The organism is Actinomycetospora sp. NBRC 106375, from assembly GCF_030269665.1.
Taxonomy (GTDB): Bacteria; Actinomycetota; Actinomycetes; order Mycobacteriales; family Pseudonocardiaceae; genus Actinomycetospora.
The window spans coordinates 1-115,343 of sequence record NZ_BSTS01000002.1 but is presented as its reverse complement, the minus strand read 5'-3'; the positions used below and the strand labels follow the sequence as shown (position 1 = coordinate 115,343).

Annotated in this window: 96 protein-coding genes and 1 pseudogene (1 of these 97 running past the window's edge); 60 read left to right on the top strand and 37 right to left on the bottom strand. The window is 76.0% G+C overall.

The window, feature by feature from the left end; genetic code table 11:
- The 4 genes in view from QSK03_RS03965 to eccD are tightly spaced (each overlapping or abutting the next) and all read right to left on the bottom strand, a layout consistent with a single transcriptional unit that may run on beyond the window.
- A protein-coding gene (locus QSK03_RS03965; RefSeq protein WP_285648681.1) for a hypothetical protein crosses the window boundary here: on the bottom strand, positions 1 to 308 show its 5' portion. Its footprint begins 412 nt before the window's first position; only the first 308 of its 720 coding nucleotides appear in the window; the start codon lies at positions 306 to 308; the stop codon falls past the left edge of the window.
- Entirely contained in the window at positions 305 to 1,534 is a 1,230-nt protein-coding gene (eccE, locus tag QSK03_RS03960; protein WP_285648680.1) for a type VII secretion protein EccE, read from the bottom strand. Before eccE ends, QSK03_RS03965 begins: the two co-directional genes overlap by 4 nt.
- The gene (locus QSK03_RS03955) at positions 1,531 to 2,868 is read right to left on the bottom strand and encodes a S8 family serine peptidase (RefSeq protein WP_285648679.1); all 1,338 of its coding nucleotides are present in this window, start codon (positions 2,866 to 2,868) and stop codon (positions 1,531 to 1,533) included. The genes eccE and QSK03_RS03955 overlap by 4 nt, the downstream gene beginning before the upstream one ends.
- Positions 2,865 to 4,421 (bottom strand): type VII secretion integral membrane protein EccD, encoded by a 1,557-nt coding sequence (gene eccD, locus QSK03_RS03950; RefSeq protein ID WP_285648678.1) that lies wholly within the window; start codon positions 4,419 to 4,421, stop codon positions 2,865 to 2,867. Before eccD ends, QSK03_RS03955 begins: the two co-directional genes overlap by 4 nt.
- A gap of 152 nt (positions 4,422 to 4,573) precedes the next feature.
- Here eccD and eccCa point away from each other — a divergent pair, with 152 nt between their 5' ends.
- The 9 genes from eccCa to QSK03_RS03905 all read left to right on the top strand — a co-directional run bounded on the left by eccCa (position 4,574) and on the right by QSK03_RS03905 (position 15,683).
- Entirely contained in the window at positions 4,574 to 8,677 is a 4,104-nt protein-coding gene (eccCa, locus tag QSK03_RS03945) for a type VII secretion protein EccCa (RefSeq protein ID WP_285648677.1), read from the top strand.
- Positions 8,674 to 10,800 carry a type VII secretion-associated protein gene (locus tag QSK03_RS03940; RefSeq protein ID WP_285648676.1) on the top strand — a complete coding sequence of 709 codons (2,127 nt, stop codon included), beginning with the start codon at positions 8,674 to 8,676 and terminating at the stop codon, positions 10,798 to 10,800. Before eccCa ends, QSK03_RS03940 begins: the two co-directional genes overlap by 4 nt.
- A 91-nt stretch (positions 10,801 to 10,891) precedes the next feature.
- Entirely contained in the window at positions 10,892 to 11,275 is a 384-nt protein-coding gene (locus QSK03_RS03935; protein WP_285648675.1) for a WXG100 family type VII secretion target, read from the top strand.
- 26 nt (positions 11,276 to 11,301) lie between these two features.
- A complete protein-coding gene (locus tag QSK03_RS03930; protein ID WP_285648674.1) occupies positions 11,302 to 11,586 on the top strand; it encodes a WXG100 family type VII secretion target in 285 nt (94 codons plus the stop codon).
- A 142-nt stretch (positions 11,587 to 11,728) separates the two neighbouring features.
- Positions 11,729 to 12,172: a 50S ribosomal protein L13 gene (gene rplM, locus QSK03_RS03925; protein WP_274280628.1), complete on the top strand. Its 444-nt coding sequence runs from the start codon at positions 11,729 to 11,731 to the stop codon at positions 12,170 to 12,172.
- 77 nt (positions 12,173 to 12,249) lie between these two features.
- The gene (gene rpsI / locus QSK03_RS03920; protein ID WP_502872134.1) at positions 12,250 to 12,855 is read left to right on the top strand and encodes a 30S ribosomal protein S9; all 606 of its coding nucleotides are present in this window, start codon (positions 12,250 to 12,252) and stop codon (positions 12,853 to 12,855) included.
- Entirely contained in the window at positions 12,855 to 14,270 is a 1,416-nt protein-coding gene (gene glmM / locus QSK03_RS03915) for a phosphoglucosamine mutase (protein ID WP_285648672.1), read from the top strand. The genes rpsI and glmM overlap by 1 nt, the downstream gene beginning before the upstream one ends.
- Before the next feature lie 268 nt (positions 14,271 to 14,538).
- The gene (locus QSK03_RS03910; protein WP_285648671.1) at positions 14,539 to 14,925 is read left to right on the top strand and encodes a hypothetical protein; all 387 of its coding nucleotides are present in this window, start codon (positions 14,539 to 14,541) and stop codon (positions 14,923 to 14,925) included.
- On the top strand, positions 14,922 to 15,683 hold the full coding sequence (locus QSK03_RS03905; protein WP_285648670.1) for a hypothetical protein: 762 nt from the start codon (positions 14,922 to 14,924) through the stop codon (positions 15,681 to 15,683). The genes QSK03_RS03910 and QSK03_RS03905 overlap by 4 nt, the downstream gene beginning before the upstream one ends.
- Here QSK03_RS03905 and QSK03_RS03900 read toward each other — a convergent pair.
- Entirely contained in the window at positions 15,655 to 16,536 is an 882-nt protein-coding gene (locus QSK03_RS03900) for a dienelactone hydrolase family protein (RefSeq protein WP_285648669.1), read from the bottom strand. The two genes, QSK03_RS03905 and QSK03_RS03900, sit on opposite strands and share 29 nt — an antisense overlap.
- Before the next feature lie 114 nt (positions 16,537 to 16,650).
- On the opposite strand from QSK03_RS03900, the gene glmS reads away from it, so the two are divergent.
- From glmS to groL, 9 genes are all read left to right on the top strand, one after another.
- Complete coding sequence (gene glmS / locus QSK03_RS03895) at positions 16,651 to 18,537, top strand: glutamine--fructose-6-phosphate transaminase (isomerizing) (protein WP_285648668.1); 1,887 nt, start codon at positions 16,651 to 16,653, stop codon at positions 18,535 to 18,537.
- Positions 18,538 to 18,605: 68 nt separating this feature from the next.
- Positions 18,606 to 20,060 (top strand): NAD(P)H-hydrate dehydratase, encoded by a 1,455-nt coding sequence (locus QSK03_RS03890; protein ID WP_285648667.1) that lies wholly within the window; start codon positions 18,606 to 18,608, stop codon positions 20,058 to 20,060.
- A complete protein-coding gene (alr, locus tag QSK03_RS03885; protein WP_285648666.1) occupies positions 20,057 to 21,202 on the top strand; it encodes an alanine racemase in 1,146 nt (381 codons plus the stop codon). The genes QSK03_RS03890 and alr overlap by 4 nt, the downstream gene beginning before the upstream one ends.
- Positions 21,199 to 22,389, top strand: a complete 1,191-nt coding sequence (locus QSK03_RS03880) for an alpha/beta fold hydrolase (protein WP_285648665.1) — start codon at positions 21,199 to 21,201, stop codon at positions 22,387 to 22,389. Before alr ends, QSK03_RS03880 begins: the two co-directional genes overlap by 4 nt.
- An 8-nt stretch (positions 22,390 to 22,397) precedes the next feature.
- Entirely contained in the window at positions 22,398 to 22,925 is a 528-nt protein-coding gene (gene tsaE, locus QSK03_RS03875; RefSeq protein WP_502872125.1) for a tRNA (adenosine(37)-N6)-threonylcarbamoyltransferase complex ATPase subunit type 1 TsaE, read from the top strand.
- Between the two features lie 10 nt (positions 22,926 to 22,935).
- Positions 22,936 to 23,667 (top strand): tRNA (adenosine(37)-N6)-threonylcarbamoyltransferase complex dimerization subunit type 1 TsaB, encoded by a 732-nt coding sequence (tsaB, locus tag QSK03_RS03870; protein ID WP_285648664.1) that lies wholly within the window; start codon positions 22,936 to 22,938, stop codon positions 23,665 to 23,667.
- Positions 23,664 to 24,206 carry a ribosomal protein S18-alanine N-acetyltransferase gene (gene rimI / locus QSK03_RS03865; protein ID WP_502872124.1) on the top strand — a complete coding sequence of 181 codons (543 nt, stop codon included), beginning with the start codon at positions 23,664 to 23,666 and terminating at the stop codon, positions 24,204 to 24,206. Before tsaB ends, rimI begins: the two co-directional genes overlap by 4 nt.
- Before the next feature lie 147 nt (positions 24,207 to 24,353).
- Complete coding sequence (gene groES, locus QSK03_RS03860) at positions 24,354 to 24,650, top strand: co-chaperone GroES (protein ID WP_502872123.1); 297 nt, start codon at positions 24,354 to 24,356, stop codon at positions 24,648 to 24,650.
- Positions 24,651 to 24,740: 90 nt separating this feature from the next.
- Complete coding sequence (groL, locus tag QSK03_RS03855) at positions 24,741 to 26,372, top strand: chaperonin GroEL (RefSeq protein WP_285648662.1); 1,632 nt, start codon at positions 24,741 to 24,743, stop codon at positions 26,370 to 26,372.
- A 126-nt stretch (positions 26,373 to 26,498) separates the two neighbouring features.
- Here groL and QSK03_RS03850 read toward each other — a convergent pair whose 3' ends face one another.
- Positions 26,499 to 26,783 (bottom strand): WhiB family transcriptional regulator, encoded by a 285-nt coding sequence (locus QSK03_RS03850; RefSeq protein WP_285648661.1) that lies wholly within the window; start codon positions 26,781 to 26,783, stop codon positions 26,499 to 26,501.
- Between the two features lie 654 nt (positions 26,784 to 27,437).
- Between QSK03_RS03850 and QSK03_RS03845 the strand changes: the two genes are divergently transcribed.
- The 3 genes from QSK03_RS03845 (at position 27,438) to QSK03_RS03835 (ending at position 29,833) form a co-directional block, all read left to right on the top strand.
- Positions 27,438 to 28,034 carry a response regulator transcription factor gene (locus QSK03_RS03845; RefSeq protein WP_116709579.1) on the top strand — a complete coding sequence of 199 codons (597 nt, stop codon included), beginning with the start codon at positions 27,438 to 27,440 and terminating at the stop codon, positions 28,032 to 28,034.
- Between the two features lie 317 nt (positions 28,035 to 28,351).
- The gene (locus tag QSK03_RS03840) at positions 28,352 to 28,930 is read left to right on the top strand and encodes a sigma-70 family RNA polymerase sigma factor (protein ID WP_285648660.1); all 579 of its coding nucleotides are present in this window, start codon (positions 28,352 to 28,354) and stop codon (positions 28,928 to 28,930) included.
- Positions 28,931 to 29,833, top strand: coding sequence for an anti-sigma-D factor RsdA (locus tag QSK03_RS03835; RefSeq protein WP_285648659.1), 903 nt, complete (start codon positions 28,931 to 28,933; stop codon positions 29,831 to 29,833).
- Between the two features lie 70 nt (positions 29,834 to 29,903).
- Here QSK03_RS03835 and QSK03_RS03830 read toward each other — a convergent pair whose 3' ends face one another.
- On the bottom strand, positions 29,904 to 30,290 hold the full coding sequence (locus QSK03_RS03830; protein WP_285649215.1) for a DUF5319 domain-containing protein: 387 nt from the start codon (positions 30,288 to 30,290) through the stop codon (positions 29,904 to 29,906).
- Positions 30,291 to 30,377: 87 nt separating this feature from the next.
- Between QSK03_RS03830 and guaB the strand changes: the two genes are divergently transcribed.
- The 6 genes from guaB to QSK03_RS03800 all read left to right on the top strand — a co-directional run bounded on the left by guaB (position 30,378) and on the right by QSK03_RS03800 (position 40,196).
- Positions 30,378 to 31,883: an IMP dehydrogenase gene (guaB, locus tag QSK03_RS03825; protein ID WP_285648658.1), complete on the top strand. Its 1,506-nt coding sequence runs from the start codon at positions 30,378 to 30,380 to the stop codon at positions 31,881 to 31,883.
- A 16-nt stretch (positions 31,884 to 31,899) separates the two neighbouring features.
- On the top strand, positions 31,900 to 33,036 hold the full coding sequence (locus tag QSK03_RS03820) for a GuaB3 family IMP dehydrogenase-related protein (protein ID WP_285648657.1): 1,137 nt from the start codon (positions 31,900 to 31,902) through the stop codon (positions 33,034 to 33,036).
- Positions 33,037 to 33,176: 140 nt separating this feature from the next.
- Complete coding sequence (locus QSK03_RS03815; protein ID WP_285648656.1) at positions 33,177 to 35,924, top strand: ATP-binding protein; 2,748 nt, start codon at positions 33,177 to 33,179, stop codon at positions 35,922 to 35,924.
- A 140-nt stretch (positions 35,925 to 36,064) separates the two neighbouring features.
- Positions 36,065 to 36,238 carry a hypothetical protein gene (locus QSK03_RS03810; protein WP_285648655.1) on the top strand — a complete coding sequence of 58 codons (174 nt, stop codon included), beginning with the start codon at positions 36,065 to 36,067 and terminating at the stop codon, positions 36,236 to 36,238.
- Positions 36,235 to 36,948, top strand: a complete 714-nt coding sequence (locus QSK03_RS03805) for a hypothetical protein (protein WP_285648654.1) — start codon at positions 36,235 to 36,237, stop codon at positions 36,946 to 36,948. The genes QSK03_RS03810 and QSK03_RS03805 overlap by 4 nt, the downstream gene beginning before the upstream one ends.
- On the top strand, positions 36,945 to 40,196 hold the full coding sequence (locus QSK03_RS03800; RefSeq protein WP_285648653.1) for a bifunctional cytochrome P450/NADPH--P450 reductase: 3,252 nt from the start codon (positions 36,945 to 36,947) through the stop codon (positions 40,194 to 40,196). The genes QSK03_RS03805 and QSK03_RS03800 overlap by 4 nt, the downstream gene beginning before the upstream one ends.
- A 33-nt stretch (positions 40,197 to 40,229) precedes the next feature.
- Here QSK03_RS03800 and QSK03_RS03795 read toward each other — a convergent pair whose 3' ends face one another.
- The 5 genes and pseudogenes from QSK03_RS03795 to QSK03_RS03775 all read right to left on the bottom strand — a co-directional run bounded on the left by QSK03_RS03795 (position 40,230) and on the right by QSK03_RS03775 (position 45,201).
- Positions 40,230 to 40,931, bottom strand: a complete 702-nt coding sequence (locus QSK03_RS03795) for an RtcB family protein (protein ID WP_502872133.1) — start codon at positions 40,929 to 40,931, stop codon at positions 40,230 to 40,232.
- A 143-nt stretch (positions 40,932 to 41,074) separates the two neighbouring features.
- Positions 41,075 to 41,281, bottom strand: a pseudogene (locus QSK03_RS33395) (RtcB family protein); the annotation flags it as partial.
- Between the two features lie 198 nt (positions 41,282 to 41,479).
- A complete protein-coding gene (locus tag QSK03_RS03785) occupies positions 41,480 to 42,265 on the bottom strand; it encodes an IclR family transcriptional regulator (protein ID WP_285648652.1) in 786 nt (261 codons plus the stop codon).
- Between the two features lie 61 nt (positions 42,266 to 42,326).
- Positions 42,327 to 43,559, bottom strand: a complete 1,233-nt coding sequence (locus QSK03_RS03780) for an MFS transporter (RefSeq protein ID WP_285648651.1) — start codon at positions 43,557 to 43,559, stop codon at positions 42,327 to 42,329.
- Positions 43,560 to 43,602: 43 nt separating this feature from the next.
- Positions 43,603 to 45,201: a bifunctional 3-(3-hydroxy-phenyl)propionate/3-hydroxycinnamic acid hydroxylase gene (locus QSK03_RS03775; RefSeq protein ID WP_285648650.1), complete on the bottom strand. Its 1,599-nt coding sequence runs from the start codon at positions 45,199 to 45,201 to the stop codon at positions 43,603 to 43,605.
- Positions 45,202 to 45,295: 94 nt separating this feature from the next.
- On the opposite strand from QSK03_RS03775, the gene QSK03_RS03770 reads away from it, so the two are divergent.
- Together QSK03_RS03770 and QSK03_RS03765 are read left to right on the top strand one after the other, a co-directional pair.
- Positions 45,296 to 46,255 (top strand): amidohydrolase family protein, encoded by a 960-nt coding sequence (locus tag QSK03_RS03770; RefSeq protein ID WP_285648649.1) that lies wholly within the window; start codon positions 45,296 to 45,298, stop codon positions 46,253 to 46,255.
- A 28-nt stretch (positions 46,256 to 46,283) separates the two neighbouring features.
- Positions 46,284 to 47,339, top strand: a complete 1,056-nt coding sequence (locus QSK03_RS03765; RefSeq protein WP_285648648.1) for a maleylacetate reductase — start codon at positions 46,284 to 46,286, stop codon at positions 47,337 to 47,339.
- Here the strand turns inward: QSK03_RS03765 and QSK03_RS03760 are convergent.
- From QSK03_RS03760 to QSK03_RS03750, 3 genes are all read right to left on the bottom strand, one after another.
- A complete protein-coding gene (locus QSK03_RS03760) occupies positions 47,336 to 47,974 on the bottom strand; it encodes a maleylpyruvate isomerase family mycothiol-dependent enzyme (protein WP_285648647.1) in 639 nt (212 codons plus the stop codon). The two genes, QSK03_RS03765 and QSK03_RS03760, sit on opposite strands and share 4 nt — an antisense overlap.
- A gap of 115 nt (positions 47,975 to 48,089) precedes the next feature.
- On the bottom strand, positions 48,090 to 49,406 hold the full coding sequence (locus tag QSK03_RS03755; RefSeq protein WP_285648646.1) for an FAD-dependent oxidoreductase: 1,317 nt from the start codon (positions 49,404 to 49,406) through the stop codon (positions 48,090 to 48,092).
- The gene (locus tag QSK03_RS03750) at positions 49,403 to 50,017 is read right to left on the bottom strand and encodes a PadR family transcriptional regulator (RefSeq protein WP_285648645.1); all 615 of its coding nucleotides are present in this window, start codon (positions 50,015 to 50,017) and stop codon (positions 49,403 to 49,405) included. Before QSK03_RS03750 ends, QSK03_RS03755 begins: the two co-directional genes overlap by 4 nt.
- Positions 50,018 to 50,087: 70 nt before the next feature.
- Between QSK03_RS03750 and guaA the strand changes: the two genes are divergently transcribed.
- Together guaA and QSK03_RS03740 are read left to right on the top strand one after the other, a co-directional pair.
- Complete coding sequence (gene guaA / locus QSK03_RS03745) at positions 50,088 to 51,659, top strand: glutamine-hydrolyzing GMP synthase (RefSeq protein WP_285648644.1); 1,572 nt, start codon at positions 50,088 to 50,090, stop codon at positions 51,657 to 51,659.
- A gap of 43 nt (positions 51,660 to 51,702) precedes the next feature.
- Positions 51,703 to 52,824 (top strand): aminotransferase class I/II-fold pyridoxal phosphate-dependent enzyme, encoded by a 1,122-nt coding sequence (locus tag QSK03_RS03740; protein ID WP_285648643.1) that lies wholly within the window; start codon positions 51,703 to 51,705, stop codon positions 52,822 to 52,824.
- 70 nt (positions 52,825 to 52,894) lie between these two features.
- On the opposite strand, the gene QSK03_RS03735 is transcribed toward QSK03_RS03740, so the two are convergent.
- The 4 genes from QSK03_RS03735 to ureA are packed head-to-tail and all read right to left on the bottom strand — an operon-like array spanning position 52,895 to position 58,156.
- Positions 52,895 to 54,211, bottom strand: coding sequence for an MFS transporter (locus QSK03_RS03735; protein ID WP_285648642.1), 1,317 nt, complete (start codon positions 54,209 to 54,211; stop codon positions 52,895 to 52,897).
- Positions 54,208 to 55,869, bottom strand: coding sequence for an amidohydrolase (locus QSK03_RS03730; protein WP_285648641.1), 1,662 nt, complete (start codon positions 55,867 to 55,869; stop codon positions 54,208 to 54,210). The genes QSK03_RS03735 and QSK03_RS03730 overlap by 4 nt, the downstream gene beginning before the upstream one ends.
- Positions 55,870 to 55,880: 11 nt before the next feature.
- A complete protein-coding gene (locus tag QSK03_RS03725) occupies positions 55,881 to 57,560 on the bottom strand; it encodes an urease subunit alpha (protein ID WP_285648640.1) in 1,680 nt (559 codons plus the stop codon).
- A 5-nt stretch (positions 57,561 to 57,565) separates the two neighbouring features.
- Positions 57,566 to 58,156: an urease subunit gamma gene (gene ureA, locus QSK03_RS03720; RefSeq protein WP_285648639.1), complete on the bottom strand. Its 591-nt coding sequence runs from the start codon at positions 58,154 to 58,156 to the stop codon at positions 57,566 to 57,568.
- A gap of 97 nt (positions 58,157 to 58,253) precedes the next feature.
- On the opposite strand from ureA, the gene QSK03_RS03715 reads away from it, so the two are divergent.
- Positions 58,254 to 59,426, top strand: coding sequence for an RsbRD N-terminal domain-containing protein (locus tag QSK03_RS03715; RefSeq protein ID WP_285648638.1), 1,173 nt, complete (start codon positions 58,254 to 58,256; stop codon positions 59,424 to 59,426).
- Positions 59,423 to 60,646 carry an FAD-dependent monooxygenase gene (locus QSK03_RS03710; protein WP_285648637.1) on the top strand — a complete coding sequence of 408 codons (1,224 nt, stop codon included), beginning with the start codon at positions 59,423 to 59,425 and terminating at the stop codon, positions 60,644 to 60,646. Before QSK03_RS03715 ends, QSK03_RS03710 begins: the two co-directional genes overlap by 4 nt.
- Positions 60,647 to 60,855: 209 nt before the next feature.
- On the opposite strand, the gene QSK03_RS03705 is transcribed toward QSK03_RS03710, so the two are convergent.
- A complete protein-coding gene (locus tag QSK03_RS03705) occupies positions 60,856 to 61,587 on the bottom strand; it encodes an IclR family transcriptional regulator (RefSeq protein ID WP_285648636.1) in 732 nt (243 codons plus the stop codon).
- Positions 61,584 to 63,002 carry an APC family permease gene (locus tag QSK03_RS03700; protein ID WP_285648635.1) on the bottom strand — a complete coding sequence of 473 codons (1,419 nt, stop codon included), beginning with the start codon at positions 63,000 to 63,002 and terminating at the stop codon, positions 61,584 to 61,586. Before QSK03_RS03700 ends, QSK03_RS03705 begins: the two co-directional genes overlap by 4 nt.
- Positions 63,003 to 63,284: 282 nt before the next feature.
- Here QSK03_RS03700 and QSK03_RS03695 point away from each other — a divergent pair, with 282 nt between their 5' ends.
- Both QSK03_RS03695 and QSK03_RS03690 read left to right on the top strand, forming a co-directional pair.
- Positions 63,285 to 64,712: an APC family permease gene (locus tag QSK03_RS03695; RefSeq protein WP_285648634.1), complete on the top strand. Its 1,428-nt coding sequence runs from the start codon at positions 63,285 to 63,287 to the stop codon at positions 64,710 to 64,712.
- A 46-nt stretch (positions 64,713 to 64,758) separates the two neighbouring features.
- Complete coding sequence (locus tag QSK03_RS03690; protein ID WP_285648633.1) at positions 64,759 to 66,693, top strand: primary-amine oxidase; 1,935 nt, start codon at positions 64,759 to 64,761, stop codon at positions 66,691 to 66,693.
- 65 nt (positions 66,694 to 66,758) lie between these two features.
- Here QSK03_RS03690 and QSK03_RS03685 read toward each other — a convergent pair whose 3' ends face one another.
- Together QSK03_RS03685 and QSK03_RS03680 are read right to left on the bottom strand one after the other, a co-directional pair.
- On the bottom strand, positions 66,759 to 67,043 hold the full coding sequence (locus tag QSK03_RS03685; protein WP_285648632.1) for a hypothetical protein: 285 nt from the start codon (positions 67,041 to 67,043) through the stop codon (positions 66,759 to 66,761).
- The gene (locus QSK03_RS03680) at positions 67,036 to 68,253 is read right to left on the bottom strand and encodes a PspC domain-containing protein (protein ID WP_285648631.1); all 1,218 of its coding nucleotides are present in this window, start codon (positions 68,251 to 68,253) and stop codon (positions 67,036 to 67,038) included. Before QSK03_RS03680 ends, QSK03_RS03685 begins: the two co-directional genes overlap by 8 nt.
- Before the next feature lie 166 nt (positions 68,254 to 68,419).
- Here QSK03_RS03680 and QSK03_RS03675 point away from each other — a divergent pair, with 166 nt between their 5' ends.
- Together QSK03_RS03675 and QSK03_RS03670 are read left to right on the top strand one after the other, a co-directional pair.
- The gene (locus QSK03_RS03675) at positions 68,420 to 69,787 is read left to right on the top strand and encodes an ATP-binding protein (protein WP_285648630.1); all 1,368 of its coding nucleotides are present in this window, start codon (positions 68,420 to 68,422) and stop codon (positions 69,785 to 69,787) included.
- Positions 69,784 to 70,470 carry a response regulator gene (locus QSK03_RS03670; protein WP_285648629.1) on the top strand — a complete coding sequence of 229 codons (687 nt, stop codon included), beginning with the start codon at positions 69,784 to 69,786 and terminating at the stop codon, positions 70,468 to 70,470. Before QSK03_RS03675 ends, QSK03_RS03670 begins: the two co-directional genes overlap by 4 nt.
- A gap of 23 nt (positions 70,471 to 70,493) precedes the next feature.
- On the opposite strand, the gene QSK03_RS33095 is transcribed toward QSK03_RS03670, so the two are convergent.
- From QSK03_RS33095 to QSK03_RS03650, 4 genes are all read right to left on the bottom strand, one after another.
- Positions 70,494 to 72,233 carry a serine/threonine-protein kinase gene (locus tag QSK03_RS33095; RefSeq protein WP_352231939.1) on the bottom strand — a complete coding sequence of 580 codons (1,740 nt, stop codon included), beginning with the start codon at positions 72,231 to 72,233 and terminating at the stop codon, positions 70,494 to 70,496.
- A gap of 93 nt (positions 72,234 to 72,326) precedes the next feature.
- The gene (locus QSK03_RS03660) at positions 72,327 to 74,516 is read right to left on the bottom strand and encodes a hypothetical protein (RefSeq protein ID WP_285648628.1); all 2,190 of its coding nucleotides are present in this window, start codon (positions 74,514 to 74,516) and stop codon (positions 72,327 to 72,329) included.
- Positions 74,517 to 74,766: 250 nt separating this feature from the next.
- Positions 74,767 to 75,084 (bottom strand): hypothetical protein, encoded by a 318-nt coding sequence (locus QSK03_RS03655; protein ID WP_285648627.1) that lies wholly within the window; start codon positions 75,082 to 75,084, stop codon positions 74,767 to 74,769.
- A 94-nt stretch (positions 75,085 to 75,178) separates the two neighbouring features.
- On the bottom strand, positions 75,179 to 75,535 hold the full coding sequence (locus QSK03_RS03650; protein WP_285648626.1) for a chorismate mutase: 357 nt from the start codon (positions 75,533 to 75,535) through the stop codon (positions 75,179 to 75,181).
- 521 nt (positions 75,536 to 76,056) lie between these two features.
- On the opposite strand from QSK03_RS03650, the gene pcrA reads away from it, so the two are divergent.
- Positions 76,057 to 78,366 carry a DNA helicase PcrA gene (pcrA, locus tag QSK03_RS03645; protein ID WP_285649213.1) on the top strand — a complete coding sequence of 770 codons (2,310 nt, stop codon included), beginning with the start codon at positions 76,057 to 76,059 and terminating at the stop codon, positions 78,364 to 78,366.
- Here pcrA and QSK03_RS03640 read toward each other — a convergent pair.
- The 3 genes from QSK03_RS03640 to QSK03_RS03630 all read right to left on the bottom strand — a co-directional run bounded on the left by QSK03_RS03640 (position 78,353) and on the right by QSK03_RS03630 (position 81,488).
- Positions 78,353 to 78,643 (bottom strand): hypothetical protein, encoded by a 291-nt coding sequence (locus tag QSK03_RS03640; protein ID WP_285648625.1) that lies wholly within the window; start codon positions 78,641 to 78,643, stop codon positions 78,353 to 78,355. The genes pcrA and QSK03_RS03640 overlap by 14 nt on opposite strands.
- A 349-nt stretch (positions 78,644 to 78,992) precedes the next feature.
- Positions 78,993 to 80,234, bottom strand: a complete 1,242-nt coding sequence (locus QSK03_RS33090) for a M23 family metallopeptidase (RefSeq protein WP_352231938.1) — start codon at positions 80,232 to 80,234, stop codon at positions 78,993 to 78,995.
- Positions 80,235 to 80,540: 306 nt separating this feature from the next.
- The gene (locus QSK03_RS03630) at positions 80,541 to 81,488 is read right to left on the bottom strand and encodes an esterase/lipase family protein (protein WP_285648624.1); all 948 of its coding nucleotides are present in this window, start codon (positions 81,486 to 81,488) and stop codon (positions 80,541 to 80,543) included.
- Positions 81,489 to 81,790: 302 nt separating this feature from the next.
- Here QSK03_RS03630 and sucC point away from each other — a divergent pair, with 302 nt between their 5' ends.
- The 6 genes from sucC (at position 81,791) to purH (ending at position 89,654) form a co-directional block, all read left to right on the top strand.
- A complete protein-coding gene (gene sucC / locus QSK03_RS03625; protein ID WP_285648623.1) occupies positions 81,791 to 82,966 on the top strand; it encodes an ADP-forming succinate--CoA ligase subunit beta in 1,176 nt (391 codons plus the stop codon).
- 1 nt (position 82,967) lies between these two features.
- Entirely contained in the window at positions 82,968 to 83,852 is an 885-nt protein-coding gene (sucD, locus tag QSK03_RS03620) for a succinate--CoA ligase subunit alpha (RefSeq protein WP_285648622.1), read from the top strand.
- 65 nt (positions 83,853 to 83,917) lie between these two features.
- Entirely contained in the window at positions 83,918 to 85,585 is a 1,668-nt protein-coding gene (locus tag QSK03_RS03615) for a DUF5336 domain-containing protein (protein WP_285648621.1), read from the top strand.
- 244 nt (positions 85,586 to 85,829) lie between these two features.
- Positions 85,830 to 87,365 (top strand): cell division protein PerM, encoded by a 1,536-nt coding sequence (locus QSK03_RS03610; protein WP_285648620.1) that lies wholly within the window; start codon positions 85,830 to 85,832, stop codon positions 87,363 to 87,365.
- Between the two features lie 61 nt (positions 87,366 to 87,426).
- A complete protein-coding gene (gene purN, locus QSK03_RS03605; protein WP_285649209.1) occupies positions 87,427 to 88,038 on the top strand; it encodes a phosphoribosylglycinamide formyltransferase in 612 nt (203 codons plus the stop codon).
- Positions 88,035 to 89,654: a bifunctional phosphoribosylaminoimidazolecarboxamide formyltransferase/IMP cyclohydrolase gene (purH, locus tag QSK03_RS03600; protein ID WP_285648619.1), complete on the top strand. Its 1,620-nt coding sequence runs from the start codon at positions 88,035 to 88,037 to the stop codon at positions 89,652 to 89,654. The genes purN and purH overlap by 4 nt, the downstream gene beginning before the upstream one ends.
- A gap of 3 nt (positions 89,655 to 89,657) precedes the next feature.
- Here the strand turns inward: purH and QSK03_RS03595 are convergent, their stop codons facing one another.
- Together QSK03_RS03595 and QSK03_RS03590 are read right to left on the bottom strand one after the other, a co-directional pair.
- Positions 89,658 to 91,583, bottom strand: a complete 1,926-nt coding sequence (locus tag QSK03_RS03595) for an acyl-CoA thioester hydrolase/BAAT C-terminal domain-containing protein (RefSeq protein ID WP_285648618.1) — start codon at positions 91,581 to 91,583, stop codon at positions 89,658 to 89,660.
- A 50-nt stretch (positions 91,584 to 91,633) separates the two neighbouring features.
- Positions 91,634 to 92,419 carry an NAD-dependent epimerase/dehydratase family protein gene (locus QSK03_RS03590; RefSeq protein WP_285648617.1) on the bottom strand — a complete coding sequence of 262 codons (786 nt, stop codon included), beginning with the start codon at positions 92,417 to 92,419 and terminating at the stop codon, positions 91,634 to 91,636.
- A gap of 108 nt (positions 92,420 to 92,527) precedes the next feature.
- Here QSK03_RS03590 and imuA' point away from each other — a divergent pair, with 108 nt between their 5' ends.
- The gene (gene imuA', locus QSK03_RS03585; protein WP_285648616.1) at positions 92,528 to 93,421 is read left to right on the top strand and encodes a DnaE2-dependent mutagenesis accessory factor ImuA'; all 894 of its coding nucleotides are present in this window, start codon (positions 92,528 to 92,530) and stop codon (positions 93,419 to 93,421) included.
- A complete protein-coding gene (locus tag QSK03_RS03580) occupies positions 93,418 to 95,127 on the top strand; it encodes a DNA polymerase Y family protein (RefSeq protein WP_285648615.1) in 1,710 nt (569 codons plus the stop codon). Before imuA' ends, QSK03_RS03580 begins: the two co-directional genes overlap by 4 nt.
- Here QSK03_RS03580 and QSK03_RS03575 read toward each other — a convergent pair.
- On the bottom strand, positions 95,124 to 95,318 hold the full coding sequence (locus QSK03_RS03575; protein WP_285648614.1) for a hypothetical protein: 195 nt from the start codon (positions 95,316 to 95,318) through the stop codon (positions 95,124 to 95,126). The genes QSK03_RS03580 and QSK03_RS03575 overlap by 4 nt on opposite strands.
- Positions 95,319 to 95,419: 101 nt before the next feature.
- Complete coding sequence (locus tag QSK03_RS03570; RefSeq protein ID WP_285648613.1) at positions 95,420 to 95,635, bottom strand: hypothetical protein; 216 nt, start codon at positions 95,633 to 95,635, stop codon at positions 95,420 to 95,422.
- Positions 95,636 to 95,771: 136 nt separating this feature from the next.
- Between QSK03_RS03570 and QSK03_RS03565 the strand changes: the two genes are divergently transcribed.
- Positions 95,772 to 99,344 (top strand): error-prone DNA polymerase, encoded by a 3,573-nt coding sequence (locus QSK03_RS03565; RefSeq protein ID WP_285648612.1) that lies wholly within the window; start codon positions 95,772 to 95,774, stop codon positions 99,342 to 99,344.
- Between the two features lie 69 nt (positions 99,345 to 99,413).
- Here the strand turns inward: QSK03_RS03565 and QSK03_RS03560 are convergent, their stop codons facing one another.
- Positions 99,414 to 100,079: a GPR1/FUN34/YaaH family transporter gene (locus tag QSK03_RS03560; RefSeq protein WP_285648611.1), complete on the bottom strand. Its 666-nt coding sequence runs from the start codon at positions 100,077 to 100,079 to the stop codon at positions 99,414 to 99,416.
- Positions 100,080 to 100,316: 237 nt separating this feature from the next.
- Here QSK03_RS03560 and QSK03_RS03555 point away from each other — a divergent pair, with 237 nt between their 5' ends.
- The 9 genes from QSK03_RS03555 to pucL all read left to right on the top strand — a co-directional run bounded on the left by QSK03_RS03555 (position 100,317) and on the right by pucL (position 109,370).
- Complete coding sequence (locus QSK03_RS03555; RefSeq protein WP_285648610.1) at positions 100,317 to 100,820, top strand: hypothetical protein; 504 nt, start codon at positions 100,317 to 100,319, stop codon at positions 100,818 to 100,820.
- The gene (locus tag QSK03_RS03550; protein ID WP_285648609.1) at positions 100,817 to 102,643 is read left to right on the top strand and encodes an NAD-binding protein; all 1,827 of its coding nucleotides are present in this window, start codon (positions 100,817 to 100,819) and stop codon (positions 102,641 to 102,643) included. Before QSK03_RS03555 ends, QSK03_RS03550 begins: the two co-directional genes overlap by 4 nt.
- 150 nt (positions 102,644 to 102,793) lie before the next feature.
- Positions 102,794 to 103,807: a DMT family transporter gene (locus QSK03_RS03545; RefSeq protein WP_285648608.1), complete on the top strand. Its 1,014-nt coding sequence runs from the start codon at positions 102,794 to 102,796 to the stop codon at positions 103,805 to 103,807.
- A 4-nt stretch (positions 103,808 to 103,811) separates the two neighbouring features.
- The gene (locus QSK03_RS03540; RefSeq protein ID WP_285648607.1) at positions 103,812 to 104,663 is read left to right on the top strand and encodes a bifunctional methylenetetrahydrofolate dehydrogenase/methenyltetrahydrofolate cyclohydrolase; all 852 of its coding nucleotides are present in this window, start codon (positions 103,812 to 103,814) and stop codon (positions 104,661 to 104,663) included.
- A 247-nt stretch (positions 104,664 to 104,910) separates the two neighbouring features.
- The gene (locus tag QSK03_RS33085; RefSeq protein ID WP_352231937.1) at positions 104,911 to 105,294 is read left to right on the top strand and encodes a DUF3017 domain-containing protein; all 384 of its coding nucleotides are present in this window, start codon (positions 104,911 to 104,913) and stop codon (positions 105,292 to 105,294) included.
- A 123-nt stretch (positions 105,295 to 105,417) separates the two neighbouring features.
- Complete coding sequence (locus QSK03_RS03530; protein ID WP_285648606.1) at positions 105,418 to 106,635, top strand: NADP-dependent isocitrate dehydrogenase; 1,218 nt, start codon at positions 105,418 to 105,420, stop codon at positions 106,633 to 106,635.
- Between the two features lie 149 nt (positions 106,636 to 106,784).
- On the top strand, positions 106,785 to 108,050 hold the full coding sequence (locus QSK03_RS03525) for an AI-2E family transporter (RefSeq protein WP_285648605.1): 1,266 nt from the start codon (positions 106,785 to 106,787) through the stop codon (positions 108,048 to 108,050).
- An 86-nt stretch (positions 108,051 to 108,136) separates the two neighbouring features.
- Positions 108,137 to 108,466 carry a hydroxyisourate hydrolase gene (locus tag QSK03_RS03520; RefSeq protein ID WP_285648604.1) on the top strand — a complete coding sequence of 110 codons (330 nt, stop codon included), beginning with the start codon at positions 108,137 to 108,139 and terminating at the stop codon, positions 108,464 to 108,466.
- A 7-nt stretch (positions 108,467 to 108,473) separates the two neighbouring features.
- Entirely contained in the window at positions 108,474 to 109,370 is an 897-nt protein-coding gene (gene pucL / locus QSK03_RS03515; protein ID WP_285648603.1) for a factor-independent urate hydroxylase, read from the top strand.
- 126 nt (positions 109,371 to 109,496) lie between these two features.
- Here pucL and QSK03_RS03510 read toward each other — a convergent pair whose 3' ends face one another.
- A complete protein-coding gene (locus QSK03_RS03510; protein ID WP_285648602.1) occupies positions 109,497 to 109,928 on the bottom strand; it encodes a DoxX family protein in 432 nt (143 codons plus the stop codon).
- A 127-nt stretch (positions 109,929 to 110,055) separates the two neighbouring features.
- On the opposite strand from QSK03_RS03510, the gene allB reads away from it, so the two are divergent.
- Genes allB through QSK03_RS03495 form a run of 3 tightly spaced genes read left to right on the top strand, consistent with a single transcriptional unit; the run spans position 110,056 to position 113,986 of the window.
- Entirely contained in the window at positions 110,056 to 111,396 is a 1,341-nt protein-coding gene (gene allB / locus QSK03_RS03505) for an allantoinase AllB (protein WP_285648601.1), read from the top strand.
- Positions 111,393 to 112,811 carry an allantoicase gene (gene alc / locus QSK03_RS03500; protein WP_285648600.1) on the top strand — a complete coding sequence of 473 codons (1,419 nt, stop codon included), beginning with the start codon at positions 111,393 to 111,395 and terminating at the stop codon, positions 112,809 to 112,811. The genes allB and alc overlap by 4 nt, the downstream gene beginning before the upstream one ends.
- Positions 112,808 to 113,986: a DUF6986 family protein gene (locus QSK03_RS03495; RefSeq protein ID WP_285648599.1), complete on the top strand. Its 1,179-nt coding sequence runs from the start codon at positions 112,808 to 112,810 to the stop codon at positions 113,984 to 113,986. The genes alc and QSK03_RS03495 overlap by 4 nt, the downstream gene beginning before the upstream one ends.
- Positions 113,987 to 114,036: 50 nt before the next feature.
- Here the strand turns inward: QSK03_RS03495 and QSK03_RS03490 are convergent, their stop codons facing one another.
- Complete coding sequence (locus QSK03_RS03490) at positions 114,037 to 114,525, bottom strand: GNAT family N-acetyltransferase (RefSeq protein WP_285648598.1); 489 nt, start codon at positions 114,523 to 114,525, stop codon at positions 114,037 to 114,039.
- Positions 114,526 to 114,623: 98 nt separating this feature from the next.
- Here QSK03_RS03490 and QSK03_RS03485 point away from each other — a divergent pair, with 98 nt between their 5' ends.
- Positions 114,624 to 115,166: a TetR family transcriptional regulator gene (locus QSK03_RS03485; RefSeq protein WP_285648597.1), complete on the top strand. Its 543-nt coding sequence runs from the start codon at positions 114,624 to 114,626 to the stop codon at positions 115,164 to 115,166.
- Positions 115,167 to 115,343: the final 177 nt, after the last annotated feature.

Genomic DNA, 115,343 nt, shown 5'->3' with positions numbered 1-115,343 from the left:
GGCCCGGCGGACTCCCGGACCGCGTCCCACACCGGCGGCCGACCGGTGACGACGACGGCGTGGGCGCCCGTGCCGACCGCCCGCAGGGTCACCTGACGGGCCAGGTAGAGCCCGCCCAGCAGGACGACCCGGGTCGGCGCGGGGCGCAGGAGGTCCACGACGACCGGCTCGCCGTCCGGGTCCGCCCCGAGCACGACGCCCGCGGAGCGCACCGGTGGGCCGAGGGCGTCGAGCAGCGGCGGCGACACCGAGAAGGCCGGCGCGATCTCGAGGTCGGCGCGCGTGGGGGCGGTCCGGCCGGCGCTCACGGCACGGCCCCCACGGGCAGCGTCGCGGCGAGGCCGGCGGCGTGGCGGCCGTCGAGCGGGTCGAGGGCGATCCCCAGGGCGTGCCCGCGGGCGACCAGTTCGCCACCCGCCTCGTCGAGGGCCTCCGGGGTGTCGGCGGTGATCCGGGCGGTGCCACGCAGGCCGACGGTCGGCGCCCCGTCGCCGTCGCCGCGCGGGTCGGGCTCGAGGGTGAGGGCGAGCGTGCACGACCGCCCGCTCGTGGCGGTCAGCCCGCTGAGCCGGTCCGGGGCCATCCCCGTCGGCCAGCGGGTGACGGCGTAGCTCGCGTGCCCGACCTCGCCGACGACCACGGCGCGCCAGTGCTCCGTCAGCCGCTCGGCGAGCTCGTCCCCGGAGTCGGCCGCCCCGGTCGCGGCGTCGAGGACGTCGTCGGCGCCGAGGGGGCGGACCGGCGTCCCGTGGTCGGCGAGCACGCGGGAGATGCGGGCGAGGGCGCCGACGACCGCCCGGTGCGCGCCGACCACACCGCCGCCGCGCTCGGCGACCGCGTCGGGGCAGCGCTGCGGGTCGAGGCGCACCACCAGCCACGCCTCGCGCCGCGCGAGCGGGGGCAGCGGCCCGAGCACCTCGCGGTAGGCCGCCGCGGCCGGGGATTCCGTCGCGAGCGGGCGGCAGTGCCAGAGGGCGCTGACGGCGTCGAGCACGACGCCCCGGTCGGCCAGGCACCCGGCCACCGCGGCGAGGGGGAAGGACGTGGCGTCCCCCGCCGCGTCCGGCGCGACGAGCCGGGCCCCGCCGTCGAGGTCGGTGGGGTCGAGGGCGAGCACCGCGCTCCACCCCCCGCCGTGCCCGAGCAGGCCGACCTCCCGGCCGTCGTGGTCGCGGGTCCGGGCGACGGTGAGGTCGCCGGTGAGCAGGCGCAGGACGCGCAGCCGGGGGTCGGTGCCGGCGTCGAGCGGCTCGGCGACCCGCTCCCGGACCCGCAGCCGGAAGCGCAGGGCCAGGCCGATCCACTCCACCAGCCATCGCCGTCGCACGCGCAGCAGGCCGACCACGATCCCCGCGGACAGCACGACACCGGCCAGGGGGAGCAGCCGCCGGTCCGCGGCCACGAGCGCCACCGCCGCGGCGAGGCCGATCTCGACGACGACGACGCCGACCAGCGGCACCGGCCCGAGCGACGGCCCGGACGGCCGCCGCCGCACGGTGGGCTCCGGGCGGCCCCGGGCGACGACGAGGCTCACCGCGCCCCCCGTCGCCGGACAACGACCGCCGCGACGAGCGCGCCGACGATGAGCACGAGGACCACCAGCCCGACGACGACCCCGGGGTGCCCGCCCTCTTCCGGGGTCGCGGACGGCGGCGCCGGGCGGACCTCGGGACCCGTGCGCGGCGGGCCCCCGCGCACGGCGGCCGCCGCGTCGAGGACCCCGTAGCCGACGGCGTCGTCGCGGACGCCGGGCGCCAGCCCTGCCGTCGGCGCCGCGGACCGGACGAGCGCGGCGGCGATCTCCCGCGCCGGGGCGGCGGGGTCCTGCGCGCGGACCAGCGCCGCGGCCGCGGCGACGCGCGCGGCGGCGAAGCTCGTGCCGACCAGCGGCCCGGAGGATCCGTCCGGGGCGGTGAGTGCGGTGGTCAGGCCGTCGCCCCGGGCGGCGAGGGAGGTCGGTGCCCGGCCGGGGGCGGCGAGGTCGACCCACGGCCCGGCGAGCGACGAGGGGTCCGCGGCGCCGTCGTCGCCGACCGCGCCGACCACCAGCACGTCGTCGGAGAACCAGGCCGGGACCGGGATGCTCGACACCGCGCCCCCGGCGTTGGGCGGGCACCCGGGCCCGGTGTTGCCCGCGGCGGCCACGACGACCACGCCGCGGTCGACGGCGTCGCGCACCGCGGCGCGCAGCGCACCGAGCGCGGGGGCCGCGGCCGGGTCCGCGACCTGGGCGGGCGTGCGGCACGCGGCGAGCGCGAGGGTGATCACGCCGACGCCCGGGGTGTCGGCGGCGTGCCGGACCGCGCGGGCGAGCGTGGTGACGTCGCCGACGCCGGTTCGGCCGTCGGCGCCGTAGAACGCGCTGGTCTGGCGCACCGCCAGGACGCGGGCGGCCGGCGCGAGCCCGACGAGGAGATCGCCGGGCGCGGGGTCGGCGGCGATCAGCCCGGCCACCGCGGTGCCGTGCCCGTCGCAGTCGTCGGTCCCTGCGGCGCCGGCGACGAAGTCGCCGCCGTCGGCGACCCGCCCTCCGAACCGGGGGTGGGACGCCACGCCGGTGTCGACGACCGCGATCGTCTGCCCCTCGCCGCGCCCGCCGGTCCAGGCCGCCGCCGGGTCCGGACCGGGCGGGACGTCGCCGAACCCGGTGCCCGACACGCCCGCCGGGGCCACGGGCCCGGGGCAGGGCGCGGTCTCGCGTGCTCCGGGCACCGCGTCCGGCCTGGTGTCGAGGGCGGCGAGCGCCGCCGCGTCCGGCGCAGGCGGGGCCGGGGCCGATCCGGGCGCGGCACCCGCCGGCGCCGTGCCGAGCAGGACCGCGAGCACGGCCAGCGCGGCCAGGGCGAGCGCGCCCCCGGTGCGCGTCACAGCAGCCGCATCGCCGTGTAGAGGTCCATCACCCCGAGCGCGACCGGCAGCGCCGCGGCGATGCCGACCGCCTCGACGACGTCGACGGCCCGTCGCACGACCGGCGAGAAGCGCCGGTGGGGGACGACGACGCCGAGCAGCAGCGCGGACGCCCCGCCCGCGAGCGCCACGGCGGGGACCGCGAGCATCGCGACGAGCGGCGGCGCCGCCAGCAGCCAGCCGACGAGCAGGCCCGCCCCGGCGAGCAGCGCGCACACGAGCAGCGCGACCGCCTGCACGCCATTGGCGTAGGTGCGCGAGCGCAGGGCGATCAGGGCGGTGAGCAGCGCGGCGAGCACCCAGCCGGCGACGCCGCGCCACCCACCGACCGGGGCGAGGGCGAGCACGGTGACCGCGCCCGCCGTGACCGCGCCGCACCCGAGGACCAGCCCCGACAGCGCGGCGTGGGCGCGGTCGGCGCGACGCTCGACGTCCGCGTGCTCGGCGACCCCGGGGTCGTCGGCGAGCTCGTCGGCCGACCCGGGCACCCGCGGCAGGGGCAGCCGCGCGAGGGCGATGCCGGTACGGGGCAGCAGCGCGGCCGCGACGAGGGCCAGCGCCCCGGCCCCGGCGGCGACGCCCGCGGCGTCGCCCGCGTCGAGGACCGTGGCGACCCCCGTGGCGACGGCGACGAGCACCGCGGCGGTCAGGACGCCGAGCAGCGCGGCGACGCCGGCGCGCCCCGCGGAGCCCAGGGCGAGCAGTCCGGCCACGGCCACGGCGGCGGCGAGCGCGGCCCCGAGCAGGAGCTGCGGCGCGCCGGCGGTGGCCATCAGCGACGTGGCCGCCCCGCCGGGCCCCCACGGCACGGCCGCCACCCCGGCGACGCCCGCCAGGGCGACGGCGCCCAGGGCCAGGATCGACCCCGCCCCCGCCTGGTCGGCCACCCGCGTCCCGGCCGCGGCCACCGCGAGCGCGGCGAGGGCGGCGACCCCGGCGACGGCGGCGGTCCCGAGGCCGCCGGCGGTGCCCGGTCCGCGGCCCGCCACGACGAGCGCCAGCGCCGCGCCGGCGAGGCCGAGCGCGAGCCCCGCGAGCCCGAGCACCCGCGCGAGGCCCGGACCCCACGCCCGGTAGCTCGCGGGGGTCGCCTCGGCCACGGCGTCGACGACGTCGTCGAAGAGCGGCGGCGGCGCGGCGTCGGCGCGGCGCCGCAGCACGAGCTGGTCGCCGTCGAGGACGCCGAGCGAGGCGAGGGTGCGCGCGGGGTCGACCGTGCCCTGGCCCAGCGGCGCGAGCGTCCAGCCCCCGCCCGCCCCGCGACCGCCGGACGCCGACTCGCCGGTCATGTCGAGCAGGACCGGCAGCAGGTCGGCGAGCGGGACGTCGGGAGGCAGGGCGACGTCGACCCGCGTGCGGGGGGCGAGGACCGACACGCGGCTCGCGGCGGCGACCGGCGCGCCCGTCCCCGCCGGGAGGGCCGGCGGGGCGCCGTCGCCCTCGGCGAGCGCGGGCCGGCTCCCGGTGGCCCCGGGCGGCGCCGCGCCGCGGTCGGACCGGGCGGTGCCTGTCATGCGCTCCTCCCCGTGACGGGCGTGCTCACCGGATCTCCGTCGGGCACCTCTGGGCTGTTCGTCCGAGACGGACCCGGCGGGCGCCGTGGCTCCTTAGTATGGCCGGACGGTCGGGGCCGAGTGGGGTGATCGCCAGGATTGGGGGACGACCGGTGGGCACTCGGGTCTTCCGGCGCGCCGCGCGCCTGGCTCCCCCCGAGGTGCCGTCCGGGGAGATCCACCTCGAGGCCCCGCCCGAGATCCCCCGCGCCGTGCCGACGTCGCCCCTGCTGCGGCTGTTGCCGCTGCTCATGGTGGTGGGCTCCCTTGGCTTCATCGTGGTCATCGGCGTCGACAACCCGACGTCGTGGCTGTTCGGCGGGATGTTCGCGCTCTCCACGCTCGGCATGGTCGCGGGCGGGGCGACGCGCGGCGGCGGGCAGCGGCGCGCGGAGGCCGACGAGGACCGCAAGGACTACCTGCGCTACCTCGCGCAGATGCGGCGGCGGGCCCGCGACACCGCCGCCGACCAGCGTCGCGCCCTCGAGTGGAGCCACCCCGACCCGTCGGCGCTCGTCGGCCTCGCCCGCGGCCCGCGGATGTGGGAGCGCCGGCCCGCCGACGCGGACTTCGCCCACGTGCGCGTGGGGCGCGGCTCGCAGCGCCTCGCCACCGGCCTCGTCCCGCCGCAGACCGGCCCCGTCGACGACCTCGAGCCCGTCGCGACCGTCGCCCTGCGCCGGTTCGTGCGCACCCACTCGATCGTCCCGGACCTGCCGACGGCGGTCTCCCTGCGCGCCTTCGCGTCCGTCGGCGTCACCGGCGCCGACACCGCGGCGCGACGCGGGCTCGTCCGCGCGCTCGTCGCGCAGCTCGTGACGTTCCACAGCCCGGACGACCTCGTGGTCGCGGTCGCCGCGACCGGGCCCGCCCGGGCGGCGTGGGAGTGGGTCAAGTGGCTGCCGCACCTGGCGCACCCCCGGCTGTCCGACGGCGCGGGGCCGGTCCGGATGGTGGCGTCCTCGCTGGCCGCGGTCGAGTCGTGGCTCGCCCCGGAGCTCGCGGGACGCGGCCGGTTCACGCGCGGTGCGGCGCCCGCCGCCGACACCCGGCACGTCATGGTCGTGCTCGAGGACGCCGAGGTCACGCTCGACGAGCAGATCGTGCTCGCCGAGGGCCTCGCGGGCGTCACCGTCGTCGACCTCTCCGACGCCCTCGGCACGCTGACCTCCCGGCGCGGGCTGGGGCTCGTGCTCGAGCCGGGCGAGGGCGGGGACGGCGCCGGGGGCCGGATCGGGGCGGTCGGCCGGCAGGGCGTGGAGTGGTTCGGGCGTCCCGACACCCTCGGCGCGGCGGAGGCCGAGGCGCTCGCGCGCCGCCTCGCGCCGTGCCGCACCCCGGCCGTCGCCGCCGGCGACGACGAGCCGCTGCTGACCAGCCCCGGGATCCTCGAGCTGCTCGGGGTCGACGGCGAGCCGGACACCTTCGACGTCGCCGCCGCGTGGCGGCCGCGCCCGGTGCACGACCGCCTGCGCGTGCCGTTCGCGGTGTCGGCCGACGGCGAGCCGGTGGAGCTCGACATCAAGGAGGCCGCGCAGGAGGGCATGGGCCCGCACGGGCTCTGCGTCGGCGCGACCGGGTCGGGCAAGTCGGAGCTCTTGCGAACCCTGGTCCTCGGGCTGATCACGACGCACTCGTCCGAGGCGCTCAACCTCGTGCTCGTCGACTTCAAGGGCGGCGCGACGTTCGCGGGCCTCGCCGAGGCCCCGCACGTCGCGGCGGTGATCACCAACCTCGCCGACGACCTGGGCCTCGTCGACCGGATGCAGGACGCGCTGGCCGGGGAGATGCAGCGCCGCCAGGAGAAGCTCCGCGCGGCCGGCAACCTCGCGAACGTCACCGAGTACGAGCGTCGCCGCGCGAACGGGGCGGCGCTCGAGCCGCTGCCGACGCTGTTCGTCGTCGTCGACGAGTTCTCCGAGCTGCTGAGCCAGAAGCCCGACTTCGCCGAGCTGTTCGTGGCGATCGGGCGGCTCGGCCGGTCGCTGCAGATGCACCTGCTGCTGGCCTCGCAGCGCCTCGAGGAGGGCCGCCTGCGCGGGCTCGACTCGCACCTGTCCTACCGGATCGGGCTCAAGACGTTCTCGGCGGCCGACTCCCGCGCGGTCCTCGGCGTGCCCGACGCCGCGGAGCTGCCGCCGGTCCCGGGCTCCGGGTACCTCAAGATCGAGTCGTCGACGATGACGCGGTTCAAGGCCGGCTACGTGTCCGCGCCGTACCGGGCCGCGGAGCGGGTCGCGCCCGACCCCTCGCCGCTGCCGCGCGAGATGCGCCCGCGACCGTTCACCGCGCACTGGGTGGAGCCGGCGGCGCCGACGGTGCTCGACGCCGCGCCCGACGGGGACGGTCGGCCCGGTCCGCCGGCCGTGATCGGTCCCCACGGCCCGTCGGTGCCGCGCGGCGCCGGGGGCACGCCCTCGGTGCTCGACGTCGTCGTCGAACGGCTGCGCGGGCAGGGCCCGCCTGCGCACGAGGTGTGGCTGCCGCCGCTGGCCGATCCGGCGACGCTGGACGCGCTGCTGCCGCCGCTGTCCGCGACCGCCGACCGCGGCCTCACCGCCGCGGGCTTCCCGGCCAACGGGGAGCTCGCGGTGCCGGTGGGGATCGTCGACCGCCCCTACGACCAGCGCCGCGACGTGCTGTGGGCCGAGCTCGCGGGCGCCGCGGGGCACGTCGTGGTGGCGGGCGGCCCGCAGTCGGGCAAGTCGACGCTGCTGCGCACGCTGGTCGCGTCGGCGGCGCTGACCCACACCCCCGCCGAGGTGCAGTTCTACGCGGTCGACCTCGGCGGCGGCACGCTCGCGGGGCTCGCCGGTCTGCCGCACGTCGGCGCCGTGGCGGGCCGGGGCGAGCCGGACCTGGTGCGCCGCACCGTCGCCGAGGTCGCGGGCCTGCTCGCGGGCCGCGAGCGGTGGTTCCGCGAGGCCGGGGTGGAGTCGATGGCCGAGCTGCGGGCCCGGCGCCGCCGCGGCGAGCTGGCGCCCGGCACCGGCGGCAGCGACATGCTCGGCGACGTCTTCCTCGTCGTCGACGGCTGGCACGCGTTCCGCACCGAGCACGAGCAGCTCGAGCAGTCGGTGATCTCCCTGGCGACCGGCGGCCTGTCGTACGGCGTGCACGTCGTCATCGCGGCCAGCCGCTGGGCCGAGCTGCGGCCGGCGCTCAAGGACCTCCTCGGCACCCGGTTCGAGCTGCGCCTCGGCGACCCGTCGGAGTCCGAGGTCGATCGCCGCGTCGCCGCCCTCGTGCCGGCCGGCCGCCCGGGCCGCGGGCTCTCCCCGGAGAAGCTGCACGTGCTCACCGCGCTCCCGCGCCTCGACGGGGTCGCCGACACCGCCGACCTCGGCCGCGCCACCGGCGAGCTCGTCGCGCGCGTCGCCGCCGCGTGGGGCGGCACCGGCGCGCCCCGGGTGCGGCTGCTGCCCGAACGGGTCGGGGTGGAGTCGCTGCCCGGCCCCGAGGACGGCCCGCCGCACCTGCTGCCGCTGGGGCTCTCGGAGGACCGGCTCGCGCCCGTGCTGCTCGACGTGGCCGCCGACCCGCACTTCGTCTGCTACGCCGACGCCGAGTCGGGCAAGACCGCGCTGCTGCGGGGCCTCGCCCACCAGATCGTCGCCCGGTACCGGCCCGAGCAGGCGCGGCTCGTGATCGTCGACTACCGGCGCTCCCTGCTCGGGGCCGTCGCGAGCGAGCACCTCATCTCCTACACGTCCTCGGCACCCGCGCTGGCCCGGGCGCTCGGCGAGCTCGTCGAGTCGCTGCAGCGCCGGCTGCCCGGCCCGGACGTCACCCCGGAACAGCTGCGCGCCCGGTCGTGGTGGACGGGACCCGACGTCTTCGTCCTCGTCGACGACTACGACCTCGTCGCCGGGGCGGGCACCAACCCGCTGGCGGTGCTGCTCGACCTCCTCCCGCAGGCCCGCGACGTCGGCCTGCACCTGGTCGTCGCCCGGCGCACGGGCGGGGCCTCCCGGGCGATGTTCGAGCCGGTGCTGGCCCGGCTGCGCGAGCTGAGCTCGCCGGGGATCGTCATGAGCGGCAGCCGCGACGAGGGCGTGCTGCTGGGCACCGTGCGGCCCGGTCCGCAGCCGCCCGGGCGTGGCTGGCTCGTCGGCCGGCGCCACGGGGAGCGCCTCGTGCAGGTCGGGTGGCGGGCCCCGGACCCGCCGATCACCGCCCCGGCCCGTGCCGATCCCGCGGGCGCCGACGAGCCGTGAGCGACGCACCGGCGGTCGCGATCGACCTGGGGGTCACGACGGTGGCCGCCGCGGTCGACGTCGCGCCGCCCGTCCCGGTCGCTCAGGTCGACCCCGCGGACCTGCCGGTCGACCTCGCCGCGGTGTTCGCGCCGGCCGACGGGACGGGACTGGTCGCCGGGGCGGCCGCCCGCCGGCTCGCGCCCACGGACCCCTCGCGCTACGAGCCGACGCCGCGGCTGCGGGTCGACGAGCCCGACCTGCTGCTCGGCACGCGCGTGGTCGGGGTGGCCGAGGCCTGGGGTGCGGTGCTCGCCGGCGTCCTGGCCCGCGCCGGCCCCCTGCTGCGGGGCGGGCGTCCGCGCCACCTCGTCCTGACCCACCCGGCCGGCTGGGACGCCGGACGCCGCGAGGTGCTGCGCCGGGGCGGGTCCGGGCTCGCCGAGGAGCTCACGCTGCTGCCCGCACCCGTCGCCGTCGCCGCCTACGCGGCATGGATGCGCCCGGCGTCGTCGGCGTCCCCGGGCCGGTCGCTCGCCGTGCTCGACCTCGGTGCCCGCGGCGCGGCGGCCGCCGTGCTCGCCCCGGCCGCGGGCCGCTGCGGCGGCGCCCGGCTGCTCGCCCGGCGCGAGGACGGCCGCTTCGGGGGCGACGACGCCGACGAGCTGCTGCTCGGGCACCTGCTGACCGCGCTGTCGGACGACCCGTTCACCACCGACCCCGAGGAACGCCGCGAGGCGGACCGGATCCGCGAGGTCGTCGCCGCCACCACGCTCGCCGACCGCCGCCACCGGCAGGTGCTGCTCGACGACGTGCGCGCCGCCAAGGAGCAGCTCTCCGACGCCGAGCAGGCCGCGGTGCCGCTCCCCGGGCGCACGACCGCGGCGTGGCTGTCGCGCGGCGAGCTCACCGAGGTGCTCCGCCCGGCGCTGCGCGGCGTGGTCGACCTGCTCGCCGACACCCTCGCCGACGCGGGCGCCGGGCCCGAGCACCTCGACGGCGTGTGGCTCACCGGCGGCGGCGCCCGGATCCCGCTGCTCGCCGCGCTCGTCCACCGGGAGCTGGGCGTGCCGGCCACCGTGGCGCCGGAACCGCGGCTGGTCGTCGCCCACGGCGCGCTGGTCGCGGCGCGCGAGGACGAGGCGGCCCGGCGCGGGGAGACCGTCGGGGCGGCGTCGGAACTCCGCGCCGGGGGAGCGGCCGTGGCGGGTGCCGCGCTCGGCGCCGCGGCCGGTGCCGTGGGGGAGACGGCGGGGACGGCGGGGTGGCACCGGCCGCCCGGCCCGCTGCTCGACTCGCCGACGGCTCCGCTGCCGCCCGTCGCCCGGGCCGCGGAGGTCACGGACGCGGAGGTCACGGACGCGGAGATCACGGACGCGGAGATCACGGACGCCGAGATCACCGAGGATCTCGGCGCCCCCGGCGACACCCCGGCCTGGCTGACGCCCACGGCGCCGGGATCGCAGGCGCTCCTGCCGGTCCGCCGGGTCCGGCGCGCCGACCCGGGCGCCGAGGAGGACACGGAGGTCCGCGAGGTCGACCCCGGGAGCCGCCGCCTGCCGGCCCGCCGCCCCCGCCCCCCCTCGCCCGCCCGCGGCCGGGTCGGCGTCGGGGCGGTCGTGGTGGCGCTGCTGGCGGTGGTCGCGCTCGTCACCGGCGTGGTGCTCGGCGCCCGTGCGCTGCGCGGCCCGGCCGGCACGCCGACCGTCGTCGGCGGCCAGACCTTCGTCGCGCCCCTGGGCTGGGTCACCGCGGGCGGCGACGCGGCGGCCCGCCGGGTCCTGCTGCGTCCGCAGGGGGCCCCGCGCGGCACCGACCTCGTGGCCGTCCAGGAGAACCCGCTCGACCCCGCGGCCGCCGCGGACCCGGACCGGGCCCGCGCGCAGCTCGCCTCCCAGTACGAGGCCGCCCGCGCCGCCGGGGACCCCGTGTCCGGCTACGAGCCGCAGGCCGAGCTCGGCGGGCGCGACGTCGCCCGCTACCGCCAGGACCCGGCGCCGGGGGTCCGGGTCGACTGGTTCGTCGTGCTGTCGCCACCGTCGATGGTCAGCGTCGGCTGTCGCCACGGCACCGACGACGCGGACGCCCGACGGGTGCTGGCGGCCTGCGCGCAGGTGGTGGAGACGCTGGAGCCCGCCGGCTGACGAGCCGCCCCGCGAGTTCTCCCAAACGGCCACCACGCCCCGCGGCCGGTCGTCATGCTCGATCCGCACCGAGCACACGAGGGAGCGACGGATGACCGGTCAGTTCGGCACCGAGACCGACGCGATGCTGGGCGTCGCCCACCGCATCCAGGACATCAAGCAGGGCATGCAGGGCCACATGGGCACGCTGCAGTCGCAGCTCGCGCCGCTGGCCGGGACGTGGCGGGGTCAGGGTTCGGCGGCGTTCCAGCAGCTGATGGTGCGGTGGAACGAGGACGCGACACGCATCAACACCGCGCTCGACGAGATCGCGGCGAAGGTCGGCCGGTCCGGGCGCACCTACGCCGCCTCGGACGAGGACAACCGGCAGGCGTTCGCCCAGCTCGGCGGCACCGACGGTGCGGGCGGTCCGGCCGGCAGCGGCGGCGGGGCCGCGACGCCGCCGCAGGCCGGCGGCCTCGGCCAGTACCTCTGATCGACCAGGGAGAGAAGGGAGTCCTCATGAGCGAGATCCGGGTGTCGTTCGGCGAGATCGAGGGGGCGCAGGCGAACATCGCCCGCGGCGCGTCGGCGATCGAGCAGGAACTGGCCGACCTCGACGGCGCGATCGCCCAGCTGAGCGTCTGGGACGGCGCCGCCTCCGACTTCTACCGGCAGCGCCAGCAGCAGATCCGCACGTCGTGGGAGGACATGAAGGCCCTGCTCGCGCAGATCGGGACGCGGACGGGCGCGGTCAACGCCAACTACCAGAACACCGAGAACCAGGTGCGGAACATGTTCGCCTGAGGCCCGAGGGGGTGGTCGAGGTGCGGGGGGGAGGGGACGCGTACCCTGGAGGATCGTTGCGCGGTGTACGCCCGCGCCCGCTCGACCACACACGTCGGCCCCCGTGCCGAACCGCCCAGCCGTCCGTGACGAGGTAGCTTCCGTGCGCACGTTCAGTCCGAAGCCAGGCGACATCGATCGCGCCTGGCACGTCATCGACGCGTCCGACGTCGTCCTCGGGCGCCTGGCCAGCCAGAGCGCCACGCTGCTGCGGGGCAAGCACAAGCCCACGTACGCGCCGCACGTCGACACCGGTGACTTCGTGATCATCGTGAACGCGGAGAAGATCGCCCTCACCGGGAGCAAGCGCGACGACCGCTTCGTCTACCACCACAGTGGCTACCCGGGCGGACTCAAGGCCCGCACGGTGGGCGAGGAGCTCGAGCGCTTCCCCGCGCGGCTGGTCGAGAAGGCCATCAAGGGCATGCTCCCGAAGAACCGGCTGGGCCGGGCCATGGGCAGCAAGCTCAAGGTCTACGCGGGCCCCGAGCACCCCCACGCCGCGCAGAAGCCGGTGCCGTACGAGATTCGACAGGTGAGCCAGTGACCAGCCCCGACGACTCCACCGACCTGCCCGAGGTCGCCGACAACGACGCCGCGCAGACGCTCGCCGAGGCGGCCGACCTGCCCGAGGGCGCCGTCGGCGGCACCCCGGTCTCCGCCACGGATGACCCAGTCACCGCGGACGACGCAGCGGACGGCGGCGAGGTCCTCGCCGACGTCGAGGTCGGCGATACCGACGCCGAGACGGACGCCGAGACGGACGCCGACACGGACGCCGACACGGACACGGACGCCGACGTCTTCGGCGACACCGCCCCCGCGCCGGTGTTCGCCGCCATCGACCGCCCCGTGCAGACCGTGGGCCGCCGCAAGGAGGCGATCGTGCGCGTGCGCCTCGTCTCCGGCACCGGGCGCATCGTGTGCAACAAGAAGGCGTTCGAGGAGTACTTCCCGAACAAGGTGCACCAGCAGCTCATCCGCGAGCCCCTGGTCACCACCGAGCGCACCGAGCAGTTCGACGTCCACGCCACCCTCACCGGCGGCGGCACGTCGGGCCAGGCGGGCGCCCTGCGCCTCGCCCTCGCCCGGGCCCTCGTCGAGGTCGACCCGGACGACCGTCCGGGCCTCAAGAAGGCCGGCTTCCTCACCCGCGACGCGCGGGCGACGGAGCGCAAGAAGTACGGCCTGAAGAAGGCCCGGAAGGCGCCCCAGTACTCGAAGCGCTGATGGGGAGCTCGGGAGGCGCAGCGGAGCGGAGCCCGACCCATCGACTCTTCGGCACCGACGGTGTCCGGGGCCTGGCCAACGCCGACCTCTCGCCCGAGTTGGCGACCGCGGTCTCCGCGGCGGCCGCGGGTGTACTCGCCGAGCACGCCCGCGCCGGGGGTCGACGGGGCGCGACCACGCGTCCGCTCGCGGTCGTGGGCCGCGACCCCCGCGCGAGCGGCGAGATGCTCGAGGCGGCGGTCACCGCCGGGCTCAGCGCGGCCGGCGCGGACGTGCTCCGCGTCGGTGTCCTGCCGACGCCCGCCGTGGCGTTCCTGACCGGGGAGTTCGATGCCGACCTCGGCGTCATGATCTCCGCGTCGCACAACCCGATGCCCGACAACGGCATCAAGCTCTTCGCCGCCGGCGGCCACAAGCTGCCCGACGCGGTGGAGGACGAGATCGAGGCGCACGTGCGCGCCGCCGACAGCGGGGCCCCGATCGGCGCCACGGCCCGGCCCACCGGCCGGGACATCGGCCGGGTGCGCGACGTCCCCGACGCCCTCGAGCGCTACGTCGCCCACCTCGCGGGCGCCACACCGACCCCGCTGCGGGGCCTGCACGTCGTCGTCGACTGCGCGCACGGCGCCGCGTCGGCCGCGGCCCCGCGGGCCTACGCGGCGGCCGGGGCCCGGGTCACGCCGCTGCACGCCGAGCCCGACGGCTGGAACATCAACGACGGCGTCGGCTCCACGCACATGGACGTGCTCGCCCGTGCCGTCGTCGAGCACGGCGCGGACCTCGGCATCGCCCACGACGGCGACGCCGACCGGTGCCTCGCGGTGGCCGCCGACGGCAGCGTCGTCGACGGCGACCAGATCCTCGCGATCCTCGCGCTCGACCTCCTCGAGCGCGGCGAGCTCGCCGACGGCACGCTCGTCGTCACCGTCATGAGCAACCTCGGGCTCCACCTCGCCATGGACGAGGCCGGGGTCTCGCTGCGCACGACGGCCGTGGGCGACCGCTACGTCCTCGAGGAGCTGCGCGCCGGCGGCTTCTCCCTCGGCGGCGAGCAGTCCGGGCACGTCGTGCTGCCGGGCCACGCCACGACCGGCGACGGCCTGCTCACCGCGCTGCGCCTGATGGCCCGGATCGCGCAGAGCGGGCGGACGCTCGGCGAGCTCGCCGGGGTCATGACCCGGCTCCCGCAGGTGCTGGTCAACGTGCCCGTGGTCGACAAGACCGCGGTCGGCGCGTCCCCCGCGGTCACCGACGCGGTGGCCGAGGCCGAGGCCGAGCTCGCGGGCCGCGGCCGGGTGCTCCTGCGCCCCTCCGGCACCGAGCAGCTCGTGCGGGTCATGGTCGAGGCCCCGACCCAGGAGATCGCGGGCGAGGTCGCCGACCGCCTCGCCGGGCTGGTGTCCGCCGTCCGCTGAGACGGTCCCGAGGGCCGGGTCGGCTGCGCTGTGCGACCGGTCCGCGACGCCGAGTGGCGACGGTGGTGACGGCGGGCGCCGCCACGGTGCCGATCGCCGTCTCCGGTCGTGGCGGTACCGGGTTCCGGCCCCCGGCCCCGCCGCCAGGCGTTAACCTGACGGTGGTCCCGCGGTCCTGGCACCACGTCGGTCCACCGGCCGACCGGGGGCGGGACGAGGACGTCGGTGGGTGTCCCGCGCCAGCGCGGGCCGGATGCGGAGGACGCGGATGGACTCGTTCCCGCCCGCCCGCGGCGCTGCCCCGATCGACGACCTCCTCGCCGGTGTCGACGCCGACGCCGACCTCACCGACGAGGCCGAGGGCTCGCCCGCCGACCTCCCCGAGGTCGTCGAGGCCGTCACGGGCCGCGCCCGCGACCTGCACCGTCTCGCCGACCGGCTCAGCGTCGGCGCGGGCGGGGCGCCGGGCGGGATCTCGGGCGAGGAGCCCGGCGACGGCACCCTCTCCGCGGTGGCCCTGCTCCGCGCGCACGCCGGCGAGGTCGACGCCCTCGCCGAGCACCTCGCGGCCGCCGGGGCCGAGCATCCCGGCTCCCCGTCCGCCGGCACCGACCCGGGCACCGCGCCCCGTCCCGGCCCGCGCAGCCTCGGGTGACCGGGCCCGACCGCCCGCTCCGGCTCGTCCCCGCGGCCGGTCCGGTCGACGTCGCGGGACCGCCCCGCGCCGCCCTCCTCGCCGCGGTCGACGCCGCGGTCGGGGTCCTCACCGGCGGGCTGTCGCGCTGGGCCGCGCTGCCGCCACGCTGGCGGGGCGTCCCGTCGGGTCCGGACACCGACCCCGCGACCGTCGCGCGCGCCGGGACCGACGCCCGCGACCTGCCCGACCCCGCGGCGCTCGCCGGGCAGGCCGACGCGCTGCGCGAGGCCGTGACGCTGGTGCGCCGCCAGCACATCGACACCGCCGAGGACCTCGGGCCGCTCTGGGACACGTGGGCGGGGCCGTCCGCCGACGCCGTGCAGCAGCGGGTGTCCGCGCTCGCGCGGTCCGCGCACGGGCTGGTCGCCGAGCTCGGGGACACCGCCGACGTCTTCGAGGCCGCCGCGGGGCAGGTGGCCGCCGCGGTGCGCGACCTGGCCGCCGGCGCCGCCGCGGTCCGCCCGGCCGACCCCGTCGGCGGGCTGCACCCGGCCCAGGTCGACGCGATGCTCGCCGCGGTGCGTACCGACCCGTCGGTGGAGCGGCCGCTGCGGACGTGGGCGGCCGACCTCGAGGAGCGGCTGGCGGTGTTCCTCGCGGCCGCCCGCCGCAGCCGGACGGCCGGGCGCGAGGCCGGGGCGCGGGTCCGGGAGCGGCTCGCCGCCGGCAGCGCGTCCGGTGCGGCGGTCAGGCGGAGTGGACCTCGGTCCCCTTGACCGCGCCGTCGAACGCCGCGGCGTAGCGGGAATCACCGCCGAGGCGGTCCAGCAGGAAGCCGGTCAGCAGCGCGCGCACCAGCGTGCGCGTCGCGGGTTCGCCCTTGCCGTCGAGCAGGACGTCTGACCAGTGCCGGCCCTCGAGCAGCCCGAGGTGGGTGGCCTTCTTCACCGTGCGCAGCGACGACTCGCCCGCCCAGGCTTTGTCGAGCAGCTCCGCGCCGGCGCCGGGCGGCGAGACGAGGTCCTTGCCGAAGCCGAGGTGCATGCCCGGCAGGTGCACGGCGCGGGCCGCCTCGACCGCCGAGGGCCGCGTGTCGGTGACTGCGATCGTCGCGACCGCCTGGAGCGCGACGCCGTGGCCGACCTCCCAGTACGGCTCGCCGACCGCCTGCACGCGGGTGTCGGTGGCCGGCACCGCGGCGGCGAGCACGGCCGACCCGGCGCCCATCCCGTGCCCGGCGACGCCGAGCTTGCCGGGGTCGACGCTCACCGCCGCGCCGCGGGCCGTGCCGCCGAGACGCACCCCGGAGCAGATGCCGAGCGCGGTGCGCAGGTCGTGGGCGAGGGCGCGGTGGGACCCGAACGGGCCGCGCTGGGTGTCCGGCGCGGCCGCGACGATGCCCCAGGACGCCAGGTGACGCAGCAGGCCGAGGTAGCGGGCGGCGGGCTGGAGCCAGTCGTGCGCGAACGCCACGGCGGGCAGGCCGGTGCCCGTCTGCGGGGCGAACACGACGCCCGGCAGGCCCACCAGGGCGAGCTCACCGCGCAGCACCGGGTACGGGCCGGGCTTCGACAGCTCGGCGACCAGCGCCTTCGGCGCCAGGGCCTTGCCGGGGATCACGCTCGCCATGGCCCGGGAACCTAGCGGAGGCGGACGGTCGCGGCCCGTCGTGACCCGCCCCCGTCCTGTCCTCCGGATGGCGGGCGGACGGAGCGCCGGAACGCTCTCGTTACCCTGAGGCTCGTGTGCGGCATCGTGGGATACGTCGGTTGGCGTCCGGCCCAGGAGGTCCTCGTCAACGGGCTGCGGCGCCTGGAGTACCGGGGATACGACTCCGCCGGGGTCGCCGTGGCGGACGGCAAGGGCGGTCTCGAGGTGCACCGCGCGGCCGGACCGCTCGACAACCTCGTCGCGGTGCTGCCGGACGACGGGGTGGCCGGCACTGCATCTGGCAGCTCCGCTGCGCTGCGTGCCACCACCGGGATGGGCCACACCCGCTGGGCGACGCACGGGCCGCCGACCGACCGCAACGCCCACCCCCACACCGACGCCACCGGCCGGGTCGCGGTCGTCCACAACGGGATCATCGAGAACTTCGCCGCGCTGCGGGCCGAGCTCGAGGCCGAGGGCGTCGAGCTGACCAGCGACACCGACACCGAGGTCGCGGCGCACCTCCTGGCCCGGGCCTTCGCCGCCGATCCGGACGCCGGGCTGACCGCGGCCGTGCGGGCGGTCGTCGCCCGTCTCCAGGGCGCGTTCACGCTGGTCTTCACTCACGCCGAGCGCCCCGACGAGATCGTGGCCGCGCGCCGTTCGTCGCCGCTGGTCGTCGGCGTGGGGCAGGGCGAGATGTTCGTGGCCTCGGACGTGGCCGCGTTCATCGACCACACCCGCGACGCGGTGGAGCTCGGGCAGGACCAGATCGTCACCCTCACGCCCGAGGGCGCGGTGGTCACCGACTTCCACGGCGAGACCGCGAAGACCCGTCCCTTCCACGTCGACTGGGACATCGAGGCCGCCGAGAAGGGCGGCCACGACTTCTTCATGCTCAAGGAGATCGAGGAGCAGCCGACCGCCCTTGCGGACACCCTGCGTGGACACCTCGTCGACGGCCGGGTCGTGCTCGACGAGCAGCGCCTGTCCGACCAGGAGCTGCGCGACATCGACAAGGTGTTCGTCGTCGCCTGCGGCACCGCGTACCACGCGGGCCTGCTCGCCAAGTACGCGATCGAGCACTGGTGCCGCATCCCGGTCGAGGTCGAGGTCGCCAGCGAGTTCCGCTACCGCGACCCGGTCCTCGACCGCTCGACGCTCGTCGTCGCGATCTCCCAGTCCGGCGAGACCGCGGACACGCTCGAGGCGGTGCGGCACGCCCGCGAGCAGAAGGCGCGCGTGCTGGCGATCTGCAACACCAACGGCGCCCAGATCCCGCGGGAGTCCGACGCCGTGCTCTACACCCACGCCGGCCCGGAGGTCGGGGTCGCGGCGACCAAGACGTTCACCGCGCAGGTGATCGCCTGCTACCTCGTGGGCCTCGCGCTCGCGCAGACCTTCGGCACGAAGTACGCCGACGAGGTGGCGCGCGAGTACGCCGAGCTGGAGTCGAGCACCGACGCGGTGGCGCGGGTACTCGAGGCCGTCGTCGAGCCGACCCGCGCGCTCGCGCGCGAGCTCGCGCAGTCCAAGGCGGTGCTGTTCCTCGGGCGCCACGTCGGCTTCCCGGTGGCCCTCGAGGGCGCGCTCAAGCTCAAGGAGCTCGCCTACATGCACGCCGAGGGCTTCGCGGCGGGCGAGCTCAAGCACGGCCCGATCGCGCTGATCGAGCAGGGCCTCCCCGTGGTCGTCGTCATGCCCTCGCCGAAGGGCCGCGCGATCCTGCACCAGAAGCTGCTCTCCAACATCCGCGAGATCCAGGCCCGCGGGGCCCGCACGATCGTCGTGGCGGAGGAGGGCGACGAGACCGTGCGGCCGTTCGCCGAGCACCTCATCGAGGTGCCGTCGGTGTCGACGCTGATCCAGCCGCTGGTCGCGAGCGTCCCGCTGCAGGTCTTCGCCGCCGAGGTCGCCCGCTCCCGCGGCTACGACGTCGACAAGCCCCGCAACCTCGCGAAGTCGGTCACGGTCGAGTAGGTGGGTATGTGAGCAGTTGGCGCCCTCATAGGGTCGCCCACTGCTCACATGGGGCGGAGGGAGCACGCTTGTACGGCGTCTGGACGCCCGAGCAGGTGCGGGCCGCCGAGGAGCCCGTGCTGGCGCGGACGCCGGAGGGCGCGCTCATGCGCCGCGCGGCCCGCGGCGTCGCCCAGGTCGCGCTGGCGGAGCTGGAGCGCCGCACCGGCGGGGTCACCGGGCGCCGGGTCGTGGTGCTGGCCGGCGCGGGCAACAACGGCGGCGACGGACTCTGGGCCGGCTACGAGCTGCGCCGTCGCGGCGTCGCGGTCACCGCGGTGCTGCTGAGCCCCGACCGCGCGCACCCCGCAGGCCTCGCCGCCCTGCGGAAGCAGAAGGGCCGGATCGTCACCGACCCCGAGGGCGGCGTCGTCGCCGTCGAGCGCGCCGACCTCGTGCTCGACGCGATCGTCGGCACCGGCGCGCGCGGGGGGCTGCGCCCCGAGGCGGCAACCCTGGCGGCCGCGGCGGCGACGGCCCGGGTCCCGGTCCTCGCCGTGGACACCCCCAGCGGCGTCGACCCGCTGACCGGCGTCCCCGGAGACGACGCGGTCCAGGCCGCGCTCACCGTCACCTTCGGCGCCCGCAAGCCCGTCCACGTCCTGGCGGCGCCCCGCTGCGGGCCGGTGACGCTCATCGACATCGGCCTGCGCCCTGAGCTGCCGCCGGCACCGGTGCGGGTCCTCGCCGCTGCCGACGTCGGCCGGCGCTGGCCCGTGCCGGGCCCCGGCGACGACAAGTACACCCAGGGCGTGGTCGGGATCGCGGCCGGCTCGCGGACCTACCCGGGCGCCGCGGTCCTGGCGAGCGGCGCCGCGGCCCTGGCCACGAGCGGGATGGTCCGCTACGCGGGCAGCGCCGCCGACGAGGTGCGGGCGGCGTGGCCCGAGGTCGTGGCCACCGACACCGTCGGCGAGGCCGGGCGCGTGCAGGCCTGGGTCGTCGGCCCGGGGCTGGGCACCGACGACGCCGGCTCCGCCACGCTCGCCGAGGTCCTCGACGCCGGCCTGCCCGTGCTCGCCGACGCCGACGCGGTGACGCTCCTGGGCCGGCACCGCGAGCTCCGCGAGAAGGCCGCCGGCGCGCCCGTGCTGATCACCCCGCACGCCGGGGAGTTCGCCCGCGTCGCCGAGCTCGGCGACGACCGCGTCGACTCCGCCCGGCGCGCCGCCGCCGACCTCGGCGTCACCGTGCTGCTCAAGGGCAACGCCACGGTCGTCGCCGCCCCCGACGGCCGCGTGCTCGTGCACCCCGCCGGCAGCGCCTGGCTCGCGACGGCGGGCTCGGGCGACGTGCTCTCGGGGGTCGCGGGCGCGCTGCTCGCCGCCGGCCTCGAGCCCTGGTGGGCCGGCGGCTGCGCCGCGTTCGTCCACGCGCGGGCCGCCGACATCGGCGCGGGCGCGGCCGACGGGCCCGGTGCGCCGGTGCCGGCGTCGAACGTCGCGCAGGCCCTGTCGCGGGCGATCCGGGAGGTCAGAGAGTGACGAGACCCCGCGCCGAGGCCCACGTCGACCACGACGCGCTGGCCCACAACGTCGGCCTGCTCGCCGGGCTCGCCCGCGCCTCCGGCGCCGCGACCATGGCGGTGGTCAAGGCCGACGGCTACGGCCACGGCGCGGTGGACGTCGCCCGCACCGCCCTCGCGTCCGGCGCCACCTGGCTCGGTGTCTGCACCCTGGACGAGGCCGCCGAGCTGCGGGCCGCCGGTGTCGGGGCGCCCGTGCTGTCGTGGCTGCACCTGCCCGACGAGGACTTCGCGCCCGCCGTGGCCGACGAGGTCGACCTCGGGGTGTCGTCGCGCGCCGAGCTCGACGGCGTCGCCGCCGGGGCCCGGCGGGCCGGGCGCCCCGCGCGCATCCATCTCAAGATCGACACGGGGCTCAGCCGCAATGGGTGCCCGCCCGCGGCGTGGGGCGACCTGCTCGCCGCCGTGGAGGACGCGCGCGCCGCGGGCGACGTCGAGGTGGCCGCCGTCTGGTCACACCTCGCGCACGCCGACGCGCCCGCGCACCCGACGATCGACGTCCAGTCGAAGCGCCTCGACGACGCGTGGCGCGCGGCCGCCGAGACCCTCGGCGGCCCGCGCCCGTGGCGCCACCTCGCGAACTCCGCGGCCACCCTCACCCGTCCGGACCTGCACCTCGACCTCGTCCGGCCCGGGATCGCGGTCTACGGGCTCGACCCGCTCGACGCCCCGGACCGTCACGGTCTGCGCCCGGCGATGACGTTCCGCACGCGGCTCGCGCTGGTCAAACGCGTCGCCGCGGGAGAGGGTGTCTCGTACGGTCACGAGTGGACCGCACCCGACGACCGGGTACTGGCCCTCGTGCCGACGGGATACGCCGACGGCGTGCCGCGACGGCTCGGAGGGACGATGACGGTGCAGCTCGCCGATCGACGTCGACCGGTCGTCGGCCGCGTGTGCATGGACCAGGTGGTCGTCGACCTGGGCCCGGCCGACGGTGACGTGCCCGCGGTCTCCCCCGGTGACGAGGTCGTGCTGTTCGGGCCGGGCGACGACGGCGAGCCCACGGCGTCCGAGTGGGCGGGCTGGCTCGACACCATCCACTACGAGGTCGTGACCGGTGTGGGCTGTCGCCCCCGGGTGACGCGGACGCGGTCGTGACCGAGAACCGGGAGCACCGGATCTCGCCCGGCGGGGTCGCGGGCGCCGTCGCCGGCGCCGTGCTCGGCGGCGCGGCCGCCGCGGGCGCGGTCGGCGCGGGCCGGGCCCGCTCCCGTATCCTGCGCCAGCGTGAGCGGCTCTCCGAGGAGGAGAAGGCCCATCCCTCGGAGCTGGGGCTGCTGCCGCCCGGGCGCGAGTCGTCCGTGGCCGCCGACGACGGCGTCCGGCTCTCGGTCGAGGAGATCCCGCCCGTCACCCCGGGGGCGAAGCCGGAGCTGACCGTGGTCCTGGTCCACGGGTTCGCCCTGGACCGCCGGTGCTGGCACTTCCAGCGCCGCATGCTCTCCGAGCTCACCGAGCCCGCGGTGCGCACCGTCGTCTACGACCAGCGCCGCCACGGCCGGTCCGCGCAGGCCCCCGCGCGGTCGTGCACGATCGCCCAGCTCGGGGCCGACCTCGACGCGATCCTGCGGGCCGTGGTGCCCGAGGGACCGGTCGTGCTCGTTGGGCACTCCATGGGCGGGATGACGATCATGGCGCTCGCCGAGCGCAACCCGCGGCTGTTCCGGGAGCGGGTCGCGGGGGTCGCGCTGGTCTGCACGTCGGCCGGCGACGTCATGGCCGGGGGCCTCAAGCAGGCGGTGCTGTCCCACCGCAACCCGACGGTCAACGTGCTCGGACGGATCGCGCACTGGCAGCCGGCGCTCGCGGACCGTGTGCGGCGCATGGGCAGCAACGTCATGTGGGCGTTCGTCCAGGGGCTCTCGTTCGGCGACCGTTCCACCGACCCGGCGCTGGTCGACCTCGTCGACCGGACGATCGCGGCGACCCCGCTGGACGCGCTGACCTCGTTCGCCAACACCCTGTCCACCCACGACCGCCGCGCGGCGCTCGCCGGGCTGTCCCAGTGCGAGGTGCTGGTCGCGGGCGGCACCCGCGACCGGATGATCCCCTACGAGCACTCCGAGCTCATCGCCGCGGAGATCTCGCACGCCGAGCTCGTGCCGCTCGAGGGCGCCGGGCACATGGCCATGCTCGAGCAGCCGGGGGAGTTCGACGCGGCGCTGCTCGAGCTGCTGCGCCGCTGCACCCACCGCAGCCAGGTCCTGCGCCGCCTGCGTCCCGGCCGCTCCGCGGGCGGCGAGCGCCCGCGCCGCGGCCTACGCCGTCCGCGCCGCCGGGCATGATCGGCCCCGTGCCGAGCCCCGTGCCCAGCGTCACCACCGACCGCCGCGTCGTCCTGCCCACCGCCGCCGACACCGCCGCGCTCGGCCGCGACATCGGCGCCCGGCTCGCCCCCGGCGACCTGGTCGTGCTCTCCGGTCCCCTCGGCGCCGGCAAGACGTGCCTCGCCGCCGGCATCGGGGAGGGCCTCGGGGTCGAAGGGCCGGTCACGTCGCCCACCTTCGTCATCGCCCGCGAGCACCCACCCCTGCCCGCGGCCCTCGGCGGCCGCGGCGTCGTCCTCGTGCACGTCGACGCCTACCGGCTCGGCGTGGGGACCGCGGTCGAGCCCGACCCGGACGAGGTCACGGCCCAGCTCGACGACCTGGACCTCGACACCGATCTGACCCGCGCCGCCGTCGTCGTCGAGTGGGGCGAGGGCGTGGCCGAGCACCTGGCCACCGAGCACCTGCTGGTGCGGCTGGACCGGTCCGGCGGCGACGAGGTGCGCGAGGCGCTGCTGCACGGCCCGGCGCGGCTCGTCGGCGGGGATCCGTAGGGTCGTCCCCGTGCTCGTGCTGGCCCTCGACACCGCCACCGCCCGGATCACCGCGGGCGTGGTGGAGCTGCCCGACGCCGGCGGGTCCTCCGGGTCGAGCTCCCCTATCGGCGTGCTCCCCTCGATGCTGCGTCTCCCGCCGCCGCGCACCCTGGCCGCCCGCGACGGCGAGGGCGCCCGGGCGCACGCCGAGCTGCTGGCGCCGGCGATCGCCGACGCCCTCGCCGGGGCCGGCCGCACGCGCGCCGACCTCGACGCCGTCGTCGCGGGCGTCGGCCCCGGCCCGTTCACCGGGCTGCGCGTCGGGCTCGTGACCGCGGCGGCGATGGGTGACGCGCTGGGGATCCCGGTGCACGGCGTGCCCACCCACGACGCGCTCGCGGTCGGGGCGGCGGGCTCCGTGCTCGTCGTGACCGACGCCCGCCGCCGCGAGGTCTACTGGAGCCTGCTGGCGGACGGCGTGCGCACCCACGGCCCCGAGGTCGTCCGCCCCGACGAGCTGGCCGCGCGGATCGGGCCGGAGGGGGACCTCGGCCGGGTCGACGTCGTGCTGGGCGACGCCGCCGAGAAGGTCGGCGGGGCCCCCGGCGCCCCAGGCCCGACACCCGCGGGACTCGTCGCGGTGGCCGCGCCCGCCCTGCGTGCCGGCGACGTCCCCGGACCGCTCGTGCCCCTCTACCTGCGCCGCCCCGACGCCGTCCCGCCCGGCGCCCCGAAGGCCGTCACCCGGGCCGCGCCGTGACCGCCCCGGACGCGGAGCGCAGCGGAGCCGGACGATCGATCTCCGGTGTCGTCCTCGACGCGCTCACCCCCGACGACGCCGACCGCTGTGCCGAGCTCGAGGCGATCCTCTTCCCGGGCGACGACCCCTGGAGCGCGCGGGCCTTCCGCGAGGAGCTGCGGGCGGGACACCGCTACCTCGCCGCCCGCGACGGCGACCGGCTGGTCGGCTACGGCGGCGTGGCGCTGCTGCCCGGGCGGCTCGGCCAGCAGGCGGAGGCCGAGATCCACACGATCGGGGTCGACCCGGCCTGCCAGGGGCGGGGCGTCGGGCGCGCCCTGCTCGACCGGCTGCTCGCCGCGGCCGACGACATCGGCGCGACCACGTACCTCGAGGTCCGCACCGACAACGCACCGGCCCGTCGGCTGTACCGTGCGACCGGGTTCGAGGTCGTCGGCACCCGGCGCCGTTACTACGCCTCGGGCGCGGACGCGTACACGATGCGGCGCCGGCCCGGCCCGGTCCGATCGGCCGACCCGCCCGCGGCCGCCCCTCGTTGATGCCTTGGCACTCTCGGCGCTAGAGTGCCAATCAGCACGGCATCGACGGCCGCTCCGGCACCCGCGACGACGGGGCGGGCCCGCCGGTGTCGTGAAGCCGAGATCAGCGGAAATCGCTCCGACCCCAGACAGGTGGAGGTCACCGACGTGGCCAGCGTGAACATCAAGCCGCTCGAGGACAAGCTCGTGGTGGAGGCCAGCGAGGCCGAGACCACGACCGCGTCCGGCATCGTCATCCCGGACACGGCGAAGGAGAAGCCCCAGGAGGGCAAGGTCCTCGCCGTCGGCCCGGGTCGCGTGGACGACAACGGGAACCGCATCCCGCTCGACGTCGCCGTGGGCGACGTCGTCATCTTCTCGAAGTACGGCGGCACCGAGGTCAAGTACAACGGTCAGGACTACCTGATCCTCTCCTCCCGCGACGTGCTGGCGGTCGTCAACTAGGACCGGCCCGCGCACGCACATCGATCGCCGCCCCGGGTGGCCCCACGGGGCACCGGGGCGGCGTCGTTCGCGGACCCAGGAAGGAAGTACGTGCCCAAGCAGATCACCTTCGACGAGACCGCCCGCCGTGCTCTCGAGCGCGGCGTCGACCAGCTGGCCGGCGCGGTCACGGTGACCCTCGGACCCCGGGGGCGCCACGTCGTGCTGGAGAAGAAGTTCGGTGGTCCGACGATCACCAACGACGGTGTCACCATTGCCCGCGAGATCGAGCTCGACGACCCGTTCGAGAACCTCGGTGCCCAGCTGGCGAAGAACGTCGCGACGAAGACCAACGACGTCGCCGGCGACGGCACCACGACGGCCACCGTGCTGGCCCAGGCCCTCGTCTCCGAGGGCCTGCGCAACCTCGCCGCCGGGGCGAACCCGACGGCGCTGGGCGCGGGCATGGTCGCCGCCACCGAGAAGATCACCGAGACCCTGCGCGCGAAGGCCACCCCGGTCGACGGCCGTCAGGGCATCGCCGCCGTCGGTGCGGTCGCCTCGCGCGACCAGACCATCGGCGACCTCATCGGCGAGGCCATGGAGAAGGTCGGCGAGGACGGCGTCATCACGGTCGAGGAGGCCTCGACCCTGGTGACCGAGCTGGAGGTCACCGAGGGCCTCCAGTTCGACAAGGGCTACATCTCGCCCTACTTCGTCACCGACAACGACTCGATGGAGGCGGTGCTCGAGGACACGCAGATCCTCCTGAACCGCGAGAAGATCAGCTCCATCCAGGACCTGCTCCCGCTGCTGGAGAAGGCCGTCGAGTCGGGCAAGCCGCTCCTCATCGTCGCCGAGGACGTCGAGGCCGAGGCCCTGTCGACGCTCGTGGTGAACTCGATCCGCAAGACGGTGAAGGTCGCCGCGGTCAAGGCGCCGTTCTTCGGCGACCGTCGCAAGGCGTTCCTGGACGACCTCGCGGCGGCCACCGGCGCGACGGTCATCAACCCCGAGGTCGGCATCAAGCTGTCCGAGGTCGGCACCGAGGTGCTCGGCACCGCCCGTCGCGCGGTCGTCACCAAGGACGCCACCACCCTCGTCGAGGGCGGCGGGCGCCGCGAGACGGTGGACGCCCGCATCGCCCAGATCCGGCGGGAGATCGAGGAGACCGACTCCGACTGGGACCGCGAGAAGCTCCAGGAGCGTCTCGCGAAGCTCTCGGGCGGTGTCGCCGTCATCAAGGTCGGTGCGGCCACCGAGACCGAGATGAAGGAGCGCAAGCACCGGATCGAGGACGCCATCGCCGCCACCCGTGCGGCGGTGGAGGAGGGCATCGTGCCCGGCGGGGGCAGCGCGCTGCTGCACGCCGCGGCCGAGCTCGACGGCAACCTCGGCCGCACCGGCGACGAGGCCACCGGCGTGGCCCTGGTCCGCCGGGCGCTCCAGGCGCCGCTGCGCGCCATCGCGCACAACGCGGGTCTCGAGGGCGCCGTGGTCAGCGCCCGGGTCGCGGAGTCGGGCTGGGGCACCGGCTACGACGCCGCGAGCGAGACCTACGGCGACCTCATGGCCGCCGGGATCATCGACCCGGTCAAGGTGACGCGCTCCGCCCTGGAGAACGCCACCTCGATCGCGCGCATGGTCCTGACGACCGAGAGCGCCGTGGTCGACAAGCCCGAGGAGGAGGAGCCGGCCGCCGCGGCCGGAGGCCACGGGCACGGCCACGGGCACGGTCACTGAGACCGTGAGGGCGCCGCCGGGCGGCTGATCGCCCGGACCCCGAGGACACGAACGGCGCTCTCGCTGCTTCCGAAGCAGCGGGAGCGCCGTTCGTTCGTCCAGGGGCGGGGCGCTACCGGCGGGGCGCTACCGGCGGGGACGGCCGGTCGCGGCCGCCACGCGCTCGGACTCGGACATGCCGCCCCAGATGCCGTAGGGCTCGCCGGCGGCGATGGCGTGGCGACGGCAGGGCTCGACGACCGGACAGTCGCGGCAGACGGCCTTCGCGCGGCGCTCGCGGTGGGCGCGCGCGGGGCCCCGCTCGCCGTCCGGGTGGAAGAAGAACGCGCTGTCCATCCCCCGGCAGGCCCCGAGGCGCTGCCAGTCCCAGATGTCGGCGTTGGGTCCGGGAAGCCGGCGGACGTCCGCCATGCGCCACCTCCACGTCGCGAGGACCCGCGGGTCCGTCGGCGCGCACGTCCCGGTCGGACACCGATCGGCCGCGTTGCGCCCGTGCTCCGGTGGCCGTGACTCTGGGTGCGCACTGTTGCGCGCACCGCGACCACCGCGATGGACCCTATGGCGGTTGTGCACAAGCCGTCCAGGGCATGCGACGTGCGCCATCCCGCATCGTTCGTCGCACCGTTCGGCGCGTCGGGTGTCCCCCTACATGTCGGGGTGCTTGCCGATTCGGCTCCGATCCGTGATCATTCCCCGCACGCGGAGTACACACCGGTGTCGCCGGACGGTCGTATCCGGTGGATCTCCGGTCGTCACCGTAGGGTCGCCCGGACGTTGAACAGGGGGAGTGTCACCACATCCGGACGGTCGCCGCTCGCGCGGCCGCCGTCCGGCGCCGACCGGCCGTGGAGGACCTCGGCCATCGGGGCGTGGACGTCACTGCGCCTGTCGTGAGGAGAACGCATGAACCGGCACGTCGAGCGGGGTCTCGACCGCGGACGCGAGCCGGGTGCTGCGCGTGCGACCGAAAACGTCGCCGACGGCGGGTCAAGCTCGCCGGTCCGTACGCCGATGGGGGAGAGTGCTCGCTCATCAGCTGCAGGGTCGCTGCAGAAAGGAGCTCCCGTGACCACGGTGCTGATCTGCGACGATCGTCGCAGCGTCCGTGAAGGCCTCACCAGGGTGATGTCCGCGGTCCCGGGTGTCCACCGCATCGACTGCGTCGCCCACGGCGACGAGCTGCTCACGCGCTTCTCGCGGCAGACCGTCGACGTGGTCCTGGTCGGCACCCAGCGCGCGGTGCCGACCGGTGTCGAGGCCACCCGCCGCCTCGTCGCGGCCCACCCGCAGGCCAACGTCATCGTCTTCGGCGCGCCCGACGACTCCGGCAGCATCGCCGCGGCGATCGCCGGGGGCGCCCGTGGCTACCTGCGCTGGGACGCCTCCCGCCCCGAGCTCGTCGCCGCCCTCGCGCACACGCTGGCCAGCACCTCGGTGCCGGCGCCGCGCACGCCGGCCGACTCGGGCGTCCAGCTCACCGAGCGCGAGCTCCAGGTGCTGCGGGGGATGGCGCAGGGCAAGAGCAACGGCCAGATCGGCCGCGAGCTCTACCTCTCCGAGGACACCGTCAAGACGCACGCCCGACGCCTCTTCCGCAAGCTGGGCGTGCGCGACCGGGCGCAGGCCGTGGCGCACGGTTTCCGACGGGGCCTGGTCTCCTGACCGCGTACCGGAACGACGGCCGTTCCGGGGACCCTGCCGGCGCCACCCGCGGAATGCCTGCCGCCGACGACGTCCCCACGCCCGTCCTGGGCATCCCGCGCGCGGTCCACCGCGCGGCGGACCGCTGGCGTGCGCCAGATCGGGCGAACACGTTGCGCCCCGCGCCGGGTCCCGGGCCCGCCCGCTACGCTGACCCGACCATGCCGGCCCCCGGTCCCCTCACCTCGACCGGGATGTCGGACCGTCCGGCGGTGACCCCGACGCCGATGCGCGCCGCGGAGCCACCGCCCCGCGTAACGCCGGGGCCACGTGGAGCGATGACTGACGCAGGGAACGACCTCGAGGGACTCGTGGCCGCCGCCAACGACGGCGACCGCTCGGCCCTCAACCGCGTTCTCGCGATCATTCGGCCGTTGGTCGTGCGGTACTGCCGCGCGCGCATCGGCCGACAGGAACGGTCGTCGGTCTCGGCCGACGACGTGGCCCAGGAGGTGTGCTTGGCCGTGCTCACCGCGCTGCCGGGATACCGCGACCAGGGCCGTCCGTTCCTCGCCTTCGTCTACGGCATCGCCGCCCACAAGGTCGTCGACGCGCACCGGTCGGTCGCGCGCAGCCGGTCCGAACCCGTCGAGGAGCTCCCCGAAGAGCTCGATCCCCGGGACGGACCCGAGCAGCGTGCACTCAACGGAGCGCTGTCCGTCCAGATGGGTCAACTGCTCGACACGCTGCCGCCCAAACAGAGGGAAATCCTCGTGCTGCGTGTCGTCGTTGGACTGTCGGCGGAGGAAACCGCGGAAGCGGTCGAGTCCACTCCCGGTGCGGTGCGGGTGGCCCAACACCGGGCGTTGTCAAAGTTGCGGACCGCGGTGTCCGCGATCTCGGAAGAGGTGAGTTGAGTGGGCGGCCACCGGGCGTCGGGCGGGTCCGAGGGAGACCTCGTCGACGGCCCCGTCGACCTCGCGGCGGTCCGGGCGGATGACGCCCTGATCGACGCGCTCGCCGGCGGAGCCGGCGCAGCGGGTGACACCGACGGCTACGGCTTCGGCGGCACCGACGACGACCGTCTCGCCGCGATCCTCGCGGCCTGGCGCGCCGACATCGAGGCCGATCCGATGCCCGAGCTCGTGACGCTGGACGAGGCGGCCGACGCCGTCGCGGCCGGCCACGAGAGCCGGGACCGGCTGCGCACGCGCGCCCGTCGACGCATGCCCTTCGCCATCGCCGCCGTCGCCGCGGCCGTCGCCTGCGCGGGGCTGACGGTCGCCGTCCACGGCGCCATGCCCGGCGACACCCTGTGGGGCGTCTCCAAGGTCTTCTTCTCCGAGCGCGCCCAGGGCGTCGAGCGGGTGGAGGAGGTCCGCAGCCGCATCGACGCGGCCAACGGCGCCCTCGCCCGCGGCGACACCCAGGCCGCGCGCAACGAGCTGGCGAAGGCGAACATCGCCATCCCGCAGGTGGCGCCCGAGCAGCGGGCCCCGCTCATCACCGAGCGCGACCGCGTGCAGACGTCGCTGTCGAACGACCCGTCGCCGTCCACCCGCGAGCCGTCCGGCAGCTCCTCGGAGCCGACGTCGGAGCCCTCGTCCTCGGGCGGCCAGACGGGTGAGCCGGCGACCCCGAGCCAGCAGGAGACGCCGGCCCCGCAGCAGACGGCCCAGGACCCGGCGTCGACGCCGGCGCCCGAGCAGGCCCCAGGGGACCCGAGCACCCGCGGTGCCGACGACCCGCCGCCCCCGAGCAGCGGGACGACCACCAACGGGATGTCCTCCAGCCCCGGCTCGACGACGCCGACCGGCTGACCCACCCCGGACGCCGAACGGCCCGGCCCCCGCGAGGGGACCGGGCCGTTCGTCCGTCCGACCTGGTCGGCTACTCGGCCAGCGTCGCGTCCGCGAACCCGCGGCAGTACTCCCACGTGACGTAGGCGGCGGGGTCGGGGTCGAACGGGGGCTCGTGCGGGCGCATGTGGCCCTCGTCGAGCAGCTGCTGCAGGCTCGCCCGCAGCAGGTCCCAGTCGTGGTAGTGCTGCTCGGAGCAGTCCTCGCAGTCGACGACGACGCCGCGGATGCCGCGCGGCGCGAGGAGGGCCTCGAACACCGCGAGGTCGCCGAGGTCGGCCACCACCTCGTCGCGCTCGGCGTCGTCGAGGGGAGCGTCGTCCGGGGCGTCGGCGTCCTGTCCCCCGAGCGCGCGGGCAGGGTCCGCGGGATCCCCCGCGAACGGATCGGGCGGCAACGCTTCGTAGGCCACGACCAGCAATTTACCCGCGTGGCGGCGCGCGTCACCCAGCGGCGGTCCGCGCGCCCGGGGGACTGCTCCGACGGGCGGACTACGATCGGTGTCATGGTGCTGACGGAGCCCGGTCTGCCCGAGAAGTTCGCGTTGCTCGGACTCACCTTCGACGACGTCATGCTCCTGCCGGGCGAGTCGGACGTCGTGCCCTCCGAGGCGGACACGTCGGCCCGACTCACCCGTCGGGTGACGCTGCGGGTGCCGCTGGTGAGCTCGGCGATGGACACGGTCACCGAGTCGCGCATGGCGATCGCGATGGCCCGCCAGGGCGGGATGGGCGTGCTGCACCGCAACCTCCCGGCCGACGCGCAGGCCGCGCAGGTCGAGGTCGTCAAGCGCTCCGAGGCCGGCATGGTCACCGACCCCGTGACGTGCTCGCCGGACGACACGCTCGCCGACGTCGACGCGCTGTGCGCCAAGTTCCGCATCTCGGGCCTGCCCGTCGTCGACGAGGCCGGGCGCCTGGTCGGCATCATCACCAACCGGGACATGCGCTTCGAGGTGGACCACTCGCGCCGCGTGCGCGAGGTGATGACCGCCGAGGACCTCGTCACCGCCCAGGTCGGCGTCACCGCTGAGGCCGCACTGGGCCTGCTGCGCCGCCGCAAGATCGAGAAGCTGCCGCTGGTCGACGGCGCCGGGACCCTGCGCGGGCTCATCACCGTCAAGGACTTCGTCAAGACCGAGCAGTACCCGATGGCCACGAAGGACCCCGACGGCCGGCTGCTCTGCGGCGCCGCGGTGGGTGTCGGCGACGACGCGTGGTCGCGGGCGATGGCGCTGGTCGACGCCGGCGTGGACGTCCTCGTCGTCGACACCGCGCACGGGCACTCGCGGGCGGTCACGGCGATGGTCGCGAAGCTCAAGAACGAGCTGGGCGAGCGGGTCGAGGTCGTCGGCGGCAACGTCGCGACCCGGGCCGGTGCGCAGGCGCTGGTCGACGCGGGCGCCGACGCGGTGAAGGTGGGCGTCGGACCGGGCTCGATCTGCACCACGCGGGTCATCGCCGGGGTCGGCGTCCCGCAGATCACCGCGATCCACGAGGCCGCGGCCGCGGCGTCGCCCGCCGGGGTGCCGGTGATCGGCGACGGCGGGCTGCAGTCCTCGGGCGACATCGCGAAGGCGCTGGCGACCGGCGCGGGCACCGTGATGCTCGGCTCGCTGCTCGCGGGCACCGCCGAGACCCCGGGCGACCTGGTGCTGCTCGACGGCAAGCAGTTCAAGACCTACCGGGGCATGGGCTCGCTGGGCGCGATGCGCAGCCGCGGGCAGCAGGGCTCGTACTCCAAGGACCGCTACTTCCAGGACGACGTCCTCTCCGACGACAAGCTGGTGCCCGAGGGCGTCGAGGGCCGCGTACCCTTCCGGGGGCCCCTCGCCCAGGTGGCCCACCAGCTCGTCGGCGGTCTGCGGGCGGCGATGGGCTACACGGGCGCGCGGACCATCGCGGAGCTGCAGCGCGCGCACCTCGTCCGCATCACCGCGGCCGGGCTCGCCGAGTCGCACCCGCACCACGTCACGATGACCGCCGAGGCCCCGAACTACGGGGCGCGCTAGTTCAGGGAGCTCCGCCGTGCGCGAGCAGGTCGAGATCGGGCGGGGCCGCAGCGCCCAGCGCAGCTACGTCTTCGACGACCTCGACATCGTCCCCTCGCGGCGGACGCGGTCGTCGTCGGCGGTGTCCACCGCGTGGCAGCTCGACGCCTACCGGTTCGAGCTGCCGCTGCTGACCCACCCCACCGACGCGGTCGTCAGCCCGGCCACCGCGGCGCGGGTCGGCGAGCTGGGCGGGCTCGGCGTGCTCAACGCCGAGGGGCTCTGGGCGCGGCACGCGGAGGCGGAGAAGGCGCTCGCCGAGGTCGTCACCCGCGCGGCCACCGACCCGGCCGAGGCCGTCGCCGAGCTGCAGCGCCTGCACGCCGCCCCGGTCCAGCCCGCGCTGCTCACCGAGGCGCTCGAGCGCATCCGCGCCGCGGGCGCCACCGTCGCGGCGCGCGTGAGCCCGCAGCACGCCCGCGAGCTCACGCCGACGCTGGTCGCCGCGGGCGTCGAGGTCCTCGTCGTGCAGGGCACGATCATCTCGGCGGAGCACGTCTCCGGGGAGGACGGGGAGGCCGAGGGCCCGCTGGACCTCGAGGACTTCATCGAGGCGCTCGACATCCCCGTCGTCGCGGGCGGCGTCGGCGACTACCGCACCGCCATGCACCTCATGCGCACCGGCGCGGCCGGCGTCGTCGTCGGGTACGGGCAGGCGGCGGCCACCTCCACCGACGCGGTGCTGGGCATCGGCGTGCCCATGGCCACCGCGCTGGTCGACGCCGCGGCCGCCCGCCGCGACTACCTCGACGAGACCGGCGGGCGCTACGTGCACGTCATCGCCGACGGCGCCATGAGCACCTCGGGCGACATCGCCAAGGCGATCGCCTGCGGCGCCGACGCCGTGATGCTCGGCGAGCAGCTCGCCGCCGCGGAGGAAGCGCCGGGCGCCGGCTGGTACTGGACCCCGGCCGCCGCGCACCCGAACCTGCCCCGCAGCGGCATCACCCGCGTGCCGACCGTCGCGCCGGATCTCGCGACGGTGCTCACCGGTCCGGCCCGCTCCGGCGCGGGGACCATGAACCTGTTCGGCGCCCTGCGTCGCGCCATGGCGAAGACGGGCTACTCCGACCTCAAGGAGTTCCAGCGCGTCGGGCTCTCCGTGCGTCGCTGACCACCGGCCGACCACCGGCTGACCACCGGCTGACCACCGGCTGACCACCGGCTGACCACCGCGGACACGCTGGGCGACCACCCCGTTTCCCACGGAAGTGGTCCTGGACAGACAGCGAAGGGTGCGTTGTCGTCTGGAACATGATGACGCGCCCGGAGCTGCTGGGGCCCCGGCGCGTCCTGACGCGATCCGTCTTCGTCGGCCGGCGCGCGTCGCTCGAGGTCGTCGAGGCGGCCTGGGAGGAGGCCCGCGCGGGACGTCCCGGGGTCGTGTGGGTCGAGGGCGAGGCCGGGACGGGCAAGACCGCGTTCCTCGCGCACGCCGTGACCGGACGCCGGACGGCCGTGACGCTGTCGGCCACCGGTGACGCGGCCGAGACGACCCTGGTGCACGGGCTGCTCGACCAGCTCACCGCGGAGCTGCCGCCCGGGCTCGCGGACCGGTTCCCGCTGCTGCGCCCCGACCGCGACCCGCGGGCCGACCCCCTCGCCGTCGGGGCGGACCTGCTGGGTGCGCTGGGCGCCGTGCCGGGGGACGACGACCCCGTGCTGGTGGTGCTCGACGACCTGCAGTGGGCCGACGCGGCGTCGGTGCGGGCGCTTGTGTTCGCGCTGCGGCGGTTGCGTCACGACCGGGTCCTCGTCCTCGCCGGTGTGCGCGTGCCGGGTGGCGACCCCGACGAGGCGCCCGCCGACCCCTGGTGGGAACGGCTGCCCGCCCCGGGCCGGGGGGTGCACCGGATCCGGCTCGAGGGCCTGGACCCGGCCGAGCTCTCGGAGCTCGCGGCGGCGATCGGACGGCCGCTGGGCTCCACCGGGGCGGCCGAGCGGCTGTGGCGGCACACGCTCGGGCACCCCCTGCACGCCCGCACCCTGCTCGAGGAGCTGCCCGCCGAGGTCCTCGCCGGGACCACCGACGTGCTGCCGGCGCCGCGCAGCCTCCCCTCGGTCGTGCTCGTGCGCCTGGCGCGGGCCGCGCCGGCGACGGAGGCGCTCGTCGTCGCGACGTCCGTGCTCGGCGAGAGTGCGCCGCTGACCCTGGCCGCGGCGGTCGCCGGGCTCGACGACCCGGCGTCCGCCCTCGACGAGGCCGTCGAGCTGGGCCTGCTCGCCGAGCGGCCGGGTGGGCCGCCCGCGCGCATCGGCTTCGTGCACCCGCTCGTGCGCGCGGCGGTGCGCGGCGACCTGCCCCCGGCGCGGCGCCGGGCGCTGCACGCGGCCGCCGCCGGGCTGCTGTCGGGGCGCGCGGCCCTGGACCACCGTGTCGCCGCGGCCGCGGGACCCGACCCTGGGCTCGCGGCGGAGCTCGAGGCGCTGGTCGCCGAGCCGGGTGCCGGGCTCGCCGGCACCGAGGCGGCGGACCTCCTGCGCGCGGCCGCGGACCTGTCCACCGACCCCGATGACCGCGAGCGCCGGGTGCTGGCCGCGGCGTCACGGCTGCTCGCGGACGGCGAGGTCGCGCGGGCCGTCGCGCTGGAGGAGGCGGTCGAGGCGTGCCGGCCCGGGCCCTGGCGGACCGCGGTGCTCGGCCAGCTCGCGCTCTTCGCCGGGCGCTTCGTCCTCGCGCGCGAACGGCTCGAGGCCGCCCTGGCCACCGACCCCGAGGGCCCGGGCGAGGGGCGCCCCGGCGACCGGGCGCGGGCGGGCGCGGCGGCGCACCTCGCCCTGCTGCACCTGCTCGCCGGCGACGCGCCGCGGGCGGTGGCCACGGCGGGGGTCGCGCTGGCGCACCACGCGCGCGGCGACGACGTCCGCCTGCCCGGCGGCCTGGCGATGGTGCTCGGGCTGGCGGCGGGCGGGCAGGGCGGTGCGGCCCGGGGGATCCTCGACGGCGTCGCCGACCGGGCGGCGACCGACGGCCACCCGACGCCGGCGGACGTCCTGGTGGTGCGCGGGGTGCTCGCCACGCTCGCCGGCGACGACGCCGCCGCGGCCGTGGACCTCGACGAGGCGGTGCGGCGCGGGCGGGCCGGCGAGCCGGTCCGCGGCCTGGCACTGGCGCTGGCCTACCGCCCGGCGGTGCAGGACCGCGTCGGCGCTCCCGACGGCGTGGTCGAGGGCTTCGAGCTGGCGGTCACGCTCGCCCGCGACGGTGGCACGACGCTGGCCGGGGCCCTGGCCCACGCCTTCGCCGCCGAGGCCTGCGCGGTGCGGGGCCGGACCGACGACGCGCGTGCCCACCTCGCGGCCGCCGCCGAGATGGGCCCCCGCTGGTGGGGGATCGAGGTGTGCACGGCGATCGCCGCGGCCGTGCTCGCCGAGGTCACCGACGACCCCGACGGCGTCCTGCGCGCGCTCGCGCCGGCGCGGGCGTCGCGCGCGCTCACCGACGGCCTCGGGATGCTCGCCCCGCGCACGCTGGAGATCGATGCGCTGGTCACGCTCGGGCGGGTCGAGGAGGCGATGGCCGCCCTCGCCGAGCTCGGGACGCGGGCGACGGGCCGGCACGCCGTCGACGCCGCCCGGCTGGACGCCCGGCTCGGGGCGACGGTCCCGGTGCCCGACGGTGTCGTCGCGCCGCACGCCCTCGCCCGGCTGGAGGCCGAGACCGGCCGCGGGCTGCTCGCGGCCGGCGAGCGCCGGGCCGGCGTCGACCTCCTGCGTGGCGCGCGGGACACGTTCGTCCGCCTCGGCGCGGCCCCGTGGCGCGCCCGGTGCGACGAGCTGCTGCACGGCGCCGGGCTCACCCCCGCCGGCGCGCAGGAGGCGCTCGGTCTCACCCCGCACGAGGAGGCCGTCGTCGCCCTCGTCGCCCGCGGTCTGACCAACCGCGAGGTGGGGCGCGACCTCTTCATCACCCCGCGCACCGTCGCCTACCACCTGAGCAACGTCTACGCGAAGCTCGGCGTCACCTCCCGCCGCGAGCTGGTGCGGCTCCGCCGCACGTGAGCGGTTCGGAGTGCCGGAGCACTCCGAACCGCTCACGAGCGCCGGAGGCGCACCTCACTGGAAGGCTGACTGGAACGTCCGGCCGGGGTGCGCTGTCACCCGGTCGGCGCACCCTCGACGACGTCGAGGAGGAGGCCCCCATGCACCTGACGGTCGATCTCCTCCGCACGGCCGACGGGCGTCTGGAGGGCACCGTGATCACCGAGACCGGCCGCGAACAGGCCTTCTCGGGCACGCTCGACCTGCTGCGGATCCTCGAGGACCTGCAGCCCGAGCGGCCCGGCCCCGCCGGCACCGACCGGTGGTCGTCGTGACGGCGGCGACCCCGCGGTTCACCGCGATCATGGGCATCGTGTTCGCCGCCCTGTTCGTGGCGGCGATGCTGACCGTGAACAACGTCCCGCACCTCGGCGCGTCGGACACCGACTACGGCGCCTTCTACGGCGGCGCGGGCGACACCGTGGTCACGGCCGTCGCCATCTACCTCGTGCCCCTGGCCGGGATCGCCTTCCTCTGGTTCGCGGTCGCGCTGCGCTCGGTCCTCGACGCCCGGGAGACGAGCCCGTCGGCCATCGCCCACGGGCTCAACCTGCTGTCGGCGGCGCTGTTCGTCACGCTCCTGTTCGCGGGGACGGCGGCCGTCGCGACGCCGGTCCTGCTGACGACGATCGGCGGCGGCGCGCCCCTCGACCCGGACATCGCGCGCGGGCTGTCGGCGCTCGGCTACGGCCTGGTCTTCCTGTTCTCGGTCCGCGGCGCGGGCATGTTCGCGCTGACCACGACGGGGATGCTGCGCGCCGCCGGCGTCATGCCGCGCGGGGCCGCGATCGTCTCCTACCTCCTCGCGGCCTGGCTCCTGCTGACCGCGACCGACCACCCCGCGAGCCTGCTCGTCCTGCCGGCCTGGGTGCTGCTCGTCGCCGTCGTGCTGCTGCGCCTCGACCGCCGGCAGCGACGCGCGCCCGCGGAGCAGGCGGCGCCCCCCGCACCGACCCCCGTCCCGACCCCGAGGAGCGAGCCATGACCACCACCCCCGCCGCGCCCGCGCACTCGCTCGCCGACATCCCCGGGCCGAAGCCCCTGCCGATCATCGGCAACGCCCGCGACATCGACACGATGCGGCTGATCCAGAGCGTGATGGAGCTGGCGGAGCAGTACGGCCCGATCTTCGCGATCCACACGCCGAGCGGCGCGTCGTACGTCGTCTCCGGGCTGGAGATGGTCCAGGACCTGTGCGACGACGCCCGCTTCGACAAGCTCGTCGGGTCCGGTCAGCGCGAGATCCGCAAGACCCACCAGAGCGCCGGCCTGTTCACCGCGGACACCGCCGACCCGCTGTGGAAGTCCGCGCACGACATCCTGCTGCCGAGCTTCTCGACCTGGGCGATGAAGGGCTACCTCGACCCGATGGTCGACATCGCCCAGCAGCTGATGCTCAAGTGGGACCGGCTCAACCCCGACGAGCCGATCGACGTCGCGGCGGACATGACGCGGCTGACCCTGGACACCATCGCCCTCTGCGGGTTCGGGTACCGGTTCAACTCGTTCTACCGCGACTCCCAGCACCCGTTCGTCGAGGCGATGATGGCGACCCTCGCCGAGAGCAACAAGCGCCAGCGGATGTTCCCGGCGCAGATCAAGCTCCGGCGGGGCGCCCAGAAGCGCTTCGTGGCGAACGGCAAGTTCATGGACGACACGATCGAGAAGATCGTCCAGGAACGGCGCGCGTCCGGGGAGCCGGGCAGCGACCTGCTCGGGCACATGCTCGTCGGCACCGACAAGCAGGGGAACACGCTGCCCGACCACAACATCGTGGCGCAGTGCGGCACCTTCCTCATCGCCGGGCACGAGACGACGAGCGGGCTGCTGTCGTTCGCCGTGTACTACCTGCTCAAGAACCCCGACGTCGTCGCCCGCGCCCAGGAGGAGGTGGACCGCGTCCTCGGCACCGACCCGGACGCGGCGCCGACCGTCGCGCAGATCGGCCGCCTCGGCTACATCCGCCAGATCCTCGACGAGACCCTGCGGCTCTGGCCGACCGCGCCCGCGTTCACCCGCCAGGCGCGGCAGCCCGGCGAGACCGTCGGCGGGTACGGCCCGTTCGACCCGGGGACGTCGGTCATCGCGCTCACGCCGATGCTGCACCGGCTCACCGAGGTCTGGGGCCCGGACGCGCGCGAGTTCAACCCCGACCACATGGCCCCCGAGCGCCTCGACGCGCTGCCCCCCAACGCCTACCGGCCGTTCGGCTCGGGGCAGCGGGCCTGCATCGGGCGGCAGTTCGCGCTGCAGGAGGCGACGCTCGTGCTCGGGATGCTGCTGCAGCGCTTCGAGCTGGTCGACCACGCGGACTACCAGCTGAAGATCAAGGAGTCGCTGACCATCAAGCCGCAGGGGCTGACGATCACGGTCCGGCCACGGGAGGGCCGGACCTGGGGCTCGGCACCGCGTCCGGCCGCCGTGACCGCGGCCGAGCCGCGCCCGGCGACGCTGGCCGTCGCGCCGTCGGACCGGCACGGCACGCCGCTGCTCGTGCTGTTCGGGTCCAACCTCGGTGCCGCCGAGGACCTCGCCACCCGGATCGCCCGCGAGGGCACCGACCGCGGCTACACCGCCCGCACCGCGGCGCTCGACGAGGCCGTCGGCGAGCTGCCGACCGAGGGCGCCGTGGTCGTCGTGACCTCGTCCTACAACGGCGAACCGCCGGACAACGCCGGGAAGTTCTGCGCCTGGCTGGACTCCGACGCCGCCTCCGCGACCGCGGTGCGGTTCACGGTCTTCGGGTGCGGCAACCGCGACTGGGCCGCGACCTACCAGGCCGTCCCGACCCGCGTCGACGCCGGACTGGAGGCGAGGGGCGGGACGCGCGTGTACCCGCGCGGCGAGGGCGACGCCCGCGGTGACTTCGACGCGCAGTTCGAGGACTGGTACTCCGGCCTGTGGGACGCCCTCGGTGCCGCGCTCGGGCTCGACGCGGCGTCGACGGCCACCGCGGCGGGCGGGCCGCGGCTGTCGGTGGTGCTCGAGCAGCGCCGCACCGCGAGCCCGGTGCTGCAGTCGTACCGCGGGCAGGCGGCGACGGTGCGCGTCAACCGCGAGCTCACCGCCCGGGCGGGGACGCCGGGCGGGCGGTCGGTGCGCCACCTCGAGATCGCGATGCCGGCCGGCGCCACCTACGGCACCGGTGACCACCTCGGCGTGCTGCCCCGCAACCCGATCGGCCTGGTCAACCGGACCATCGCGCGGTTCCGTCTCGACGGCGGGCAGTTCGCGACGCTGACGGCGAGCGGGAGCGCGCCCACCCACCTGCCCGTCGGCGAGCCGTACCCGCTGCTCGCGATCCTCGCCGGCTGCGTCGAGCTGCAGGACGTGGCGAGCCGCGCGGGGCTCGCGGCGATGGCGGCGGCGATGCCCGCCGGCGCGGAGCGCGACGCGCTCGCGGCGCTCGCCGGCACCGACGACGACGCCAAGGCGGCGTACCGCGAGCAGATCGCCAAGCCGCGGCGCACGCTGCTCGAGCTGCTCGAGGCGCACCCGGACTGCGAGCTGGCGTTCGCCGACTTCCTGGACCTCCTGCCGCCGCTGCGCCCGCGCTTCTACTCGATCTCCTCGTCGCCCCAGGCGTCGTCGGACGTCGCGCTGACGGTCGGCGTGCTGGAGGGCCCGGCGCGGGCCGGCGACGGGACGACGTACCGGGGCGTGTGCTCCGGGCACCTCGACGACGTGCCCGAGGGCGGCACCGTGTTCACGTTCGTGCGCAGCCCCAGTATCGCGTTCCGGCCGCCGGAGAACCCCCACGTTCCGATGATCATGGTCGGGGCGGGGACGGGCATGGCGCCGTTCCGCGGGTTCCTCCAGGAACGCGAGTCGCTGCGCGCGAAGGGCGTGCCGATCGCCCGGTCGCTGCTGTTCCTCGGCTGCCGCGACCCGGAGGACGACCTGCTCTACGCCGACGAGCTCGCGGCGTTCGAGAAGGCGGGCGTCGCGACGCTGTACCCGGCGTACTCGCGGGTGTCGGGCTATCCGCACCGCTACGTCCAGCACGCGCTCGAGGCCGCCGCCGACGACGTCTGGACCGCGATGCAGCACGACGCCGTGGTCTACGTGTGTGGCAACGCCTCGACGATGGCGCCGGGCGTGCGGGCGGCGCTCGTGGCCGTGTTCCGGGCGAGGACGGGCGCCGGCGAGGCCGACGGCGAGGCCTGGCTCGCCGGCCTGCGGTCCTCGGGCCGGTATCTCGAGGACATCTGGGGCGAGACGGCGGTGGTGTAGGCGCGGGGCACCACCGCCGTCCCGCCGGGCGCACTACGTGCCCTTGACGTTCACGACCTGCCGCAGCGTGTGCCGGACCTCGACGAGGTCGGCCGCGTCGGCCATGACCACGTCGACGTCCTTGTACGCGGCGGGGATCTCGTCGAGGAACGCGTCCGTGTCCCGGTACTCGATCCCGGCCATGGCCGCCCGCAGCTGGTCGTGGGTGAAGGTCGCGCGGGCCTTCGTCCGCGAGTACGCCCGCCCGGCCCCGTGCGGTGCGCTGGTCAGCGACATCGCGTCGCCCTTGCCGGTCACGACGTACGACGCGGTGCCCATCGACCCCGGGATCAGGCCGGCGCGGCCCGTCGAGGCGTCGATGGCGCCCTTGCGGGACACCCACACCTGCTCGCCGAAGTGGGTCTCCTGCGCGGTGTAGTTGTGGTGGCAGTTCACCCGCTCCTGCTCGACCACGTCGGCGCCGACGAACTCCGCCGTCTGCCGCACCACGCGGTCCATCATCTCCTCGCGGCCCCGCAGGGCATAGTGCTGCGCCCACCGCAGCTCGCGGATGTAGGCCCAGAACTCGTCGGTGTCCTCGGTGAGGTACGCGAGGTCCCGGTCGGGCAGCTCGACGCCGGCGCAGTTCTCGCGGGCCACGGCCGTGTGCCGCTGCGCGATCTTGTTGCCCACGCCCCGGGAGCCGGAGTGCAGGAACAGCCACACCCGGCCCTCCTCGTCGACGGTGACCTCGATGAAGTGGTTGCCGCTGCCCAGCGTGCCGAGCTGCGCCTCCCACCCCTTCTTGTCCGTGACGGGTCGAACCCGGCCTCCTCGGCCATGGCCGTGAGCTCCTCGACCCGCGGCACCGAGGTGGCCACCACCTTGCGGTTGTGGTGCCCGGCGCCCAGCGGGATCGCCCGCTCGATCGCCTCCCGCAGCGGGGCGAGCGAGCCTTTCCGGTGGAGGTCCTCGACGTCGAACTGCGTCCGCACCGCCGCCATCCCGCAGCCGATGTCGACGCCGACCGCCGCGGGCATGATCGCCCGCCGCGTCGGGATCACCGAGCCGACCGTCGCGCCGCGGCCCAGGTGCGCGTCGGGCATGAGCGCGAGGTGCGGGCGGATGAACGGCATCGTCGCCGTGCGCTCGGCCTGCTCGCGGGTGCCCGCATCGAGGATCGAGGCCCAGTTGAGCAGGCGGTCGCTGATCTTCTCCATGGTCCGGTCGTCTCCCTCCGCGTCTCGGCAGCCGGCTCCTCGGGTCGAGACGGTAGCCAGGAGGGCGGGCGCGGCACCCGCGATTTACGCGGCGCCGAGCTCGGCGGACATGGCCGCGGTCGCCTCCACCAGCGCGGCGGTGACGTCGCGCAGCACCGCGTCGGTGGCGGCCCGCTCGGGCAGCGCGAGGGCGACGACGAGGGGCAGCGAGTCGCCGGTGGTGAGCACCGGCGCCGCGACCGACGCGATGCCCGGGATGACGCCGCCCGAGGTCAGCGCGTACCCCTGCCGGCGCACCTCCTCGGTGATGCGGTCGACCTCGGCCGCGGTGTGCCCGCCGGTGTCGGCCTGCTGCGCGAGCAGGACGGGCTCGGTGAGCGAGCGGGGGAGGTGGGCGAGGTAGACGCGACCGACCGACGACGTCAGCAGCGGCATCGTCGCCCCGACCCGCACCGTGATCGGCAGGGCGTAGGCGCCGTAGTCCCACCGCACGATGACCGGCCCGTGGTCGCCCCAGACGGCGAGGTTGACCGCGTGGCCCGTCCGGTCACGGAGACCCGGGATGTACTGCGAGACCAGCCCGACCTCGTCCATGCGCCGCAGCGACTCGGCGCCGAGGCGGCGCAGCGCCGGGCCCATGTCGTAGAGCCCGGAGCTGCGCGACTGCGCGACGAGACCGGCCCGCCCCAGGCTGACGAGGTAGCGGTGGGCCTTGCTCGGGCCCATGTCGCTCGCCTGCGCGATCTGGGTGAGGCTCATCGGGCCGCCGCCGCTCTCGAGGGCGGTGAGCACGGTCATCGCGATCTCGACCGACTGGATCCCCTGCCGGGACGCGCCCGCCGCGGGTTCGGGATCGTCCTCGCCGGCCACGGCGTCGACCCTAGTCACGGCCACCGCCGCGGACGTCGGGCGCGGTCCACGGGCGCGGTCCTCAGGCGCTGACCCGGGCGCCGTCGGCGTCGCCCGCGGCCGCCCGGGCCCGGACCGCCGGGACCGCGGCCGCGAGCAGCGCCCCGAGGACGCCGGGGATCGCGAACAGGTAGAAGTTCCACGCGACGCCCAGCCCGGAGGACAGGATCGCCGCGCCCATCAGCGGCCCGGCGATCGCACCGAGGCGCCCGACCGAGAGCGCCCAGCCGATGGCGCGGCCGCGCAGCTCCGGCGGGTGGTGGCCGACGATGTAGGCGTTGGTCAGCACCTGCGAGCCGATGAGGCCGAGCCCGGCGACGAACATCAGCAGGAACAGCAGGCCGAGCGCCGGGCGGGCGCTCATGACCAGCAGGCTCGCGGCGCCGGCGAGGAACGCGACGGCGACGACGGGCTTGATGCCGACGCGGTCGGCGACCTTCCCGCCGAGCACCATGCCGACGCCGGCGCCGACCCACAGCGCGGCGGTCTGCAGCAGCGAGGACCCGAGCGAGTAGCCCGCCGCCTGCATGATCGTCGGCAGCCACGTGCTGATGCCGAACACCAGCAGCAGGCCGCAGAACGACATGGCCCAGAACAGCAGCGTCGTGCCCCACCGGCCGCGGGCGAGCAGCGGGCGCAGACCCAGCAGGTCACCGCGGCGGGGGCCGTCGACCTGCTCGTGCGCCGGGCTCTCCGGCAGCATGCGGAACGCGAGCGGGAGCAGCAGCAGGGCCGGCGCCGCGCCGATCGCGTAGATCCAGCGCCAGCTCGCGTCGCTCAGCAGCGCGGCCCCGAGCAGCGGCGCGAGCAGGGCGCCGCCCGCGTACCCGGACATCATCAGCCCGACGTTGCGGGCCTGGCGCCCGGGCGTGGACAGGTCGGCGACGTAGGCGGTCACCGTCGGCAGCACGATGCCCAGCCCGACGCCGACCGCGAGCCGCGCGGCCCCGAACAGGGCGAACGTCGGGGCGATCGCGCAGACGAGCATGCCCAGGGAGAACAGGGCGGCGCCGCCGAGCAGCAGCCGCCGGCTGCCCGCACGCCGGATGGTCGCCGCGCAGACGGCGGCCCCGACCAGCATCCCGATCGCGACCAGCGAGCCGACGGTGCCGGCGGCGGTCTTGTCGGCGCCGATCGCGCCGTCCTTCAGCAGCGACGGGACCGTGACGCCGTAGCAGGCGAGGTCGTAGCCCTCGAGCGCGGCGAAGCCCGCCGAGAGGACCAGCACGAGGCGTTCGGTGGGTGGGGACGTCATTCCGGGGCTCCTGGCGGCTCTGGCGGGAGGTCGGGCGGGAGGGTCAGCTGGTGAGGGCCGGGGCGGGCGCGCCGAGCGCGGCGGCCAGCTCGCGGGCGAGGGCCTCGGCGGCCGCCGCGTCGGGCGCGGTGCCGAAGACGTAGAAGTCGGGCCGGACGGCGACGGCGACGGCGTCGCGCGCGGCGAGCCACGCCAGGTGGGTGTGCTCGGCGTCGACGACGTGGTCGGGCGCGGCGGCGCCGGACCCGTGCAACGGGACGACGCGGACGCCGACCGCGGCGAGGGCGTCGGTGACGCGAGCGTCGAGGACGACCCGGCGGGCGTCGAGCAGCAGGTGCCCGCCACCGCCGACGACCTGGTCGAGCCGGTCGCGCGTCGTGCCGTCGTCGACGACGCCCTGGGCGACGAGCTCGCCGCGCCCCGGGCCCGAGGCCGCCGCGAGCAGGCCGTCCGCCAGGCCCGGGAACGCGATCTTCTCGGGGTGCTGGTCCGCCGCCCGGCGCGCGAGCAGGACGCGGTCGCGCTCGGCGGCGCGCTCCGGGTCGCGCACCGTCTGCTGGCGGCCCAGCTCGATGCCCTTCTCGATCACGGCGCGGACGTGGGGCTCGCGCTCCTGCTGGTAGGTGTCGAGCACCTCGTCACCGCGCCGGCCGCGCAGGACGGCGTCGAGCTTGAACGCGAGGTTCTGGGCGTCGCGGACGCCCGAGCACATGCCCTGCCCGAGGAACGGCGGCATCTGGTGCGCGGCGTCGCCGGCGAGCAGCACGCGCCCGACGCGCCAGCGGTCGGTGACCAGCGAGCGGAACGTGTAGGTCGCGACGCGGATGAGCTCGGCGTCGTCGGGCGAGAGCCAGCGCCGGGTCCGTGCCCAGACCTTCTCCGGGTCGCGCTCGAGGGTGAAGTCCCCGACCGAGTCGAGCATGTAGCTGAACCGGTGGTGGCGCGGGCCGAGCGAGATGATCGAGGTGGGGCCGGCCGGGTCGCCGACCTGGCGCGCGGTGGGCACCGCGGGCGGAGCGGACGGGTCGCGGAAGCGGAAGTCGCAGACCATCCAGGGCTCGGAGAACCCGTAGTCGTCCATCGTCCGGCCCAGGGCCTCGCGCACGAAGCTGTTGCCGCCGTCGCAGGCGATGACCCAGCGGGCGCGGACGGTGTGGTCGCGGTCGACCTCCAGCTCGACGTGGTCGCCGTGGTCGGTCAGCGCGGTCACGGGGCTGGAGAGGCGGACGTCGACGCCGGCGTCGCGGACCCGGCGGTCGAGCGCCTCCTCGAGCTGCGGCTGGAACATCATGTACCACTCGGCCCAGCCGCTGCGGCCGGTCTCGGCGAAGTCGTGCTCGATGAGCAGCTCGCCCGCGGCATTGCGCCACTCGTAGTTGCGCTGCACGTGGATCGTCGGGAGCAGCTCCGCCGCGATGCCGATCCGCGCGAACGTCCGCATCGTCTCGTCGTCGAAGATCGCCGCGCGCGGCAGGTTGTACAGCCCGGCGTAGCGCTCCAGCACGACGACGCGGTGGCCGGCGGCGCCGAGCAGCGCGGCCGTCGCCATCCCGACCGGCCCGTAGCCGACGACGGCCACGTCGACCGTCTCGTCGGTATCGATGGTCGAGCTCCGCTCCGCTGCGTCTCCGGCCTCGGTCATGCCTGCTCCTCCTGTGAGGTTTGACACCGCCGAACGCTAGGTTTCATCATTGGGGAAGTCAATGCGCGATGGTGAAAACAGGAGCGAGGGCAGGATGCGGACGATCGGGCTGGAAGAGCACTTCGTGACCCCGGAGCTCGCCGCGTACGGCGCGGGGACCGCGACGATCGCGGAGCCGCACGTCTGGGAGGAGATGTCGCGCCGGCTGCTCGACCTCACCGGGGCGCGGCTCGAGCGGATGGACGCGGCGGGGCTCGACGTCCAGGTCCTCTCGCTGAACTCCCCGGGCCTGCAGGCCGAGCCGGACGTCGCGCTCGCCGTGTCCCGCGCCGCCGCGGTCAACGACCTGCTCGCGTCGACCGTCGAGGCGCACCCGACGCGCTTCGCCGGGTTCGCCGCGCTGCCGCTGCAGGACCCGCAGGCCGCGGCGAAGGAGCTCGAGCGCTCGGTGACCCAGCTCGGGCTGCGCGGCGCGCTCGTCAACGCGCACACCCACGGGCGCTACCTCGACGACCCCGAGCTGCGGGTGGTCTGGGAATACGCCCAGGGCCTCGACGTGCCGCTCTACCTGCACCCGGCGAACGGCGTCGACGCCGCCCACGTGCTCTCCGGGCACCCGGAGCTCATCGGCCCGATGTGGAGCTGGGGCACCGACACCGCGTCGCACGCCCTGCGCCTGATCTTCTCCCGCGTGTTCGACGACTTCCCCGAGGCGAAGCTGCTGCTCGGGCACATGGGCGAGGCGCTGCCGTTCACCCTGTGGCGCCTGGACTCCCGGTGGGGCTTCCACGCCCACCACGGCATCGAGCTCGCCCGCGGGCGCCCGTCGGAGTACCTGCGCCACAACCTCTACATCACGACCAGCGGCGTCTGCTCCGCCGCGCCGCTGCTGTGCTCGCTGCTCGCGCTGGGGTCGGACCACATCCTGTTCGGCACCGACTACCCCTTCGAGGAGATGGACGTCGCCACGGAGTTCCTGCGCACGGCGCCGATCAGCGAGGCGGACCGCGCCAAGATCGCGCACGGGAACGCCGAGCGGCTGCTGCGGCTCTGAGGGTCCCGGCCGACGTAGCTTGGGTGCCGTGACCACCTCCTTCGTCCACGACGCCCTGCCGATGCGCGTCGTCTTCGGCCCCGGGCGCCTCGCCGAGCTGGGCGAGGAGGTGGCGCGGCTCGGGCCGCGGCGGGTGCTGGTGCTGGGCACGCCGGAGCAGGGCGCGACGCTGCAGCGGGCGGTCGACGGGCTCGGCGACCGCGCCGCGGGTGTGTTCGCCGAGGCCCGCCAGCACGTCCCCGCCGAGATCGCGGCCGCGGCGGCCGACCGGGCCCGCGAGCTCGACGCCGACGGCTGTGTCGCGGTGGGCGGCGGGTCGTCGGTCGGGCTGGGCAAGGCGGTCGCGCTGCGCCACGGGCTGCCGGCCGTGGCGGTGCCGACGACGTACGCCGGCTCGGAGATGACCCCGATCTGGGGGCTGACCGAGGACGGCGTGAAGCGCACCGGGCGCGACCGCGCGGTGCTGCCGCGCAGCGTCGTCTACGACCCCGAGCTGACGCTCACGCTGCCGGTCGGGCTGTCGGTGACGAGCGGGCTCAACGCGGTCGCCCACGCGGTCGAGGCGCTGTGGGCCCCGGACGGGACGCCGATCACCGCGGTGATGGCCGAGGAGGGGGCGCGGTCGCTGCTGGCGGCGCTGCCGGCGGTCGTCGACCGGCCCGACGACCTCGACGCGCGGTCCGGGGCGCTGCAGGGCGCGTGGCTCTGCGGCGCCGTGCTCGGGGCGACGACGATGTCGCTGCACCACAAGCTCTGCCACGTCCTCGGCGGCTCGTACGGCCTGCCGCACGCCGAGACCCACGCCGTCGTGCTCCCGCACGTCGTCGCGCACAACGCGCCCGGCGCCCCGGCGGCAGTGGCGGCGCTGGGCCGGGCGCTCGGGGCGGGCGCCGACGCCGACGCCGTCACGAAGGCCCTGGCCACCGAGGCCCGCGACCTGGGGGCGCCGACCTCCCTGGCCGCGATCGGCATGCCCCGCGAGGGGCTGCCGGACGTCGTGGAGCAGGTGCTCGCCGCGCCGTACGCGAACCCGGTGCCGGTGACGCGGGAGAGCCTCACCGCCCTGCTCGACGCGGCGTTCTAGAGGCGCTCGCGCAGGGTCTCCACCCCCGGCCCCTCGAGGTCGTCGAGGTACGCCGCCCGCCCGGCCAGGGCCATCACCAGCGCGAGGGTCGACCCGCGGACCTCGGGGCCGTCACCGGTGGTGAACGGGCCGTCGGTGGCGCGCAGTCGCAGCCCCCGGCTGAGGGTCCTGCCGGCGACGGTGAAGTCGCGGCTCGTGAAGAAGGTCAGGACCGGGGTCGTGATCTCGACCGGCGCGGTGCGCCGGAGGCCCAGCGAGCGGCGGATGTCGGCGCCGTGCACGACGACCTCGCCCAGCCACGCCGCCGTGTGGCCCGTGGGGCCGACCGAGCTGGTGACGACGGCGCGGAAGCGCGCGAGCGTCTCGGCGGGCGTGGCGCCGCGGTGCTCGGCGAGGCGGCGGGCGTTGTGCACCGCCGGGTCGAACCGGGCACCGAGCATGCTGGCGATCCAGCGCCACCGCCCGATGCTCGCCGCGGCGGTCAGGTGGGCGACGACGTCCTCGACGGTCCAGTCCGCGCACAGCGACGGCGATGCCCACTGCGCGGCGGTGAGCCCGGCGAGATCGTCGGCGAGGGCGGCGCGCTCGGCGTGGGTGGCGGCCCAGAGATCGGCGGTGTCGGTCGTCACGGTCATGAGGATCCTTCCTCGCAGGGCGGTGTCCCCGGTGTGACGGCCGGGCGCGCCGGAACTCATCGGTCCATACGTGAGCGAACTCTGGGGCTATAGGCCCAAAGTTCGCTCACGTAGGTCAGACCAGCTCGGAGTCGCGGACCTTCTGCATGCCGCGGGCCATGCGGCGCTTCGCCGGCGGGATGCGGTCGACGACGCGCATGCTCGTGCGCTGCGCCATCACCGACAGCGGCCCGATGACGGGGCGCCGGGCGGTGCCGTTGTCGTTCATGAACTCCAGCGACTCGCGCACCGCGAGCGAGGAGTACCGGCGCATGAGGTCCTCGTACTCGCCGACGCCCTCGAGCAGCGCCGTCTCCCCGTCGCGGACCCGCACGAGCCGGTCGCGCAGCTCGCGGGCATCGCGCAGCGCGGTGTTGGCGCCCGCGCCCCGCCCCGGGGTCATGGTGTGGATCGCGTCGCCGACCATCGTCACCGTGCTCGGCGTCCACGCCGGCACGGGATCGGCGGTGCGGATGCCCAGGGCCACCGTCGACCCGGGGTCGGCGGTCGCGATCAGGTCGAGCCATCGCGGGTCCCAGCCCTCGCTGAGCTCGCCGGCCAGGGCGAGGGCGTCGGCGCCGGTGCGCTCGAGGAGGTCGGCGGGCGCGATCGAGCGCGACGTCGTGATGGCCCAGGAGACGTAGTCGGTGGTGTTGTCGAAGCGCAGCCCTGGCCAGCGGGCGAGCAGCTCGTCGTCGCTGCGACTCCCGTAGGGCATCCGGACCATGTGCGTGATCCCGAACTGGCCGCGGCGGTCGAAGTACATGCCGAAGCCGTGACGGACCTGCTCGGGCACCAGCTGCTCGGAGCGTTCGGTGAGCAGCGTCTTGCCGCCGATGGCGACGAGCCCGGTCTCGGTGTGCGTCGCGTGCGGGAGGTACTGGCGGCGCACCCGCGAGCTCGCGCCGTCCGCGCCGACGAGCAGGTCGCCGGTGTCGGAGTCGCCGTCGTCGAAGTGCGCGGTCACCCGCCCGTCCGCATGCTGCGTGTAGTGCGTGAACCGGTGGTCGAACGTGATCACGTCCTCCATGCCCGTGAACAGCACCTGGCGCAGCGTCATGCGGCTGACGTTGTGCTCGCCGTCCTCGGGGTCACCGGAGGTGTGCGGGAGATCGGCGAAGTCGATGCTGATCAGCGGCCGGTACCGCTCGGTGAGCATCGCGAGCTTCGTGTACGGCGCCGCTGTCGTGGCCACGAACGTCGCGAAGAGCTCCGGGTCGAGGCAGGCCTTGAGTGCGCGGGCGCCGTTGGGCGAGATGCCGACGCGGTAGCCGTGCAGGCCGCTGGTGCGGGTGCGGTCGCGCTCGTGGACCGCGACCTCGATGCCCGCGCGCCGCAGCCCGTGCGCGAGGCACATCCCGCCGGTGCCGGCGCCGATGATGATGACCTTCATGATCCGTCCCCTCCGCCGGCGTCGATCCGGCGTGCGATGTCGAGGAGCTCGGCGCGATCCCAGGTGAGCGCGCCCGAGCGCAGGTCGTCGAGGAGGCCGGCGAGACAGCTGACGTCGGCCTCGAGGTGGGCGATGGCGTACTCGTTGTCGAGCAGCACGACCCGGGGCAGCACGCCGGCCACGTGGTCGCGCTCGCGACGCTGGCGCTCGAGCTCGCCGCGGCGGTCCGACAGGCGCAGGGCGAGCGCGTCGGCGGCGACCTCGGGGTCGAGCAGCGGCAGGTACGAGAGCGCCGCGGTGAACTCCGCGAACTCGTGGCGGGGCGCGGTGAGCATGTCGAGGGTCCACGTGACGGCGAGCTCGCGGCCCGCGTCGGTGGCGGCGTAGACGGTGCGCTCCGGGCGCGCGGACTCGCGCTCGGTGCCCTGCGCGACCAGCAGCCCGTCGCGCACCAGGCGGTCGATCGTCTTGTAGAGCTGCGAGCGCTGGCCGACGTTGACGACCTGGTCCTTGCCGCGTTCCCGCAGGAGCTGCTGCATCTGGTACGGGTGCAGGGGCTCCTCCGCGGCGAGGGCGAGGACGGCGAGGGCGAGGCCGGAGCGCTGAGTCATGGTGTCGAAGAGACTAGTGTCATCGACACTACGACGGCAAGGGTCGGGTCGTCCCCCGTCGTCGGGCACGATGGGAGCCGTGACCGCCAGTGGGGAGCGTCCCGTCCTCGTCGTCGACTACGGCGCCCAGTACGCGCAGCTCATCGCCCGCCGGGTGCGGGAGGCGCAGGTGTACTCCGAGGTCGTGCCGCACGCGATGCCGGTCGACGAGATGCTCGCCCGCGACCCGGCCGCGATCGTGCTCTCGGGCGGACCGGCGAGCGTGTACGAGGACGGCGCGCCGAGCGTCGACCCGGCGCTGTTCGACGCCGGGGTGCCGGTGTTCGGCATCTGCTACGGCTTCCAGCTCATGGCCGGCGCCCTCGGCGGCACGGTCGCGCACACCGGCGACCGCGAGTACGGGCGCACCGAGCTCGCGGTCGCGGGCGAGGCGGGGCGTCTGCACACCGAGCTGCCCGACGCCCACCCCGTGTGGATGAGCCACGGCGACGGCGTGACGAAGGCACCCGAGGGCTTCACGGTCACCGCGTCCACGCCGGGCGCGCCGGTGGCCGCGTTCGAGGACGTCGACCGCCGGTTCGCCGGCGTCCAGTACCACCCGGAGGTCGGGCACTCGCCGCACGGCCAGGAGGTGCTGCGCCGCTTCCTGCGCGACGTCGCGGGCGTCGACGCCGACTGGAACACCGCCAACATCATCGACGAGACGGTCGCCGCGGTCCGCGCGCAGGTCGGGCCCGAGGGGCGCGCGATCTGCGGGCTCTCCGGCGGCGTCGACTCCGCCGTCGCCGCCGCCCTCGTCCAGCGCGCCATCGGCGAGCGTCTGACCTGCGTCTTCGTCGACCACGGGCTGCTGCGCGAGGGCGAGCGGGCCCAGGTCGAGCGTGACTTCGTCGCCGCCACCGGCGTCGACCTCGTCACCGTCGACGCCGAGGAGACGTTCCTGCGCGAGCTCGACGGCGTCGTCGACCCGGAGGAGAAACGCAAGATCATCGGACGCGAGTTCATCCGCGCGTTCGAGGGCGCGGCCCGGTCGGTCAGCGAGGGCAAGGGCGCGGACTTCCTCGTCCAGGGCACGCTCTACCCCGACGTCGTCGAGTCCGGCGGCGGGTCGGGTGCGGCGACGATCAAGTCGCACCACAACGTCGGCGGTCTGCCCGACGACCTGCAGTTCTCGCTGGTCGAGCCGCTGCGCGCACTCTTCAAGGACGAGGTGCGCAAGGTCGGCGCCGAGCTCGGGCTGCCCGAGACGATCGTGCGCCGCCAGCCGTTCCCGGGGCCCGGGCTCGCGATCCGGATCATCGGGTCGGTCGACGCCTCCCGGCTGGCCACCCTGCGCCGTGCCGACGCGATCGCGCGCGAGGAGCTGACGTCCGCCGGGCTGGACCAGACGATCTGGCAGTGCCCGGTGGTGCTGCTCGCCGACGTCCGCTCGGTGGGCGTGCAGGGCGACGGCCGCACCTACGGCCACCCGGTGGTGCTGCGGCCGGTCTCCAGCGAGGACGCGATGACCGCCGACTGGACGCGCCTTCCTTACGACGTGCTCGAACGCATCTCGACGCGGATCACCAACGAGTGCGCCGAGATCAACCGCGTCGTCCTCGACGTGACCAGCAAGCCGCCGGGGACGATCGAGTGGGAGTAATGGGAGACGCAGCGCACCGGAGCTCGACCCGAGGAGTGGTCTGATGGCCGAGACGATCTTCAGCGAGATGTCCCGGCTGGCGGCCGAGAACGACGCGATCAACCTCGGTCAGGGCTTCCCGGACACCCCGGGGCCGCTCGAGGTCGTCGACGCCGCCGTCGCCGCCATGCACAAGGGCTGGAACCAGTACCCGCCGGCCGTCGGCATCCCGTCGCTGCGCCGCGCGATCGCCGACCACCAGCGCCGCTGGTACGGCCTCGACGTCGCCGCGGACGGCGGGGTCGTCGTGTGCTCGGGCGCGTCGGAGGCGCTGTCGTCGGCGATGACGGCGCTGCTGCGCCCGGGCGACGAGGTGATCGCGCTCGAGCCGTTCTACGACCTCTACGGGGCGACCGCGCAGCTGCTCGGCGCGACGCTCGTGCCCGTGCGCATCCACGCGCCCGACTACGCCGTGGACGCCGACGCCCTCCGCGCGGCGGTGACCGGGCGGACGCGGATGATCGTGCTGAACACGCCGCACAACCCGACCGGTGCGGTGCTCTCGCGGGCGGAGCTGCAGTCGATCGCGGACGTGGCGATCGAGAACGACCTGGTCGTGCTGGCCGACGAGGTCTACGAGCACCTCGTCTTCGACGACAACGTGCACGTCCCGATCGCCACCCTCCCGGGCATGTTCGAGCGCACGATCACCGTCGGCTCGGGCGGCAAGACGTTCTCGGTGACCGGCTGGAAGATCGGCTGGGCGACAGGCCCCGCGGACCTCGTCGAGAAGGTCCTCGGCGTCAAGCAGTGGTTCTCGTTCGCCGCCGGCACCCCGCTGCAGCACGGCATCGCCACCGGGCTCGACCTGCCCGACGACCGCCTCGCGCACCTCGGCGACGACCTCGCCCGCAAGCGCGACCTGCTCACCGACGGCCTGCGCGAGCTCGGCCTCGAGGTGTTCCACTCGAAGGCGACCTACTTCGTCACCGCCGACGTCGCGCCCCTGGGCGTCACCGACTCGCTCGAGTTCTGCCGCACGCTGCCCGAACGCGTCCGCGTCGCCGCGGTGCCGAACCAGGTCTTCCACGCCTCGCCCGAGGGCGTCGAGACCCAGGTCCGCTTCGCCTGCTGCAAACGCGACGAGATCCTCGCCGACGCCCTCCTGCGCCTGCGCAAGCTCTGAGACGTGTCAGCGAAGTGCCGTCGCAGACACTGAGCGTCCGTATCGGTACTTCGATCACGCAGGTCGCGGATCAGGACCGCGGTGCCGCCACGCCCTCGACGGTCATCTCGGCGTCGGACACGTAGAGCCGCGGCGCCGCCAGCCCGCTGACGACGGTCACGAGCGCGATTCCGACCAGGAGCAGGCCCGGCGCCCAGGAGCTGCCGCCGGCCGCCGCGAGCACACCGGTGGCGGCGAGCGGCACGAAGCCCGAGGCGATCCCGGCGATGTTGGCCGCGAGCGCGATGCCGCTGTAGCGCAGGCGCGCCGGGAACAGCCGCGCGAGCAGGTCGCCGGAGACCGCGTAGGGGATCGAGAGCATCGCGACCCCGACCGTCACGCCGAGGACGACCGCGGCGGCGTTGCGCGTGTCGAGCAGCCAGAACATCGGCAGCGCGACGATCGCGGACGCGACGCCGCCCGCGACGGTCACGCGCGCCGAGCCGAAGCGTTCCGCCAACCGCCCGCCCAGCACCAGCACGCCGATCTCCACGACGGCGGCGACGAGCGTCGCGCCGAGCACCAGCGGGCGCGGCAGGTCGAGGTCGCCGGTCGCGTAGCTGATGACGAACGTCGTGGCGAGGTAGAACCCGCCGACCCCGAGCAGGGCCGACCCGGCCCCGACGAGCAGCGCCGGCCAGGCCCGCACGACGACCTCGCGCACGGGTGCGCTTGCGCGGGCGTCCTCGGCGAGCAGGCGGTCGAACAGCGGCGACTCCTCGACGCGCCGGCGCAGCCACAGGGCCACGCCGAGCAGCGGGAACGCGATCAGGAACGGGATCCGCCAGCCCCAGGCGTCGAAGTCGTCGGGCGGCAGCAGCGCCACGAGCAGGAAGGCGCCGGACGACAGCAGCGTCCCCACCGGCGACCCGATCTGGGGCATGGCGGCGTAGCGCCCGCGCTGCTCGGGCGGCGCGTGCTCGACGGCGAGGGTGATCGCGCCGCCCCACTCGCCCCCGACGGCGACGCCCTGCAGCAGGCGCAGCAGCGTCAGCAGGATCGGTGCCGCGACGCCGATGTCGGCGAACCCGGGCAGCAGGCCGATGACCCCGGTGACCGCGCCGATCATGACCACGGTGATCAGGAGGCAGGCCCGGCGCCCGATCCGGTCGCCGAGGTGGCCGAACACGATCCCGCCGAGGGGGCGGGCGACGAAACCGACCGCGAACGACGCGAACGCGGCGGCCGTGGCGACGACGGCGTCATCGGTCGCGAAGAACAGGCGGTTGAACACCAGCGACGCGGCGGTGCCGTAGAGGAAGAAGTCGTACCACTCGAGGGCGGTGCCGACGAACGCGCCGACGGCGACGCGGCGGGCGTCGGCGGCCGTGGGGATGGGGTTGTTCATGAGGTTTCTCCGTCGGGCGGCAGGCCCAGGACGTCCGCGCCGTGGGTGGCGCGTCCGCCCCGGAGGGTGGCGACGACCTCGATGTCGCCGATGCGGTCGTGATCGACGCGGGTGACGTCGTCGCCGAGGACGACGAGGTCGGCGGCGAAGCCCGGCGCCAGGCGCCCGCGGACGTCCTCGTCGCCGGCGATCCAGGCGGCGTCGACGGTGGAGGCGCGCAGCGCGGTCTCCGCGTCGACGGCCTCGTCGGGGCCGAGCGTGCGTCCCGAGGACGTGCGGCGCTGCACCATCGACCGGATGCCCCGCAGCGGATGTCCGTCGCCGACGCAGGGCCGGTCCGAGCTCGCGGGCACGCGCAGCCCGGCGCGCAGGAAGGAGGCGTGGCGGTAGAGCAGGTCGGCGCGCTCGTCGCCGACGGCGGCCGCCATCGAGTCCCCGATCTCGTACAGGAACCGGGCCTGCGGGATCGGCGTGACGCCGAGGGCGGCGAGCCGCACGAGCGCGGCGTCGCCGACGACCCCGGCGTGCTCGAGGCGGTGCCGCGGCGGCCGCACCCCGGGCCAGGGACGGACGGCCGCGTCCTCGAACGCGTCCAGGGCGGCGTCGACGGCGCGGTCGCCGATGGCGTGCGCCGCGACCGTCCACCCTCCGGAGACGGCCTCGACGACGGCGGCGTGCAGGACCTCCGGGTCGTCGCCGAGGTAGCCCGCGTGCTCGCGATCTGCGAAGGGCTCGTGCATCGCCGCGGTGCGCGAGCTCAGCGCTCCGTCGAAGAAGATCTTCATCGGCCCGATGCGCAGGTCCAGGTCGCCGAGGCCCGGGCGCAGGCCCAGGTCCAGGCCGCGTCCCGGGCCGCCGGGGACGTCGTGAAGGACGGAGGTCTCGGGCATGAGGTCGACGCGCACGGCGAGGTCGCCGCGCTCGCGCGCGAGCTGGTAGGCGGCGAGCTCGCGGGGCGAGCGGCCGATCCACCCGCCCCCGATGCCGGCCTCCGTGACGTGGGTGAGCCCCTGGGCGGCGAAGACCGCGGTGGCGCTCGCGATCGCGTCGGTCAGGTCCTCGACGGAGTAGGGACGCAGCAGGTCGCCGGCGAGGGCCTGCGCGGCCTCGAGCAGGACGCCCGTGGGGTCGCCGTCGTCGTCGACGACCACGACGCCGCCGGCCGGGACCGCCGCGGAGCCGTCCAGGACGCCGGCGCGCCGCAGGACCTCGGTCGACACCGCGCAGACGTGCGCGGAGCGGTGCTTGAGCCACACCGGCCGCCCGCCGCCGGCGCGGTCGAGCGCACGCCGCTCCGGCGAGCCGCCCAGGGCGACGTCGTCGTATCCGCTGCCGACGACGAACGCGTCCGGTGCGAGCCCGGCGGCACGCTCGGCGACGGCGTCGTAGAGCGCGTCGAGGTCGGGCAGGCCGGCCAGCGGGATCTCGGCGAGCGACTGCCCGAACCACGCGGCGTGCTGGTGGGCGTCGTCGAAGCCGGGCACCACCGTCGCGCCCCCGGCCCCGACCACGCGCCGGGCCCGGACGCCGGCCGGGAGCTCCTCGTCGTCGAGGACGGCCAGGACGCGACCCTGGTGCACGGCCACGGCGCGTCCCCGCGGGTGGGCGTCGTCGAGGGTCAGGACGTCGGCGTCGCGCAGCAGAAGATCGATCTCCACGGTGCTCATCCTCAGGCCAGGTGGTGCAGCCGGGTCAGCGGCAGGTCCACGGCGCGGTGCAGCGGCACCTCGCGGCCGTCGATCCGCACCGGGGTCGGCTCGCCGGGGATCTCCACCCGCGGTGTCGCGGTGTTGTGCAGCATGTCGGCGGCGCCGAGACCCCGGCTGCCCGCCACCGGTGTGTAGCGCGGCCCGACGGGCAGCGCGGCGCGGGCGGCGGGGTCGTCGAGGCACGCGGCGGCGACGAACTGGTGGGACAGCCGGGCGGGCGCGCCCCCGCGGGCCCCGTGGAAGCCGCGCAGCCGCCGGGGCTGGCCGAGCCGCGTCGACCCGGACCCGGAGCCCGCCGCGCCCCAGGCGACGAAGCCCGACTTGATCACGAGCTCGGGCGCCGCGCCGAACCAGGCGGGCAACCACAGCACGAGGTCCGCGATCCGCCCGGCCGCGACCCTGCCCACGTGCCCGGCCAGCCCGTGCGCGACCGCCGGGTTGTGCGTGAGCTTGGCGAGGTAGCGCAGCACCCGCGCGTTGTTGGCGACGTCCGGGCCGGTCTCGCCGGCGAGGTGGGCCTGCACGTGGGCGAGCTGCCAGGTGCGGCGCACGGTCTCGCCGATGCGGCCCATGCCGAGGGCGTCGGAGTTGACGATCGCGATGGCGCCCTCGTCGTGCAGCCGGTTCTCCGCGGCGATCGCGTGCTCGCGGATGCGGCTCGCGGCGATGTCGCGGTCGCTGGGGACGTCGGGGTGCGCGCGGTGCACGGTCATCGTCATCGGTCCCAGCTCGCGGACGGTGGCCGTCGTGAGAGGGAGCGTCGGCGTCGTCGAGGACGTCAGGACCGACGGGGAGCCGACGATGCGCAGCAGGTCGGGATGCCCGCCGCCGCCCTCGACGTGGTACGCGTGCACGGTCCGTCCGCCGACGGCGTGGAGGGTGTCGTCGAGGTAGCCCGACTCGTTGAGGGTGTCGGTGTGCAGGGCGACGGGGAGGTCGGCCTGCTCGGCGACGCCCAGGCAGGTGTCGACGGCGTCGGGGCCGGCGCCCCAGTCCTCGTGGACCTTGAAGCCGCCGGCGCCGGCGAGCACCGCCCGCTCCAGGAGGTCCGCCGACCCCGACGAGCCGCGGGCGAGGAACGCCGCGTTGACCGGGGCGCCGGTCCACGAGGCCATCAGCGTGTGGAGGTTGGGCGCGGGGTTGGCGCCGACGTCCCAGACCCCGCCGATGCCCATCCCGACGATCGTCGTCACCCCGGCCGAGAGGGCGGCGGGCGCGAGGTCGGCGTTGGAGAGGTGGACGTGGGAGTCGACGGCGCCGGGCGTCGCGATCAGACCCTCGCCGGGGATCATCGCGGTGTGGGCGTCGACGACGAGCTCGACGCCGTCCTGGACGTCCGGGTTGCCGGCGCGGCCGACGCCGACGACGCGGCCGTCCTTGACACCGATCGACGTCTTGCGGACCCCGAGGACCGGGTCGATCAGCAGGACGCCGAGCACGACGAGGTCGAGGGCGCTGTCGCGGGGCGCCCGGTCGGCGACCAGCGCGCCCTGGCGGGCGGTCTTGCCGCAGCCGCCGAGCATCTCCTCGCCGGGCTCGGTGTCGTCGGCCTCGACCTCCACCCACAGGTCGGTGTCGCCGAGGCGGACGCGGTCGCCGGTGGTCGGGCCGTAGAGACGCGCGTACCCGGCGCGGTCCATCGTCGTCACGGTGAGGCCCCTCCGAGGTGGACGGCCGTGGCGGTCCGCGCCGCGCCGACCTCGATCCGCAGGGCCGTCCCGGCGGCGATGTCGAGGCGCAGGCGGCCGGGATCGGTGCCGTCGGAGACGTCGACGCGCAGGCTGCGGTTGAGCCGGTCGAGCGGCACGTGCGAGCTCACCCAGACCGCCTGCTCGCCGTCGTTGCGCAGGACGACCTCGCTGCGGGCACGTCCCGGGGCGAGGTCGATCCCGCCCGCGGCGGGACGGACGGCACCCGGCCCGTCGGGGGCCGGCGGGCCGAACGGCCGGTCGACGTGGACGAGCGTGGTGCCGTGCGGGAAGAGCGCCTCGACCTGCACCGACGGCACCGCGGCGGCGACGCCGTCGACCAGCCGGTCCGGCGCGACGACCTCCCGGGCGCGGCGCACCACGTCGTCGAGGTCGTGGCCGTCCCACGCGAGCTCGCAGATCTCGTCGCACACCAGCGCGATCGCCTCCGGGGCCCCGAGCCGGGCGCCGCGGGCCAGGCGGCGGCGGGCGAGCTCGGCCGCGCTGTGCAGCAGCACCCTCTCCTGCTCCCGCGGGGTGAGGTGCACGGCGGCCTCCACTGGTGGCGAGTGCCCGAGGGTGCCTGGTCGGACGAGCCACCCGGAAGGCGTGTCCGCCGCGTCCTGGGCGCCCTAGGTTGGGCAGATGCACAACGACGGGCGCTGGCGCGATCTCGTCGAGCGCGTGCGCGACGACGCCGACGCGCTGCGGACGGCGTTCACCGCCCGGGTCCGCGCGGTGCCGGCCTACGCGCGGGGGCTGGTGCCGGACGACCGGCTCGAGGCGGACGCCGACGCGACGTTCGCCTTCCTCCTCGCCGAGCTCGCGGGCCGGCCGACGGCCGCGCGGCTGCGCGACATCGGCCCGGCGATCGGCCGCGACCGGGCGCGGCGCGGCGTCCCGCTCGACGACCTGCTCACCGCCGTCCGCCAGGACTTCGGGGTGCTGTGGGAGGCGCTGCGGGCGCGGGCCACGGCGGACGAGGCGGCGCTGCTCGTCGAGGGCGTGCAGACCGTCTGGGCCGTCGTCGAGGACTACACGACCCGGGTCCGGCGCGGCTACCAGGAGGAGGAGGCGGTGCTGGCCCGCGAGCGCGCGGACGAGCGCACGGCGCTGGTCGCTGCGCTCCTCGCCGCCGACAGTCCCGCCCCCGAGGACGTGACCCGGGCCGCGATCGCGATGGCGATGGACCCCGGCGACGACGTCCTCGTCGCCGCGGCCACCGGCCCCGACGCCGCCGTGCTGCGGCGCGCCGCGGACCGGCTGGGCGCCGACGGCCGTCCGGTCCACGTGCACCCGACGGGCCGTCACAGCGTGCTGCTCGCGCGCTGGGACGGGCCGGAGGGCGCCCCGGTGCGGGCGGCGCTGGACGGGGTGCGGTGCGGGGTGGCGCCGACGGCCCGCGGGCTCGCCGACGTGCCGCGCCGCGCCCGGCTGGCGGGCGAGATCGCGGACGTCGCCGTCGGCGGGCCGTCCGCGCCGCGGACCCTGGCCTCGGTCTGGCTCCCGCTCGCGGCGGCGCGTCTCGGCGACGTCGGGGGCGACCTCGTCGCCGCGGAGCTGCACGGGCTGGACGGGGTGTCGCCGCCCGAGCGCGAGCGCCTGGTCGCGACGGTGCGGCGCTTCGCCGAGGACGGGTCGGTCGCGGAGACCGCCGCGGCGCTGTTCTGCCACCGGAACACCGTGCTGAACCGCCTGCGGCGGGTCGCCGCGCTCACCGGGCGCGACGTCACCGCCCCGGCCGACGCCGCGGCGCTGCTCCTCGCACTCGCCTGCCGCGAGATATCTCCATCATCGAGAGATACGATGGAGGAGTGAACGATGTCGTGGTCGTCGGGGGCGGTCCCGGCGGGGTCCTGCTGACCTACCTGCTCGCGCGCGGCGGGGCGCGCGTGACGCTGCTGGAGTCGCGGCACGACTTCGCGCGGCGGTTCCGCGGCGACACGCTCGCGCCGGGGGTCCTCGAGTACCTCGACACGCTCGGCCTCGCCCGTCCGTTGCTCGACGAGGTGCCGCACACGCGCTCCGATGCGTTCCGCTGGCACACCGCGACGCGCACCTGGACCCTCGTCGACTACCGCGGCGCGAGCAGGCGCTTCCCGTTCTACGCGCTGATCCCGCAGGCGGAGTTCCTGCCGTGGCTGGCCGACCGTGCGCGGGCGCACGGGGCGACGGTGCTGATGGGGTCGCGGTTCTCGGCGCTGCGGCACGACGCCGCGGGGCGCGTGTGCGGGGTCGAGTACACGGTGGACGCCGACCGCCACGAGCTCGACGCCGCGCTGGTCGTCGGCGCCGACGGGCGGAACTCCAAGGTCCGGGCGGCGTCGGGGATCGCGGCCACCGAGCTGGGCGCGAGCCTCGACATCCTCTGGCACGCCTTCCCCCGGCGCGCCGACGACCCGTCGTACTCGGGGCTCGACCTGTTCGGGACGCCGACCGGCAGCGTCGCCCTGCTCGACCAGGGCGACGACTGGCAGCTCGGGTGGACGATCCGCGCGGGATCGCTGGCGGACGTCCGCCGTCGGGGGGTGGGCGCGCTGCGCGACGCGGCGGTGGGGGTGCTGCCGTGGCTGGCGGGCCGGCTCGACGACCTCGGCGACGTCTCCGACCTGACGTTGCTGCCGGTGCGGATCACGACGGTGGAGCGCTGGACCTCGCCCGGTCTGGTGCTGCTCGGGGACGCCGCGCACGTCGTCTCGCCGGTCGGCGGCAACGGGATCAACCTCGCGATCGCCGACGCCGCCGATCTCGCCAACCGCCTGGTCGGCCCGCTGCGGCGCACCCCGCCCGATCCGGCGCAGCTCGACGACGCGGCCGCGGGCCTCGAGGTCGCGCGCCGACCGGCGGTCGAGCGCGAGCAGCAGGCGCAGGTGCGGACGGAGCGCGCGGCGGCGGCGCGGATCGACGCCGGCGACCCCGGGCCACCCCCGGTGCTGCGGTCGCTCGCCCGCGTCCCGGGCTTCCCGCGCCTGGCGGGGCGGCGCAACCGCGTCGACGTCCCGGCGCCGGTGCCGGTGATCGCGGCCGGGACGCCGTGATCGTGGGGGGTTTCCTGACGGTGAGCGTCAGCCGCACGCCTCCGGCGCGGCAGCTCCGCTGCGCTGCGTGCCGCCGGTGGACGCCAGGCTGAGACACCGGGTGCCTCGGACGTCGCGAGCCTTCTCGGCGTGTCGCGACGGCGAGGATGTGGCGATCCTGGTGTGAGACGCCAGCAAAGCCGCATTGCTCGCACACCCCGTGTGCGTCGTCATGCCAGCAGGGGGCCCAGTTCGGTCGCGTGGTCGCGGAGCAGGTCGATCAGTTCCGTGTTCGGGGCGGCGACGCGGTCGGCGGGGCCGGTGAGGGCGAGGCCGGCGACGAGGCGGCGGTCGCCGGGCGCGCGGACGGGCACGGCGAGGCAGCCGAGGGCGGCGTGGAACTCGCCGCACTGGCGGGCGAGGTCGGTGCGGCGGACCTCGGCGAGGGCCTCCTTGAGCTCGTCGCGGTCGACGACGGTGCGCGGGGTCAGGCGCGTCAGCGGGCCGTCGGGCAGGTCGTCGTGCTCGGCGAGCAGCAGGCGCCCGAGCCCGGTGGCGTGCAGGTGGCGCGAGATCTCGTCGGCGTCGGAGGGCGGGTGGTCGGGGTCGGCGTCGAGGAACCGCAGCCGGTGGCGGTCGAAGGCCACGAGGTGCGCGCCCCAGCGCACGCGCTCGCGCAGCCGGTGCATCACCGCCCGCGCCGCGGTCGGCGTCGTCAGCGGCGCCGGGGCGAGGTTCGCGCTGCGCCGGCCGAGGGCGAAGCCGCCCAGGTCGGGCAGGCGGACGAGGTACTCCTCGGCGACCAGCAGGTTCAGCAGCCGGTAGGTGGTCGCCGGCGGGATGCGCAGCGACGTGGAGATCTCCTTCGCGGTGATCCCGACCCCGGCGGCCGCGACCTCCTCGAGGATGCGCAGCGCGCTGCGGACGGCCTGCGGCTGGCGCCCGCTGATCGGAGACGTCACTCCGAGCCCGCGGTGAGGACGTCGGCGGTGGTCGTCTCGTCGTAGACGCCCATCGTCCGCAGGGCGACCGGGCGGCGCCGGCGCAGCACGAACCATCCCGCGGCGGCCACGACCACGAGACCGGCGAGGGTCAGCAGCAGGGCGGCGCCCGCGTTGAGCAGGACCACCACGAGGGTGGCGACGAGGGCGGCGACGGCGAGCACCGCGGCCACCACGACCCCGCGGGTCAGCTCGCCGATCCGCGCGAGGAACCGGGGCGCGGCGAGACAGACGAGCACGTAGGTCACGAGGAACGCGAGCGTGCCCACCGACAGCAGCCCGCTGAAGACCGCCGCGGGCGCGACCCCGGCGAGCCCCCCGGTGATCGCCACGACGGCGAGCACGGGGACGGCGATGGCGATCGCGACCGCCGGCGTCAGGTAGCGGCGGTGGGTCCGCCCGAGGACGGCGGGGGCGACGCCGTCGCGGGCGAGGGAGAACAGCACGCGGACCAGGGTGTTCAGCGCGGCGAGCGCGCAGGCGCCGAACGACGCGACGATGCCGAGGTCCATGAGCACGGCCGCCCCGCTCAGCCCGCCCGCCTGCCCCGAGGACGGGCTGGTCGCCCCGACCGCGGCGCCGGGGGCGGCGAGCTGCACCAGCGTCGCGACGAGGTAGAGCACGGCGGTGACGGCGGCGGTGGCGGTGACCGCCCGGGGCACCGACGCGAACGGCCTGCGGGCCTCGACGCCCAGCGCGGTGGCGCTGTCGAAACCGATGAACGCCGCCAGCGCGGGCAGCACGCCGAGCGCGATCCCGAGCGCCCCGCCCGGTACAGCCGGCGCCGCGGCCACGGGCGCGGGCACCGTCGTGATCGCCAGCGTGACGAGCACGGCGAGGATCACGACGATCGACACCGACTCGATCACGAGCATGACGCGCCCGGCGAGCCGGATGCCCCGCAGCGCGCACACGGCGACGACGGCGGCGAGCACGACGGCGAGCGCGGCCGCCACGACGGGGGTGCCCGCGGCGGGCCAGAGCCGGGAGAGCAGGGCGCTGCCGTACCACGACACCCCGGTGAACGCGGCCGCGACGAGCATCCCGTAGCTGACGACCATCGACACCGCGCAGGCGAACGCGCCGCCGGATCCGAGGCCCTGGGCGGTGAAGCTGTAGAGACCGCCGGCCGCGGCCATGCGGCGGGCGAAGACGGCGATGCAGATCGCCACGAGCCCGACGACGACCGCCGCCACCGCGAACGACACCGGCGCGCCGGGGCCGGCGACGGCGATGACGAGCAGCGGCACCGAGGCCATGGCACCGGCGGGCGCCGTGGTGGCCACCGACTGCGCGAACACCCCGAGCGGGCGCAGCGCGCGGCGCCGCAGCCCGGCCACCGGCGACCGCGAGCGCAGCCCGGGAATCCTCGTCACGACGGTCACCGTAGAGCGCGGACCGGCCGGAGCGAAGACGTCGCCGGACCGAATGAGAATCGGTCGCCGCGGATTCTCGTTCGACCACCCGGAGCACGGTTCCCGTTCTCCGTTCGGAGAATGGTGCGCGGCATTCGGCCTGTTCACGGGAGACCGGATCTCATCCTGGTCCACCCAGCTCAACGAGGGGTTGACCCGGCCGGAACGGTTCCGCAAACGTGACCCGCGACATTTCCCCGGCCCCCTCCCTCCGTTTCTCTTCCGTCCCTCTCAGGAGTCGCCATGGCCGCGCCCCCCGAACCCACCGCGTCCGCCCCCGCATCACCGACCCGACTGTCGGGACGGCTCGGGGTCGGGTCGATCGTCTTCATGGTCGTCGCGGCCGCGGCGCCCCTGACCGTCATCGCCGGGACGATCCCGCTCGGGGTCGGCGCCGGGAACGGCGCGGCGTTCCCCGCGACGTTCGTGCTCTGCGCGGTGGTGCTCCTGCTCTTCGCCGTCGGGTTCTGCGCGATGAGCCCGCACGTCCCCGACGCGGGCGCGTTCTTCACCTACGTGCGGGCCGGGCTGGGCCGCCCCCTCGGACTCGGCACGGCGTTCCTCGCCCTCGCGACCTACACCGCGGTCCAGGCCGCCGTGTACGGCTACATCGGCGCGGCGATCGACGAACTCGTGACGAGCTTCGGCGGGCCGAGCCTGCCGTGGTTCGTGTGGACGTTCGTGGTCATGGCGATCGTCGGCGTCCTGGGCTACCGCCACATCGAGCTCTCCAGCCGCGTGCTGGGCGTGCTGCTCATCGCCGAGATCGCGATCGTCGTGGTGCTCGACGTGGTGGTCGTCGTCGCCAGCGGCGCGCAGGGCCTGTCGACCGCCGCGCTCCAGCCCGCCCAGATCGGCTCGGGCGCGGTCGGCATCGCCATCATGTTCGCGATCGCGAGCTTCATCGGCTTCGAGTCGACCGCGGTGTTCCGCGACGAGGCCCGCGACCCCCACCGCACGATCCCGCGGGCCACCTACGTCGCGCTCGCCGTCATCGGTGTCTTCTACGCCGTGTCGAGCTGGGCGGTCGTGTCGGCGTGGGGCGACCAGGCCGCGGTCGAGCAGGCCGCCGCGGACCCGGCGACGTTCCTCCTGCGGACCTTCGAGAACTGGCTCGGCCCGGTCGGGCTGCACATCGTCACGGTCCTGCTCGTCACCAGCCTGTTCGCCGCGATCCTCGCGTTCCACAACGTCGCGGCGCGGTACTGGTTCGCCCTCGGCGGCCACCGGGCGTTCCCGGCGGCCTGCGCGCGCACCCACGAGCGGCACGGCTCGCCGCACGTCGCGTCGCTGTCCCAGACCGCGCTGTCGTTCGTCCTCATCGCGATCTTCGCGGTCGCCGGGCTCGACCCCGTCGCCCAGGTCTTCGCGTGGATGGGCGGCACGGCGACCGTCGGCGTGCTCGGCCTCATGACCCTGACCTGCCTCGCGGTGCTCGTCTTCTTCGCCCGCAACCGCGTCGACCGCCGCGTCTGGAACACCCGGATCGCCCCGGCCCTCGGGCTCGTCGGCCTGCTGGTCTGCCTCGTGCTCACCCTCGGCAACTTCACGACGCTGCTCGGCGGCTCGGCGGGCCTCGCGTACGCGATCTGCGGCGTGCTCGTCGTCGTCACGCTCGTCGGCGTGGTCATGGGCGCGGTGCGCCGCCGCCCCTTGCCCGACCTGACGTGAGCCGGAATCGTCCCTTTCATCGCCTTCGAGGAGGAGTGATCACCCCGTGACCGCCACCGCCCCGCGCGCCACCGCGACCGGTGCCGCGACCCATCCGCTCGACCTGGCCACCGCCGACGAGTTCGCCGCCGTCCGGGAGGTGCTCGCCGCGGCCGGGCTGCTCGGCGACGCGGTGCGCTTCTGCTTCGCCGGGCTCGAGGAGCCCGCGAAGGCCGATGTGCTCGCGCACACCGACGGCGACCCCGTCGACCGGCGCTTCCGCGTCCTGCTGCTCGACATGAGCGGCGGGCCGTCCCGCGACGTCGTCGTCTCGGCCACCCGCGGCGAGGTCGACGCCGCCGTCGAGCTGGACCCGGCCACCAGCGGTCAGCTCCCGATCATCGACGCCGAGTTCGAGATCATGGAGGAGATCGTCCTCGCGTCGAGCGAGTGGTGCGACGCGCTGCGCCGCCGCGGCATCGACCCGGCCACGGTCCGCGCCGTCCCGCTGTCGGCCGGCGCGTACTACCCGGAGGAGGTCGGGCACCGCATGGCGCGCGTGCTCGGGTTCCGCCAGGACCACGAGAAGGACTCGCCCTGGGCCCACCCGGTCGACGGCGTCGTCGCCTACGTCGACCTCACCCGCCGCGAGGTGACGCGGGTGATCGACCACGCCGACATCGGAGTCCCCGAGGAACCCGGCAACTTCGACGACCCCGAGCAGGTCGGGCCCCAGCGCACGACCCTGAGGCCCATCGAGATCACGCAGCCCGAGGGCGTCAGCTTCTCCCTCGAGGGCAACCGGTTGCGCTGGGAGGGCTGGGACCTGCGGGTCGGGTTCAACGAGCGCGAGGGTCTGACCCTCCACCAGATCGGCATCCACGGCCGCCCGGTGGTCTACCGGGCGTCGATCGCCGAGATGGTCGTGCCCTACGGCGACCCGTCACCGGTGCGGTTCTGGCAGAACTACTTCGACGCCGGCGAGTACATGTTCGCCCGCTACGCCAACTCGCTCGAGCTCGGCTGCGACTGCCTCGGCGAGATCACCTACATGGACGTCGTGGTGGCCGACGACGACGGCTCACCGCGGACGATCAGCAACGCGATCTGCCTGCACGAGGAGGACTACGGCGTGCTGTGGAAGCACACCGACATCTTCACGCAGGCCCAGGAGACGCGCCGCCAGCGCCGCATGGTGGTCTCGTTCTTCACCACCATCGGCAACTACGACTACGGCTTCTACTGGTACCTCTACCTCGACGGCACGATCGCGTGCGAGGCCAAGCTGACCGGCATCCCGTTCACCTCGGGCATGCCCGAGGGCGAGCACCCGTACGCCACCGAGGTGGCGCCGGGGCTCGGCCTGCCCTTCCACCAGCACCTGTTCTCCGCGCGCCTCGACATGACCGTCGACGGCACCCGCAACGCCGTCGAGGAGGTCGAGGCCGTCCCCGTGCCGATGGGCGAGGGCAACCCGTGGGGCAACGCGTTCGCGGAGTCCCGCACGCGCCTGACCCGCGAGTCCGAGGGCGGCCGCACGGCGAGCCCGGGGACCGGGCGGAGCTGGCAGGTCGTCAACCCGGACTCGACCAACCGCCACGGCAGGCCCGTCGCGTACGGGCTGCAGTCCGAGGGGCGCCCGACGCTGCTGTCCGACCCGCGGTCGGTCGTGGCCGGTCGCGCGGCCTTCGCGACCCGCCACCTCTGGGTCACCGCCTACGACGCGGACGAGCGCTACCCGGCGGGCGACTACGTCAACCAGCACCCCGGCGGTGCGGGCCTGCCGACGTGGACCGCCGCCGACCGCTCGCTCGACGAGGGCGGCCGGGGCGCCGACGTCGTCCTGTGGCACACGTTCGGGCTGACGCACGTGCCCCGCCCGGAGGACTGGCCGATCATGCCCGTCGACTACGCCGGCTTCCGGCTGATGCCCGTCGGGTTCTTCGACCGCAACCCCACGCTCGACGTCCCGCCGTCGTCGAACGGGCACTGCCACTCGTAGGTACGGAACGCACGACAAGGGCCGGTGCCGCTCGGGTGAGCGGTACCGGCCCTCGTGCGTGCGGGTCAGTCCCGGCGGCGGCGCACCGTCGCGACGACGACCACGAGCCCCACCCCGACCGCGCCGAGGGCGAGGACCCAGCGCGGGTCGACGGCCGCGAGCGTGCTGGTCAGGGCCAGGACGGCGACGACGATCGCGGCCAGCCCGGCGACGAGACCCAGGGGGTCGGGCCCCGGCCGGCGGGCCGGCGCGGTCTCGTCCTCGCCGGAGCCCCCGGCGGTGTCCACCGTGCCGACGGTGTCGACGTCCTCGTGGATCGTGTAGGGCTGTTCGGGTGAGCGCTCATCCACGGCGCACCTCCACGTCTCCGCCGCCGCTGAGGGCCTGCAGGTTGATCACCGGGCCACCCGGCCCGTCGGGTCCGAGGTCGACCACCGTGGTGTCGCCGGCGCTCTCGCCCCGGCCCAGGCAGTCGACGTCGCCGCCGCCGGACGTGCACGTCGCCGTGACGTCGGCGGTCGCGGGCACGACGACGCTGACGTCGCCGGCGCCGCTCTGCACCTGGGTGCGCACCGGCGGCACGCCGGCGGGGACGTCACGCAGGTCGAGGCGCGCGTCGCCGTAGGCCGTCTCGTAGGCCGGGGCGATCTGGTTCGCCGCGGGGCGCCAGTCCGCGTCCCCGAGGGTCTGCACGGTGCCCGGGCGGGCGTCGTCGCCGAAGGTCCCGTCCATCCACGGCGGCACGCCGCGGTCGCCGGGCCCGCCGTTCGCGGCCGCCACCAGCACGAGCGCCAGGGGCACCGCCGCGACGACGAGGCTGCGGCCCCGGTGGAGGAACGCGCCGACCACGAGGCCCGCGCCGACCACCGCGAGCGCGGTGGCGATCGCCGGCGTCGCCCCCAGCGGGACGAGGCCGAGCAGGCCGAGACCCACCACGGCGCCCGCCGCGAGCAGGGCGACGCCCAGGGTCACCGGGGCGAGCCGGGAGCGCGGCGGCTTCGGTGCCGGGGGCTCCGCGGGCTCGGGCAGGTCCCAGGCGAAGGGTGCGGCGCCCAGCGGGTCCCACGACGGGGGCTTCCGGGTGTCGTCGCCGGCCGCGGGCGTGTCGGCCGTGCCCTCGGCGAGCGCGGTCGGGCGCTGCGGGTCGCGCAGGTGCCCGCGGCTGCGGTGCAGCGCGTAGAGCAGCCCGACCGCCGCGACGACCCCGATCACCGTGCCGAGGTCACCGGAGAACGCCGACGCGACCGCCGCGATCCCCAGCAGGCTGCCCAGCACGATCGCCCACACCGGCGTCTCGCGCCGCCCGCGCTCGTCGACCCGTGGGAGCACGAGGATGCCGGCGACGTACACCAGCAGCCCGACCCCGTAGAACAGGGACACGACGAACGCGACGCGCACCAGCGTCGGGTCGATCGCGTAGCGCCGCGCGATCGCCGCGGCCACACCCGCGATCTTGCGGTCCTCCTTGAGGCGGGCGGGGCGCGTCGCCCACATCTCCCGCAGGGTCGCGCCGACGTCGGCCCCCGCCGGCGCCCGCGACCCCTGCCCCGGACTGCTCATCGTCCTCATCCTCCTCGGCCTGCGTCCTGTTCGGTGCCACGAACACTCCGCGACGTCGAGGCCCCGGACCTCCGGGAGCCACCCCGGTCCCGACCCCGGGACGACCCCGAGGACCACCCGGGTCGCTCCGGGCCCGCGCGGGTGGGCGACGTGTGACGATGGCCGTGTGAGCGAGGTGCACGAGGTGGACGAGGTGACGCGCGCGGCGTCCGGGGCGGAGACCCCGGAGGCGCCGGCGACCTCGGAGGACCCCGTCGCGGAGCCCCCGCCGGTCGTCGTGCGCCGCATCCGCCGCCGGCGGCAGGGCTCGGTGATCGCCGGCGTCACCGGCGGGGTCGCCGACCACCTCGGTGTCGACATCCTGCGCGTGCGCCTCGTGTTCGTGCTGCTCGTCGCCGCGGCGGGGGCGGGCTTCGCGGTCTACGCCGGGCTGTGGCTCTTCTGCCCGATCGAGCCTCGCGGCGTCGAGCGCCGCGTGCCGCCCCGCGAGCGCCGCCAGGGCCTGGGGCTGGCGACGCTCGGGGTGCTCCTCGCCGTGGTGCTCTCTGGACTGGGCGGCCAGCTCTCGGGCTGGGTCGTCGGGCCGCTCGGCGTGGTGCTGGTCGGGGTCGCCCTCGTCTGGCGCGAGGCCGACACCGGATCCGCGCGGCCCGCGGGCGACACGGGGTGGCGGTCGCGCTGGCTCGCCGGGCGCCGGCTGGGCCTGCTGCGGCTGCTCGCCGGGGCGATCCTCGTCGCGCTGGGCATCGCGGCGTTCCTGCTCGGCAACGTCGACCTCTCGCAGGTGCAGTTCGGCCTGCTCGCGGCGCTGGCGACGCTCGCCGGCGTCGCGGTGCTGACCGTGCCGTGGTGGATGCACCTGGTGCGCGAGCTCGGCGCCGAGCGCCGCGAGCGCATCCGGGAGCAGGAGCGCGCCGACATCGCCGCCCACCTCCACGACTCCGTGCTCCAGACCCTGGCGCTGATCCAGAAGCAGGCCGGCGAGGACGGCGCGGGGCGGGACGTGCGGCGCCTCGCGCGCAGCCAGGAGCGCGAGCTGCGGGCGTGGCTCTACGGCCCGCCCGGCGGCGACGCGGGGCACCCCGCCGGCCCGGGCGACGCGACCCTCGCCGCCGCGCTGGCCTCGACCGCGGGCGAGGTCGAGGACGACTACGGGGTGCGCGTCGCGCCGGTGGTCGTCGGCGACGCGGCGCTCGACCCGGACACCACCGCGCTGGTCGCCGCCGCCCGCGAGGCGATGGTCAACGCCGCGAAGCACGCCGGCGTCGATGAGATCGACGTCTACGCCGAGGTGGAGTCCGACGTCGTCGAGATCTACGTGCGCGACCGCGGCTGCGGGTTCGACCCCGATGCCGTGCCCGATGACCGGCGCGGCCTCGCGGGCTCCGTCCGCGACCGCATGACCCGCCACGGCGGCCGGGTGCGGCTGCGCTCGACCTCCGGGGAGGGCACCGAGGTCGGCCTGGTCCTGCCGCGCCGTCGCGGTGCGACCGGTGTTGCCAGCCCCGTTGCCAGCGAGGAGGAGGCGCGATGAGCGAGCCGATGTCCGCGGGGACCCCGCCGGAGCCGGTCACCGTGGTGGTCGTCGACGACCACGCGCTCTTCCGGCGCGGGGTCCGCGCCGAGCTCGAGTCACTCGCCCGGCGCACCGTGAGCGTGGTCGGCGAGGCCGGCTCGGTGGACGAGGCGGTCGCCGTCATCGGGCACCGCAGGCCCGACGTGGTGCTCCTCGACGTCCACATGCCCGACGGCGGGGGCGCGGCGGTGCTCGCGCGGACCCGTCCCGACCACCCGGACGTCGTGTTCCTCGCCCTCTCGGTGTCCGACGCCGCCGAGGACGTGATCTCCGTGATCCGTGCCGGGGCCCGCGGCTACGTCACGAAGACGATCTCGGGTCGCGACCTCGCCGACGCCGTCGTGCGCGTGCGCGCCGGCGACGCGGTGTTCTCCCCGCGCCTGGCCGGGTTCGTGCTCGACGCGTTCGCCGACCGGCCCGGCGCCGCCGGCGTCGTCGACCCGGAGCTGGACCAGCTCACCCGCCGCGAGCGCGACGTCCTGCGCCTGCTCGCGCGGGGGTGGTCGTACAAGGAGATCGCCGCCGAGCTCGTCATCTCGGTCAAGACGGTCGAGACCCACGTGTCGAGCGTGCTGCGCAAGACACAGTCGTCGAACCGCCACGAGCTGTCGCGCTGGGCCTCCGACCGCCGGTTGGTCTGACCCGCCGGCGTCGTCAGCCGACGTCAGCCGTCGTCGCCGCTGTCGTCGCCGGAGTCGTCCGCGCCGGACCCGCCGTCGCGGTGACCGCCGTGGTCGTCGCCGTGGCCACCCCGCCCGGAGTGGTCGTCGCCCGCGGCGTGGTCCTCCCCGTGCGCGGGCGAGGGCGAGGCCGACGACGTCGGGGTCCCCGTCGTCTGCGCCTCCGCGACCGGGGTGTCGAGGCTCAGGCCGGTCGCCGCGGCGCGCGGGCTGGACGCGTCGACGCTCTCGTCGGCGTCGATGAGCCAGCTCCCGTCGGCGCCGCGGACCATGCCGAGCTCGTGCACCTCGCGGGTGCGCTCGCGGCCCTCGGGGAAGAAGTCGAGCGTGGCGCGCACGGTGTCCGCGTCGACCGCGGTGGCGTCGACGACCGTCACCGACGAGATCGTCGACCAGAACGACTGGTAGTTCGCGAAGCTGTTGTTGCGGCCCTGCAGGTTCGGGCCGAGGCGGGCCCAGCCGGCGGCCTGGTCGCGGGTGACGATCCCGTAGTAGTCGCGGACGGCCGACACCATCGCGGCCCGGGGGTCCGCGGGCTCTCCCCTCGGGGCGGCGCCGACGGTCGCGCCCGTCGGGTCCGACGTCGGCGACGCCAGCAGGCTGACGCCGACGACCCCGCCGGCGGCCAGCGCGACGAGCAGGACGACCACCACGACGGCGACCGTCGGGCGACGGCGCGGGCGGCGACGTGCCGGCGCGGGGTCGGGCGGCGGCATCCCCTGCCGGGTCGGCGGCCCCGCCGGCGCGGGACCCGACGCGCCCCCGTTGCCGAGGGCGCCGCCACCGGCCGCGCCGAACGCCCGCGGGTCCGACGACGAGCGGGCCTCGGGGACCGGCGGCGCACCACCCGACGACGCCGGACCACCGAGCGGCACGAGATCGGCCAGCGGCTCCTCGGCGCGACCCCCCGCGTGGGCGATGCGCCCGAGCTCCTGGCGGGCCTCGATGGCGGTCGGCCGCTCGCCGGGGTCGTCGCGCAGCAGCCGCATGAGCAGCGCGGTGAGCGGCCCGGCCTGGGACGGCGGGACGACCTTGCCGGCCGCGACCGAGTGCAGCAGCGCCAGCGCGTTGTCGTCGGCCCCGAACGGCGGGATGCCCTCGACGGCGGCGTAGAGCGTCGCGCCCAGGGAGAAGACGTCGGACGCGGACGTCGAGTCGTCGCCGCGGGCGACCTCGGGGGCGAGGTAGGCGGGGGTGCCGGCGAGCATCCCCGTGCGGGTCAGCGTCAGGTCGCCGCTCGCGCGGGAGATCCCGAAGTCGGTGATCTTGACGGTCCCGTCCGCGCCGAGCAGCACGTTCCCGGGCTTGACGTCGCGGTGCACGATGCCCGCCTGGTGCGCGGCGTCGAGGGCGTCGGCGACCTGGCGCCCGATCCGCGCGACCGTGCGGGGCTCGAGCGTGCCCTGCTCGCCGAGGACGTTCGCGAGGCTGCGCGAGGGCAGGTACTCCATGACCAGCCACGGCTCGTCGCCCTCGATGGAGGCGTCGAACACCGAGATGGCGTGCGGGTGCTGGAGACGCGCGGCGATGCGGCCCTCGCGCAGGGTGCGCTGGCGGACCTCCTCGGCCTCGCGGTCGTCGAGCCCGGCGTGGAGGAAGACCTGCTTGACCGCGACGACCCGTCCCAGCCGCTCGTCCGTGCCGCGCCAGACGACGCCCATGGCCCCCGAGCCGATGCGCTCCTCGAGGCGGTAGCGCCCGGCGACCACGCGCGGAGAGCTCACCGGCTGCTCCGCGTCCACGTGTCCACAGGGGTCACAGTAGAGGTCCCGACCGGGTGACGACCACGCGCCCGCCGGCCGCCCGCGACGCTCCCGTCACCCGCCCAGCAGCCCGCCGACGGTGTCGCCGACGCCGTCTGTGGTGCTCTCGACGGCGTCGCCCGCGTCGTCCGCGACCGAGCTGACCTCGTCGGTCGTGTCGCCGACCGCCTCGCCGGCGTCGTCGGCGGTGTCGCTGACGGTCTCGGTCGTGTCCTCGACCGCGTCGCTCGTCGACGCGGCGGCCGAGCTGACCTGATCGGTCGCGTCGTCGGAGGAGCCACCGGACTCCTCGCCGGACTCCTCGCCGGACTCCTCGCCGGACCCAGCGCCGGACGCGTCGTCGGACTCTTCGTCGCTCGAGGACGCGGTCGCGCCGTCGGAGGTGTCGCTCGCGGTGTCACCCGTGGACCCGCTCGCGGAGCTGCCGGTGAGGCCGTCGACGACCCCGCCGACGGTCCCGGTGAGGCCGGTGACGGTGTTCCCCGCGGTGGAGCTCAGGCCGCTCACGGCGCCGCCCGCGGTCGTCCCGACCTCGCCGACCGTGGTGCCCGCCGCGGCGCTGACCCCGGTCACGGTGTCCCCGGTGGCGGTGCTGACCCCGCCGACGGTGTCGCCGACCGCGGTGGTGAGGCCGCCGACGGTGCCCCCGGTGGCGGTGCTGACCCCGCCGACGGTGGTGCCGACGGTGCCGGTGAGTCCGCCGACCGTGGTGCCCAGCCCGCCGGTCACGCCGCTGACGGTGGTGTCCACGGTGGTCCCGAGGCCGCCGACGAGGCCGCCCACGGGGCCACCGACCGCGCCGCCGACGCCGCCGGTCACGCCGCTGACGGTGCCGCCGACCGTCGAGCCGAGCCCGCCGACGGTGGTGCCGACGGTGCCGCCCAGGCCGCCCACGGTGTCGCCGGCGGTCGTACCGACCGCGCCCACCGTGTCGCCGAGCGAGGTGCCGACCGTGCCCACGGTGCCGCTGACGCCGGTCCCGACGGTGCCCACGGTGTCGCCGACCGTCGCGCCGACGCCGATCACGAGGCCCCCGACGGCGGTGCCGGTCCCGCCGACGGTGCCGCCCACGGTGTCGCCGACGCCACCGACCACGCCCCCGACCACGCCCCCGACCGCGCCGCCGACGCCGCCGATCACGCCCCCGACGGTGCCGCCGCCCGCCGGAGCGCCGCCGCCGCCGACCGTGCCGCCGCCACCGACGATGCCGCCACCGCCGATGACGCCGCCGACGATGCCGCCGCCCCCGGACGCGCCGCCCGGGGCGCCGCCACCCGGGGTCGCGGCGGCGCCGCCGGGCGTCGCGCCCGCCGGGGAGCCCGTGACAGGACCGCGCAGCCCGGCCAGGCCACCGCCGGCGACGGCGTTGCCGCCGGGGGCGCCGAGCCCGAGTCCGAGGTCGCTGACGTTCGCGACGAGGTCCACGCCCCCGCCGAGGGGGAGGCCGTCGGCGCCCACGACACCGGGCGCGCCCGGCACGCCGGGGGCACCGGGCGCGCCGCCGGCCTGCGGCGGGGCGTCCGTCGGCGACTGCGGCCAGGGCAGCTGGTCGACGGGACCGCCGGGCAGCGGGGCCCCGACCACGCTCGCCACGGCGCCCGCCACGAGGAGCACGCTCGTGCTCGCGCCGAGCGCCCGGCCGCGGCCGTGGCGGAACACGTTGGTGCGCCGGCGCGCGGACCGCCCGGGCGTGGGCACCGGCCGCAACGCGGGCACGGCCCGCGGGTCGTCGCTGTGGACGGCGGGCGCACCGTGGCCGGCGTCCTCGACGGCGGCGGCGTCGACGGCCCGGCGGGCGCGGACCGCGGCGGCGATGGCGGCCCGGTCGCGACGGTCGCTCTCCTCGCGGGCCTCCGCGGCCTCGAGGGCCTCGGCGAACGCGAGGGCGTCGGCGAGCTCGGACTCCCCGGTGGCCCCCGGCTCCTCCCCGGCGTCACCGGCCGGGCCGTCGGCCGGATCGTCGGTCGCCGCCTCGACCGCCGGCTGCGGGCCCGTCAGGCGCGAGAGGATGTCGCCGACCGGGATGCCGTCGGTGTGGCGGGACGCCTCCTGCTGCGGCACGGGCGGCAGGTCGTCGACGGGCCGCCGCGGCACCGGCACGAGGTCCACCCGGCCGTCCGCGCCGGGCTGCGGCCCGTCGTCCTCGGGCGCGGCGGGTGGGGGCACGGTCGGGGGAGCGATCAGTGAGCCGGTGGCTTCTGCCGGCTCGTCGAACCACACGTGTCGTCCCTGGCCGTCGCCCATGTCCCCCACTCCTCGTCCGAGAGCCCGCCCCGCCCGGAGTCACCGGGTCGAGGACGCACCGCCCACTTTGCGTAGGGATATGGCTACTCGGACGTCACCCGCACGGGGAGGGGCCGTCCGGGGTGTGCAGGCCACCGTTCGGGCCCCGGCGCCCAGCGGGCGGGTGACCAGGGCCGACCGGACGCTGACGATGCGCAATCGGGGCAGCGGCGCGTCATGCACCGCCAGGCGCGGGAGATCTGCCGCTCGGCTACTGTGGCGGGGCGGCGAGCCGCTTGCGGGCTCCCTGGAGCTGGTTGACCGCCGCCAGTCCCACGCCTCCGCCGACGAGCAGCCCGATGACGTCGAGGGGGACACCGCCACCCGTCAGGAGTAGTGCGACGAGTGCGCCGAGTGCCAGACCACCCGCCGCCGGGAGGCGCTTGCGGGCGTCGGCCGCGAGGTGGTTCGCGCCCGGGCGCTTGGAGGCCACCGACGAGATCATGAAGAGGTAGCCGCCGTAGCCCACCGCGGCCAGCAGTCCCAGCACGGTGACGATCGTGGCGATCAGGTCGATGACCGTTCCCATGACACCAGCGTGCCACCACCGGCGTGTGGTGGGCGCTCGCCGCACCCCGGGATTGCCCAGGGTGTCGGATCAGGGTCCGGGGCGGCCCGCGGTGCTAGCCGTTCGGGCCCGCCGAGCCGCGGCCGCCCAGCCGGCCACGCCCGAGGCGCAGCAGCAGCATGCCGAGCTCGCGGCCCTCGGCGCCCAGGTCACGGAAGCGCGCGAGCACCTGCATCTCGCGGTTGTAGACGATCCGCGGCCCGCCGGCCGCCATGCGGGTGAGCCCGATGCGCTGGGAGATCTCGGAGCGGCGCTTCACCAGGCGCAGGAGCTCCGCGTCGATCGCGTCGATCTCCTCGCGCAGCGAGGGGATCTCGTCGGCGCTCGCCGGGGCGAGCGCCGCGCCCGACGCGGGCTCGGCGTCCCCGTCCGGGGTGGTGGTGTCGGGGGAGTCGCTGGTCGCGGCACTCACGGGATCGGCCTCCAGGGTGTGTCGGGGTGGTGCGGTGGGTCGGCGGCCCACGGGACCCCGGACACGAGAACGCCCCGGGGTCCGTGGACTCCGGGGCGGCGTGGGTCGGGCGCGGCAGGCGCGTCAGATGTCCACGGGCACCGGGGTCCGGTACCCGTAGAAAAATCGAACGGTCTGCGCGTGCACGGCGGTCATCATGCCATCGCGCTCCCGTGCCGCCAACCGCTCGCGCGGGTGCGTCCCGCCGGCGGCCGCCGGGTGCGTGTCCGGCCGTTCCGTCGGGCGCTGTCGGAGGGCCCCGGTAGCGTGGGTCGGCGATGAGCACCGGTCCCGCCACCCGTCCCGCCGCGTCCGACCCTGGGCCGGACGCCGGGTCGGGCGCGCCGGTGCGCTCGGCCGCCTCCGCGCTCTCCCGCCGGCTCGCCGCGGCCGCCGCGGGTGGGGGCGACGCCGCCGCGGGCGGTGCCGTGCGCCGCGGCTCCGACCGTCCCGATCCGGCGGCCGATCCGCTGCTCGAGGGCATGAACCCGCCGCAGCGCGAGGCGGTGATGCACACCGGGTCGCCGCTGCTCATCGTCGCCGGCGCCGGCTCGGGCAAGACGCGGGTGCTCACCCACCGGATCGCCTGGCAGATGCGCCACCAGGGCGTGTCGCCGGGCCAGGTCATGGCCATCACGTTCACCAACAAGGCGGCCGCCGAGATGCGCGAGCGCGTCGCCGCGCTGGTCGGGCGCCGGGCCAACGCGATGTGGGTGTCGACGTTCCACTCCATGTGCGTTCGCATCCTGCGCCGGGAGTACCGCCACCTCGAGCTCAGCTCGACGTTCTCGATCTACGACGCCGACGACTCCCGGCGCCTGGTCGCGTCGGTGGCCCGCGGGCTCGACCTCGACGCGAAGAAGTACTCGCCGCGCGGGCTGCTCGCGCGCATCTCGGCGTGGAAGAACGAACTGGTCGGCCCGATCGAGGCCGCCGACGCCGCCGCCACCGAGGCGGAGAAGCGCACCGCCGAGGTCTACACCGTCTACCAGCAGCGGCTGCAGCAGTCGAACTCGCTGGACTTCGACGACCTCATCGGCCGGACGGTCGACCTGCTCACCCGCTTCCCCGACGTCGCGGAGTACTACCGGCGCCGGTTCCGGCACATCCTGGTCGACGAGTACCAGGACACCAACCACGCCCAGTACATGCTGGTCCGCGCGCTGGCGGCGGGCAGCGACGACGGTGCGGTCAAGCCCGCGGAGCTGTGCGTCGTCGGCGACGCCGACCAGTCGATCTACGCGTTCCGCGGCGCCACCATCCGCAACATCGTCGAGTTCGAGCGCGACTACCCCGAGGCGCGCACGATCCTGCTCGAGCAGAACTACCGCTCCACCCAGCGCATCCTCACCGCCGCGAACGCCGTCATCAGCCGCAACCCGGACCGTCGCGACAAGCGGCTGTGGACCGACGCGGGCGACGGCGAGCTGGTGGTCGGCTACGTCGCGGACAACGAGCACGACGAGGCCGCGTTCGTCGCCGCCGAGATCGACCGGCTGGTCGACGCGGGCGAGGTCCGCTTCGGCGAGGTCGCCGTCTTCTACCGCACCAACGGCCAGTCGCGCGTCTTCGAGGACGTCTTCATCCGCCTCGGGCTGCCGTACAAGATCGTCGGCGGCGTGCGCTTCTACGAGCGCCGCGAGGTCCGCGACGCGATGGCCTACCTCAAGGTGCTCTCCAACCCCGAGGACACCGTCTCGCTGCGGCGCATCCTCAACGTGCCCAAGCGCGGCATCGGCGACCGCGCGGAGTCCGTCGTCGCCGACGCCGCCGACCGCGAGCGCATCACGTTCGCCGCGGCGCTGCGCCGGGCCGCGGCCGGCGAGGTCCACGGCCTCGCGACGCGCTCGCAGCGCAACATCGCCGACTTCGTCGAGATGATGGACGGGCTCGCGTCGCTGGTGGCCGACGGCGTCACGGTCGACGAGGTCCTCGAGGCGATCCTCGACCGCTCGGGCTACCGCGCCGAGCTCGAGGGCTCGGAGGACCCGCAGGAGCAGTCGCGCCTGGAGAACCTCCAGGAGCTCGTCAGCGTCGCGCGCGAGTTCGTGCAGGACGCCCGCAACGCCGAGGGCGTGGAGGAGACCGACGACGAGGCCCCCGCCGCCGGCACCGACGGCCAGCCGCTGCCGGGCTCGCTCGAGGCGTTCCTCGAGCGCGTGTCGCTGGTGGCCGACGCCGACTCGATCCCCGACGGCGGCGACGGCGTCGTCACGCTCATGACGCTCCACACCGCCAAGGGCCTCGAGTTCCCGGTCGTGTTCGCCACCGGGTGGGAGGACGGCGTCTTCCCGCACTCGCGCGCCCTCGCCGACCCCGCCGAGCTCTCCGAGGAGCGCCGGCTCGCCTACGTCGGCATCACCCGGGCGCAGAAGCGGCTCTACCTCTCGCGGGCGGTGATGCGCTCGGCGTACGGGCAGCCCCAGGCCAACCCGCCGTCGCGGTTCCTCGACGAGGTCCCCGGCGACGTGTGGGAGTGGCGCCGCGAGGAGCCCACCGCCGAGCGGTCCTCGCCGGTGGGGCGCACCCGCTTCGGCTCGGGCCGCTGGGCCAGCCCGGGCACCGACCTCTCCGGGCGCGCCTCCCGCCCGTCGCCCATGCGGCCGGACTGGAAGGAGGCGCCGACGATCTCGCTCGACGTCGGCGACCGCGTCAGCCACGACAAGTACGGCCTGGGCACCGTCACCTCGGTCGACGGCGTCGGCTCCCGCGCCACGGCCACCATCGACTTCGGCTCCGCGGGCACCGTGCGCCTCATGCTCATCGGCGGCGTGCCGCTCACGAAGCTGTAGCACCCTGCCCCGGCCCGCACGCACTTCTGGTCGCTGACGCGCGCCCACGGTGGGCGCGGCGCGGGGGTGCGAGGGGCACGGTCGGCGGGTCGGCGAGCCCGGTGATCATGCGCAGCGTGCTGCTCGCGAGGTCGCGGGTGGGGGCGCGTGGTGCGAGGGGCACGTTCGGCAGGTCGGCGAGCCCGGTGATCATGCCCAGCGTGCTGCTCGCGAGGTCGCGGGTGGGGGCGCGGGGTGCGAGGGGCACGTTCGGCAGGCCGCCAGGCCCGGTGATCATGCGCAAGGTGCCGCTCGCGGGGTGGTGGGCGCGAGTCGCGGGTGCGCGAGGGCCCGCGCGAGCCCCACGCGCCCCGGTGCCGTGATCAGGAGCGCGTGGTGCACGTGCGGGGGCACCTCGAGGTGGATGACGTGCTCGTGATCTCCGCACCGAGCCGCTCGAGCGCGCGGCCGGCGGCCGAACGCCCGCACCGGGAGGTCCGAACGCACGCGCCCCCGCGACACGACCGGCGCGTTCGCTGCTTCGGACGCAGCGAGAGCGCCGTTCGTTCCCCGACGCCGGGCCCCCGGATGCGACGAGGGCCCCGGAGCGCGCGCTCCGGGGCCCTGGCCGTCCTGCGGGGAGCGGACTAGTCCCTCGGTGATCCCAGCGAGATGCCGCGTTCCGCGAGCCACGGCAGCGGGTTGATCTTCTGACCGCCCTCGGTCCACACCTCGAAGTGCAGGTGCGGGCCGGTGGACTGGCCGCGGTTGCCGATCTCGGCGATCTCCTCGCCCGCCCGGACCTGCTGGCCCTCGCGGACGTAGGAGCGGTTCACGTGGCCGTAGACGTTGATCGTGCCGTCGTCGAGCTGCACGCGGACCCACTGGCCGAAGCCGCTCGCCGGGCCGGACTCGATGACGGTGCCGTCGCCGACGGAGACGATCGGGGTGCCGATCGGGCCGGCGATGTCGACGCCGCGGTGCGACGAGCCCCAGCGGGCGCCGAACCCGGAGGTGAAGCGGCCCTCGGCCGGCTTGACGAAGTCGGGGCGGGCGGCCTCGGCGGCGGCCTGTGCGGCCGCGGCCGCGCGCTCGCTGGCCTTGCTCAGCGAGGAGACCTGCCCGCTCGCGGCGAACGACGACCCGGTGTCGGTGCGCGACGTCGAGGTGCTGCCGGCGGCGGGGGAGGTGACGGGCAGGACGCCCGACGTGGCCGCGTCCAGCCCGGTGGCCGAGGAGCCCGAGGAACCCGAGCCCGCGTCGGAACCGGTGTCGGCGCCCCGGTCGGCGGCGAGGGCCAGCTCGGCGGTGGTGGGCGCGTCGCCGAGGGCGTCGAGCCCGGCGAGGCTGTGCCCGGCGGTCGCCAGCGCACCGGCGGCGACCGCGGCGACGGCGAGGCGCCCCCGCAGCGGCGAGCCGCCACGCTCGGTGGGCGGCGCGGGCCGCCGGCCACGACCGGTGTCCAGGTCCGGGCCGGACGGGCGGCGCTGCGGCGCGGGCCGGCGGTGCTCGCGGGGCAGCTCGCGCAGGGTGTCGTGCTGCGGGACGGCGTACGGGCCGGTGTGCGGGCCGGTGTGCGGGCCGGTGTGCGGGCCGGTCCCCGGGTCACGTCGCGGCGGCCGGGCGGGACCGGGCGGTGCCGGTGCCGGGCCGGGACGGACGCCCACGGGGCGCGCGGGCAGGGGACCCGGCGCGCGGTCGGGGCCGGTGACCAGGCCGGCGGCGTCGCCCCCGCGGCGCCCGCCGCGGGCACCGAGGCCGGGGAGGCCTTCGGTGAGGCCGGAGAGATCAGGGAAACGCGGACCCGACGGACCGCCCGCGAGCGCGGGTGTGAGACCGAAGGGACCGAAGAGGGGCGCGGACGGCGGGCGTGGGGAGCTGTTCGCCAAGACCATCCTTCCCGCTGTCGGGGCCGGTCCGGCGGCGATGAGGGTGGGGAGCCCTGTGCGGAACGTCGGGGTCGTTCCGTATGCCGTTCGTGACCTGACCGTGATGAGGACGGCCGAAAGGTAGCCAGAAGGTCAAGGGCCGGGCAAACGACTCGAGTCCCTCGAGCCGGTCGCTACGCCGTGCGTGCGGGCGTACGCGCCGAGCGGTCGTCGCCGGGCGGAGACGGAGCGCAACGGAGCTCGACCACCGGATCGGGTGACACGACGTCCCTCGGCCGGACCTGGTGGCCACCGTTCAGGGCGGGGTCAGCCCGCGAGCTCCCGCCGCTCGCTGCCGCGGATGGGTCGCCGGGCCAGCAGCCGGCTCACGAGGTGCACGACCTCGGGGTCGATGGTCATCGACAGGTGCCCGACGTGCTCGAGCTCGATCTCGGTGACCTGCAGGTCCGGGTGCTGCAGCCGTGCCGCGGACTGCGGGATGATCAGCTGGTCCTGCCGGCTCCAGACCGCCAGGAAGCGGGTGCGGCACTCCGGTGCCGGCTCGTCGAGCTCGCGCAGCAGGTCCGAGTCCGGCTGCAGCTGCCGGGGCACGCGCGTCGGCGGCAGGCAGTGCGCGATGAGCGAGCCGCGGTGCGGGGTGCCGAGCGTGACGAGGGTGTCGACACGGGCGTCGCCGCCGAGCCGCTGGACGTAGTAGCGCGCCATGAGCCCGCCCAGCGAGTGCCCGACGATGTGCACGCGGTCGGCACCGGTGCTCGCGCACAGGCGCTCCACGTGGTGGCCGAGCTCCTGCGCGGCCAGCCGGATGTCGCCGGTGAACGCCGTCAGGACGCTGAAGTTCACCGCGTGCACGACGCCGAACCCGCGCTTGCGCAGCGCCCGCGCGAGCACGGCGAAGATCGAGCGGTTGTCGACGATGCCGTGCACGAGCAGGACCGGCGTCGTCGAGGCGTCCATGTCGGAGACGACCAGGCTGCGCTGCGAGGGCGAGAGGTCCGCGGTGCGGTGGTGGGCGAAGGTGCCGGACGGGTTCAGCACCTCGTCGACGAGGCCCCACGGGTAGAGCGACAGGTGCACGGCGGTGTAGGCGACCTCGACGGCCAGCCCGCGGACGCCGGCCGGCACGCCGACGGTGCGCGCCGCGTACCCGAGGCCCCGCCACAGGGCGCCCGCGATCGCGGCGATCGGCTTCTCCGCCGTCCCGTCGTCGTCGTCCGGCGCCACTGCCGGTGACATGACGCCCGTCACGTCCATGGCGGGGACGTTAGGCGTTGTTCACTCGGATGTCCGACGATCGGTCCACCAGACCGATCAAGATCGGGCCGTCCGGGGCCCGGTCGGGGCAGTCCGTGAACGATCCAGAGGCGTACGACCCGGCCTTCTGTGTCCGGCGTCGCCCCCACGGCGGCCACCGGTGCCGCCGGGCGTGGATAGGGTCGCCGCGCATCCGTCGGGACGTGGGCGCTCCCCGTACAGGAAGGGGCGCCGCGCGACCTCGCCCGGCACGCGCCCGTCGCGGGCGGGTCGGCCGGGGAGTTGGTGAGGAGAGTTCACAGGTGGACCTGTACGAGTACCAGGCGAAGGATCTCTTCGCCGCCCACGGGGTGCCGGTGCTGCCCGGTCGCACCGTCGACACCGCCGCGGAGGCGGAGCGGGCCGCGCAGGAGATCGGCGGCCCGGTCGTCGTCAAGGCGCAGGTGAAGACGGGCGGCCGCGGCAAGGCCGGCGGCGTGAAGCTGGCCGAGACGCCGGCCGAGGCCAAGGAGAAGGCCGAGGCCATCCTCGGGCTCGACATCAAGGGCCACGTCGTCCGCCGCGTGCTGGTGACCTCGGCCAGTGACATCGCGGAGGAGTACTACTTCTCCTTCCTCCTCGACCGGTCCAACCGCACCTTCCTGGCCATGTGCTCGGCCGAGGGCGGCATGGAGATCGAGGAGCTCGCCGTCGAGCGCCCCGAGGCACTGGCCCGGGTGCCGATCGACCCGATCGCCGGCGTCGACCGCGCGAAGGCCGACGAGATCGTCAAGCAGGGCAAGCTCCCCGCCGAGGTGGCCGACCGGGCCGCGCAGGTGATCGTGGAGCTCTGGGACACCTTCGTCGGCGAGGACGCCACGCTCGTCGAGGTCAACCCGCTGGTGCGCGACCCGCAGGGCCAGGTCATCGCCCTCGACGGCAAGGTCACCCTCGACGAGAACGCCGAGTTCCGCCACGAGGCGCACTCCCAGCTCGTCGACGAGAAGAGCCAGAACCCCCTGGAGGCCAAGGCCAAGGAGGCCGACCTCAACTACGTCAAGCTCGAGGGTGGCCAGGTCGGCATCATCGGCAACGGCGCGGGCCTGGTCATGTCGACGCTCGACGTCGTCGCCTACGCCGGCGAGCAGCACGGCGGCATGAAGCCGGCCAACTTCCTCGACATCGGCGGCGGCGCCTCGGCCGAGGTCATGGCGGCCGGCCTGGACGTCATCCTCGGTGACGGTGACGTGCGCAGCGTCTTCGTCAACGTCTTCGGTGGCATCACGGCTTGCGACGCGGTTGCGAACGGCATCGTCGAGGCCCTGAAGATCCTGGGTGACGACGCGACCAAGCCGCTCGTCGTCCGCCTGGACGGCAACAACGTCGACGAGGGGCGCCGCATCCTCGCCGAGGCGAACCACCCGCTGGTCACTGTGGTGGGCACGATGGACGACGCGGCCGCGAAGGCCGCCGAGCTTGCCGCAAAGGCTGGTGCGTGAGATGTCGATCTTCCTCAACGAGAACAGCAAGGTCATCGTCCAGGGCCTCACCGGCTCGGAGGGCATGAAGCACGGCCGCAAGATGCTGGCGGCGGGCACGCAGCTCGTCGGAGGTGTCAACGCCCGCAAGGCCGGCACCAGCGTCGACGTCGACGGCACGAACGTGCCGGTGTTCGGCGGCGTCGAGGAGGCCATGAAGGAGACCGGGGCGGACGTCTCGGTGCTCTTCGTGCCCCCGAAGTTCGCCAAGGACGCGGCCGTCGAGGCCATCGACGCCGGCATCGGGCTGGCCGTCGTGATCACCGAGGGCATCCCGGTGCACGACTCGGCGTGGTTCTGGGCGCACGCCACCGCCAACGGCAACCGCACCCGGATCATCGGCCCGAACTGTCCCGGGATCATCTCGCCCGGCAAGTCGCTGGCGGGGATCATCCCGGCGAACATCTCGGGCCCCGGGAAGATGGGCCTGGTGTCGAAGTCCGGCACGCTGACCTACCAGATGATGTACGAGCTGCGCGACATCGGCTTCTCCACCGGCATCGGCATCGGCGGCGACCCGATCATCGGGACGACGCACATCGACGCCCTCGCGGCGTTCGAGGCCGACCCCGAGACCGAGGTCATCGTGATGATCGGCGAGATCGGCGGTGACGCCGAGGAGCGTGCGGCCGACTACGTCAAGGCCAACGTCACGAAGCCCGTCGTGGGCTACGTTGCTGGTTTCACGGCCCCCGAGGGCAAGACGATGGGCCACGCCGGCGCCATCGTCTCCGGCTCCGCGGGGACCGCGCAGGCCAAGAAGGAGGCGCTCGAGGCCGCCGGGGTGAAGGTCGGCAAGACGCCGACCGAGACCGCCGACCTCGCGCGTTCCCTGGTCAGCGGCTGACGCCGGGACCGACCCGTCGCTGACCGCCCGACCGCCGACGCCGCCGTCCCCGGGAGGACCCACTCATGAGCTCACCGACCCAGGGCCCGCCCCCGGGCGGCCCGTCCGGCCAGTGGCCGGGACAGGCGTCCGGCGCCGGCGGCTGGGGCCAGCCGGGCCAGGGCTCACCGGGCTCCCAGGGCTCATCGGGTTCCCAGGGACAGGGCTCGCCGTACGGCGGCTCGCCGTACGGGGGGTCCTCCTGGGCCGGCGCGGGCCAGGGGCAGCAGCCCTACGGCGCGCCCGGTCAGGGCGGCCAGGGCGGCCAGGGCGGCCAGGGCGGCGGCTACGGCTCCCAGACCCAGAACCAGGGCTGGGGTCAGCCGGCCCCGCAGGGGTGGGGCCCCGCGTCCGGCCAGGGCCCGACCGGCCAGACGGGGCCGTCGTCCCCGGGCTCCGGCGGTTTCCCCGCCGCGACCACGACGATCACCACATCGCCCGAGCAGGGCGGCGGGGGCGCGCCCGCCCGCGCACCGCGCGCCTCGGGCGCCTCGGGCGCCGAGCGCGGTGTCGCGCTCGCCGCCGGTGTCCTGGCGCTGCTCGCGTACGTCATGACGTTCTTCGGGTCCGCCGACCCCTCCGGCGTCGCGTCGGACCTCAGCGCCGCCTTCGGCTCGCTGTTCTACCTGCCGCTCGTGCTCGCCGGGGGGCTGCTCACCGCGGCCTCGTTGCTGCCGAAGGCCCCGCAGACGCTGGTCCCGGGTGCGGTCGTCGGGGTCACCGGGGCGCTGGCGATGCTGCCGCTGCTGGCCTACGCCGACGCGCTGCTGATCGTGCAGGTCGTGCTCGCGGTGCTGGCCGCGGCGGCCGCGGTCGTGGCCGCCCTCTTCGCGGCCGGCGTCATCGCGGCGCCGGCCGCCCGGCCCGCGAGGTCGGGCTTCGGGTCGCCCGGGGCGGTGGCGCCCGGCCAGGGCGCCCCGCCGCCCGGCGCGCCCGGTGCGCCCGGTGCCCCGGGCGCACCCTGGGGCGGCGCCCCCGCCGGGCCGCCGTCGGGCCCTGCGCCGACCCTGGCCGGCCAGCCGGCCTACGGCGCGCCGGGGACCCAGACCGGCCCCGCGTCCGGTCAGTTCGCCTCGGCGCGCGGTCAGGGCGGTCCCGGCGGTCCCGGTGGTCCCGGCGGCCAGACCTCGGGGCCGCCGTCCGGCCCGTTCGGCGGGTACGGCCCGTCGTCCGGTTCCGGTACCCCGTCCGGGCTCGGACCCGACTCGGGTTCGGCCGCGACCACCCAGGTCGTGCCCGGCGCCACCGCCGCCGGCGCCTCCTCCGGGGCTCCGTCCGACACCTCCGCCCCCGGCACCCCGGAGCGCGACGACACCGGGTCGGCCCCGTCCGACCCGGGCACCACCACCCCGAACGCGAACTCGTCCGGGTTCGGCGGCTTCGGCACCTTCGGCTCGGGGGAGGGCGCCACCTCGGTGCACGGCACCTCCGCCGGCCCCGGGGGCACGAGCACGCCCCCGTCCGGGTCGCCGCAGAGCGGCCCGGCCGGCGGCCCTTCGACGCCCGGCTACGGCATCCCCGGCTCGGGCTGGGGCGCGCCGTCGAACCCGTCCAACGGGCCCGTCGCCCCGCCGCCGACCCCCGACCGCGAGCAGCGTGGCGCCCACGAGTCCGGTGAGGACCCCGGTCGTCCCCAACAGCCCGGCACGTCGGGCTCCGACGACCGCCGCGGCGAGTGGGGCTCGCCCCGCTGAGCTGACCTGCGCGCCCCGAGCCGTGTCCTGACGCGGCGTGCTGCGCGGCCGTCCCCGACGAACGAACGGCGCTTTCGCTGCTTCCGAAGCAGCGAGCGCGTCGTTCGTTCCGGGCGAGGGCTCGCGACCGACGGCCGACGCTGCACCGGATGGCCGCCCCGGTGCCGGGTGACGTGCTCCCCGCGCCGGCCCGCGCGCGGCGTGGCGGCCCGGTCCGGCGCCCGGGGTTTGACAGGGTCGGGCCGTGACCGTGCCGACGAGCGACGCCCCGCGGCGGGGCCGGCGCGCCGGCGGCGACGTCGACCGGTCCGACGGATCCCGCGCCCTGCCGGTCACCACCCGGGGCTGGCTGCGGGTCCTCGCGCGGGTGGCGCTCCTGCCGCCGGCGGTCTGCTACGGCGTGGCCGTGGTGCTCGCGGGCGTGATCGCCGCGCTCGCGTCCGGGACGACCCCGGGTGGCGAGCCCGGTCTCGGCCAGGCGCTGGCGGTCGGGATCCCGCTCTGGCTGATCGCCCACCTCGTGCCCCTGCAGGTGACCGGCGTGCCCCTCGGGGTGCTGCCCCTGGCGCCCGCCGCGCTGCTGGCGACGCTGATCGCGACCGTCGCCCGCGGCGCCGTCACCCGGATGGGTCCCCGGCCGGGGCACGGCGTTCTCGTGCCCGTCGTGGCGACCGCGGCCGCCGCTCACGCGGTGATCGGCGTCCTCGCGGCCGCGCTGCTCACCCCCGAGACCGTCGTCGACGCGTCCCCCGGACTCGCGGGCGTCACCTGCGGGATCCTCGCCGGCCTCGCGTCGCTGGCCGGCGTCGCCCGACCGTGCGGCCTGCGCCTCCTGCCCGACCGCGTGCCCGGCTGGGTGCGCGCGGGGCTGCGCGGCGGCCTGCTCGGCGCCGTCGCGCTGCTGACGGCCGGAGCGGGCCTGCTGCTCGCCGGCTTCGTGGCCGACGCCGCGTCGGTGCGGGACGTCTTCGCCGACGTCGCGCCCGAGGCGGGCAGCGGCGCGGGACTGGCTCTGCTGACCCTCGCCTACCTGCCGAACGCCGTCGTCGCGACCACCGCCTGGCTCCTCGGGCCGGGGGTGTCGATCGGGCTGGCGTCGGCGACGCCGGCGACGATCACCTCGGGCCTCCTGCCGCCGCTCCCGCTCGCCGCGCTCCTGCCGCAGAGCACGCCGCCGACGTGGGCCGGGCTGGCGTCCGCCGTCCCGCTCGCCGTCGGCAGCGTCGTCGGCTGGCGCCTCGCCCCGACCGCACCGGACGCCGCGTCCCGCGTGCGCGCGACCGTCACCGCCGCTGCCACCGCGGCCCTGCTCCTCGGTCTCGCGGCGTCGCTGTCCGGTGGCCGGCTCGGGGCCGGCCCGTTCGACCCGGTGTCGCTGTCGGCCGGGCTCGTCACGGTCGCCGTCCTCGGCTGGATCGTGGTGCCCGGCCTGGTCGTCGCCCTGCTCGCGGTGCCCCTCGGCACCTCGGGCGCCCGGCCCGTCCGCCGCACCCCGGCGTCGCGCCGGGCTCCCGCGGCGGCGTCCCCGGCCGCCGGTGGGACCTCCGGGGCGACCCGCGCCTCCGATGCGCCGGCGGACGACACCGCGGCCGGGGACGACGACGGCGAGCCCGACGAGGACCCGGGTGACGACGCCGGCAGTGACGCCGACCGTGACGCCGACCGTGACGCCGACCGTGACGCCGACCGTGATGCCGCGGAGGCCGCCACCGGGCCCGCCGATGTGGCGGTCGACTCCCCGGACGAGGGCGTCCGCCCAGGTGGCGACGGGCGCGGCTAGCCTGGAGGGGTCGTCCACGACCGGTTCGGGAGCAGCGCTGACCACCACCGAGCAGCACCGGCTGACCCTGCCCGTGCCCGCCCGCGTCGCCGTCCTGGCCTCCGGCTCGGGGAGCCTGTTGCAGGCGCTGCTGGACGCCGGCGAGGACTTCCCGGCGCGGATCGTCACCGTGGTGTCCGACCGCGCCGGGGTGGGCGCGGTGGACCGCGCCGCGGCCGCGGGCGTCCCGACGGCGGTCGTGCGGCCCGCCGACCACGCCGACCGGTCCGCGTGGGACGTCGCGCTGGCCGACGCCGTCGACGCGGCGGAGGCCGACCTCGTGGTGTCCGCGGGGTTCGCGCGGCTGCTCGGTGCGGCGTTCCTGGCGCGCTACGGCGGCCGCACGATCAACACCCACCCGGCCCTGCTGCCCGCGTTCCCGGGGGCGCACCCGGTGCGCGACACCGTCGCCTACGGGGTGAAGGTCACCGGGGCGACCGTGCACCTGGTCGACGCCGGGGTGGACACCGGCCCGGTGCTGGCGCAGGAGGCCGTCGCCGTCGAGCCGGACGACACCGAGGACACGCTGCACGAGCGCATCAAGGTGGTGGAACGCCGGATGCTCGTCGCGACCGTGGCCGCGCTGGCCCGCCACGGCGCGACCGTCACCGGACGAGGAGTGAGGATGCCATGACCTCTGGGACTGCCACCGAGGCTGCGACCGCCACCGGTGCCGAGGGCCGGCGCCCCATCCGCCGCGCGCTGGTCAGCGTGTTCGACAAGGCGGGCCTGCTCGACCTCGCGACCGGGCTGCACGCGGCCGGCGTCGAGGTCGTCTCCACCGGCTCGACCGCCGCGCGGATCCAGGACGCCGGGGTCCCCGTGACGCGTGTCGAGGAGGTCACCGGGTTCCCGGAGTGCCTCGACGGGCGGGTCAAGACGCTGCACCCGCGCGTGCACGCCGGGCTGCTCGCCGACATGCGCCTGCCCACGCACGCCGAGGCGCTCGAGTCGCTGGACATCGCGCCGTTCGACCTGCTCGTGGTGAACCTCTACCCGTTCACCCAGACCGTCGCCTCGGGCGCCGCGCCCGACGACTGCGTCGAGCAGATCGACATCGGCGGCCCGGCGATGATCCGCGCGGCGGCCAAGAACCACGAGTCCGTCGCCGTCGTCACCGACCCGACCCGCTACGTCTGGGTGCTCGAGCAGGCGCAGCAGGGCGGGGTCACGCTGGCCGACCGGCGCGGCCTGGCCGCCGAGGCGTTCCGGCACACGGCGTCGTACGACGTGGCGGTCGCGTCGTGGATGGGCAACGTGCTCGCCCCCGACCCGGAGCCGTCGGTGCCGGGGTCGCCGTTCCCGGGCTGGGTCGGCACCACGGCCCGGCGCCGCGCGGTGCTGCGCTACGGCGAGAACCCGCACCAGGCCGCCGCGCTCTACGGCGACCCGGAGGTCACCTCGGGCATCGCCGGCGCCACGCAGCTGCACGGCAAGGAGATGTCGTACAACAACTACGTCGACACCGACGCCGCCTGGCGCGCCGCGCACGACCACGACGGCGTCTGCGTGGCCATCATCAAGCACGCCAACCCGTGCGGGATCGCGGTGGCGACGGGCGCCGATGACGTCGCCGCGGTCCACCGCAAGGCCCACGCCTGCGACCCGACCAGCGCGTTCGGCGGGGTCATCGCCGCGAACACCGAGGTCAGCGTGGCGATGGCGGAGACCGTCTCCGAGATCTTCACCGAGGTGATCGTGGCGCCGTCCTACGCCGACGGTGCCGTGGACGTCCTGTCCCGCAAGAAGAACATCCGCGTGCTGACCGCCACCTGGGCGCCGTCCGCGGTCGAGCAGCGCCCCGTCTCCGGGGGCCTGCTGCTCCAGCAGCGCGACGCCGTCGACGCGCCCGGCGACGACCCGGCGTCGTGGACCCTGGCCTGCGGCTCGCCGGCCTCCGAGGCCGTGCTCGCCGACCTCGCCTTCGCCTGGCGGGCCTGCCGCGCGGTGAAGTCGAACGCGATCCTGCTCGCCCACGACGGGGCGACGGTCGGCGTCGGCATGGGGCAGGTCAACCGCGTGGACGCCGCCCGCCTCGCGGTCAGCCGGGCCGGCGACCGCGTCGCGGGCTCCGTGGCCGCCTCCGATGCGTTCTTCCCGTTCCCCGACGGGTTCGAGGTCCTCGCCGAGGCCGGCGTCGCGGCCGTCGTCCAGCCCGGCGGGTCGGTCCGCGACGAGCAGACGGTCGAGGCGGCGCAGCGGGCCGGGGTCACGATGTACCTCACCGGGACGCGCCACTTCGCGCACTAGTGCTCAGGCGGGAGCCGGCGCGGTGAGCCGGGCGAGGAACGCGGGGACCCGGTCGGTGGCGTCGCGCTGGGCCGCGGCCTGCCCGGCGCGGGTGCCGCCGAAGGCGATGCCGTCGTGCCACGGCGCGTCGGTCGGCAGCGTGCCGAGGCGGAGGAGGTGGCCGGCCTCGGGGTAGCGCAGGTGCTGGTCGTCGGGGCGGCCGCGGCGCGCGAGCAGCAGGTCGGCCATGGGCCCCGACGGCCACAGCTGGTCGTCGGCACCCGAGACGCACAGGATCGGGCACGGGACCCGCTCGGACGGGATGACCGCGGCGTCGCCACCGCGCGCGAGACCGGCCTCGTAGGCGGGCCGCAGCCGCAGCAGCGAGGGTCGGTGCGCGGCGATGTCGCGGTGCACCGACCAGTCGTTGCGGATGAGCTGGCGCATGAGCACCCCGGTGGGCAGCGGCTGCCACGGCACCGGCGTGCCCGCGCGGGTCCAGGACGCGGTGTCGGGCACCTCGCCGTTGCCGCCGACCGCCTGCCAGGTGACCGCGCTCGGGCTGACCAGCACGAGGGCGGCGAGCCGCGGGCCCAGCCCCGCGGCGACTGCGGCCAGCAGCCCCTCCGAGCCCCGCGACACGGCCATGGCGGCGAGCCGCGCGGGGTCGACGGCCGCGTGGCCGGTGAGGACGCCGAGGGCGGTCGCGAAGCGCTCGAGCGGCACCTCCTCGATAGCCTTCGCCGCGACGGCCTCGTCGACCCAGGGCGCGGCGAGGGCGACGAAGCCGCGGGAGGCGAGGAGGGCGGCGTGGGCGACCTGCGAGTCCGAGCCGCCCTCGGAGCCGCCGAAGCACGCGACGGCCGGCAGGTCCGTCCCGCCGCCGGGCGGGACGGCCAGGGTGCCGCGTATCCCGCCGACGTCGACGGACGTCAGCGCCACCCCGTCCGCCGCCGCGCGCCGGGTCACGGTGCGGCGGGCCGAGCGGGTCCCGGACCGCGCCGTCACCGTCACCCGCCACGGCTGGGCGGGCGCGACGAACAGGTCGGGCGTGCTGCCCGCCGCGGCGAAGCGCATCGCCCAGAGCGGGGCGTCGGGGTCCGCGGCGTCCCAGTCGCCGGTGGTGGGCGTGGCGGTCGCGAGGTCGAGGGTGTCGGTCGCCGCGAACGTGGCGGTGGCGCGCCAGGAGCGACCGGAGAGATCGGTGCCCCGCGCGGTGAGCTCCACCTCCTGCTGCGCGCCGCGCACGACGACACCGAAGGGCTCGTCGTGACGGGAGTCCGCCGGGGCGTCGATCGCCAGCCCGGCGGTCTCGTCGGGGTCCGGGGCGGGCTGCGCGGCGACGGCGGGGTTGTCGGCGCTGCGCCGGTCGACCTGGGCGGAGCGGGCGGCGAACCACGGCGGGAACGCGCCCGAGATCACGCCGCCGATCCCCATGAGCGCGAACGGGGCGACCCAGTAGCAGAGGATGGAGAGGGTGTCGTCGGCGTCGAGCAGGGTGGCGTCGCCGTCGACGACCGGCGGGATCGCCGAGAGCAGCGTCATGCCGGCGAACAGGCCCGCCCACAGCCAGGTCATCGCGGTCGTGATCGTCCGGAAGCCGTCGGTGCGGGCGGTGACGGCGTCGACCGACGCCGTGGCGTAGTCGAGGACGAACGGGCGCCGCACCGCGAGGCCGGCCAGCACGATGAGCAGGAGCCCGGCGTTGCCCAGCGGCTGGATCCAGCGCTCCAGGACCGCGTCGGGCACGACGAAGGCGACCACCGCGAGCACGACGAACACCGCGAGGCTGCCGACGTCGAGCGTCTTCGGCGGCTCGCGACGGATCCGCCCGACGAGCAGCGAGAGCAGCGCGACCGCGGCCGCGACGAGGATCGCGATCCGGAACGGGGCGTTCCCGACGAGGATCCAGTAGACGATCCACGGGAGGAAGCCGAGGACGTAGCCCATCCGGGCATCCTGGCCGGTGGCGGGCCTGCCCGGTGACGATCTGTCCGGGATCAGTCCGAAGGTGCGTCGAAGGACGGCCCGCAGAAGCCCCCGCCGACCCAGCCGTCGGTGTCGGGGCTCGTGCGGTCGGCGACCTCGGCGGCGTAGGCCTCGGCGTCGTCGCGGGGTCGGTAGCCGATCTCGTGGGCGCCGGTCAGGGCCCAGCGCCTGCGGGTGTTCGCCGAGACGCCCCAGACGATGCGGAAGCCCGGGGACGGGCAGGTCAGCGACGCCTCGACCAGCCGCCCGCAGTCGTCGGGGGACAGCCACGTGGCGAGGCCCCGGGCGTCGGTGGGGCGGTCGTGGCACGTCCCGATCCGCAGGCAGACGACGTCGAGGCCGTAGCGGTCGTGGTACAGGCTGCCGAGGGCCTCGCCGGTCACCTTGCTGACGCCGTAGTAGGTGTCCGGGCGCGGCGGCAGGCCGTCGCCGACGGGGTCGGTGGCGGGGTGGAAGCCGACGGCGTGGTTGCTGCTCGCGAACACGACGCGGCCGACGCCGGCGCGGCGGGAGGCCTCGAACACCGCGTACGTGCCGTGGATGTTCGTCTCGAGGATGGTCTGCCAGTCCGCCTCGCCGCTCTGCCCGCCGAGGTGGACGACGGCGTCGACGTCGGCGCAGGCCGCGATGAGCGCGTCGAGGTCGGTCACCGACGCCGTGACGACCTCGTCGCCCGGACCGTCCGGGGGTGTGACGACGTCGAGCAGACGCAGCGTGCGGCCCGGGCGGGCGAGGCGGGTGCGCAGGTAGCCGCCGATCCGGCCGGCGGCACCGGTGACGAGGACGCGCTCGGTCATGGGGGTCACCCTGCACCCGTGGGGTGACCTCCGCCCGCGGGGCTCGGCGGCTGTCGGGGGTGTGGGTTAGCGTTCCCGGTATTCGAACATGTGTTCGAGGAGGGCGCTATGGGTGGTGCGTCGTCGTTGCTCGACGGGCAAGGGTCCACGCCGCGGCGGTGGGCCGATCTCGGGGTGGTGCGGGCCTCGGAGCTGCCGAGCCGGCGGGGCGGGCGCCGGGGTGTGCCCGCGCCCGTCCCCGCGGGGGAGCCGGTCGAGCCGGTTGAGGAGGAGCCCTGGGCTGATCCCCGCGTCGATCCGGAGGCGGCCCGGGTCCTGCCGGTCACCGCCCCGCTGGTGGACCTCCTGCCCGACGGGGGGCTGCGGCGCGGGTCGACGGTGGCGGTGTGCGGATCGACGTCGCTGCTGCTCGCGCTGCTGGCCGAGGCGTCGGGGGCCGGGTCGTGGTGTGCGCTGGTGGGGTTCGCCGACCTGGGGGTCCAGGCCGCGGCCGAGGCGGGGCTCGACCTGTCCCGCACCGCGCTGGTGCCCCGTCCCGGTCCTCGTCCGGCGGCGGTGGTGGCGGCGCTGGTCGACGGGGTGGACGTGGTCGTGCTCGACACCACGCTGCCCGGCGTGCGCTGGGGGGCGGGCGACCGGCAGCGGCTCGGGGCGCGGGTCCGCCAGCGGGGCGCGGTGCTGGTGCCGGTCGGGGCTCCGGGCACGTGGCCCGGGGCCGAGGTCGAGCTGCGTGCCGAGGGCAGTGCGTGGGCCGGTCTCGGGGGCGACGGCGCCGGTCGCCTGCGCTCGCGGCGGGTCCGCGCGCGGTGCGCCGCCCGCGGCCGCCCCGGCGAGCGGGACCTGCCGCTGCTGCTGCCCGGGCCGGCCGGGACGTGCGTGCCGGACGGGGAGCTGCCGGTGGGGGCGCCGCTGACCGGGCCGCCGCAGCCGGTGGGGCAGCCGGTGGGACAGCCGGTGGGTGAGGAGCCTGAGGTGCCGCCGCGCATCGGGGTGGCGGGGTGAGCGCGCCGGCGCGGGTGCTGGCGCTGTGGTGTCCCGACTGGCCGGTGGTGGCCGGCGCGGCCGAGGCGGGGCTGCCGCCCGCGCGCCCGGCGGCGGTGCTGGCGTCGCACCGGGTGGTGGCGTACTCGGCGACGGCGCGGGCGCAGGGCGTGCGCCGGGGGCTTCGCCGGCGCGAGGCCCAGGCGCGCTGCCCGGACCTCGCGGTGCTGGCCCGCGACCCCGAGCGCGACGCCCGGTGCTTCGAGCCGGTCGCGGCGGCGGTCGAGGAGCTCACGCCCGGGGTGGAGGTGGTCCGTCCGGGTCTGGTGGCGCTGTCGGCGCGGGGGCCCGCCCGCTACTTCGGGGGCGAGGAGGTCGTCGCCGAGCGGCTGGTCGACCACGTCGCGGGGCGCACCCGCACCGAGTGTCAGGTGGGCATCGCCGACGGGCTGTTCGCCGCCGGGCTCGCCGCGCGCCGGTCGCTGCTGGTGCCGCCCGGGGGGAGCCCGGGGTTCCTCGCACCCCTGCCGGTCACCGAGCTGGAGCTCGAGCCGGGCGTCGAGCCCGACACCGCCGGCGCGGATGACGACGCGAGCGCCGCGCGCGCGGAGCTCATCGGCCTGCTGCGCCGGCTCGGCCTCACGACGCTCGGCGCCTTCGCCGACCTGTCGGCCACCGACGTGGCCTCGCGCTTCGACGCGGCCGCCGTGCGGGCCCACCGGCTGGCCCGCGGGCTCGACGAACGCCCGCCCTCGCGGCGCCGCATCCCCGACGAGCTCGGCGTCGAGCTCCCGCTCGATCCCCCGGTCGACCGTGTCGACGCCGCCGCCTTCGCCGCGCGGTCGTTGTCCGAGCGGCTGCACGAGGCCCTGGGTCGCGCGGGGCTGGCGTGCACGCGGCTGGGGGTGCAGGCCCGCACCACGGCCGGCGACGAGCTCGCCCGGGTGTGGCGCTGCGCCGAGCCGCTGACCCCGAACGGCACCGCCGACCGCGTGCGCTGGCAGCTCGAGGGCTGGCTCTCGCGCCGCGGCGGTGGCAGTGACAGCGGCGACGGGGGGCTCACCGTGCTGCGGCTGGTGCCCGAGGAGGTCGTCGAGGCGGGGCGGCTGCAGCTCGGGCTGTGGGGCGAGGTCGGGGTGGCCGACGAGCGGGCGGGGCGGGCGCTGGTGCGCGTGCAGGGGCTGCTCGGCCCGGAGGAGGTGCTCACGGGGGTGCCCGGCGGCGGGCGCGGTCCGGGGGAGCGGATCCAGCTGGTGCCGTGGGGCGACGAGCGGGTGGCCGCTGTCGATCCGGAGGCGCCCTGGCCCGGCACGCTCCCCGCGCCCTCGCCGGCGCGGGTGCCGCCCGAGCCCCTGCCCGCCCGGGTGCTCGACGCCGACGGCGCCCCGGTGCGCCGGGCGTCCCGCGGGCAGCTGTCGGCGTCGCCCGCCCACGTGGCGCTCGGCACCGACCCGGCCGCGCCCACGGCCCCGGTCCGCGCATGGGGCGGCCCCTGGCCCGATCCGGGGCGCTGGTGGGACCCCCGCGCCGTGGCCGGGGGTGGTGTGCGCATCCAGGTCGTGTGCAGCACCGACGCCGACGAGATCGCCGCCGGCCGCGTCCCCGAGGCCGACCCGGCCGCCGACCTCGCCCCCGACCCGGTCGCCTCCGGCGCCGACGCGGTCGGCCGGGCCCTGCTGCTGGTCCACCGCGACGGCGCCTGGGCGGTGGAGGGGATCTACGACTAGCCGGTCGACGTCGCGAGGACACTCTCGCCGCCCTGGACGTGGCGCTCACCACGGGGCAGGCCGCTACGTCGCTCGCGAAGGGCGGCGATCCCGGGCCCGCGATCGATCGGGTTCGGGCGCGGTGCGGCGAGGCCGAGCGGTTCGGAGATCACGAGCACCGTGTGCACGCGATCGCGACCCGTCACGGGCATGACGCGCTCCTGATCGCGACCCGGCGCGCTCGGCACCGGCAAGATCGCTCCCGGTGCTCCTCTCGCCCGATGTCATCGGGTGAGAGGAGCACCCGGGCGGATCATGAGTGGTGGCGCGGCCCTCCAGGGGCGAGTGGCACCTCCGGCATGTCGGCGTGCCGTTCGATCATGCGCACCGTGCTGGTCGCGACGGCGGTCGCGATCGCGCCGGGCGATCCCGGTGCCCGCGATCGATCGGGCCGGCGCGGTGCGGCGAGCCCGGGCAGTTCGGAGATCACGAGCACCGTGTGCACGCGATCGCGACCCGTCACGGGCATGACGCGCTCCTGATCGCGACCCGAGCGCCCCGCTCCGCCGGTCCCGCAGCCGCAGGGTGCTGGTCGCCGACGGCGTGCCCGCTGTCGGACCCGTCGTCTATCGTATCGAACACGTGTTCGATCGATGGAGGCGCCGATGGGGTGGGGCAACCCGCCGGTGAGCTGGTCGGAGATGGAGCGCCTGCTCTCGGGGCGCCCGTCCGACGGGCCCAGTCTGCAGGGGCGGGGCAACGGGACGCGCGACGCGATCCAGGGTCGCGGGGGGCGTGCGGGCCGGGAGGACGAGCCGCACGAGGGGCACGCCGGTCCCTGGCCCCCGGAGTCGGACGCTCCCGACGACTTCGTCCGCGACCCCCTGGCGTTCGACGACGGCGACCGGGTCGACGGCCCGGGCCGGATCCGGGCGCCGCGCGAGGAGCACTTCCCCGGCGACGGGGGCGACAGCCCGGCGTGGAGCCGGCACCGCACGCCGTACCGGCCGCCGCGCGGGACGAGCACGCGGAGCGCCGCCGTCCCCTACGCCGAGCTGCACACGCACTCCAACTTCAGCTTCCTCGACGGCGCGTCGCACCCGGAGGAGCTGGTCGAGGAGGCGGCGCGGCTGGGGCTCGAGGCGATCGCGCTCACCGACCACGACGGCATGTACGGGGTGGTGCGCTTCGCCGAGGCGGCGCAGGAGCTGGGGGTCCCGACGGTCTACGGCGCCGAGCTCTCGCTGGGGCTGTCCGCGCCGCAGAACGGGGTGCCCGACCCCGAGGGCGACCACCTGCTGGTCCTGGCCCGCGACCCCGACGGCTACCGGGCGATCTCGCGGGCGATCACCGAGGGCCAGATGCACACCCACGGGGAGAAGGGGCGCCCGGTGTACGACCCGGAGCGGGTCGCGTCGACGCTCGGGGGGCACGTCCAGGTGCTCACGGGATGCCGCAAGGGGTCGGTGCGCCGGGCGCTCGCGGCGGGCGGCGCGGAGGCGGCGGCCCGCGAGATCGAGCGATTGGTCGCGCTGTTCGGGGCGGAGAACGTCGCGGTCGAGCTCACCGACCAGGGCGTGCCCGACGACACCGAGCGCAACGCCGCGCTGGCCGAGCTGGCCGCGCGCGCCGACCGCGGCCGGGGCCTGCGCACGGTGGCGACCACGGGGGCGCACTACGCGACGCCCGACCGGGCCCGGCTCGCGGCCGCGCTGGCGGCGGTGCGGGCGCGGCGCAGCCTCGACGACGCCGAGGGCTGGCTGCCGCCGGGCCCGGCGCACCTGCGGTCGGGGGCGGAGATGGCGCAGCGGTTCGCCCGCCACCCGCAGGCCGTCGCCCAGGCCGCGGCGCTGGGGCGCGAGTGCGCGTTCGGTCTCGAGCTGCTGGCGCCCGAGCTGCCGCCGTTCGCGGTGCCCGAGGGCGAGACCGAGGCGAGCTGGCTGCGCCGGCTGACGTGGCTGGGGGCGGGGGTGCGCTACGGCGACCGGCTGCGCTCGCCGCGGGCGTTCGAGGTGATCGACCACGAGCTGGACGTCATCGAGCGGCAGGGCTTCCCCGGCTACTTCCTCATCGTCGCCGACATCGTGCAGTACTGCACCGACCACGACATCTACTGCCAGGGCCGCGGGTCGGCGGCCAACTCGGCGGTCTGCTTCGCCCTGGGCATCACTCACGTCGACGCGGTGGAGATGGGCCTGCTGTTCGAGCGCTTCCTCTCCCCGGAGCGCGACGGCTATCCCGACATCGACCTCGACATCGAGTCGGACCGCCGCGAGGAGGCCATCCAGTACGTCTACGCCCGCTACGGACGCGACCGCGCCGCGCAGGTCGCCAACGTCATCACCTACCGGCCGCGCTCGGCGGTGCGCGACGCCGCCCGCGCGCTCGGGTTCTCGCAGGGCCAGCAGGACGCCTGGAGCAAGCAGATCGACCGGTGGGGTCCGGGCGCCGAGCTCGCGGGGCAGGTGCCCGAGATGCCCCCGGCGGTGGCGTCGCTCGCCGAGCAGATCGCGGGCTTCCCGCGCCACCTGGGCATCCACTCCGGCGGCATGGTCATCTGCGACCGCCCGGTCGACCAGGTGGTGCCCGTGGAGTGGGGGCGGATGCCGGGGCGCAGCGTCATCCAGTGGGACAAGGACGACGCGGCGGCGGTCGGGCTGGTCAAGATCGATCTGCTGGGGCTGGGCATGCTCTCGGTGCTGCACTACGCCGCCGACCTCGTGGCCGCGCACCACGACGTCCGTGTGCGGCTGCACGAGCTGCAGGCCACCGATCCCGCGGTGTTCGCCATGCTCGCCGAGGGCGACTCGGTGGGCGTGTTCCAGGTCGAGTCCCGGGCGCAGATGGCGACGCTGCCGCGGCTGCGGCCCCGGGAGTTCTACGACCTGGTCGTCGAGGTCGCCCTCATCCGCCCCGGGCCGATCCAGGGCGGGTCGGTGCACCCCTACATCCGCCGGCGCAACGGGCTGGAGCGCGTCGTCTACGACCACCCGCTCTGCGAGCCGGCGCTGACGAAGACCCTGGGGGTACCGCTGTTCCAGGAGCAGCTCATGCAGCTCGCGGTCGACGTCGCCGGTTTCTCCGCCGCCGAGGCCGACGAGCTGCGCCGCGCGCTGTCGGCCAAGCGCTCCAGCGAGCGCATCGAGCGGATGCGCGAGCGCTTCTACGAGGGGATGGCGGCCAACGGGATCACCGGCGACCTCGCGGACACGATCTTCAGCAAGACCAAGGCGTTCGCCAACTTCGGCTTCCCGGAGAGCCACTCGATCAGCTTCGCGTCGCTGGTCTACGTCAGCGCCTGGTACAAGCTCTACTACCCGGCCGCCTTCTGCGCGGCGCTGCTGCGGGCCCAGCCGATGGGCTTCTACTCGCCCCAGTCGCTCACCGCGGACGCCCGCCGCCACGGGGTGGTGGTGCTGGGGCCCGACGTCGCGGTCGCCGCGGACACCCCGGGGCTCGAGCCGCATCCCGAGAGCACCGGCGGGGTCGCCGTCCGGCTCGGCCTCGCCGGGGTGCGGGGGCTGGGCGACGAGGTGGCCGCCCGGATCGTGGCCTGCCGGGAGGGGACGCAGGACGGCGACGCCGGCGGCCCCTACCGCGACGTCGCCGACCTCGCCCGCCGCGCCGCGCTGACCACCGCGCACGTCGAGGCGCTCGCGACGGCCGGGGCGTTGCGCTGCTTCGGGCTCGACCGCCGCGAGGCGCTGTGGGCGGCCGGTGCGGCGGCGGCCGGGGTGGGGGTGGTGCGCGACGGCGTGCGGCACGAGCGCCTGCCCGACACCGCCGTCGGTCTCGAGGCCCCGGCCCTGCCGGGCATGAGCGCGGTCGAGCTCACCGTCGCCGACGTCTGGGCCACCGGTCTGACCCCCGACAGCCACCCGGTGACCCACCTGCGCGCGGCCCTCGACGAGCGCGGGGCGTACTCGGTGGCCGGGGTCGCCCGCGTGCCGGAGGGCGAGCGGATCGAGGTCGGCGGGGTGGTCACCCATCGCCAGCGGCCCGCGACCGCCGGCGGCACCACGTTCCTCAACCTCGAGGACGAGACCGGCATGCTCAACGTCGTCTGCTCGGAGGGACTCTGGGCGCGGCACCGGGTGGTGGCGCGCACCAGCGCCGCGCTCGTCATCCGGGGCCGCGTCGAACGGGCCCACGACGCCCCGAGCGTGGTCAACCTCGTCGCCGACCGCGTCGAGCGCCTCGAGCTCCGGGTGCCGTCGAGCTCCCGGGACTTCCGGTGACGGCACGAGGGGCGCCCTCGCTGCGGTGCGACGCAGCGGGGACGCCCCTCGCTCCCTGCCGGTGGTGGATCAGCCGCCGATGATCGGCTTGCCCATCGGCATCGCCTTGCCGCCAGCCGCCTGGCCCATGGCGTCGACGAACAGGTAGACGCCCACGAGCGCGAAGGCGAACACCACGATGCCGCCGATCGCGAGCAGCCCGGTCGAGCCGCTCGCCGTGCCCAGCAGCACGAGCAGCAGGGCGGCGTCGACCAGCACGAACAGCAGCGTGAAGATCGACGGCAGGCGCAGCGACGCCAGCGTGAGCACCACGATGCCGATCAGCCACGTGAGCAGGAAGGTCTCCTGCGCCGCGGTGGCCGCACCCTCGACGGTCGCGTCGCCGAACCAGTTGTGGCCCAGGCCGAGCACGAGGAGCGGGAAGCTGATCCAGAACGCGCCGAAGATGCCGAAGATGGCGGCGACCGGCCCCTGGCCGAGGCGTGCGGCCCAGACGCAGGCGATCAGCTGGCCGATGCCGTTCGAGGCGAACAGGATCGGCACCATGCCGATGGCGGCGTTGTCCGACGAGCCCGTGAACCCGATGAGGTACAGACCGAGTGCCACGGACCCGATGACGAACGTCGGGACGCCGACCAGCGCCGGGTTGGCCGCCGCTGCTGCTGCGGCTGCCTCGTCGGCACTGCTGTCGGGTGCCGCATGCGCTGCGCCGGACTGCTCGTCGATCGTGGTCATTCCCACTCCTTCGTGAAACGTCCGCGGTGGCGTAGGGACCCGTTGCCCACCACCGTTCGGCCAGGTGGCAGCACCACGGGTACCCCGCGTGTACGACGAGTGTGAGGTGAGACACGCCCTGTGCGCACCGGGCCAGTCGGAGAGGGTCTGACGGGGAGGTCACCCGTCCGTCCGCACCATGAACCGGTTCAGGGCATGCTGCGGTCCATGAGGCCGGGGCGGGGGAGCGGGGATCTGGTGTATACGGCCGCCCGCGGCGTGGTCGGGGGCGCCGTCGGCACCGGGGCGATGAGCCTCGCGGCGCACCTCCGGCGCCGGCGCTACGCGCGGCGGCACGGCATCGCGACCACCGACGTCACCGCGATCCTCGACTACGACGACAGCGAGCACGTCGTCATCGCCGCGTCGACCCTGCTGCGCCACGTCGTCGGGTGGGCCCCGCGCTCCGAGCGCGGCCGCACGGCGCTGTTCTGGCTCGTGCACTGGGGCTACGGCTCGGTGGTCGGCGCCGGGCACGTCGCGCTGCAGAGGGTGCGCGGCGAGCCCGCCGCCGGGCTGCTGTTCCTCGGGGGTTGTCAGGCGATGGCGCTCGGGCTCTTCCCGGTCCTCGGCGACACCCCGCCGCCGTGGCGCTGGCGGCGCGACCTGCTCACGACCAGCGTCGTGCAGCACGCGATCTACGCCGGCGGCGTGGTCGCCACGAACACCGCGACGGCACGACTCGGGAGCCTCCGGCGGTGAGCGCCCCGGAGGCCCGCCCCGGCACCGCCACGCACGCGGCTCCGCGTCGCGGACACGTCGTGGTGTGCGGGCTCGAGGGGCTCGGGCTGCGGGTGGTCGAGCAGCTCGTCGCGGCCGGCCAGGAGGTGGTGGTCGTCGACGACACCGCCCCGGCCCGCACCCACCGGGCCGCGAGCGCTCTCGGCGCGACCGTGGTCGAGCGCGACGCCACCGAGGCCGGCGCGCTCGAGGCCGCCGGTCTCGACACCGCCTCGGCGGTGGTCTGCGCCGAGTCCGACGACCTGCGGGCGCTGCGCCTGGCGCTCGTGGTCCGCGAACGGCGCGACGACGTCCGCGTCGTGACCGCGCTCGCCACGGCGGCGGTCGGCCGCGCGGTGGCGGGCGGACCCGGACCGGACACAGTGCTCGACGTCGCGGCCCTGGCCACGCCGACGGTGGTCGAGGCGTGCCTGCAGAGCCCGGTGCACGAGCTCGACGTCGGCGGCCACCGGTTCCTCTCCGCGTCGACGACGGCGCCCCGGGCCGGGACGCTGCGGACCCTGTACGGGGACCTCGTGCCGCTCGCGGTGACGCCGCGCGAGGGTGACCACGACGAGGCCGCCACCGCCGTCTGCCCGAGCCGTGACCGCGCTGTCGCGCCCGGCGACCGGGTCGCGCTGCTGGGCACGCCCGGGGAGCTGGCCGCCGCGGGCATCGCGACGGACGAACCGGCGCCGGAGCGCCGGGTGACGCGCCGCGGCGGCGGCTGGGACCCGGAGGCGCGCCGGGCGGGCCACGGCCGCCTGCGCCGGGCCGCGGCCGCCCTCGTCCAGCTGGTCCGCGAGGCCGACCGGGGCCTCGGGTGGGCCCTCGTCGCGCTGCTCGGGCTGATCGTGGTGTCGACCGTGGTGCTCAGCCTGGGCTACGACGACCCGGGCATGTCGCCCGTCGACGCGCTCTACTTCACCGTCGAGTCGGTGGCCACGGTCGGGTTCGGCGACTACAGCTTCGCCGAGCAGGCGCTCTGGCTGCGGCTGTGGGCGGTGTTCCTCATGCTCGCCGGGGTCGTCGCCACGGCGATCCCCATCGCCTTCTTCACCGACATGCTCATCAGCAGGCGCCTCGCCGAGACCGCCGGGCGCCGCCGGGCGTCGGGGGCGCGCGGCCACGTCGTGCTCATCGGGCTCGGGGCCGTCGGGGTCGCCGTGCTGGAGGCGCTGCGCGAGCGCGACCGCGAGGTGGTGGTCGTCGAGCGCGACGCGAGCAACCGGTTCCTCGACCGGGCCGGTGCGGCCGGGGCGCCCGTGGTCTTCGGCGACGCGACCGACGCCGGCATCCTGCGCGCCGCCCGGGTGCCGCACGCCGCCGCGGTCGCCGTCGTCACCAGCGACGACATGGCCAACGTCGAGACCGGGCTCGCGGTGCGCGAGACGCTCGGCGAGCGCTGGACCGCGGTACCGGTGGTGCTGCGGATCCTCGACCGCGAGCTCGCGCGCACCGCCGCCGACCGCTTCGACTTCCGCTTCGTCCGCTCGGTCGCCGAGCTCGCCGCCCCGTGGTTCGTGGGCGGCGCCCTCGGGCTGGCGGTCCTCGGCACGTTCCCGGTGCACGGTCGCGCGTTCCTGCTCGGACGCCTCACCGTGGCGCCCGGCAGCGGCCTCGACGGCCTCGTGCTGCACGAGCTCGCCGCCCGCACCCGCGTCGTCGCGCTGCACCGCGCCGGCTCGGCCGTGCTCGAGCACCCGCCCCGCCGCGACACCCGCCTCGCCGCCGGCGACGAGGCGTTCCTCGTCGGCCCGTACTCGGAGCTCCTCGACGTCCTGCGCCGCCACACCGGCCGCTGAGCGAGCCCCCGGGGTGGTGGCAGCGAACGTGGCGTTCGCTGCTTCTCAGCGCACGAGATACCCGTTCGCTGCGGACCGGGCGGTGCTGCGGGACCGGGCGGCGCTGCGGGACGGGCGCCGGGGCGGGTACCGGGATAGGTTCCCGGGACCGTGGCCCCACCCCGTTCGCGCACCGCTCTCGGCCTGGCCGGCGCGTTCGTCACCGGCGCGTTCATCGTCGGGCAGGCCCGGGTCAACGCGGAGCTCGGCACCGAGCTCGGGAACGGCGTGGTCGCCGCGGTCATCTCGTTCGGTCTCGGGCTCGCGCTGCTGCTCGTGCTCCTCGCCCTCGTGCCGGCGGGCCGGCGGGGGCTGCGGCGGGTCGGGGCGGCGCGGCGCCGGGGGACGCTGCGGCCCTGGCAGCTGCTCGGGGGGCTGGGCGGCGCGCTGCTCGTCGCCGGGCAGGGGCTGACCGCCCACCTCCTCGGCACGGCGCTCTTCACCATCGCCGTCGTCGCGGGCCAGTCCGGCGGCGGCCTCGTCGTCGACCGCGCGGGGCTCGGGCCCGCCGGGCCGCAGGCGACGACACCGCCCCGCCTGGTCGGCGCGGTGCTCATGCTCGGGGCGGTCGTGCTGTCGGTGGCGCCGTCGGTGAGCACCGACGCCCCGGTGGCGCTGGCGCTGCTCCCGCTGGCCGCCGGGGTCGCCGTCGCCACCCAGCAGGCGCTCAACGGGCGGGTCGCCGCCGCCGCGGGCGGGTCCGACGCCGACGGGCACGACTCCGTCGTCGCCTCGGTGCTCCCGGCCGCGATGGTCAACTTCGTGGTCGGGCTCGTCGCGCTCGTCATGGCCGGGATCGTCGCGGTGCTCCTGGTCGGGCCGCCGAACCCGCTGCCGAGCGACTGGTTCCTCTACCTCGGCGGGCCCTTCGGCGCGATCTTCATCGGGCTCGGCGCGTGGGTCGTCGGCCAGATCGGCGTGCTGCTGCTCTCGCTGGGCGCGGTCGCGGGCCAGATCGTCTGCGCGCTCGTGCTCGACCTCGTCCTGCCCTCCGCGGCCGGGACGCCCGGGGTCACCACGGTGCTCGGGGCCGTGCTCACGCTCGTCGCGGCGGGGATCGCGTCGGCGCCGTGGCCGCGCCGGCGTCGGGTGACAGGGGACCCACGGCCCGACCTGCCATCATGAGGTCGTGACCGCGACCAAGCTGGACGGGAAGGCCACCCTCGCCGCGATCCTCGAGGACCTGCGGGTGCGGGTGGAGAAGCTCACGGCGGCGGGCCGCACCCCGGGTCTGGGGACGGTGCTCGTCGGCGACGACCCCGGGTCGCACTCCTACGTGAAGGCCAAGCACAACGACTGCGCCAAGGTCGGGATCGACTCGATCCGCCGTGACCTGCCCGCCGACGCCACCCAGGCCGACGTCGAGGCCGCGATCGACGAGCTCAACGCCGACCCGGCGTGCACGGGGTACATCGTCCAGCTCCCGCTACCGAAGGGACTCGACTCCGGCGCGGTGCTCGAACGCATCGACCCGGACAAGGACGCCGACGGCCTGCACCCCACCAACCTCGGGCGGCTCGTGCTCCAGGAGCCGGGCCCGCTGCCGTGCACCCCGCGCGGGGTGGTCGAGCTGCTGCGCCGCTACGACGTGCCGCTGAACGGCGCGAAGGTCACCGTCCTCGGCCGCGGCGTGACGGTGGGCCGCCCGCTGGGCCTGCTGCTGACCCTCCGCTCGGTCAACGCCACGGTCACTCTGTGCCACACGGGCACCAAGGACGTCGCCGCCGAGCTGCGCGCCGCCGACGTGATCGTCGCCGCGGCGGGCGTGCCCGGGCTGGTCACACCCGACACGGTCAAGCCCGGCGCCGCCGTGCTCGACGTCGGCATCACCCGCGGCGAGCACGGCCTCGTCGGTGACGTCGCGCCGGAGGTCGCCGACGTCGCCTCGTACCTCGCCCCCGTCCCGGGTGGGGTCGGGCCGATGACGCGCGGGATGCTGCTCACCAATGTCGTCGAGCGCGCGGAGCGCAGTGCCGGATGACCGTCGGATGACCAGCGTGACCCCCCGGTCGACACCGCCGGGCCCGCCGGAACCGCCACCGGGACCCCGACGGGTCCCGGAGCAGGGTCGGGTCCCGGGCGAGCCGGCGGACCACGCCACGGGTCGAGCGGGTCAGGCCGGTCCGGCGCCGAGCCGGGCGCCGGCACCTCCCGGGCCACCGGCGCCCCAGCAGCCGCCGGTCCCGCCGGATCCCCGGCACGCGCGACAGCAGTCGCCGCTGCGTCCGGTGCCGGCGCCGCCGCCCCCGCCCGACGAGAGCCCCACCGAGATGCTGCCGGCCGGGCGCCACGCCCGCCCCGCGCGGACGCCGGAGGAGAAGCGCGCGGAATGGCGGCGCAAGGTGCTCGCGCACCTGCCGTTCCTCGCGGTGATGGTCGTCGTCGCCATCGGGTTCACGCGGATCGGGATGCAGCACTGGCGCGAGGGGACCACCGAGCTCGGCGTCGCGCTCCTGGTCGCGGGCGCGCTGCGCGCGAGCCTGACCCGTACCGCGGCCGGCCTGCTCGCGGTGCGCAGCCGGCGCGTCGACATCGTCACCTACGTCCTGTTCGGACTCGTGGTCGTCGCCGTCTCCCTGACCATCACCGGGGGACCGCTCGCCTACCGGTGACCCCATCGGTGACGCCCGGCACCAGGGCGGTTCCTCGGGCGTCGTCGCCGCGGGGCCGTTGATAGCGTGCGACCAGGTCAGCAGGCGCCGACGGACGCGCCGCATGAGGAGGTCTCCCGAGTCGTGGCGAAGATCAAGGTAGAGGGCACCGTCGTCGAGCTCGACGGTGACGAGATGACGCGGATCATCTGGCAGTTCATCAAGGACAAGCTGATCCACCCGTACCTCGACATCGACCTCGAGTACTACGACCTGGGCATCGAGAAGCGCGACGAGACCGACGACCAGGTCACCGTCGACGCCGCCAACGCCATCAAGAAGCACGGCGTCGGCGTGAAGTGCGCGACGATCACGCCGGACGAGGCGCGGGTCGAGGAGTTCGGGCTCAAGCGGATGTACCGCTCGCCCAACGGGACGATCCGCAACATCCTCGGCGGCACGATCTTCCGCGAGCCGATCGTCTGCTCGAACATCCCGCGCTACGTCCCGCACTGGACCAAGCCGATCGTCGTCGGGCGTCACGCCCACGGCGACCAGTACCTGGCGCAGGACTTCAAGGTCCCCGGGCCCGGCACCGTCACCATCAGCTACACGCCCGACGGCGAGGGCGAGCCGATGGAGTTCCAGGTCGCGAAGTTCCCCGAGGAGGGGGGCGTCGCGCTGGGCATGTACAACTTCAAGAACTCGATCCGCGACTTCGCCCGCGCCTCGCTGCGCTACGGGCTGGACCGGGACTACCCGGTCTACATGTCGACCAAGAACACCATCCTCAAGGCGTACGACGGCATGTTCCGCGACACCTTCGAGGAGATCTTCGAGTCGGAGTTCAAGGCCGACTTCGAGAAGGCCGGCCTGACCTACGAGCACCGCCTCATCGACGACATGGTCGCCGCGGCGCTCAAGTGGGAGGGCGGCTACGTCTGGGCGTGCAAGAACTACGACGGTGACGTCGAGTCCGATGTCGTCGCGCAGGGCTTCGGCTCGCTCGGCCTCATGACGTCGGTGCTCATGACGCCCGACGGCACCGTCGAGGCCGAGGCCGCCCACGGCACGGTGACCCGGCACTTCCGCCAGCACCAGCAGGGCAAGGAGACGTCGACCAACCCGATCGCGTCGATCTTCGCCTGGAGCCGCGGCCTCGCCCAGCGCGGCCGTCTCGACGGCAACGACGCCCTCGTCGACTTCGCGCAGAAGCTCGAGGACGTCTGCGTCAAGACCGTCGAGGACGGCAAGATGACCAAGGACCTCGCGCTGCTGATCGGTAAGGACGCGCCCTACCTCAACACCCAGGACTTCCTGGACGCCATCGACGAGGGCCTCGCCAAGGCCGTCGCGAGCTAGCACGACCCCGCGCAGTGCCCCGTCCGATCTGCTCGGGCGGGGCCCTGCGTCGTGCGGGGGCGGCGTACCCCCGCGGGCCGGCGGGCACCCCGACGCGATCAGAGGCCGCATCCCGCCGGAGGACCCCGATCGCTGACAGACTCGCGACCATGGACGAGGCCCCGGCGTCGCGCGACATCGCTCGCGGCGTGACGCCGTCGCGGGGGCACCTCATCGGCGAGGGGCTCGCGTGGACGGCGCGCTGGAGCCTGCGCTTCCTGCTCGTCGCGGCGGCGGTGACGGTCGTCGGGTTCCTCGTCGTCGCGCTGTGGGACGTCGTGTTCCCGGTGTTCCTCGGCCTGGTGATCGCGACGGTGGTCGAGCCGCCGGTGACGTGGCTGCGCAACCGGCGGGTGCCCGGCGTGCTGGCGACCGCTCTCGTCCTCCTGCTGGGCCTGGCGGCGCTCGGCGGGATCGTCGCGCTGATCGCCCCGTCCGTGGCCGGCCAGGCGCCGCAGATCGCGCAGGGCGCCGTGGGCGGGGTCCAGCAGGTGCAGGGCTGGCTGCAGGGCCCACCGTTCAACCTCGGCGCGAGCCAGATCGGCCAGTACATCCAGGCCGCGACCCAGCGGCTCCAGGAGAGCGCCGGGCAGATCGCCACCGGCGTGCTCACCGGCCTGACCACGGTCGCCAACAGCGTCGTCAACGGCGTCCTCGCGCTGGTGCTCGCGTTCCTGTTCGTCAAGGACGGCCCGAAGTTCCTGCCCTGGCTGCACCGCTTCGCGGGTCCCACGTCCGGCGACCACCTCGCCGAGGTCGGGGCCCGCAGCTGGCTGCGCCTCGGCGGCTTCATCCGCAGCCAGGCGCTCATCGGGTTCGTCGACGCCGTGTTCATCGGCGTCGGCCTCGTGGTCTTCGGAGTGCCGCTGGCCCTGCCGCTGGCGGTGCTGACGTTCTTCGGCGCGTTCATCCCGATCGTCGGCTCGCTCGTCGCGGGCGCCCTGTCGGTGCTCATCGCGCTCGTGGTGAAGGGCGTCGGCACCGCGATCGGCGTGCTGATCCTCATCCTCGTGGTGCAGCAGGTGGAGGGGAACCTGCTCCAGCCGCTGGTCCAGGGCCGGGGCCTCGGGCTCAACTCGGCGATCGTGATCCTCGCGGTGACGGCCGGCACGAGCCTCGCCGGCATCGCCGGCGCGTTCCTCGCGGTGCCCGTGGCGGCCGTGATCGCGGAGGTCCTGCGCTACTTCGGCGAGCAGATCGACCTGCGGACCGGCGAGCAGGACAAGCCGAGCGAGGACGCCGTGGCGACGATGCAGGACGACGAGACCGAGGAGGACCGGGGCGACACGGACACCGCGGACGAGACGGGCACGTCCGGCACCTCCGGCGCCTCCGGCACCTCGGCGTCCACGCCCGGGGCCGCGGCGGGCGGGTGACCACCCGGGAGGAACCCTCCCGTCACCGCGCGGCAACATCGGTCGCCTCTACTGATTCCCCGCGACCGTCATCAGGAGGTGCGCTCGTGATCGAGCGCCTGTCGACCCACGTGCTGGACATCGCCACCGGCCGCCCGGCGGCCGGGATCCCGGCGGTGCTGCGGACCGACGACGGTGCGGTGCTGGGCGCCGGCACCACCGATGACGACGGCCGCATCGGCGCGCTCAACGACGAGGCGTTCGGGCCCGGGGACGTGACGCTGACCCTCGACGTCGAGGAGTACGTCACCCGGACCCACGGCACGGTGTTCCACCCGCGGATCACCGTGCACGTCCGGCTGGACGGGGTACGGACGCACTACCACCTGCCCGTGCTCGCCGGACCCTTCTCCCACACGACCTACCTGGGGAGCTGATCGCGGAGTGGGCATCGTCCTGGGCACCAACCAGTACGGGAAGGCCGAGGTGCGTCTGGTCCACGTGGACCGCTCGACACCGCGGCACGTCATCAAGGACCTCAACGTCACCAGCCAGCTCTTCGGTGACTTCACCGCGACGCACACCACCGGCGCCAACGACGCCGTGATCGCGACCGACACCCAGAAGAACACCGTCTACGCGCTCGCCCGCACCGGCGGCGTCGGGGCGATCGAGGAGTTCGCGCTGCGCATGGCGCGGAACTTCGTCGACCGGTACGACCAGGTCACCGGCGCCCGCCAGGAGATCGAGGAGTACGGCTGGGGGCGCATCGAGACCAGTGACGGCGGGCCGCACGACCACGCCTTCGTGCGCTCGGGCACCGAGACGCGCACGGTCGTCGTCACCAAGCGCGGCGCCGCCGAGACGGTGATCTCGGGCCTGACCGACCTCGTCGTGCTCAAGAGCACCGGCAGCGAGTTCTGGGGCTTCCCCGACGTCGAGTACACCTCGCTGGTGGAGACCACCGACCGCATCCTCGCGACCGCCGTCTCCTCCCGCTGGCGCCATGTCGGTACGGACGTCGACTGGGACACGTCGTTCGCCGCGGTCCGCCAGACGATGCTGGACTTCTTCGCCGGCACCCACAGCTACTCGATGCAGCAGACGCTGTACGCGATGGGCCAGGGCGTGCTCGAGGCGCACCCGGAGATCGCCGAGATCCGGTTCTCGATGCCCAACAAGCACCACTTCCTCGTCGACCTGTCGGCCTGGGGCCTCGAGAACCCCAACGAGGTCTGGTACGCCGCCGACCGGCCCTACGGCCTCATCGAGGCCCAGGTGACCCGCGACGACGTCCCCGCCGACGACGCCGCCTGGGCGGGCATCGCCGGCTTCTGCTGACGCACGCGGGTGTGCGAGGAATGCGGCTTTCCTGGCACGTGACGCCAGGATCGCCACACGCTCGCCTGGGCGACACGCCGACGCCCGGTCCACGGGTGCGCGCGGACCGGGCGGCGACCGTCGGGCTCAGCGCTCCAGCAGCGTCCGGCGCGGGTGGCGGACCAGCGCGGCGGTCTCGTGGCGCCGCACCCAGGCGACGACGGCGACGAGCACGAGGACGGCGGCGGGGAAGGCGGCCATCGCGACGCCCATCGTGGCGACCGTGGTGATCGTGGCGCCGACCATCAGCGCCACGCACCCGGTGGCGGCGAGCCCGGCCAGACGCGGGATCAGCAGCCCGACCACGGCGGCGAGCTCGAGCACGCCGATCGCGACGGTGCCCGCCGGGCCGATCCCCATCATCGCGAATCCGGCCACGACGGTGGGGTCGAGCGTCACCTTGCCCGACGCGGCCATCACGTAGATCGCGGCGAGCACGACCTGCAGGGCGGCGAGAGCGATGCGCGCCGCGCGGGGGCGACTGATCGACGGGGCGGAGGTCAGGGTCGCGGTGGTCATCGTGGTCTCCTCGGGCGAAGTTCAACCTGTTGGTTTGCTACTAAAACAGGACTGATTGATGCTGTCAAGGGACGATGCTGGCAGACCACCGCGGCGGGGTCCCACCGCTGCTCTAGGGTCGGCGCCGATGGATGTCGATCTCCCGGACCTGGTGGTGCGGGCCCGCCGCGCGCTGCTGCCGACCGGGGTCGCGCCCGCCGCCGTGTGCGTCCGCGACGGCCGGATCACGGCGGTCGGGGCGCCCGCGGACGCGCCGGAGGACGTGCCGGTGGTCGACCTCGCCGACGACGAGGTGCTCCTGCCCGGCCTCGTCGACAGCCACGTGCACGTCGACGAGCCCGGCCGGACGCACTGGGAGGGGTTCGCGACGGCGACGGCGGCCGCCGCGGCCGGCGGCGTCACCGCGCTCGTCGACATGCCGCTGAACAGCGTCCCACCGACCGTGACGCGCGCGGCCCTCGCGACCAAACGCGCGGCCGCGGAGCGCCGCGTCGCCGTCGACGTCGCCTTCTGGGGCGGCGCGGTCCCGCTGCGCGACGGGGAGCCGGACCCGGCCGGCCGCGTCGACCCGGACGCGATGGCCGAGCTGGTCGACGACGGCGTCGCCGGGTTCAAGTGCTTCCTCACCGACTCCGGCGTGCCCGAGTTCCCGCCCGTCGGTCCCGACGACCTCGCGCTCGCGGCGCGCACGTGCGCCGAGCTCGACGTGCCGCTCGTCGTGCACGCCGAGGACGACGGCGTCCTCGCGGCCTCCCCGACCGCATCCGCGGACTACGCGGGGTTCCTCGCGTCCCGCCCGCCCGACGCCGAGGTCGCCGCGGTCCGCCGGCTCGCCGACCTCGCGGCGGCCACCGGCGCGCGCATCCACGTCCTGCACGTGTCCGCGGTCGAGGCGGCGGGGGTCGTCGCCGGCTCGGACCTCACCGGCGAGACCTGCCCGCACTACCTCTCGCTCGCCGCCGAGGCGCTCACGAGCACGGCCGGGAAGTGCTGCCCGCCGGTGCGCGACGAGGCCAACCGCGAGGCGCTGTGGGCGGCGCTGGCCGACGGCGCGCTCGGGCTCGTCGTGTCCGACCATTCGCCGTGCCCGCCCGAGCTGAAGGCCGGCGGGTTCGACGGCGCGTGGGGTGGGGTGTCGTCGCTGGAGCTGGGCCTGCGCCTCGTGTGGACCGGCGCCGCCGCCCGCGGGCTCGGGCTCACCGACGTCGTGTCCTGGATGTCCGCCGGGCCCGCCGCCCTGGCCGGGCTGACGACCAAGGGCGCGCTCGCCGTCGGCCGCGACGCCGACCTCGTCGCCTTCGCCCCCGACGCCGCCGCCGTCGTCGACCCGGCCCGGCTGCACCATCGCCACCCCGTCAGCCCCTACGGCGGGCGGGAGCTGCGCGGGGAGATCCGTCGCGTGTGGCTGCGCGGCACCGCGCCGGGCGCCGGGCACCTGCTGACCCCCACCACCAGGGAGCGTGCGTGAGTCTCGTCGATCTCGCGGTCCGTGCCGTCGGCGGCGGGGTGGTGGCGGCCAGCGACGAGACGTTCGCCGAGAAGGAGAACCTCGTCCGCACCGCGGCACCCACCCACGCCGCGCGCACCTTCGGGCACAAGGGCCAGATCTACGACGGGTGGGAGACGCGCCGGCGCCGCGACGACCGCGGTCCCGACGGCGACGACTGGGCGGTCGTGCGGCTCGGCGTGCCGGGGCTCGTGCACGCCGTCGTCGTCGACACCGCGTTCTTCGACGGCAATCACCCGGTGTCCGCCCGTGTCGAGACGGCGTGGATCGAGGGCCACCCGTCACCCGGGGAGGCGGCGGCCGCGCCGTGGACGCCGCTGTGCGCGGGGCCCCTGTCCGGGAGCAGCGAGCACCGCTGGGAGGCCGACGCGCCCCGCGCCGCCACGCACGTCCGGCTCGTCATCCACCCCGACGGCGGCGTCGCGCGGCTGCGGGTGCTCGGCGAGGTCCTCCCCGACGTGCGGCGGTGGCGCTCGCTGGGCGTCGACCTCGCCGCGCTCGCGCACGGTGGCCGGGTGCTCGACGCGTCCGACCGCCACTACTCGCCGCCGGAGAACCTGCTGCTCCCCGGCTCGGCGGCGCACATGGGCGAGGGGTGGGAGACCCGACGGCGCCGCGACGACGGCCTCGACTGGGTCGACGTCGGGCTCGGCGCGGCCGGGCGGGTGCACCAGGTCGTCGTCGACACCACCCACTTCGTCGGCAACGCGCCCGGCAGCGTGCGGCTGGTCGGCCCCGGCGGCGCCGAGCTGCTGCCCGCCACGCCCCTGCAGCCCGACACCGAGCACTGGTTCGGCGCGCCCGAGGGCCTGGACACCGGGCTGCTCGTCGACCGCGTCCGCGTCGAGGTCCGTCCCGACGGCGGGTTCGCGCGGCTGCGGCTGTTCGGGCGCCCGACGGCCGACGCGGTCGCCGCGGCCGGGATGCGACGGTTCGACGCGCTGCCCGCCCCGGTGGCCGAGTCGGTGGTGCGCGGCTGCTGCGCCGCGCCCCGGTGGGCCGCCGACCTGGTGGCGCAGCGTCCCTTCGGTGACGTCGACGCGTTCGTCGCCGCGGCCGTGACCGGGCTGGCAGCGCTCGGCGAGGACGACCTGCGCGCGGCGCTCGCCGGTCACGCGCGGATCGGCGAGCGTGGCCAACGGGAGCAGGCCGGGGTGCTGGAGGGGGACCGGGCGGCCCTCGCCGCCGGCAACCGCGCCTACGAGGAGCGCTTCGGCCACGTCTACCTCGTGCGGGCGGCGGGGCGCACCGGCGCGGAGATGCTGGCCCTGCTGCACGAGCGCCTCGAGCACGACGCTGCCACCGAGGCCGACGTCGTGCGCCACCAGCTCGCGGAGATCACCGAACTGCGGCTGCGGGACCTGTGGGTGCCGTGAGCGCTCCTCTCGACCGGCTCGTCGCGGAGGCCGACGCGGCCTTGGCCGACGTCGACGCGGTCCTGGCGTCCGACGAGGACCGCCGCGCTGCCGCGTCCGCGCGGGGCCCGGAGCCGGTCCACGTCTGCTACGTGCCCGCCGACCGGGTGTCGGCGACGACGGCACAGGCGTGGGGAACCGCGGCGCTCGAGGCGCTGGACACGTGGTCGGGGCTGGTCGGCGACGTGGGCGAGGACCTGCCGGCGGTGCTCCCGCGGGTGCGTCGGGTCCTCGGGTCCTGCCCGGTCGCCGACCTGCGCGCCGACCTCGAGGACGGCTACGGCCACCGCGGCGACGACGTCGAGGACGCGGACGCCGCCCACGCCGGCGCGGCGGTGGCGGCGGTGCTCGCCGGCGAGCGCGCACCGTGGCGGGCCGGGCCGCGCGTGAAGTCGATGGAGGCGGCGACCCGGCGGCGCGGGCTGCGGTCGTGGGCGCTGTTCCTGGACGCCTTCCTGGACGCGGGCGGCGACCCGGGCCGGCTGCGGGTGACGCTGCCGAAGGTGTCCGCGCCCGAGCAGGTCGCGGCGTTCGTGGCGGCGTGCGCGTCGTTGGAGACCTCTCGTGGTCTCGACCCGATCCCCGTCGAGATCCAGGTGGAGACGCCGCGGGCCGTGCTCACCGGGGTGACGTCGCTGATCGACGCCGCGGGCGGGCGCTGCGCCGGCCTGCACTACGGCACGTACGACTACTCGGCGGCGTTGGGTATCGCGCCCGACCAGCAGCGCGCCGACCACCCCGCGGCCGAGCACGCCAAGGCGGTCCTGCAGGTGGCGGGCGCCGCGCTCGGCGTGCCGGTGTGCGACGGGTCGAGCGCGCTGCTGCCCGTGGGGTCCGCGTCCGACGTGCTCGAGGCCTGGCGGGCGCAGGCCCGGATCGTGCGCCGCGCGCTGGAGCTGGGCATCGGCCAGGGCTGGGACATGCACCCCGGCAACGTCCCGATCCGCCTGGCCGTCGTCCACGCCGTGCACCGCGCCGGCGCCCCGCGCGCCGTGGAACGCCTGCGCGCCTACCGCGAGGGCGCCGCCTCCGGCGTGCTCGACGAACCGGCGACCGAACGCGCCCTCGTGGCCTTCCTGCGCCGCGGCCTCGCCTGCGGGGCCCTGGACGCCGACGAGGTCGCGGGGTTGGCGTGATGTCAGCGAAGTGCCGTCACAGACGCTCAGCGTCCGTATCGGTACTTCGATCATGAAGGAGTCAGGGCGAGCTCGTACGACTGCCCGAGCGTCTCGACACCGAAGTCGGAGTGGCTCTCCTCGCCGGTCAGCGTGAACCCGGCCTCGAGGTAGAGCCGCCGGGCCGCGGCGAGCGGCGCGTTGGTCCACAGCACCATGCGCCGGTAGCCGGCGTCGCGGGCGAAGTCGACGCACGCCGTCACGAGCCGGCGGCCGACGCCGTGGCCGCGGGCGTCGGGGTCGACCAGCAGCAGGCGCAGCTGGGCCGTCGCGTCATCGCGCTCGACGCACAGCACGCTGCCGACCCGGACGCCGTCGAGCTCGGCGATCCACCCCGCGTCCCGTCCGGGCCGCGCCTGCATCGCGTACGCCGCCACGATCGGCGCCGTCACCGCGTCGATGGCCCACCCGTACTCGGCGGCGTAGCGCTCGCCGTGCGCCATGAGCACCCAGCCGAGATCGCCCGGCGCGCCCAGCTCGCGGATCGTGACCTCACCCATGCCGACCTCCTCACTGAAACGACTGTTTCAGTGAAGCACACTGAGCGTGTGGCGCTACAGACACCAGATGTCCGCGGTGGCCCACCGCTGACACGCCGGTGACCCCCCGGGAAGGGTCGGCGCGGCAGCAGGAGCTGCTCGACGCGGCGTACGGCTGGGTCCTCGAGCACGGGTGGGCGGGGATGAGCCTGCGCCCGCTGGCCGAGGCGATCGGGTCGAGCCCGCGGGTCCTGCTCTACCTGTTCGGCAGCAAGGACGGGCTCGTGCGCGCGCTGCTCGCCCGCAGCCGGGCCGACCAGCTCGCCGTGCTCGACGCGCTCGGTGGTGCGGCGGACCTGAAGACGGTCGGCGCGCGGGTGTGGGCCTGGCTCGCCGCCGAGGAGCACCGCGCGCTGCTGCGGCTATGGCTCGAGGCGTACACGCGCTCGGTCGGGGACGCCGACCACGGGCCCTGGGCGGGGTTCGCGGCGCAGACCGTCGCCGACTGGGACGCCCTGCTGGCGGAGCACCAGTCGCTCGACCGTCCCGCCGAGCGCGCCCTGCTCCTCGCCGTCCTTCGCGGGGCGCTGCTGGACCTCCTCGCGACCGGCGACAAGCCCCGTCTCGACGCCGCCGTCGCCGCGCACCTCGAGGCCATGTGACGTCCCCGTGACGACTGTCGGCGAGGGCTTCTCGGCGCCCGCCGGGCTCCCTAGTGCGTTGACCACGAACGTTTGCCGGGTCATGCGGCTCGGGGTCGGCCCCAGCGGTGTTGTCGTTCGCTGCGGATGCGGGCGCGTTCGCGGCGTTGAGCGGCCAGGACGTCGGGGTGGCGGGCG

What these genes read in the sequence shown, in the direction of transcription:
- eccD (WP_285648678.1), bottom strand. Translation starts at nt 4,421, where the DNA reads ATGACAGGCACCGCCCGGTCCGACCGCGGCGCGGCGCCGCCCGGGGCC.
- QSK03_RS03935 (WP_285648675.1), top strand. Translation starts at nt 10,892, where the DNA reads ATGACCGGTCAGTTCGGCACCGAGACCGACGCGATGCTGGGCGTCGCC.
- QSK03_RS03930 (WP_285648674.1), top strand. Translation starts at nt 11,302, where the DNA reads ATGAGCGAGATCCGGGTGTCGTTCGGCGAGATCGAGGGGGCGCAGGCG.
- glmM (WP_285648672.1), top strand. Translation starts at nt 12,855, where the DNA reads ATGGGGAGCTCGGGAGGCGCAGCGGAGCGGAGCCCGACCCATCGACTC.
- QSK03_RS03910 (WP_285648671.1), top strand. Translation starts at nt 14,539, where the DNA reads ATGGACTCGTTCCCGCCCGCCCGCGGCGCTGCCCCGATCGACGACCTC.
- QSK03_RS03900 (WP_285648669.1), bottom strand. Translation starts at nt 16,536, where the DNA reads ATGGCGAGCGTGATCCCCGGCAAGGCCCTGGCGCCGAAGGCGCTGGTC.
- QSK03_RS03850 (WP_285648661.1), bottom strand. Translation starts at nt 26,783, where the DNA reads ATGGCGGACGTCCGCCGGCTTCCCGGACCCAACGCCGACATCTGGGAC.
- QSK03_RS03840 (WP_285648660.1), top strand. Translation starts at nt 28,352, where the DNA reads ATGACTGACGCAGGGAACGACCTCGAGGGACTCGTGGCCGCCGCCAAC.
- guaB (WP_285648658.1), top strand. Translation starts at nt 30,378, where the DNA reads ATGGTGCTGACGGAGCCCGGTCTGCCCGAGAAGTTCGCGTTGCTCGGA.
- QSK03_RS03815 (WP_285648656.1), top strand. Translation starts at nt 33,177, where the DNA reads ATGATGACGCGCCCGGAGCTGCTGGGGCCCCGGCGCGTCCTGACGCGA.
- QSK03_RS03810 (WP_285648655.1), top strand. Translation starts at nt 36,065, where the DNA reads ATGCACCTGACGGTCGATCTCCTCCGCACGGCCGACGGGCGTCTGGAG.
- QSK03_RS03800 (WP_285648653.1), top strand. Translation starts at nt 36,945, where the DNA reads ATGACCACCACCCCCGCCGCGCCCGCGCACTCGCTCGCCGACATCCCC.
- QSK03_RS03780 (WP_285648651.1), bottom strand. Translation starts at nt 43,559, where the DNA reads ATGACGTCCCCACCCACCGAACGCCTCGTGCTGGTCCTCTCGGCGGGC.
- QSK03_RS03775 (WP_285648650.1), bottom strand. Translation starts at nt 45,201, where the DNA reads ATGACCGAGGCCGGAGACGCAGCGGAGCGGAGCTCGACCATCGATACC.
- QSK03_RS03770 (WP_285648649.1), top strand. Translation starts at nt 45,296, where the DNA reads ATGCGGACGATCGGGCTGGAAGAGCACTTCGTGACCCCGGAGCTCGCC.
- QSK03_RS03760 (WP_285648647.1), bottom strand. Translation starts at nt 47,974, where the DNA reads ATGACCGTGACGACCGACACCGCCGATCTCTGGGCCGCCACCCACGCC.
- QSK03_RS03755 (WP_285648646.1), bottom strand. Translation starts at nt 49,406, where the DNA reads ATGAAGGTCATCATCATCGGCGCCGGCACCGGCGGGATGTGCCTCGCG.
- QSK03_RS03750 (WP_285648645.1), bottom strand. Translation starts at nt 50,017, where the DNA reads ATGACTCAGCGCTCCGGCCTCGCCCTCGCCGTCCTCGCCCTCGCCGCG.
- guaA (WP_285648644.1), top strand. Translation starts at nt 50,088, where the DNA reads ATGGGAGCCGTGACCGCCAGTGGGGAGCGTCCCGTCCTCGTCGTCGAC.
- QSK03_RS03740 (WP_285648643.1), top strand. Translation starts at nt 51,703, where the DNA reads ATGGCCGAGACGATCTTCAGCGAGATGTCCCGGCTGGCGGCCGAGAAC.
- QSK03_RS03735 (WP_285648642.1), bottom strand. Translation starts at nt 54,211, where the DNA reads ATGAACAACCCCATCCCCACGGCCGCCGACGCCCGCCGCGTCGCCGTC.
- QSK03_RS03725 (WP_285648640.1), bottom strand. Translation starts at nt 57,560, where the DNA reads ATGGACCGCGCCGGGTACGCGCGTCTCTACGGCCCGACCACCGGCGAC.
- QSK03_RS03715 (WP_285648638.1), top strand. Translation starts at nt 58,254, where the DNA reads ATGCACAACGACGGGCGCTGGCGCGATCTCGTCGAGCGCGTGCGCGAC.
- QSK03_RS03695 (WP_285648634.1), top strand. Translation starts at nt 63,285, where the DNA reads ATGGCCGCGCCCCCCGAACCCACCGCGTCCGCCCCCGCATCACCGACC.
- QSK03_RS03680 (WP_285648631.1), bottom strand. Translation starts at nt 68,253, where the DNA reads ATGAGCAGTCCGGGGCAGGGGTCGCGGGCGCCGGCGGGGGCCGACGTC.
- QSK03_RS03670 (WP_285648629.1), top strand. Translation starts at nt 69,784, where the DNA reads ATGAGCGAGCCGATGTCCGCGGGGACCCCGCCGGAGCCGGTCACCGTG.
- QSK03_RS03660 (WP_285648628.1), bottom strand. Translation starts at nt 74,516, where the DNA reads ATGGGCGACGGCCAGGGACGACACGTGTGGTTCGACGAGCCGGCAGAA.
- QSK03_RS03655 (WP_285648627.1), bottom strand. Translation starts at nt 75,084, where the DNA reads ATGGGAACGGTCATCGACCTGATCGCCACGATCGTCACCGTGCTGGGA.
- pcrA (WP_285649213.1), top strand. Translation starts at nt 76,057, where the DNA reads ATGAACCCGCCGCAGCGCGAGGCGGTGATGCACACCGGGTCGCCGCTG.
- QSK03_RS03640 (WP_285648625.1), bottom strand. Translation starts at nt 78,643, where the DNA reads ATGATCACCGGGCCTGGCGGCCTGCCGAACGTGCCCCTCGCACCCCGC.
- QSK03_RS03630 (WP_285648624.1), bottom strand. Translation starts at nt 81,488, where the DNA reads ATGGACGTGACGGGCGTCATGTCACCGGCAGTGGCGCCGGACGACGAC.
- sucD (WP_285648622.1), top strand. Translation starts at nt 82,968, where the DNA reads ATGTCGATCTTCCTCAACGAGAACAGCAAGGTCATCGTCCAGGGCCTC.
- QSK03_RS03615 (WP_285648621.1), top strand. Translation starts at nt 83,918, where the DNA reads ATGAGCTCACCGACCCAGGGCCCGCCCCCGGGCGGCCCGTCCGGCCAG.
- purH (WP_285648619.1), top strand. Translation starts at nt 88,035, where the DNA reads ATGACCTCTGGGACTGCCACCGAGGCTGCGACCGCCACCGGTGCCGAG.
- QSK03_RS03595 (WP_285648618.1), bottom strand. Translation starts at nt 91,583, where the DNA reads ATGGGCTACGTCCTCGGCTTCCTCCCGTGGATCGTCTACTGGATCCTC.
- QSK03_RS03590 (WP_285648617.1), bottom strand. Translation starts at nt 92,419, where the DNA reads ATGACCGAGCGCGTCCTCGTCACCGGTGCCGCCGGCCGGATCGGCGGC.
- imuA' (WP_285648616.1), top strand. Translation starts at nt 92,528, where the DNA reads ATGGGTGGTGCGTCGTCGTTGCTCGACGGGCAAGGGTCCACGCCGCGG.
- QSK03_RS03575 (WP_285648614.1), bottom strand. Translation starts at nt 95,318, where the DNA reads ATGCCCGTGACGGGTCGCGATCGCGTGCACACGGTGCTCGTGATCTCC.
- QSK03_RS03570 (WP_285648613.1), bottom strand. Translation starts at nt 95,635, where the DNA reads ATGCCCGTGACGGGTCGCGATCGCGTGCACACGGTGCTCGTGATCTCC.
- QSK03_RS03565 (WP_285648612.1), top strand. Translation starts at nt 95,772, where the DNA reads ATGGGGTGGGGCAACCCGCCGGTGAGCTGGTCGGAGATGGAGCGCCTG.
- QSK03_RS03560 (WP_285648611.1), bottom strand. Translation starts at nt 100,079, where the DNA reads ATGACCACGATCGACGAGCAGTCCGGCGCAGCGCATGCGGCACCCGAC.
- QSK03_RS03525 (WP_285648605.1), top strand. Translation starts at nt 106,785, where the DNA reads ATGGACGAGGCCCCGGCGTCGCGCGACATCGCTCGCGGCGTGACGCCG.
- QSK03_RS03510 (WP_285648602.1), bottom strand. Translation starts at nt 109,928, where the DNA reads ATGACCACCGCGACCCTGACCTCCGCCCCGTCGATCAGTCGCCCCCGC.
- allB (WP_285648601.1), top strand. Translation starts at nt 110,056, where the DNA reads ATGGATGTCGATCTCCCGGACCTGGTGGTGCGGGCCCGCCGCGCGCTG.
- QSK03_RS03490 (WP_285648598.1), bottom strand. Translation starts at nt 114,525, where the DNA reads ATGGGTGAGGTCACGATCCGCGAGCTGGGCGCGCCGGGCGATCTCGGC.